We start from the raw sequence: 115,343 nt of genomic DNA on the forward strand, positions 1-115,343 counted from the left end.
CAGTTCACCGCTCCGAAGCCAGCTGCGACGATGCCTGCACCCACGACACCGCCGACGACGGCATGCGTTGTTGAAACAGGAGCGCCGATCCACGTCGCAAGGTTGACCCAAAGCGCGGAGGCGAGCAACGCTGCCATCATTGCCCAGATGAACATGATCGGTGTTGCAAGTGTGTCTGGCGCAATGATGCCGGTTGCGACCGTTGACACAACATCGGCTCCGGCGATGAGTGCGCCAGCACTTTCAAACACTGCGGCGATCGCAATCGCGCCCCCCATGCTCAGTGCATTGGCACCGACAGCCGGTCCCATATTGTTGGCCACGTCGTTGGCGCCAATGTTCAAAGCCATGTAGGCACCAAAAACGGCCGCGGCCACAACGATGAGCATTTGGCTGGTCTGGCCCAGCAGCATGGCCGCGCCAAGTCCGGCAAGCATGATGAATACGAGAGCAATGCCCGGAGCCACGAGCGGACGTGAGACGTAACTCGCCGCCGTTTCCAGCTTGACGAAGCGGCCCAAGTCCCGGTCCAGAGTCTCTAGATGCCGAGCTTCGAGATCTTCGTTTGCCATGATTTACTCTTGATTTCTAACGCAGCGTACCAGTCGACACGGACGCTTGGGGATGATCCAATTCAGGAATTTGACCGGTGTTTAAATGCGGCCTTTTTGAAAAGTCAATGGTTCGAGGTCAAGATGACCAATATGGAGGGCCGCTCGACAAGCTATGATGGAGTCCTAATCTGATGCACGACCCGACAACGGGATAAAGCTCTCTGCCATTTAAGTCAGCGTATTTGCTGAGATATCCTCCGGTTCACGCGACCCGCAGGGCAAATAGCGTGACGTTTGTCGCTGTTGGGCCAGGCTTAGCTGGCCGGCGGCACGTAGCGGAAGGTGTTGACAGCTATTCCCTAGAGTTTTTCAGGATAGGTGTTGTTCCTACCCAGAGTTCCTTCGCAGTTTTCGATGTCATGTTGCGTGCGCGGTGCGGCAACGACGATGGAAAATGCAACGTGTCTCCGGCTTTTAGATAATATTCCTTCCCATTGATTTCGTAGAGAATTTCACCTTCGATCAGATAGAGAAAATCCTCGCCTTCGTGCGATGTCATTTCAGAGACGTAACCTGGCGGAATATGGGTTATGCACCCGTTCAAAAGCGCGCCCGGAAAACCTCGCTCCACAATTTCATACACGCGTTCCTTCGTCTCGATATTGTATCCTTGGCGCGATTCCGCCCGCGAGACGATAGAATGCTCGGCGGGTGGTGTATGATTGAGAAACGTATCGACGCTTGTGCCCAGTACATTGGCAATCTTGTATAGAGTGACCAGAGACGGCGTTGAAATCCCGCGCTCGATCTGACTGATAAACCCTTCTGTCAGACCTGCCTTTGTGGCGACAGTTTTCATCGTCATGCGCAGAGCTTTGCGTCTCTGACGCAGAAGAGTGCCCAGTCGTTCGATATGTTCGCTTGTTTCCTCCCTCTGGACGAAGTCAGTTGGGCTTAGGCCGGCCATCTTTTCAATTTCTCGCATTTCACATTCCGTACCTTGCCTTTCGAACTTTAGTGTGATTAAAGTTCGAAAGGCAAACTGATATATCAATGATTAAACTTTAGCTGAACTTAACAATATCAGGCACGCTTGGCCAGAGAAGGGGGGATGAAAAGCTCTCTGGAGAAAAGCATCTGAATAGCAAGGCCTGGTTCGAAGCCAAAATAGGGGAGGACTTCTATGAAACTGCCGACAAATCTGTTTCTCGCGACCGCGCTAACGATGGGCAGCCTGACAAGCGTGGCCATGGCGGTGGAACGCGGTGGCACCATGACCTTTGCGCGCTATGACGACTCGACGCTTATCGATCCGGTATATGCCGACCGCAATCCCGATATCTGGCTGGTGACAAGCCTTTACGAAACGCTTCTGCGCAATGGCCACGATGGCAAGATCGAGCCGGGTCTTGCCGAAAGCTATACGGTTTCGCCGGACGGACAGACCGTGACGCTGAAGCTACGCGACGGCCTTTTCTTCTCGGACGGCAAGCCTATCACTACAGAAGATGTAATTTTCTCGCTCAACCGCTCGCGCAACCCTGATTTTGGCCCGTGGGCCGACTTGCTTGGTTCTGTCGATAAGGTCGATGCGGATGGCAACCTCATAACTATTTCGCTCAAGCACGCCGATCCGACCGTCGTGCCGGTTCTGGCAAGCTTCAACACCGGCATTGTTCCAAAGGCTGCGTTCGAGAAGGCCGAAGGCGAGGCGGACAAGGATAAGGCCGCTTCATTTTTCGCCAAGGGACCGGTTACATCAGGTCCTTTTACGCTTAAAAGTCGCACGGCAGGCACCAGCATGGTCTTTGCCCGCAATCCGCATTACTGGCGCCAAGGCGAGGACGGCAAACCGCTGCCCTATCTCGACGAAGTCAACTTTCTGATCATCCCAGACGATGCGACGCGTATTCTGAAACTGCAGGCTGGTGAGGCCGATGCGGCCGAATTCATTCCATTCTCTCGCGTTTCGGAGCTTAATACGCAGCCCAACATCAAGGTCGAGCTGTTCCCGTCGAGCCGCATCATCTATTCGCCCATCAATACCCGCGCCACGAAAGGTGACGGATCGGGCAACCCGCTGAGCGACAAGCGCGTCCGCCAGGCGCTGAACTATGCCACCAGCAAGGAAATGCTGATCAAGCTTATCACCTTTGACACCGGCAAGCCGATGACGTCGCTAATGGCGGCCTCCACCAACCTGCATTACGGCCCCGCACCGCTCTATCCTTACGATATAGACAAAGCCAAGGTGCTGCTTGCTGAAGCCGGTTTCGACAAAGGTCTGAATATCAAGTTCACCACGCTTGCTGGCAGCGCGGAAGACTCCACGCTCTTCACCGCCCTACAGCAGATGTGGACCCCGCTCGGCATCAATATGACAGTAGAGCAGGTCGATAATCCAACCCGTGGCGCCAAGAACCGCACTGGCGACTTCGATATTCATACCTATGCTTGGGCGAACGACATCAACGATCCTGCACAGGTCACCGGCTGGCTCGGCTATTACAAGCTTCGTCAGTCGGTCGGTACGGGCTGGAATAATGAAAAGTTCAACTCGCTTTTCGAGGCCTCCAATAAAGAGGCGGACCCGGAGAAGCGCGCGGCTCAATATGAGGAAATGCAGAAAATTTATGCGGATGAAGCACCGCTACTTTTTCTCTTCGAGACGCCTTTCGCCACGGCCCTTTCCAAGACCGTTACCGGTTTTGTGCAGACCCCGCTTGGCGTTAACGACTTCTCGGAAGCCCAAAAGGCAAAGTAATCGAGACATGTCATGCAGGTCAGGTCGGTCACCTTGCCTGGTTTGCCATTCCGATCAACGGTTACAGAGGTGGAGTTATGCTTTCCCCCACTTACCTAATCTCGCGACTGCTGCAGATGATACCGACCCTGCTTCTCGTCATGGTCTTCATTTTTCTGCTGGTGCGTATGTTGCCCGGTGATCCGGCGGTCGCAATGGCGGAAGCCAAGGCAACGGATGCGCAGCTTGAGCAGATCAGACATACGATGGGGCTGGACCAGCCTTTGCCCGTACAATTTGGCTATTTCGTCAAGAACACGCTGACAGGTAATCTGGGCACGTCCATCCTGCTCAAGCAGCCGGTGGCTTCGGTTATTCTGCAGCGACTTCCGACCACCATCGCGCTCGGCCTTTATGCTGTTCTGCTGGCGACATTGCTGGCAGCACCGCTGGCACTTGTCGCGGCATCGAAACCTAATGGATGGGCGGACATAAGTATTCGCTCCGTCTTTCAAGTCGGATTGTCCGCACCGGTCTTCTACATCGGCCTGATCCTCCTGACCGTGCTGGCGGCCAAGCTGCGACTTTTCCCGGTCGGTGGCTATGGCGACACATTTCTTCAGCGGATGCATCATCTGTTTCTGCCCGCAATGAGTGTTGGGCTCTACATCTCAGCCATCATCCTGCGCAATCTGCGCGCATCGCTGATTGACGTGCTTGACGCCGAATATGTGCAATTCGCCCGTGCCAAGGGATTGCCGAAACGCACTATCTGGACAAGGCATGTCATGAAAAATGCCCTCGTTTCGACGGTTACTCTTCTCGGCCTATCCATCGGCAACCTGATGAGCGGTACGCTTGTCACCGAAACGGTTTTTGCTGTTCCAGGTTTGGGCCGTCTCATGCTCGAGGCGATATACGCTCGCGACTATCCACTCATCCAGGCACTGACACTCACTTTCGCGGTTTGCGTTTCCGTTGTCTTCCTGCTGACTGATCTCGCTCAGTCCTGGCTTGATCCGAGGCTTCGTCAAGCATGATCACACTCGTTGAAACAACGTCCCTAATGCACAATGCACGCCTTGGTGCCTTTGTCCGCCGCGCTTTCACCAAGCCGACATTCATCGTCGGCTTTCTGATCGTGCTCGCGTCTGTGTCAATGGCCGCAGCTCCACAGTGGTTTGCACCCTATGATCCGCTGACCTTCGACATGACCGCGATTCAGCAGCCACCCAGCCTTGTTCATCCCTTCGGTACCGACAACTTCGGGCGCGATATGCTTTCCCGCGTGATATGGGCCTATCGCGTCGACATGCAGATCGCCTTTTTCGCAACGGTCTTCGCTCTCATCATAGGCATGAGTCTCGGCGCATTGGTTGGGTATTACGGCGGCATCGCCGATATCGTCTTCGGACGTACGGTCGATGCGATCATCACCTTCCCCTTTCTGGTGCTGGTAATCGCCATCGTGGCGGTGCTCGGACCCGGTCTCGTCAACATGTATATCGCGGTGACAGCTGTGAACTGGGTTTACTATGCTCGGCTAACCCGGGCTGAAGTTCGCACGCAGAAAGCCAATGACTATGCCGCTGCTGGGATCGTGCTTGGTTTTTCTGACCGGCGCATCATTTTCCGGCATCTTTTGCCCAATATTAGTTCACCGCTCATCGTCTACTGGATGACAGACATGGCGCTCGCCATCCTGCTTGGTTCTTCTCTCGGTTATCTCGGCCTTGGCGCGCAACCACCTGCTGCCGAATGGGGCGTACTCATCGCGGAAGGGCGCAACTTTATCCTTACTGCGTGGTGGATGAGCCTCACCCCCGGTCTGGCGATCGTGCTGACCGGCCTCGGTTTCAGTCTCCTTGGTGATGCGTTGGCCGATCTCATGCGCCCGAAAGGACGTTGACATGTCTTCTCTTCTCGAAATCCGCAACCTGCGCACGGAATTCGGTGCGCTAGACCGTCCGCTCTTGGCGGTAGATGATCTCTCGCTGACGCTCGACAAAGGAGAAATTCTGGGTCTTGTAGGCGAATCCGGCTCCGGAAAAAGTATGACACTGCGTTCCCTGATCGGCATCATCCGTCCTAAGGGCCGGGTTTTCGGCCAAGTTATATGGAAAGGCCGCGATCTCGTCGCCATGAGCGAAGCGGAGCTACGGGGTGTACGCGGACGCGAGATCGCTATGATCTTTCAGGAACCGATGGCTTCACTCAACCCACTTGTTTCGATCCGGGTGCAGATCGGCGAAAATCTTGCCGCGCACGCCACGCTTGATCGTAACGCCCGCAAGAAGCGGGCCGTCGAACTCCTAGACATTGTCGGTATTCCATCTGCGGCAGAACGGCTTGACGACTTCCCGCACGAATTCTCCGGCGGGATGCGTCAGCGCGTGATGATCGCTATCGCGCTTGCCTCCGATCCGGAACTGCTTCTGGCAGACGAACCGACGACAGCACTTGATGTCACCATCCAGGACCAGATTCTGCGCCTGATCCAGACGCTTGCACGTGAGATGGGCATGAGTGTTGTACTTGTCACCCACGATATGAGCGTGGTGGCGCAAACCTGTGACCGGGTTGCAGTGATGTATGGGGGACGGCTGTGTGAAACGGGACCAACCCGCAGCGTAATCCGGGATCCGCACCACCCTTATACCCAGGGTTTGTTACGCTCGATCCCGCGCAATATTGCTCCTCGCACCCCGCTCTATTCCATCCCTGGTACACCGCCCGCCCTGAGCGATCTACCTGTCGGCTGTGCTTTCACAGCAAGATGTTTCTTGGGAGAAGCAGCCTGCGCTGCAAAACGTCCCGCACTCGAACTAATCGATGTTACGCATGCCGCCTGTTGTCACAAACTGGCAGCCGCTGTCGCAAAAATCCCGCTGGAGGCATAATGATGCATTCTGTTCCCACGCCATCGGTTGATACCACGCCACTTCTCAGCGTGCGGGGTCTCACGATGCGCTTTACCAAGGGGCGCACGCTCGCGGACATGCTGTCACGGCGTGCGGCGCAAACCGTGTCGGCGCTCAACGGCGTGTCGCTTGATGTGATGCCAGGCGAAACACTCGGTATTGTCGGCGAGTCCGGGTGTGGCAAGTCCACACTTGCCCGTTGCATTGTGGGGCTGCACCGTCCGACCAGTGGCGAAATCCTGTTCGAAGGACAACCCACCCGCAGCAAATCGGCTGCTGCCCGACGCGCCTTCAATCGCCGCGTCCAGATGATGTTTCAAGATCCGTATACCTCGCTCAACCCCCGCATGACCGTGCGTAATGTTTTAGAAGAAACACTGACAGTACATCAGATGCGTAGGGGCAAGGCCGTGGACCAGCGCATTGCCGAGCTTCTTGATCTCGTACGGCTACCACAAAATGCAGCGGAAAAGTTTCCTCACGAATTTTCCGGTGGGCAACGTCAGCGTATTGCGATTGCGCGTGCACTGTCGCTGGAACCGTCCTGCTTGGTCGCCGACGAGCTTGTCTCGGCGCTCGACGTTTCCGTGCAGGCACAAGTCGTCAATCTGTTGCTTGAGTTGCAGATGAAGTTGGGACTGGCTGTCATTTTTGTAGCCCATGACCTACCGCTCGTGCGCCACCTTTCGCACCGCGTCGCCGTAATTTATCTGGGCGCCATCGTCGAAATTGGACCATCGGAAGAACTGTTTAGGCGCCCCGTACATCCCTACTCTAAGGCACTTCTTGCGGCTGCTCCTTCGCTTGATCCCGATGAGCGGCGTGCGGCACCCGTGCTTACAGGTGAACTACCGAGCCCACTCAACATCCCGTCCGGCTGCCCCTTTCATGTTCGATGTCCGTTCGCCAAGGAAACTTGCCGTCAGTCGAGACCGGCCTTGCGCGCTTTTGGTGAGGGCGCGGTGGCCTGCCATTTCGCTACAGAACTTGCCTCGGTAGCTGTCTGAAGCTCCGTTCAAGTTATGTCCGCTCTCTCTCCAGAAGTTTGAACTATCCACCCATTTACGCATTTCGGCACGCAACGCCGTCACTGGTCCGGCCTGAAAGTCTCTTGTTATTTGCTCGAACGCACATCTTGCGACGAAGGCCGTTTCCTACCTTGCGAAATGCGTTCCAGAAGGAAACTTGCCGTGAATATTGTCGCTTCCCAACGTCCGTCGCCTTTGGAGATCCTGCAACAAGCGCTCGTCGTTAACGCGCTTGATGGCTATGTCATACCGCGTTTCGACGAGCATCAGGGTGAATATTGCACACCCCATGACAATCGCCTTGCTCATGTTACCGGCTTTACCGGCTCGGCGGGAGTCGCTCTGGTCCTGCGCGACAGGGCGATGATTTTCGTCGACGGGCGCTATCAGGTACAGGTCCGCAGCGAGGTGGATATGACGGCTTTTACTGTTGAACATTTTCACGACGCCCCGCTAAAGCAATGGCTGCGCAATCATGTGGAGCCGCGGCAGAGGATCGGCTTCAATCCGATGTTGATTCCATTGCTATGGGATCAGGAATGCGGCGCGGCCGTTACCGACGCAGGTGGCGAATGGGTAGCCGTGAACGGGGACCTCGTAGATGAGATCTGGATCGATCAGCCGGATAAGCCACTGGGCAAGATCAATGCCTTTTCCAATCGCTATGCTGGACAATCTGTGGCCGATAAAAAAGCACAGCTGGCCGCAATACTGCGCGAAATCGATGCCGACTATCTGCTTGAGGCCCAGCCGGACAATATTGCTTGGCTGCTCAACGTGCGGGGTAGCGACGTGGCTTTCAACCCGCTGCCGCAATCCTTTCTGCTGTTCGGCAAGGATGGCCAAACCGAATGGCTTGTCGACAGCCGCAAGCTGCCCAATGACCTTTCCGATTTCGAACTGGACGGCGTTTCCATCAGCGATCCTTCGCGGGTTCTGGAACTCATCACCGCGCGCTGCACCGGGAAAACGGCGCTCATCGACCCAAGCTTCGCTCCATCGGCCTTTGCCCGTTCGGCGATGGCCGCGGGTGGCTGCGTGCAGCACCGCCGCAGCCCGATAACCGATCTGAAGATGCTGAAGAACGATACTGAACTGACCGGTTTCCGCGATGCTCATCGTCACGATGGTGCAGCCTGGGTCCGATTTTTGGCTTGGCTCGACACCGAAGGCCGCGCGCGTGCAAGCGACAACCCGGTGAGCGAATTGGAAGCGGAAAACATGATACTCGCTTTTCGCGAACTTCATCCCGATTTCGTGGAAGCGAGTTTCCAGACCATATCCGCTGCGGGGCCGAATGCCGCCATGTGCCACTATGCAGCCACTGCTGCCAGCAATTCTCTGATAAGGCCCGGCAATGTATATCTGCTCGATTCCGGTGGTCAATATTTCACTGGCACCACGGATGCCACCCGCACGACAGCGCTAAGCGCCGTTCCAGATGAGATGCGTATTGCCTTTACCGCCGTACTCAAGGGGCTGATCTCGATGTTGTCGGTTAGGTTTCCGAAAGGTACTCAGGGTCATCAGCTTGACGCCTTCGCCCGCCGCCCGCTCTGGGAGCTGGGGCTCGACTACGATCATGGTACCGGCCACGGCGTCGGCCACTTCCTGTCTGTGCATGAGCAGCCGCAGCGCTTCGATAAGAAAGTAAACGCTGTCGACCTGCGCCCCGGCATCGTGACCACGATCGAGCCGGGTTATTACAAGGCGAATGCTTATGGCATCCGTCTCGAAAATCAGGTTGAAATCGTCGCAGACCAAAATGGCTTCATGCGGTTTGAAAGCCTGACACTCATTCCGCTGGATGTGCGGCTGGCCAACATCGAAAGCCTGAACCGTGAGGAAATTCAGTGGATCAATGCCTATCACCGGCAAGTCTATGATGCGCTTAAGGACCTACTGGACGGCACCACATTAGACTGGCTCGCCATGCGCTGCCAAGCAATTTGAGGGAAGTCCGAAGGCGGCACCGGATGTTTGCGCAGACTGTGCGCCGCATCATCGGCTGAAAACAAGTGCTTTAATATTCTTGGATAAGAGGCGGCGCTTTGGTTTTCATGCCGCCTTTTTCGCCGGCCCTTTTCGGTGAAGGCCCTCTTGACCAAGACGTTGCTTCGACAGCTGCCTCCATATTTCTATTGACACTTCCAATTATTTACTAAACTTTAGAAAATAAATAGGGGAGGTCGCATGAGCATACACCTCGGCATGGTGTTAAAAATCCTGCGTGACGAGGGACCGCAATCGCGGGCCGAGCTGGCGCGGCGTTGCAGATTGTCTGCCACGACCCTCACACATCTCACCGCGCAACTGCTCAGGGACGGTTGTATTACCGAAACAGAAGTTCCAGTTCTGCCTTCAGGATCGCCAGCGCCGGGAAGGCCGCCGGTCAGTGTGCGTCTGGTTCCGTCGGCATATTATGTGGCTGGCGTGCATGTCGGAGCCGAGGTTGTGCAGGTCGCGATTTGCGATCTGACGGCACAGATTGTCGCCAGTGCTGCCTTCGACCACGCTGCAAACGATAATCCGCTGCAACTGACGCATCAGGTAGCCGATGTTCTGCGCGATCTCGTGCGGAGCAAAGGCATTGCTCTGGGTAGCCTGGTCGGTGTCGGCATGGGCGTGCCGGGACCCGTCGATCAGGCACGCCGACGCAACTTGCTGTCGATCAATACCGGCTGGCGCGATGTCGCTTTCGCCGATGCAATGGAAGCGGAACTGAATATTCCAACCGTGGTTGAACAGAATGTTACGGCCATGGCGCTTGCCGAGGCCCATTACGGCATAGGGCAGGGCTGCCCGGCTGTCCTCTATGTTTATTTGCGCACGGGTCTGGGAGCGGGTCTGGTGGTCGACGGCGTGCCGTTTCGCCCCGGCGGTCATGGTGCGGTGGAGCTGGGACATATCCAGATCGATCCGCAGGGTGCGCTTTGCGCATGCGGTAATCGCGGTTGTCTGGAAACTTTTGTGTCGGAACGCGTGTTGCGCGAGCGTGGAGCTGGCAGCGGAGAGCCGCTTCTTGCAGCGGTCGCCCGTGACCCGGCACTGCATGATGAGGTTGCCAGCCACTTTACAACTGCGCTTGCCAATGCGGTCAATCTGTTAACGCCGGATTTGATCGTGCTCGGGGGGCATTTTGCGGAAGCGCCTGAATCTTTCTACGAGTGCTTGCGGAGCGATCTGCCACCACGGGTGCTACCGCATATGCGTGATGTCTTGCGGATAGAGCGCGGCGGCTTCGGAGATAATGCCGGTGCGGTGGGCGCTGCCGCTGTCGCGCTGGATCACCTGTTTTATTCGGGAGTATCCCGATGAACGCGCGTATGACGGGCCTCAGCCTCAATCTTCTTTCCTTTGCCGTTGGGATAGGAGGCTGGTATCTCCTCACGGCTACAGGTGCGGTGGTGCTGCCTGGCCCGGTCGATGTGCTAAACCGGGCATTGGCGCTGTTGCTGAATGGTCAGCTCGTGGGGGATATCTTCGCCAGTTTGCGTCGGGTTCTCTCCGGTTTCGTGCTCGGCGTGGCGCTCGCAATACCCGTTGGCTTTCTGATGGGATGGTATCGTATTGCGCGCAGTCTGATCGAGCCGTGGGTTCAGTTCTTCCGAATGATTCCGCCACTGGCAGTAATTCCGCTGGCCATCGTGACGCTGGGCATTGATGAATCGCCAAAGATTTTCGTCATCTTTCTTGCATCGTTTCTGTCTTCTGTTGTGGCTACCTATCAGGGTGTAATCAGTGTGGACCGCACGCTTATCAACGCTGCTCGGGTGCTGGGTGCGAAGGATGCGACAATCTTCGCCCGTGTGATCGTCCCAGCGTCTGTTCCTTTCATTCTGGTGGGCGTGCGTATCGGACTTGGGGCTGCCTGGGCAACCGTGGTTGCTGCTGAACTGATCGCGGCCCAGTCCGGACTTGGATATCGCATGCAGCAGGCGCAGCTCTACTACGATCTGCCGACCATTTTCGTGAGCCTCGTCACAATTGGTATCCTCGGGCTGTTCATGGACCGGCTGCTTCAGGCGGCTGACCGTCGCCTGACACAATGGCAGGAGCGGGCATGACACCTAAAATATCCTTCAACGACGTGGTGATGCACTATGGCGGCTTTCTCGCTCTGGATCGGCTGAACCTCGATATTGCCGATGGTGAATTCGTAACGGTGGTAGGTCCGTCCGGTTGCGGAAAATCCACTGCAATGAATATTGCGGCCGGGCTTCTGCGACCGTCGAGCGGTGATATTCTTGTTGGTGACAAGCCGGTTGCTGGTCCCGGACCGGAGCGTGGCGTCATTTTTCAGCAATATGCGCTGTTCCCCTGGCTCACCGTGCGTCAGAACGTTGAATTCGGCCTCAGCATTGCAGGCATGTCGCGCACGAAACGGCGCGAGATCTCCGATCATTACCTTTCTCTGGTCGGCCTTACGGACTTTGCGGATGCACTGCCGAAAGCCTTGTCAGGTGGCATGAAGCAGCGCTGCGCCATTGCTCGCGCTTATGCAGCAGCACCTGAAATCCTGCTGATGGACGAACCGTTCGGCGCGCTTGATGCGCTGACGCGTGTGCATATGCAGGACCAGTTGCTGGATGCCTGGAGCCGCGAGCAGCGCACAGTGATGTTCATCACCCATGACGTGGATGAGGCGGTTTATCTCGCAAATCGCGTTATCGTCATGGCGGCCCGCCCTGGCCGGCTGGATCAGATCATTCCGGTCGACCTGCCATATCCGCGCACCGAGGCCATTCGTCTCTCCCCGGAATTTGCAGCCATCCGCAACCGCGTCTGGCATGCCGTCTACCATCAGAAGCCACAAACAGGCCAGCAATCGTCACACGGTCAATAATGAGGAGATGACCAGATGAAAAGACGTGCTTTTCTTGCAATTAGCTTAGCATTAACCCTTTTGCCCACCGCCGCCCTTGCCGACAATATTCGGGTGCGTGTCGGTTATATTGCGGATTACTGGGGCACCAGCATCACGGCGATTGCCAGCGAGCAGGGGCTTTGGGAGAAGCACGGTCTTGAAGTTGACACGCGGGTATTTACCAACGGCCCCATTCAGGTGCAGGCACTTGGTGCCGGTAGCCTTGATTTCGGTTATATCGGCCCCGGCGCGCTGTGGTTGCCTGCGAGTGGCAAGGCCAAGATTGTGGCCATCAATTCGGTGGGGTTTTCAGACCGGGTGATCGCGCAGGAGAGCTTCAAGTCAATGGCCGACCTGAAGGACAAGAAGATTGGTGTCCCAGAAGGCACCTCTGGCGATATGCTACTCCGGCTCGCTCTAGGCAAGGCAGGGATGAAGCTGGATGATGTTCAGGTCGTCAAGATGGACCCATCTACGGTCGTATCGGCCTTTGCTTCCAAACAAATCGACGCTGCAGGCATTTGGTATCCGTTGATCGGCACGATCAAGGAACATGTTCCCGGTATGGTGGAGCTGGCGGCCAATAGCGACTTCTTTCCGGAGAAAACTTTTCCAAGCGCGTTCATCGCACGCAACGAGATTGTGGCCGAGAATCCAGAGGCGGTGAAGCGTATGATCGCGGTCATCAAGGAAGCCGAGGATTTCCGCACTGCAAATCCGGAGCAGTCCGTCGACATTACGGCAAAGTTTCTCCAGATCGAAAAGACCAATCTGGAGACGGAAGCCAAAAACGGAAAGTCGCTGACGAGTGAGGAACTGGTGAAGCTCACCGGCGACGGATCGGTTAATGGCTGGCTGTCCGGCATGGCCGAGATGTTCGTTACCTTCGGCAAACTGGAAAGCCCACTGGATCCGAAAGACTATTATCTAGCTGATTATTTCGCTGCGAAATGACGAGTCGCCGCCTGCGCGAAACGAACCACGCGCAGACGGCGGATCCCGGAGCGGCTTTGAATTGTACAGATAGTTCAGAGCCGCTCAAACCCATGCCCGTTGGGCTGTCCCCGCCCTCTCTTCTGCCTACAGGAAATTCACAATGAACGTGCTCTATATCGACATTGACAGCCTGCGCCGCGATCATCTGGGCTGCTACGGTTATCATCGCAATACGTCACCGGTTATCGACGCTATCGCGCGAGAAGGCGTACGGTTTGAAAATATCTATGTTTCGGATGTTCCCTGTCATCCGTCGCGCACTGCGCTCTGGTCGGGCAGACACGGTTTTCGCACAGGGGTGGTCGGCCATGGAGGCACGGCCTGCGAGCCTTTTCGGGAAGGTGCGAGTCGCGCATGGGCGGGCACCTTCTATGAAGAAGGCTGGATGAAAGCTCTGCGTGATCTAGATTATCATACCACCACCATATCCAGCTTTGGTGAGCGCCATGGCTGCTGGCATTGGTATGCCGGTTTCAATGAAGTCATGAATTGCGGCAAGGGTGGCATGGAAAATGCCGACGAAATCGTGCGGATGGCTATAGACTGGATTGCACGCAACAAGTCACGAAAATGGTTCCTGCATGTTAATCTGTGGGACCCGCATACCCCTTATCGCGTGCCCGAGGAATGGGGTGATCCCTTTGCCGGTGAGCCGCTACCCGAATGGATGACAGAGGAAGTTCTGGCAAGAAGCATTGCTGGATACGGTCCGCACAGCCCACAGGAACCGACCGGGTTTTCTGCAGACAATCCACATGCGCATCACACCAGAATGCCAGCTCCTATAGACTCAATGGAGAAAGCTTCGGCCTGGTTCAACGGTTATGATGCCGGTGTCCGCTACGCAGACGAGCATATCGGCCATTTGATCGCAGCATTGAAGCAACATGGTCTTTATGACGACACGATCATTGTGATCAGTGCCGATCACGGTGAAAATCTGGGTGAACTGAATGTTTGGGGAGATCATCAGACGGCGGATGAATTCACCTGCAACGTACCACTCATCATTCGCTGGCCGGGTCAGGCTCCGGGCGTAAATCACGGACTGCACTATCATTTCGATTGGCCTGCAACATTGATTGACGGGCTGGGCGGAAAAGTGCCGTCGGTTTGGGATGGAAAGTCGTTCGCACCTTCAATGTGTCAAGGCGAGAATGGTGGACGCGATTACCTCGTGCTCAGCCAAGGCGCATGGGCCGTACAGCGCGGTGTGCGGTTCCGGCATCTAGACGAAGATTGGTTGATGCTGCGGACATGGCATGACGGGCTGAAGGATTTCGGGCCTGTCACGCTGTTCAATCTCACATCCGATCCGCATGAGCAGAAGGATCTATCCCAAAGCTGCCCGGATATCGTCGCATATGCCAGCCGTCTGCTCGATGAATGGCATGGTACAATGGCCGAACGTAGCGACCAGGATATCGATCCGCTCATGACTGTTCTGCGCGAGGGTGGTCCGTATCATACGCTGGGCGAGCTTCCTGCCTATCTCGAACGGCTCCGCACCACGGGACGGGGTAAGCATGCCGATGCTCTTTCCGCCCGTCATCCGCAGCGTGAAAAGGAAAAGGCCACTTTGCGATAGTAAAAAGGATGAGCAACCTCGACTGCAGTCTGGCTGTGGAAACAAGAGCGATCTGATCGACGATCAGGTCGCAGAAATTCCATTATGACCAGCAAAAAGATCGAGTTTCCACTGAACTGTAGCTGGGACAGGCTTCCTCTTCTGAAGAGATCATTCAAAAACTGATACTGTTCCAGTTGGGCGCGATACCCAACACAGCGCCTCGAATATAACCGTGATTTCCAATCTCCAGGACCTATGGCCTGGGGAAGCACTGCGGAATTATACCGCCGCATAGCATAGCATTGCCTGTATATCGAAGGTCAGATAGGAGAAGCGGTGAGTTCGGGGTGGGTTTATCGTTTCCCGATTCCGAGTCGTAATCCACGAATATGCTGAGGGGCTTCAATGCCTATTTATGAGCTGGCAGCGCTGGGGGCTGCTATCTGCTGGGCGTTCACGGGCCTTATCTCGGCCGGGCCTGCTGGCCATTTGGGTGCGCTGACCTTCAATCAGGTGCGACAGATATTCGTCAGCTGCCTGCTTGTCATCTATGTGATGGCGACAGGAACGTGGCAGCAGATCCATTCTGGCAATGCTTTTCCGCTCATCCTGTCGGGCTTTATCGGCATCTTCCTGGGCGACACGATCCTCTTCGTGACCTTGAACCGGCTTGGGCCACGCCGATCCGGAATTCTGTTTGCGATGAATGCCCCCATTGCTGCCCTTCTGGGTTGGGTCGTGCTCGGTGAAACACTTTCTACTTCGGTTGTGATCGGCATCGCTTTCACCATTATGGGCGTATGCCTGGCAATATTTTTCAGCAACCGCCGGACCCAGCTTCATCCCTGGGAAACGGTAAAAGGCTCTCTGATCGTTGGCTTGATGTTCGGTTTGCTTGCCGCGCTCGGGCAAGCGGTTGGATCGATCATCGTGCGGCCGGTTATGGCTACCGGCATCGATCCGTTTCTAGCCTCACTGCTGCGCGTGGGCACGGCAGCCTGTTGCCTCAGCTTCGTCTCGATGTTTCCCGTCGCAGCCTTTCGTCCACGCAATCCGCTGACATGGCAGGCAACCGCCATGACGGCCTTTTCCGGTTTTCTGTCGCTCGCCATGGGAATGACGCTGCTGCTCTTTGCCTTGTCTGGTGGAGAAACAGGCGTAGTCTCAACGATCTCGGCAACTACGCCAGTCATCATCCTTCCGCTGCTGTGGGTGCGAACCGGGCAACGCCCCGCAGTCGGAGCTTGGTTAGGAGCCATGTTTGTGGTCACCGGTCTCGCGTTCATCATGTATCGATAGTTCAGTCATCCGCCTGAATTTTCCGTCGCGTTGCTTTGCCAAAATGCGTTGCGGCGTAAAAAATGTGCCCACAGGCGGATTAAAAATGGATGACCGGTGTTGATGCTGAAGACGGTAAACACGGGAGGTCGTCATGTTCCGCCCCTTAGCTATCATAATGGTCCTCGCTGCCATGCCCGACTCATCGCATGCCGACACGTTCGGTGTTGCCAGCGGGCATTATACTATTCAGCAATCATCACACATCGCCTTTACCGTGAGCCAGGTCGGCGGTGGCGGACTGGGGGGCTCATTTGGTGAGTTCACTGGCAATCTGGAGCTCGATGCACAAAACCTCTCCAGATCCTCTGTATCGTTTCGGCTCCGGCCTGCAAGCGTCGATGCCAAGCAATCCCGTATCACGGACTTTCTGAAGTCTTCGGCAGTCTTCGATGTGCAGGATTATCCGGTTCTGACTTTTGAATCGACCCGGATCACGCAGACAGGCCCGCGCACGGCCCGTATCGATGGAATGTTGACGGCACGGGGTAAAACCCATGGTGAAACATTCTTCGCGGCCCTTGTCAGCAACGACGCGAGAACCGTTACATTTCACGTGACAGGCGACGTGCTTCGTTCCCCATACGGCATGGATGTCGGCACACCGATCTATTCCAACGTGGTTAAATTCGAGATGAATTTGCGCGGAGCAAAATAATGTCTCCGGCTACGGATTAATTTCGCGGGCGTGGTGTTGTCGTGATTGGAAGCAACGACAACACCACAAAGGAGGATTATCATGTGCAGACCCACAACACTTTTCGTAGCTGTCACGCTTATGACTGGCTTACCATTCGTTGCGCATGCTGAAGATTACGCATCGGGAACCATAAAAACGATGAAAACGGCGAAAGGGGAGGAGGTCCTCACGAACGCCAAAGGGATGACGCTTTATGTTTTCGACAAGGATACCAAAGGGACATCCAACTGTTACGACGACTGTGCGAAGAAATGGCCGCCGCTGAAAGCCGACGGAAAGGCGACTGCTAGTGAAGAATTCAGTCTTATTGCTCGCAAGGACGGCACGAAGCAATGGGCCTATGAAGACAAGCCTCTCTATCTCTGGCAAGGCGATAAAAAGCCGGGTGACGTTTCCGGCGATGGTGTTGGCGGCGTCTGGCATGTCGCGAAGGATTGAGGAGGCCGGGTAAAAGGAAATGTCGCGCTTCCTGGACGAAATGGAGGAATGTGTTCCAGCGCTCCGACGTTACGCCCGGGCGCTGACGCATGACGCTGACCAGGCAGACGATCTCGTTCAGGATTGTCTGGAGCGCGCCATTCGCAAGCGCAGTCTTTGGCAACCTTCCGGGCCGTTGCGTGCATGGCTGTTTCGAATGCTCGTCAATCTTTGGCGAAACGAATTGCGCCACAGGCGACGCGCCCCGGATAATGCGCCGTTATCGAGCGTCACGACAGAACCGCAGGTTGCCAGCGCATCTCCCTCCCGGCTTGTTTTTGCCGAAACTGCGCGTGCGATACAGCTGCTGCCTGTTGAACAGCGGGAAGCGCTTCTGCTTATCGCCATCGAGGGGATGAGTTACACGGAAGCTGCCAACGTGCTGGATATTCCGCTCGGCACACTGATGTCGCGGTTGGGGCGTGCACGGGCCACATTGCGCAGGCTTACAGAGGAGACGGGTGCGCAATTGAGGGTGGTGAAATGAAGAGCAACCTGATCAGCGACACCGAATTGCAGGCCTATGTCGATGGCTTTTTAAGCGAAGAACGCCGCCAGGCAGTGGAGAAGGAGCTATTATCCAATCCATCTGTGCGGTCCGAACTTGATATCTGGCAAAGGCAGAACGAGACGTTGCGGGCATTATATGCTCCAGTCTTGGAGGAGCCGCTGCCCACGCGACTTCTCCCCGACAAAGTCAGCAAACGGGTTCTTGAGGCGCGACGAAGATGGCGGCGCATGGCCGCAGCGGCGGTGTTTCTGGTGGCACTGGGCGGGCTCGGCGGTTGGTTCGGTCGCGATTTTCCGGGCAGCGCGCCGACACCTTCATGGCCACTCGCAAGTGAGGCTATGGCAGCTCACAACCTTTACGCCAGCGAAATCGTGCATCCTGTGGAAGTGAAAGCCGAGCAGGAGCAACATCTTTCTGCATGGCTCTCCAAGCGGCTGGATCGCCCCCTTAATATTCCCGACTTGCGGACGGAAGGACTTTCCCTCGTTGGCGGGCGTCTATTGCCTGCCCAAGGCGGACCTGCGGCGCAACTGATGTATGAGGATCGGGAGGGCAAGCGCGTCACTTTGTTCATCGTGCCCTCGGACAATATGAAGGAGACGTCCTTGCGTTATCTGTCTCAGGATAATCTGGAAGCGCTTGTATGGACCGACAATGCCATCAGTTGTGCGCTTGTCGGCGACCTGCCGCGTGCGCGGCTCCAGGAAATTGCATTGAGTGCTTATAAACAGTTCGAGTGAAACAGACTTGAGGTCTTTCGGAAAGATCGTGATGTGGCGCAATACTGAAACCACATACGGATTTGTGGCGCAGCTCCTGCATTGGCTGATCGCCTGTCTGTTTATTGTCCAGATCGGTCTCGGTTTTCTGACACAGGCAACGGGTTCCGATCCGGCACTCCAGTTCACACTCTATCAGTGGCACAAGTCACTCGGCTTCGCGATTTTCGGTTTGGCACTCATCCGGGTGTTCTGGTTTGTAACGAGCATTCACCCGACGCCCTACAATAACACGAACTGGCTGGAGGTAATGCTTGCGGGAGGCGCTCATCGAATGCTTCTGGCGATGACTATCCTTGTTCCAATCACAGGATGGGCGGTCGTTTCCTCGTCGCCTCTCGACATACCGAGCTACGTCTTCGACCTGTTCGTCATGCCGAATTTGCCATTGACCGTTTCAGACGCCGACGAAGCGTTCTGGTCGTGGCTGCACGCCACACTTGTTTATGGCACCATCGCTATTATCATGTTGCATGTTATCGCAGCACTTTATCATCATCTCATCCGGCGCGATGGAACCCTGCGAAGAATGGTGAGTTTTCCATCGCGTTCATCTAAAATTGGCGCAACATCCCAATCGCATCGGAACAAGCCTTCATAAAAAAATTGAGAATGATGAACTGTCAGTCCACCAAGAGGCGAGGGCGGTTTCTTGTCACGGTTCATCGGTTTTCTGTGTCCAGATGCCATCCGCTGGGTGGCCAGCTTTCAGTCAGGCGGGCAGGCGGCTCTACTTTGGATGGGGATGTATCGGATCAACCCAATAAACTTCCTCAGGATCTTCAACCGGATCGACATCCGTAATGTTCACGACAACGGCTTCGTTGTCGGATCGAACCAAAACGCATTCCAGCACGTTGTCAGGATCGGCATTTATCTCCTGATGGGGAACATAGGGCGGTACGAAGATAAAATCGCCCGGTCCCGCTTCGGCCACATATTCCAGATGATCTCCCCATCGCATCCGCGCCTTGCCCCGAAGAACAAAAATGACGCTTTCAAGCGCGCCATGGTGATGGACACCGGTTTTCGCATTGGGTTCGATTGCTACTGTTCCTGCCCAGATTTTCTGTGCTCCAACGCGCGCGTGATTGATCGCCGCCTGACGGAACATACCCGGCGTTTGCGCGGTATTCGGATCAAGCTGATCCCCTTTGATCACGCGTACGCCGTCGTGCTTCCATCGATCCGAATGTTCATGATGATCCTCACTCATGGTTTGCTCCTCGGCGCAGATCAAAAAGGTTCAGATGTTGAGTATCATGCTCATTCGGTCTCCGTTTTCCGTCAAGAGAGGCCGATTCAATAAAACGGAAAATGATCTAGATACCATGTCGGGGCCGACGAACGACCCGCACTTTTCCACTGCTTCCGCCGCCGCAGAAAAAACGGTCTCGGCCATCGGATTCAAGTCCAGAAACGCCAGTCCCGGCCGGCATGTCCAATCGCTCGAGCACGGCGCCTGTTTTCTGATCGATATGGCGAATATCACTGCCGGTGCCTTCCCACGTGCCGTGCCAGAGTTCGCCATCGACCCAGGTGACACCGGTGACGAACCGGTTGGATTCGATCGTGCGCAACACTTCTCCGGTCTCGGGATTCACCTGATGTATCTTGCGACCGCGATGCTGTCCGACCCAGAGCGAACCCTCCGCCCAGGCCAAGCCGGAATTCCCGCCATCTCCGGGCGCTGGAATTGTGGAGACAATCTGGCCGGTGCGGGGATCGATCTTGCGGATCATGGAATCGCCAATCTGGAACAAGTGCTCGCCATCGAATGCGGTTCCCGCATCGGCGGCGACATCCAGCGAACGCTGGATTTCCCCGCTATCGGGATCAAGGGCGTTCAGTCTGTTGCCCGTCGCGAACCAGACCTGATTGCCGTCGAAGCTGACCCCGGCCACGTCATCTGCATCGGGGAAGGGGCCATATTCACGGATGATTTCGGCGGTTGAGTGTTTCATGTCTTCATCCTAGCTGTAAATCCGCGTGGTGGGGAGCAACAAGCTTGTCGGGAATCCGGGTACGCTCGCCGCGATCCAGCGGCGCGCTCTTCCGCGCCCGAATGCCTCGACCTTACCGTCGCGGGCAAGCTCCTCGAGTGCTCGCTGTACTGTACGCGGGCTGACATTCAACGCCAGCGCCAATGCGGAACTCGACCAGGCTTCCCCATCGCTGAGCAGCGCGAGGACTCCCGCACCGTCACCTTCTACGTGCGGCGCCAGCACGGCAATATTTCGGGCGGTTCGAGGTTGCAGGACGAAACCGTCTGCGGTGGCATTCAGTGCTGCCAGCGGTTTGACCGTCTCACGCAGCCGCGCGACTTCAACGCGCAGTCGCGCCCGATGCGACGCATCGACGTGTCGTGCATTGAAAGCACGTTTGAGGAGCGTTTCGCGCGCTGCATCCTTCGGCCAGGCTTCCGCCAGAGCGCGCATGAGTTTAAGCAGCACCGGACGAGTGGCGAGCGGAATGATCGTTGCCCCTCCACGCACCACATTGCGGCAGGTGTCCACTATCAGCGTGTCGGTGGCCAGAAGCCTTTCGACGTCTTCTAGATGAAGCGAACGCTCGGCTTCGTCGGTGACCAAACGGGCTGCCGGCATTCCGAATGCTCGTATCGCCCGGTCGACCTCGGCCGAGAGTGCTGGAATACGTGCGTCTTCTGCGGCCTGCCTTGCCCGTTCCAGAGCTGCTTTCGCCGGTTTTGTCTTGATGCGACGAATGGCTATGCCAGCGGCCACCAGTTGGCGCCCTGCCATCGAAGCGCGCGGCAGAGCGCTGTCATCCAACTGACCGAGCAACGTTTCCGCTTCATCAAGGCGGCCGATCAGGAGGAGGTGCCGGGCTTCGAGATAGCCGGCATGAGCAGCATTGCTGCGGTCACCGAATGCTTCGAGAAGCAGACGGGCTGCGTTGAGTGTTTGCAATGACTGGCCCAAATCGCGTGAAACAAGGGCGATTTCGGCTTCGGCAACGGCACAACGCGCGCGGGCTACGAGTTCTTTCGGACCGAAGCTACGCGCCGCGCTTCGCAGAAGCTCTCTGGCGCGCGTGAAGTCGCCGAGTTGTGCCATTGCTATGCCGCGCAATGCCAGCGCTGGCGGGTCATTTCGCAGGGCAACCCTTTTCAGCACAGCGAGGGGATCGCCAGCTGAGAGAGCGCCTGCAGCGGCGGCGATCAGTGGGTCCATTGAAATCCCGTCACACTTGTAACTCTCACGCACCCCTCCATCCGAGTTAGCTTCATTGTATCGCAACAGCTGGAAACGGCAATTCGATGGGAGAGGCAGATATGCCAATGCGCACAGTGACAGAGAAAGCCGGCTCTCCACCCGAGCCGACGAGCGATGCGTCCAGTTTGATCGGGCTTGCCGCCACGCCGACCTTCGCGCTGATGGCGTGGATTTCTGCTGTCGGTTCACAGGACATGACGATGTGTTCGGGTGCATCGACTTTCGTTCCCGTCAACGACATGGCCCTGATGTACGCGCTGATGAGCCTCTTCCATCTAACGCCGTGGATGAAGCTTTTTGCCGCCCGTTTTCAACTCCCCAATACCAAACCATAGGAGACTCCAATGCAACGCGCTATTGTTTCACACGATGACTGGCTGATTGCCCGTCGAGACTTCCTGAAAGCGGAGAAGGAGCTGACACATCTTCGCGATAAAGTTGCCCGGCAGCGGCTCGCCTTGCCGTGGGTACGCATCGACAAGGAATATGTCTTCGATGCGCCGGAGGGCTCACGCACGCTGGCTGATCTCTTCGAAGGCCGGTCGCAACTTCTGGTGCAGCATTTCATGTTCGCGCCGGGATGGAAGGAGGGTTGCCCAAGCTGCTCCTTCATGGCTGACCACACCGATGGTATGAACAAGCACCTTGCGCATCATGATGTCACCATGATCGCTGTTTCCCGCGCGCCGCTTGCCGACATCGAACGTTACCGCCAACGTATGGGCTGGCAGTTCAAATGGGTGTCGTCCTTCGGCACCGACTTCAACTACGATTTCCGAGTGAGCTTCACGCCGGATGAGATCGCCAGCGGCAAAATCGATTACAATTTCGGCGAATGGGGCGAAGTTGGCGGGGAATGGCCGGGCGTCAGCGCCTTCTACAAGGATGATGCGGGCGAGATCTTCCGCACCTACTCCACCTATGGACGCGGCGTTGAAGTGATGATGGGTACCTACAATATGCTCGATCTCGCTCCGAAAGGTCGCAACGAGGCCGGGGGAATGGACTGGGTGCGCCGTCACGATCGCTATGAGCAATCGTTCCAGACGGCATAACAACCGGTCAGCAACGAAAAAACGAGGCTGCAGCCAACCCCGCTGGGGCGAGCTGCGGCCTTTTCGTTGCTGTGATACTGAGGTTCGGTTTCATGGTCGGCCCGGTAGTGGCGACAATAGGAAGACCAGTGGATCATAAGGCCCTTGCAGTACATTGAATCGCCTTCAGGCAACGGGTGAAAACTGCTTTTCCAGGCATGCTGGCGGTGGACGGACCAAGGCGCTACCTTGCGTATTTCAACAGACATGTATTGGCGAAAGGATTTCATCAGTCATGAAGCCGACACTTGCAGACTTGGAAGCCTTTGCAACGGTCGCCAACGAGCGCAGCTTTCGCCGAGCTGCCGATCTTCTTGGCGTATCGCGCTCTGCGCTAAGCCATCGCATGAAGAAACTTGAAGCACAACTTGACATCAGACTGCTGCACCGCACCACGCGCAGCGTTTCTCCCACGGAAGCTGGTGCACACCTGCTACAGAGGGTTTCCCCAACGCTTCGGGAACTTGACATAGCGCTTGATAGCCTTGCCGATGAGCGTGGCCATCCGAGCGGCCTTTTGCGCATCAATGCCAGCAAGGGGGCTGCCCGTGTCTTGCTTCGCCATGTCGTGCCGACCTTTTTGACCCGTTATCCAGAAGTGGAACTGGATCTGGTCAGCGACGGGAAACTGGTCGATATCGTGGAGCAGGGTTTTGATGCAGGTGTCCGGCTGGGAGAAACGGTGCCGCAGGACATGATTGGCGTTCGCATCAGCGACGAGCTTCGCTTTCTTGCGGTTGTCGCTCCTGCCTATCTGCGCGATTTCAATCGGCCTCTGGTTCCGGATGATTTGCGCAATCATCGCTGCATCCGCCAGCGTTTACCGAGCGGCAAACGGTATCGCTGGGAATTTGAGAAGCATGGTCAGGAGATGACGATTGATGCTCCGGGCACGCTGACATTGGACGATAATGACCTGATGATCGAGGCGGCTGCCGGGGGACTGGGTATTGCCTACGTGCCGGAGAACCTGGCACATGATTTGTTGGTCGCTGGGGACCTTGTGACGGTGCTCGAAGACTGGTGCCCTCCGTTCTCGCCGTTGATGCTTTATTATCCCGGTCGCCGGCATGTGCCGTCAGCCCTGCGGGGTTTTATCGATGTCGTGAGAGCTCCCCATATCAGAGCGCGATTGTCAGCAAATTCGTGATGAGGAAACCGGGTAATTCTGGTGCTCATACAGGACGCATCGTCCGATTGTTGAAAAGATTTCACTGGATCATGCATCGATGACTATCTTATCGGGCGGGTCTTTCTTTTTTAGTTTCATCCAGGTGGAGGGCGAAGATTGTCATTGTAAAGGATGAGATATGACACTGCGTCGAGATGAATTGATCAAGCGCCTGATCAGAGCTGGCGAACTCGAGGTTTCTGGTGCGGATCAGGCAGAGACGGACACCTATTTCAATACAGACGAATTTCGCTTCCATGGCCCCGATGGGTTCGAGACGGACTATGGAGGACTTACTGCATATTTTCAGTCGCTTCGTGCCGCTTTTGACGATCGTTCGATCAGGCGCGGGATTATAATCGCCGAGGATAACAATATTGCCTGTCAGACCTGGATCGAAGGGATATTTGTTCGGGATTTCACCATGTCTCCGGCAGGACCACTGCCACCCAATGGACAACGCATTGTAATGGACCTGATCAATATATTCCGTTTCGACGGGGAAGGACGATTAACCGAAGAATGGGTTCGGACGGATTACCGGAGTTTTCTCCGCCAGCTTGGCGCACCGGGGCAATAACGGGCAGCGGGGCAATTGCAAGGATTGGGCCGCTCACAAGGCCGCCAATTCAACGTCGGATTTATATCGGTTAGTTCCATAATACATATTATCTGATTTGATCTGGCGCCAAGGTGGGTTCAAGCCTGAAATGGGCTTTGTAAATGCAGGCTCATTGGGTTTCCACTACCACATCGCTTCTGCAAATGCCCTGAACGGGCATCAGTCAGCGTCTTGCGCCAGATGTGATGGAGTTGCTGTCCGCGCAGTCCACTCCAGTTCTCACGGCCCGCAATAAAATTTCGTATAGACTTATTTTTGTCGATAGTTTGAAATGCGCTGTCCGCTTTTCGTTGCATGTTCTTGCCGGGACGTTATACGAAGGGACTCTATCGCAAATTTTTGCGTCTCACTTTAGACGGACAAGATCTCGCATCCTGTCTGTTCCCCCATTCATGAGGCGCTACCCGAAGAGGAGCGGATATATGAGCCGTTATGGCACCGCACATTGTCAGTTCATCGGATGTGCTGAACGATGAGCGCCGAACCAAGCCGTATTCAACCGGAAGAAGCGCGCAAGACTGCAATCGCGCTGAAAGATGTGCAGATTTCATTCAAGCTGGCCGATGGCGGTTGCTTCGATGCTGTTGCCGAAAGCAATCTGGAAGTCGCTGAAAACGAATTCGTGGCGATTGTCGGTCCGACGGGCTGTGGAAAGTCTACATTGCTCAATGCCGTTGCCGGGCTTCTGGTGCCAGCCAGTGGTACTGTCGAAATCAGCGGCCAGCGGCTGCAAGGCCTCAATCGCAAGGCAGGTTATCTCTTCCAGCAGGATGCCCTCATGCCCTGGAAGACAGTGCTGGACAACGTCTCCATCGGACTGGAAATCGCTGGCACGCCAAAGGCTCGGGCGCGCGAGCAGGCGCGTGAGTGGCTTGGTCGCGTCGGCCTTGCAAGTTTCGGCGACCGCTATCCACATATGCTGTCGGGTGGACAGCGCAAGCGTGTTGGTCTCGCGCAGGTGCTGATCCGCAATCCGAAATATCTGCTGATGGATGAACCCTTCGGCCCGCTCGATGCGCAAACCCGCGTCATCATGGGTGACCTTTTGCTCGATCTCTGGTCGCAGGACAAGAAGGCCGTCATGTTCGTGACCCACGATCTGGAAGAAGCCATCGCGCTGGCGGATCGCGTTGTCATCATGTCTGCCGGGCCGCGTGCCCGCATCATGGCGGAATATAAGATTCCCCTCGCCCGTCCGCGCGAGATTTCCGAAATTCGCCTCGATGACAAGTTTCACGAAATTCATCGTGAAATATGGAGTGCGCTCAAGGAAGAGGTTCTCAAGGGCTATCAGCAGACGAGTGGGGAAAAGAAATGAAAAAGCCTGTTATGCTGTTTCTGGCGCAGCTCAGCGTGGCTGTCGTCGTTATTCTGGTCTGGCACCTCTTCACCGCTACCCATTTGCTGGGCAATCCGGCCAAGGCGAAATTCTTCTTTGCGACACCGGGCGATGTGGCGCAGCGCATCTATAAATGGTTCTCCGATGGAACGATCTGGTATCACCTCGGCATCACCCTGCTTGAAGCCATGCTGGCTTTTGCCATTGGCTCAATCGGCGGCGTGCTGATCGGGTTCTGGTTTGCCCGCAAGCCTCTGCTTGCCGCGATTTTCGACCCTTATGTGAAGGCGGCCAATTCTCTGCCGCGCGTCGTGCTTGCGCCAATCTTTGCACTGTGGCTCGGCCTCGGCATCTGGTCAAAGGTGGCGCTTGGCGTCTCGCTGGTCTTTTTCATCGTCTTCTTCAACGTCTACCAGGGCGTGAAGGAAGTGAACCAGACGGTACTCGCCAATGCGCGTATGCTCGGCATGAACGAGCGACAGCTTCTGCGCAATGTCTATCTGCCATCGGCGCTGTCTTGGATGTTCTCAAGCCTGCACACGGCCGTCGGCTTTGCCGTCGTCGGTGCGGTTGTCGGCGAATATCTCGGTTCGTCGGCGGGGCTTGGTTACCTGATTCATCAGGCGGAAGGCGTGTTCGACGTCACCGGCGTCTTTGCCGGAATGCTGGTGCTGACGGCATTCGTGCTGGTCATCGACTGGGGCGTATCCATCGTTGAAGCGCGCCTGCTTGTCTGGCGTCCGAAAGCTGCAGGTCACAACGGTTAAAAAGATTCAAGGAGGAAACCATGACGACAACGCGTAGAGATATATTGCTGGGCGCCGCAGCCTTCGGGCTTGCGGGTATAGCCTCGCGCCTTCCCGCCTATGCGCAGGATGCATCCGCAACGCCGGAAAAGCCGGAGCTGATGTTCGGTGTCGGTGGCAAGCCGCTCTTCTATTACCTTCCGCTCACCATTGCCGAGCGCAAGGGCTTCTTCGAGGAAGAAGGCATCAAGGCGACCATCAATGATTTCGGTGGCGGCGCAAAGTCCTTGCAGGCATTGATCGGCGGTTCGGTCGATGTGGTGACCGGCGCATACGAGCACACCATTCGCATGCAGAACAAGGGGCAGGACATCAAGGCCGTCTGCGAGCTTGGCCGCTTTCCGGGCATCTGTATCGGCGTGCGCAAGGACCTTGCCGGTGAAATCAAGACGATTGCCGATCTGAAGGGCCAGAATGTCGGCGTCACGGCGCCCGGCTCGTCTACCTCTCTGCTGCTGCAATATGCGCTCATCAAGAACGGCCTCTCCGAAGATGCTGCTTCGATCATCGGTGTCGGCGGTGGTGCAAGTGCTGTCGCAGCCATCAAGAAGGGCGAAATCGCCGCCCTCGTCCATCTCGATCCGGTCATCACGCGACTGGAAGTCGATGGCGACATCACGCTGCTACTCGATACACGCACCGAAGAAGGCACCCGCCAGCTTTTCGGTGGCACCAATCCAGCCGCGACCGTCTACGTGCAGCAGAGCTTCATCGATGCAAATCCGGTAACCACGCAGCGGGTCGTCAATGCTTTCGTCAAGTCACTGAACTGGATTCACAAGGCTTCTGCCGATGACGTGGCAGATGCTGTGCCGGAAGAATATCTGCTCGGCGACCGCGCGCTGTACAAGACCGGCTTCGAGAAGTCCCGCGCCATGTATTCCGAAAAGGGCCTGATCGCGGAAGACGGCTTCAAGAGCCTGTTCGAGATGCTGAAGGCGCTCGATCCGGAACTGGCAAGTGCGGATATCTCATTCGCGCAAACCTTCGATCCGCGCTTCGTGGAAGCTGCAAAAGTATAAATCCGCTTTGGGCAGGGTTGTGCCCTGCCCTTTGCATCTTCTTTATCAAAAGTTCAAAAGCGACTCTTGGCAAAGCGCTCCTGCAGCCATTGTGCGGCTGACCCCTGCCGTCGCCGCTTGTTCCAGATCAGCTCCAGCGCGACCGGATGCGCACCTTCGTCGAACTGCAGTTTCGGAATGACAAGCTCCGGCGCCAGCGGTGAGTCCTTCAAGATATGTTCTGGAATGAACGCCCAGCCGATCCCTCGCGTGAGGATTTGCAGGATGACCCAGTGGCTTTCCACCCACCAGACCTCGGCACCGACCCGCAAACGGCGGCTTTCTGCGGTGTCGCTGTGTTTACGGGCCATGATCTGGCGAAACGACCTCAAATCTTCCCAACTGACCGCAGTATGCGCCAGCGGATGCTCGCGCCCGCAGACCAGCACCAGAGGCACCCAGCCTATGGTATGGAAGCCAAGCTCATCAGGCATCTGCTCGGCGCGCCACATGACGCCGAGGTCCGCCCTTCCCTCCAGTACAAGCCCGCTTATCGCGGTTGAAGGCGGAAAGGTCAGTTCAAGCTCTACATGCGGAAACTCCTGTGCAAAGGCTGCAAACAGCGTCGCGATGGCCGGTTCGGGGTAAAGTTCGTCGATTGCAACCACGAGACGGCTTTCCACATGATCGCCGAAATTTCTGGCGACGGAAATCAGATGCTCCCGCCTTGCAAGCAGCAGCCGCGCTTCCGGCAACAGCCTTGCACCCGCCTCCGTCAACACAGGATTGCGGGATGCACGGCTGAACAGCTTGACGTCGAGATCGTCTTCCAGCGAGGAAACCAGCACGCTGACCGCAGACTGTGCCTTGCGCAAATATCGCGCGGCGGCGGAGAATGATCCGTGATCCGCAGAGGCCACAAAGGCCTCGAGTTGCTCCAGTTCGATACTCATCTATCGTAAATCCAGATAATATCTAACTTTTCTTATTGGCATAATAAGATAGAAGCACGCGCATTAACAACAGGGATTAAAGGAAATGCGCAGTTTTATGGACCGTGTCCGCCACGCAACGATGTTTGAAATCATCGGTCTGGCGATCTTCATACCCGGTTCCGCCTTCATTCTGGACAAGCCTGCAGCAGAGATGGGCGTCATCGGGGTTGTTTCGGCAACCACCGCAACCGTGTGGAATTTTCTGTTCAATCTGGGTTTTGACAAGGCGATGCTGCGCTTCACCGGCAGCGTCAACAAGAGCATGGCCGTCCGGGTTCTTCACGCGATCCTTTTCGAAGCCGGGTTGATCGTGCTTCTGATCCCGTTCATCGCCTGGTATCTGGGAATTTCGCTGGTGACCGCTCTTGTGATGGATATAGCGATTGTCGTCTTCTATCTGGTCTATGCGTTCGTGTTCAACATCGCATATGACAGGTTGTTCCCGCTGCCACTCGGGCAGACTGCAGAAGCGGTCTAGCATTTTGCAATAGCTATACTGCCGCGCCTTCGATACTGAATCCAAAGGCGGCATGTGTGTGCGAAAATGGTGATTTTCGAGTACCGGAGCGCAGTGTACTTAAGGTACATAAGCACCGGAACGGAGAAAAATCGCCATTTGCAGCCACACAGGGCGACTTTTGGAGCAGGCTCTCAACAGGGGGCGCGGCGCTTGCGGAGATTTGCCTGTCGCTGCTCCCAGGCGATGAGCAGCAAGCTTGCCAGCACGATCAGGAATGCACCGGCAAACACATTCGCGGCCGGAACTTCCGCCCATATGAGATAGCCGTAGATAAAGGCCCAGATCAGCCCGCTATATTCCACGGGCGCCAGCGCCGAGGCGGGTGCGTGGCGAAACCCTTCATAAAGAAGGAACTGGCCGAGGGTTGATACAAGCCCCAGACAGATCATCAAAAGCCAGCCGTTGAGATCGGGGTCCTGCCATGTCCACGGAAAGGACAGTGCACAGGCCAGGCCGAACAACAGGCTGGTCGCATACATCTGTGTCATCGTGGTTTCGCTGCGGCTGACAAGCCGGATCAGGATCGTGCTCCATGCCCAGCAGAAACCTGCCACGATACACATGGCGGCGGGAATAAGATTGGGCGAATGGGTCGGGTTCGCAGCAACCGTTACGCCGATGAAACCGATGGCGCAGGCGATCCATCTCCCCGGTCCGATCTTCTCCTTGAGGACGAGGATCGACAGGAACATGACCATGATCGGCGCGGAGAAATAAAGCGTCGTCAGTTCTGCCAGCTCGAGATGGCGGGCGGCATTGTAGAACAGCAGCCACGCGCCAAGCATAAGCGCGGCACGCAGAACCACGGTGTTGCGATAAGGGCTTCGGAAAATCGATGGATGACGGCGATAGCGTATCAGCACGCCGGTAATGAGCACGATCACCAGACTGCGCATGAACAATATCTGTGGCACCTGATAGGTCGCCACGAGCCATTTCACCATGGCATCCTGAAGGGCAAAACAGGCGTAACCGCCGCAGGCAAGCGCAATGCCTGCGAGCGGTCTTGAACTAACTGACCCGGTGTCCATGAATTCCTCGATCCGGCCCAGGAATCTCCGCTGCGGGAAGGGCCACGAACGCTGAATTTGCAGGACTGCAGCGCGTAAGCAAGAGGCTGATATATGACGATTGCAGACGGGAGTGCCAATGTAGCCGGAATGCAACAAATTGGGAGGCTAAAACACCAGGGATCGATGCGCCGCAGTTCCTGCCGTCACGCCATCAGCCACAGACCACGCGACGCTGTGCGCGCCACGAGTAATATCGCCTGCTGCAAAAATTCCGGGCACGGTTGTCGTCTTCAGTCCGTCTGTCTGTATCGTTCTGCCGAGCGGCAGTTCATCCATTGCGCAGCCGAACGTGTCGGCAATCTGGCTGTTCAGCCGATTGCGTGGTCCGATGTAAAGCGCATTGAGTGGGACCAGTCGCCCATCTTCAAGCTCGACCTCTGAAATGTCGCCCCCCTCGCCGTGCAATGCACTGACCGGGCTGTGTTCGATCTTCACGCCGCGCCGTTCCAGTTCTGCGAATGCCTCTGCATCCGGTTCCAGCCCTTTATCGATAAAGAAGGTTGTCGGTCCCCATTCCGAGATCAGCATGGCCTGATGCACCGACATGGGCGACAGATTGAGAACGCCGAGCTGACGGTCGCTGAATTCATAGCCGTGGCAATAAGGACAATGAATGACGGTATTGCCCCATCGTTCCGCGAGGCCGGGAATATCCGGCAGATCATCCGATATGCCGAAAGCAAAGATCAGTCTGCGTCCCTCAACAATCTCTCCGCTATCAAGTTCGATCGTAAAATTATCGATTTCGCCGCTACCCGAAACGGCCTTGCCTTGCGTGAAGGTCACGGTCGGATAGGCTTCGACCTGCGCCTTCGCCGTTTCCAGCATGGAGAGCGGGTTGCTGCCGTCCTGCGCAAAGAAACCATGCGAATGTTCGGCGAAACGGTTGCGCGGTTTTCCGGCGTCGATCACGCGGACAGATCGTCTGCCGCGCGCCAGATAGGTTGCCGCAGACAAGCCAGCGAAGCTGCCGCCGATGATGATTGCATCATGATGCATGATTGCTCTCCAGATCGAATGTTACGCCGCGCTCCAGCGCGCGTTGATGAAAATCCGCGCTCAGCATGGCAAGCGTGACCTCGCCAAAACGCCCCAGAAGAAGGTTTTCGGCGTCGTTAAATGCCTTGCTCAGCGAGGCGTTCACCGCCTGCTCCACAAGACAGCCCGGCATTTCCGTGCGGTTGCCCATGGCCAGAAGCGCCGGTTCCCCGATGGCTTCGTAAATGTCACGCAAGGTAACCTTGTTGAGGTCGCAGGCGATTTCCCACCCGCCGCCATGTCCCTTTTCCGAGCGAACATAGCCCTGCTCGCGCAGGCCACCCATGACGCGTCTCACGACGACCGGATTGGTGGTCATGGCTTTGGCAAGAACCTCAGACGTGACCGGTCCTTTATGTTCCGCCATGTGAAGAAGGACGTGCAGAACGCCCGATAATTTGCTGTCTCTTTTCATGTAACAATAAATGTTACGAGAATCGATAAATGTCAACACAACCGATGAAAAGCACCGGGTCAGATAAATGTGATCATTACGGAGTGGTTTGGATTATCTATAGATTTCAGGCTTGTAACGGCTGCCGAGACGGTAGCGGTTACCGGCGTAGATCAGCTTGTTGACGGTCGCCACCGTCTCGCCTGTCCATGTCCGGCGGTCCAGAAGCACACAGGCGATGCCATCGTCGAGACGCAACAGACGCGCAATTTCTGCGTCGGGTGTGATCGCTGAAATGACCTGTTCAACCTCGGTCATCGGTGTGCTTTTCTGAAGATAATCGTAGGTCGTGATCGCCCGAAAATCCTGCAGCTCATAATGCTGCACGAGGTTTGTATTGACGAAGCGCTCCTCAAGCTGCACCGGCACATCGTTTTCGAGATGTACGATCAGCGAATGGGCGATGGGAATGCTCCTTTGCAGTTCAAACGCATTGAGCAGTTCGGGCGTTGGTTCGATGATGTCGAGGGTGACGACTTCGGCGCGATGTTGCCCGCCGCGCGCCTTGATTTCATTGGCGATGTTGACGACTTCGATCAGCGTCGTTTCCGGCTTTGGAGGGGCAACGAAAGTGCCGACGCCCTGGATGCGCTTCAATATGCCCTGATCGGTCAGTTCCCGCAAAGCGCGGTTCACGGTCATGCGGGAAATGCCAAGCGCATCCACCAGCTCATGTTCCGAAGGCAGGCGGTGATTGCCCGGCCAGCGGCCGGAGCGGATATTGTCCAGCACCTGCGCCTTGACCTTCTCATAGAGCGGCCCGGCGGTTTCGGGCAGTTCGATGCCGGCGATATGATGGGGTTCCGATTTGTCGCCAGCGCCCATGGGTCACATCCCTGTCCGTATGATTGTTTTCAAACCGTCAGCCTCACCGGCTATCAGCCGGGCATAGGCCTCCGGGACTTCATCGAGCGGGATTTCCCGGTCGACAAGCTGCAGCAGCGGCGCCTCAAGATCGGGCAGAAGCTTTGCGATTTCATGCAGTTCGTCCTGATAGGCATGGCAGCCGATCAGACTGATCTCCCGCTCGACCAGAATGTTCGGATCAAGCTCGATCCTGCCATGGGATATGCCGACCAGTGCCAGCGAGCCGCCGCCGGAAAGCACGTTGAGCGTTGCCTTGAGGACGCCGATATTGCCGGTGGCATCAATCGCATAGCGGATTGGCTGGCCATCAAGTGCGGCTTCAATTGCAGCCTTGTCGAGTGGCACCTTGATTGCACCGGTGACTGTTGAAACAAGATTGGCGCGCTGGTCGTTGCGGTCGCAGACCAGTACGGGACCGTCATGCAGGCGGGAGAGAAGAAGCGCTGCAAGCCCGCCGATTGGCCCGCAACCCACAACGAGAACCGCTTCGCCCGACGGCACGCGCTGCTTGCGGATGGCGTGCAGCGCCACCGAAAGCGGCTCGCCCATGGCGGCGACCGCCGGGTTGATGGCCGAATCGTAATGAACGAGGAGCCGCGCGGGAAGTGCTGTCTCCTCGGCAAAACCGCCATCACAGACTTCGCCGAAAAAGCCGAGCGTTTCACAGACATTGTGTCTGCCGCTTTTGCAGGACGGGCATTTGCCACACCAGTAGCGGGAGTCAGCGATCACCGTATCGCCGGGTTTGAAACCGGTCACGCCAGCGCCGATCTCGGTCACGACGCCAGCAAATTCGTGACCGGCGACCGAAGGTGACCGGCTGATCCATTGTCCGGTCATGAAATTATGCAGATCGGAGCCACAGATACCGGCAGCCGATACTTTCAGCCGGACCCAGCCCGGCTCAGGCCGCGACGACGGGTCGATTGTCTCGACCCGCAAGTCCTTCGCCGCATAAAGCCGAACAGCCTTCATCGTCAGCCTCCCCGGCTTTTCTCAGAGGTAATCCTTGCGGATTTCCGACACGGCGTTCTCGTGCGAGGAGAAGCCTTCATAACGCGCCAGCGTGCGGGCGTGCTTTGCAAATTCCGGATAGGCGGATGCCGTCACATAGCCGATGGACGAACGCTTGACGAAATCCGTCACCGAAAGCGGGCCATAGGTGCGCGCCCAACGGCTGGTCGGCAGCACGGCGTTCGGGCCAAGGCCGAAATTACCGATGACGACCGGCGTGTGCGGTCCCATCAGGATTTCGGCAGCTTCGGTGATGTGGCCGAGATGCGCGAACGGATCGGTCGAGAGAAGCTCCAGATGTTCCGGCGCATAATCGTTGATGAACTTGTAGCTGTCTTCCACGGAAGACGTCAGGACGATGCCGCCATATTTGCCGGTAAGCACGGTCTTGGAGAAGCCGACGCGCTGTTCGGTCATGCGTGCCCAGTGGTCCGGCAATGCGGCCAGCGCTTCTTCCGCGACGCGGCGGCTGTGCGTAACGAGCCATGCCGATGAATCCGGACCATGTTCCGCCTCGATCAGCAGGTCGAGCGCCGCAAGTCCGCCCTTCACCGTATCGTCGGCGAAAATGACTGCTTCCGAAGGACCGGCAGGCAGGCCGGGATCGATGACGCCGCCAAGCAGGCGCTTGGCTGCGACCACCCATGGGCTGCCGGGGCCGACGATTTTGAGCGCCGGTTTCACCGTTTCCGTGCCATAGGCGACGGCAGCGACAGCCTGTGCGCCACCGACCTTATAGACGGTTTCCACACCGGCAAGGCGCGCGGCTACAAGTGTTGCGGCATCGACGGAACCGTCCGGCGTGGGCGGAGTGACGATGGCAAGATCAGGCACGCCAGCAACCACAGCCGGAACGGCGGTCATCATGGTGACGGACGGAAATGCGCCCTTGCCACGCGGAATATAGAGCGCGACGGAACGGATCGGGGTGAAACGGTCGCCCGCAAAGGCGCCGGGACGCATTTCCTTCAGCCACATGGCCTCCGGCTTCTGCTCCTCATGGAAATGGCGAATATTATCGATGCCGAACTGGATGGCCTCGATCACGTCCTTTTCCACCTTGTCGAAAGCGGCATCGAACTCGGCTTCCGTGGCCTTGATATTGGCCGGATCGACTTCCGCCTTGTCGAGATCGCGTGCAAAGCGGACAAGCGCCGCATCGCCTTCGGTGCGAACGGCCTCGATGATCGGCTTCACCTTCTCGATAAAGCCCGACAGATCGGTTTCCGAGCGCTTGAGAAGTTCGGCGCGCGCTGCGTCGTCCAGTTTAGCCAGTTCGTGAAAAGAAACATCGGACATGATCGGCTCCTTGCTGGTTGCGGTGGTGGCGCAACCGGTCATTTCGATTTGAGGAAGATGTCGAGCCCGACCAGCCGGTCGAGCAGGAAGATGGCGGCAGCGGCACAGGCAATGAAGACAACCGAGATGGCCGCGAGGTCAGGCGTGATGATGGACCGGATCGAATTGTAGATCTGTACCGGCAGCGTCACGATACGCGCATCGACCAGAAGCAGGCTGACCAGAAATTCGTTCAGCGCCAGAATGAACATCAGAAGCGAGCCGCTGATGACGCCCGGCACGACGACCGGCAGCGTGACGAAGAAGAAGGTCGAGATCGGTCCTGCCCCGCAATTGGCGGCGGCAAGTTCCAGATCGGCATCGAGATTGGCGGCACTTGCCGTCACGGCCCAGATCATGAAAGGCAGATTGATGACACAGGCCGCAATCCCTACCGGCCAGAGCTGGCCCAGAATGCCAGCCTGACCGAAGATCAGCATGAGGCCAATGCCGGAACCGATCAGCGGAATGGTGAAGGGCAGCAGCAGATAAATCTGGATCGTCTTTTCAAACCGCACCGCATATTTCGCCAGCGCTATGCCAGCAAGCGTTCCGACCGGAATGGCGACGATAGTGCAGATAAAGGAGACATAGAGCGAGCGCAGGAATGCATCCCAGAGATCGCTCGTTCCGGCGATCTTCTGATACCATTTGAGCGAAAACCCTTCCGGCGGAAAGGTAATCATGTTGCCGGATGTGAACGACGCCCCAAGCACAACGATGGTCGGTGCGGAAAGCAGCACGAGAACGGCAATCACAAACGTCCATATGACGATGGATTTCGACAGTGGCGAGGTCATTTGCGCGTCCTCCCCATGGCAAGCGTGCCTGCCCCGAACAGCGTGAACACAATCCCGACGAGGATGGAACCTACGCCGACCAGAAGCAGTGCGAGCGTCGCACCGAGCCCCTGATCGGATGTGCGGAAGAACTGGTCGTAGATCGCATTGGCGATGAAATCCTGCGATCCGCCGCCTAAGATTGCCGGTACGGCAAAATCGGTGAGTGACAGCGTCATAACCACCAGTCCCGCGCCGATCAGGCCCGGACGGGCCATGGGCAGGACGACATGGGCGAAGGTCCGCAGCCAGTTTGCACCAAGCGAGCTTGCCGCCGCTTCCATTTCTTCCGGAATAGCGGTCAGCGCCGGTGCGAGCATCAGCACTGCGAATGGCAACATATATTGAATGAGACCGAACAGAACTGCCGGATAATTATAGAGGAGCCGCATCGGTGCGATACCGACAAGGCCAAGCGCCTCGTTCACCATGCCTTGATTGCCGAGAATGATGAGCCAGCCATAGGCGCGTACCACCTGACCGATGAAGAACGGCAGAAACAGCGCGATCAGCAGGAATTTGCGCAAAGCGGCCGATGGCGTGCGCACCATGAGATAGGCATAGGGAAAGGCCAGAACGAGCGTGAACGCGGTCACGACAAGCGAGCCGGACAGGCTGCGCCATGCCACGGTTGCGAACAGACTTTCCGTCAGCGCGCGCTTGTAGTTGGCGAGCGTGTAATAGTCCGACATCAGGAATGTGGAGGTGTCGAGCGTGCGAAGACTGGTATCGCCAATCTGGATCAGGCCCAGCACCAGCAGCCCGACCAGAGCAATCGCCGGAAACAGCATCAGATAAGGCACGGCGCGATTGAACCGCGCTGGCCACAAAAAGGCTGCGATTGCTTCCAGCGCGTCCATGATGCGCCAGACAACCGGATAGGCAGTGCGTGCCGCTCGCATGTTTCAATTCCTGAGTATTGGTATTTCGGGCATGGGGATCGCCCTTTCGGGCGACCCGTCTTGTTTTTATGGAGCTTGATCAGCCCTGCATGATGGCCTTGAACTTCGAGAACCATTCGCTCTCGTTTTCCACCTGCACCTTTGCTGAAATGCGGATGAGGTGTTTGAAATCCTCATCCTTGGTCGGATAGGCCGGATCATCCACAAGGTCTGCGGGTGGCGTCAGGCCCGGCACGACGCCCGGCAGGCCAAGGCCGTCGAGCCAGACCTGCTGCGCATCCTTGGTAAGCGCAAAGTTGATATATTCCTTGGCCCAGTAAAGCTCGTTCTCCGGCAGGCCCTTTGGAATCCATAGACCATCGGTGTCGAACTTCGCGCCCTCTTCCGGAACGGTCCAGTCGATCTTGACGCCGTTCTTCTGGGCTTCGCGCGCATTGGTGGAAATGGTGCAGGCCAGATCGATTTCGCCCTTCTGGAACCAGGTGGTGAAATCCGGGTCTTCTCCGAGAAGCGGCTGCTGCTGCTTCACCTTGGTGATGAAATCCCATGCGGGCTGCATATTGCCCGGAATGTCTTCCAGCTTGCCGCCACCGGCAACCTGCGCCGGGAAGTGGAAGCCGATACCGTCGTTGTAAAGCGCGATGCGGCCCTTGAACTTCGGATCGAGCAGAGCATGCCACGACTTCGGCGGGCCATCCGGGAATGCTTCCGGGCGATAAGCCAGCACATAGACATAGCCATAGGTATTGACGATCGGATAACCGTCGAGGCCGACCGGCTTGGCAAGATCGGTGGTGTTCTTGAGGTTCGACAGGTCCGACAGGTCTTCCGTCACGCCACGCAATGCCGATTTGGTTGCATTGGTGGTCGTATCCCAGTTGACGTGGATCGGTGGAACACGCTTTTGCGCGACCGCAGCCCAGAGCTTCGGCTGGATTTCGTTGTCTTCCGTCAGGTCGTGGCGGATGGAAATGCCGGTCTTGGAGGTAAACGGATCGGATACACCAGCTTTCAGCGCGTCCACCCAGCTACCACCCCAGGCGCGCACGATCAGTTCCTTCGGCTTGGCCGGTTCTTCAGCAAATGCGCGCGACAGGCCGAGCGATGTCGTGCTGGCTGCAGCGGCAAAAGCGCCTGCGCTCTGCAGGAAGCGGCGGCGGTCGAGTATCAGAAAAGGCTTCTTCAGATTGCTCATTTTGTTCTCCTCTGGAGTTTCCCCGTAACGTGTTAGTTCATGTGGCAAAGACGATGAGATCGCGGGCGTTCCAGCCAAGATGCACGGTTTCGCCTTCTGCAAACTGGCTGTGGCCGATAGGGTCGTGATCGAAGACGCGCATCAACACGTCTCCCAAGGCAGGAACCCGCAGTTCATAGACGATGCGTTCGCCCTCGAAGATCGCATCGGTAACGATGCCTTCAAGCACGGTATCGAGTTCTGCATGCGCTGCGGCGCTGCCGCCGATGCGGATCTGTTCGGCGCGGATTGCGCACGAGACATTTGCGCCGGCGGCAACCGGTCCGTGCCCCTCGCCTGCCATGCCTACGAGAGCCGTTCCCGCGTCGACCCGCACGAGATTGCCGTCGAACGAAGATACCTTGCCGGAAATGAAATTGGTGACGCCGATGAAGTTCGCCACAAAGGCGTTGGACGGGTTGCGATAGGTTTCGGATGGCTGCGCCATCTGCTGGATTTCACCGCCATCCATGACGATGATTTCGTCAGATACGACGAGCGCTTCACGCTGGTCGTGGGTGACATTGATGGTCGTGACGCCAAGCTCCCGCTGGATACGGCGGAATTCGAGCTGCATTTCCTCGCGCAGCTTGCGGTCAAGCGCTGCCAGAGGTTCGTCGAGCAGAAGCAGGTCCGGTTCGAAAACGAGGGCGCGCGCGATGGCCACGCGCTGCTGCTGGCCACCGGACAGCTCGTGCACACGCCGCCCGCCAAGGCCGTTGAGGCGAACGAGGTCGAGATAGCGTTCCACCCGCTCGGGGATGGAACGCGCATCGAAGCGGCGCATTTTCAGCGGAAACGCGACGTTTTCGGCCGCCGTCATATGCGGGAAAAGCGCGAGTTTCTGGAAAACCATGCCGATGGAGCGCTTGTGCGGCGGCACGGCGCTGACAGCTTCATCGTTGATGAAGATTTCGCCGATGCTGGGTTTCTGGAAACCGGCAATGAGACGGAGTAGCGTCGTCTTGCCGGAACCCGATGGCCCGAGAATGGTCAGAAAACGGCCTTTGGCGAGATCGAAAGATGCCGCACGCACGGCATGGAAGCCGTTATAGATCATGCTGACATTGTTGACCGATACGGCAGCCGGTCCGTTGGAGACTTTACGGCCAGTTCCGGTTTCGGTTGTATTCATCGCTGTTTCCCATTTCAGTCAAAGCACCGGAAGGAGCTTTATGAAGTTATTTCAATGTCATTTCGCAATCTGCTGATGTTTCCCTTGAGAATATCAGATTGATGCGAGATAGCCGCCGTCGATCGGGATCACCTGCCCCGTGACATAGGACGATGCGGCGCTTGCCAGAAACACCACGGCGCCCGCAACATCTTCCATTGCGCCGAAACGCCCCTGCGGAATTTTGGCCAACATCGCCTTCTGCCAGTCGTCGTTTTCGTAAAACACGTCGGTCATGGCAGTGCGGAAATAGCCCGGCGCAATGCCGTTGACGCGAATGCCGGAAGGCGCCCATTCGGTCGCCAGAGCGTGTGTCATGCCCATGAGGCCGGATTTGGAAGAACCATAGGGAGCGGCGGTCGGCACGCCGATATAGGAGGTCAGCGAGCACAGATTGATGATCGCCCCACCCTTTCCGCTGTCGGTCATGTGGCGGGCAGCGGCCTGCGCGCAGAAGAACGCGCCTTTGAGATTGGTCGCCACGATACGATCCCAGAGCGCTTCGTCCACATCGAGCGAGGGACGGATTTCTTCATAACCTGCATTGTTGACGAGAATATCGAGGCCGCCGAAAGCTTCTGCTGCGTGTGCAACGGCGGCGCCGCAGGCAGCGACATCGCGTACATCGAGCGAAAGGGATGTTGAGGCGCGGCCATGAGCGGCGATACGGGATTCCGTGTCGGAGAGGTCGTCGGACTTGCGCGCTGTAATGGCGACATCGGCACCAGCCGAGGCGAGTGCTTCGGCAATGGCCTGTCCCAGTCCCCGGCTCGCACCGGTAACCAGCGCTTTACGCCCGCTAAGGTCGAAAAGCGATAAAACCTGCATCATGTTCCCCTGCGGACCTTTGGCAAAACAATATTGTTGCCCGAACTTCTACTTGTTCTGGCCCTAATGTTTAGCAATTTTTTGTGGTCTCCCCAGCATAGGACCATCTTTTTCATAACTTGTCTATACATATATATACAAAATTGGATTTTAGTCTTAGAACTTCTCTCCAAACGGCGCACGTCATGCGAAACGCTGCACTGGAGGAGAACGTGGATGGCACAGGAAAAAGCCCGGCTTGGCGATCTGATTCGGCCTGAAATTCGCTGCCTTAACCCCTATAATGCTGGTCTCACCATTGCCGAGGTGGAAGCGCGTTATCACCCTCCGTCGATTGCAAAACTGGGCTCCAACGAAAACCCGCTCGGACCTTCGCCGAAGGTAAAGGCCCTCTTTTCCGGTGCCCATGATCTGCTGCGGCTCTACCCTGATCCATCTGGACGCGAACTGACGCGGGAAATCGCGACTGAGTTCGATTGGCCGCAAGATTGCATCATTCTAGGCAACGGATCGGAAGACCTGATCGGCGTTATCTGCCGGACGGTTTTGCGGCCCGGCGAGCGGGTGGTCACACTTTACCCGTCCTTTCCGCTGCACGAGGACTATGCAACGACAATGGGTGCGACCGTCGAACGGGTTGAAGTGACGCCGTCGCTTGAGGTCGATATCGATGCGCTGGTGGCTGCGACTGCAACGGCTCCACGTCTCGTGATATTCGCAAATCCGCTCAATCCGGTCGGAACATGGCTGACACCGGAAGCTTTGCAGCGCGTTATCGAGGCTGTTCCGCCAGAAACGTTGCTGGTTGTTGACGAAGCCTATGCGGAATATGCGACTGGTGAGGATTATCCGTCTGCCGCCACACTTCTCCGCAACAGCGGTCTCAACTGGGTGGCGCTGCGCACTTTTTCAAAGGCTTATGGGTTGGCCGGAGCCCGTCTCGGGTTCGGGCTTGTCAGCGACCCGGAATTGCGCGGGTTTCTGGATCGTGCCCGCACGCCTTTCAACGCCAATGGCATTGCGCAGGCAGCGGGACTGGTTGCACGCCGCGACAAAGACCATCTGGCAAAGGGGATTGCGCTAGCGCTTCGTGAACGGGAGCGTCTGGCCGGCTTCCTGAGCGAGCGGCAAATCCGTGTCGCCCGCTCCAAAGGGAATTTTCTGTTCATCGATGTGAAGTCGGATTCCGTTGCGTTGGCCGAAAAGCTCCTGCGGGCCGGCGTTATCGTGAAGCCCTGGAAGCAGGAAGGCTATACGACTTTTATCCGCGTCAGCGTGGGTGCCCCGGAAGAGAACGATCTTTTCATGCGCTCTTTCGAAAAGGCCATGGGGCTGGCGTAAATTTGAAAGCAGGTTTCGGGAGGCTCGCTCCTGATCTCGTGCTAGAAAGGTCGCATGAGAGATCTTTTCGACCAGATTGAACCGCGTGAAATCCTGGCACCTGGAGCCTTGCTTTTGCGCGGCTTTGCACTTCCGAGCGAGGCCGCTGTTTTGAAAGCGGTGGCGGATGTTTCCGCCGCCGCGCCTTTCCGTCACATGACGACCCCTGGGGGGTATCGCATGTCGGTCGCGATGACGAATTGCGGAGAATTCGGCTGGGTCACGGACCGGACCGGCTATCGTTACAGTACCGACGACCCGGAAACCGGCCTGCCCTGGCCTGCGATGCCGGATGCGTTTCGCGCACTTGCCCAAAGTGCTGCCAGCGAGGCCGGTTATCCCGATTTTGTGCCGGATGCCTGTCTCATCAATCGTTATGAACTGGGCGCGAAACTTTCATTACATCAGGACAAGGATGAACAGGATTTCAGTAATCCGATCGTTTCCGTGTCGCTTGGTCTGCCCGCGACTTTCCAGTTCGGCGGGTTGAAGCGAACCGACCCAATTGCGAAATATATCCTGCATCACGGTGACGTGGTTGTGTGGGGTGGACCGTCACGTCTCTTCTATCATGGCATACTCGCCCTGAAGCGTGGCGAGGATGAAAAACTGGGTCCGTTTCGCCTTAATTTGACATTCAGAAAATCGCGCTGACAGTTGCCAAACGCGATTTTCGGAGCGGAAAAGCGACAGAAATCGCCTTTTAATTGTGGCGAACGACCGTTCTTTTTGCGGCAATTTTGTGGCGGATAGCGTTTTTAGTTAAACGCCCCGCCATCGCTTTTGCTCTCCGGACGCTCCTTCGCAACCTTGTCGCGGTAGCCGCTCGCCCTGTAGGCAGCAATCGGTTCGATGGCTCCGCCAGTGCGGCGGCGCGCTTCCGCAAGGATCGGTTCGACATCGGTTCGATAGGCGCGTTTGAGCGTATCGGATGCCATCAGCGCATCGTTTTCCTGCTGGTAGGTTTCCAGCGCTTCGCGATCCACCAGAAGCGCCTGCGCATAGGCGCGGCGGATTTCATTGGCGGAAGAGATCAGGCTTTCCAGCGGATCGGTCACATTATGCGACTGATCGATCATATGGGCCGGGTGGAAGTCCGCCACGCCGCGATATTCCGCATCGACCAACTCATTGAAAACAAGGAACAATCGATACGGATCAATGGAGCCGGCGTCGAGATCGTCATCGCCATATTTGCTGTCGTTGAAATGGAATCCGCCGAGTTTCCCGAACTGGATCAGCCGCGCGACGATCATTTCAATATTAGTGTTGGGCGCATGATGGCCGAGATCGACCAGACATTGCGCCTTCGGACCAAGTGTCGAGGCGATGAGATAATTGGTGCCCCAGTCCTGAACCACCGTCGAGTAGAAGGCCGGTTCATACATCTTGTGTTCGGAGAACAGGCGCCAGTCGTCGGGCAATGCGTGATAGATTTCGCCCATGGAAGCCAGATAGCGCTCAAAGGCGCGGGTGAAATTCTGCTGGCCCGGAAAGTTGGAGCCATCGCTCAGCCATACGGTCAAGGCCTTGGAACCTATGGCTTTTCCGATTTCGATGCATTCGATATTGTGCTCGACGGCCTGCGCCCGCACTGCCGGATCGACATGGGTAAGCGATCCGAATTTGTAGGAAAGCTTCTGGTCTGCGCCGTTGGCAAATGTATTGGAGTTCATGGCGTCGAAGCCGAGACCAAGCGCTTGCGCATGGGCTTTAAGCTTCTTCGGATCGGCCTTGTCCCATGGAATATGCAGGGAAACATTCGGTGTGGCACGGCAAAGCTCGTTGATGACGGCGCAATCGTCGAGCTTGTCGAAAATGCCGCGCGGTTCACCCCTTCCCGGAAAGCGCCCGAAACGGGTGCCGCCCGTGCCGGTACCCCATGATGGAACGGCGACGAAATAGGATGCCACCTTGTCTGTAATCGTGTCGATCTCGATGCCATGGCGCAAAAGCTGTTCGCCGAGCGCCTGATAATCGCTCTTCAATGCATTATCGAAACCGGAATTATGCTCGGCGATGAAATCTGCCGCAATGCGTTGCTCGGACATGGTTCCTCCCAGAATGTCCAGATTATACGATCAGCGCGGAAAGCTCTGCTGGTTTCCGGCGTCGACATTGATGATGTTGCCGGTCGACTTTGCCGAAGCATCGCTTGCAAGGAAGTAGATGGCCTCTGCTATGTCTTCGGGGAAGACATTCAGCTTCAGCATGGAGCGCTTGCGATAATGTTCCTCAAGTTCGGAAACATCAATCTTCGAGGATGCAGCACGCTGTTCACGCCATTCGCCGTCCCAGATCTTGGAACCGCGCAAAACCGCATCAGGGTTGACCACATTGACGCGAATACCTGCATCGGCACCTTCCAGCGCCAGACAACGCGCCAGATGGATTTCCGCAGCCTTTGCAGCGCAATAGGCCGAAGCATTGGGCGAAGCTGCAAGCCCGTTCTTCGAGGCGACAAATACCACATTGCCGCCGATTTTCTGGCGGCGGAACAGACGGAATGCCTCACGTGATACGAGGAAATAGCCGGTCGCCAGAATGTCGATATTACGATTCCACATGGAGAGTTCGGTGGTTTCCACCGGCGCGGATGATGCAATTCCGGCGTTGGAAACCAGAATATCGATGCCGCCCAGCTCGACACTGGCTTCAACAAAGGCATTGGCCACGCCTTTTTCATCGGTCACGTTCAGTTCCACGCTGCGCACCTGATCGGTGCCGAAACGCCTAACGAGATTCTCGTGAGCGGTTTTGAGCGATCCTTCATCAATATCCGCCAGAACCACGCAAGCGCCCTCGCCTGCCAGCCGTTCCGCTGTGGCAAAGCCGATGCCGCCAGCACCGCCGGTAATGAATGCAATGCGCCCCGCGAGACTCTTCGGCTTTGGCATGCGCTGCAGCTTGGCTTCTTCAAGCAGCCAATATTCGATATCGAAGGCTTCCTGTTCAGGCAGGCCCTGATATTCCGATACGCCGGATGCACCGCGCATCACATTGATAGCGTTCACATAAAACTCACCAGCGATGCGCGCAGTCGCCTTGTCGCGCGCGAAGGACAGCATGCCGACACCGGGGATCAGGAAAATCACCGGATTGGGATCGCGCATCTTCGGCGAATTGTCATGCTTGCACGCCTCGTAATAGCGCTTGTAATCGGCGCGATAGGCTTCCAGTGCACCCTCAAGTCCGGCAACCACGGCGTTGATATCGGGCTTGGCCGGATCGAAATTAACGACCAGCGGACGGATTTTGGTGCGCAGGAAATGGTCCGGGCAGGAGGTGCCGAGTGCCGCGAGCGGATGCAGCTCTTTCGAGTTCACGAATTCCAGCACGGCATCCTGATCATCGAAATGACCGAGCTTGCGCTCATCCTTGCCGATCAGTCCGCGAATTTCCGGCATCAGCCGCGCTGCAATGGCGCGGCGCTCGGAAACTGGGAGGCTCTGCGCGACAGCACCGCCGAAAGCAGGCTTGCCTGCCGTCTTCTGGTCCAGCCATTCAATGGCCTTGTTGATGATGGCGAGCGTGGTTTCGTAACAAGTTTTCGCATCATTGGCCCAGGTGAAAAGCCCATGACTTTCAAGGACAACACCCTTAGCGTTAGGGTTTGACTTCACGAAGGCTTCAAGGTCGAGACCAAGCTGGAAACCGGGACGACGCCACGGCAGCCAGCCGATCTCATCGCCGAAAACCTCGGCCGTCAGTTCACGGGAGTTTTTGGAGGCGGCGATTGCGATGATCGCATCGGGATGCATGTGGTCCACATGCTTGAAAGCGACAAATCCATGCAGCGGCGTATCAATGGAAGCGGCGCGCGGGTTGAGATTGAAGGTGCAGTGCGGCAGGAAACCGACCATGCGGTCCTCGTCCTCGACACCCTTATAGATGCCTTTCAGCGTGTCGAGCTTGTCCTGATAAAGCGTGGCGAAGCCGTCGAGCTTGATCGTGCCGACATCGCCGCCCGATCCCTTGACCCAGAGAACCTGAACCTTTTCGCCGGTCAGCGGGTCGGCTTCCTCGACCTTTGCAGACGTGTTGCCACCGCCGTAATTGGTGATGCGCTTGTCGGAACCGAGCAGATTGGAGCGGTAAAGCAGCTTGCCGGGTTCATCCATCGTTGCCGCCTTAGCGTCATCCCATCGGTTTTCGAGAAGCCTGCTTTGGGCCACCATGTCATCCTCCCAAGTCTGTTATGGTCAACCGCAATCCGCATATCCGTCCCATGCAAAAGCGATCATGTTGCGGCAGATATGACGTATCAAACGAATTGCTGTCAATCACAAACGATCATAATCAATCATTAATATGATTATTGTGCACCTTTGTGATTGTTTGTGATTGACAGGCGCGACATTTATGCCCGATACAAAGACAAGGAGGAGCCATGCACGAAAGAGAGCGCCACCGTATCATCCTGAGTGCTGTTCAGGAAAAGCCGGTGATTACCATTCAGGATCTGGTGGAACTGACGGAGGCGTCGGAAGCGACACTTCGCCGGGATATTGCGTCGCTCCATATGCAGGGCAGGATCAAGCGCGTGCGCGGTGGTGCAGAGGCTATTCATCCGCCGCAGTTCGGCAATCTTGCGGGCCGTCCTTTCAAGGTTTCGGAATCGGAAAATGCAGATCGCAAGCGCGCAATAGCTCGTGAAGCGGTTGCGCTGTGCGAGGAAGGCGACAGCATCATCATCAATGGCGGGTCCACGGCTTTCCAGATGGTGCATTATCTTGCTCCGCGCCGCCTTCAGGTGCTGACTAATTCGTTTGCCATTGCTGAACATCTTCTGCGCCAGTCGAAAAGCACGGTGATTGTGCCAGGCGGCGCGATCTATCGCGACCAGAGCCTTATCCTGTCGCCTTTCGACAATGACGTTATTCGCAATTTCTACGGACGGCGCATGTTCATGGGCTGTCAGGGGATCAGCCCGCTTGGCGTCATGGAATCCGATGCGCTGATTATCCAGAGCGAACAGAAACTGATGGGCCAGGCGGACGAGCTTGTCCTGATGGTCGATTCAACCAAATTCACACGCCGTTCCAGTCTCATCCTTTGCCCTCTCGACCGGGTCAGCACGCTGATCACCGATGACGGCATTTCGGACGAAGCGCGGCGCATGGTGGAAAATGCGGGTATCCGGCTCATCGTGGCGCAGGTCTCCGCAAATGCTGGCAAGGGCGACCCACGGGAGGAATCCGCCGAGGTGGCCTGAGCCGGAACAAGCGAAACATATGTCTTTATACTGGGAGGAACGAGACATGAAACTTTTCAAGAAACTCGCATTAGGCACTGCGCTGGCTGTCGCCTTCATGGCTGCCCAAGCGCAGGCCGCCGATATGAAGATCGGGCTTGTCGCAAAATCGCTCGGTAACGGCTTCTTCGAAGCCGCCAACAAGGGCGCGCAGGAAGCTGCCAAGGAACTTGGCGGCGTAGAAGTCATCTATACCGGCCCGACCACCACGACGGCGGAAGGTCAGATCGAGGTCATCAATTCCCTGATCGCGCAGGGTGTGGACGCCATCGCCATTTCGGCCAACGACCCGGATGCTGTCGTCCCTGCCCTGAAGAAGGCCGCACAGCGCGGTATCAAGGTGATCTCGTGGGATTCGGGCGTCGCACCTGAAGGTCGTATCGTCCACCTCAACCCGTCTTCCAACGAACTGATCGGCAAGATGTGCCTCAAGCTCGCAGCCGATCACCTGCCGGATGGCAAGGGCGATTTCGCGATCCTGTCTGCTACCACCACTTCGACCAACCAGAATATCTGGATCGGCGAGATGAAAAAGCAGCTCAAGGATTTTCCGGGCCTCAATCTGGTGACGACCGTTTATGGTGACGACCTGGCCGACAAGAGCTACCGCGAAGCGCAAGGCCTGCTGACTTCAAATCCGAATGTGAAGGTCATCGTGGCACCGACGACCGTTGGCGTTCTCGCTGCCTCGCAGGCCGTGAAGGATGCAGGCAAGATTGGTGATGTCTATGTGACCGGCCTTGGTCTTCCGTCCGAAATGGCCGGCGCCATCAAGTCGGGCGCAACCAAGGAATTCGCTATCTGGAACCCGATCGACCTTGGCTATTCGGCAACCCAGATTGCCTATCATCTCGTAAAGGGTGATGCCGATGGCAAGCCGGGCTCGGAAATCGAAGCCGGGCGCATGGGCAAGATCAAGATTGGTGACAATGGCGAAGCCGCAATGAGCGATCCATTCGTCTATGACGCGTCGAATATCGACGAATTCTCCAAGGTCTTCTGATCGGTAAGCGCGTCCCGAAAAGTGGAAACCGGTTTTCGGAAAAGATGCGCGTCCAAAAAAGCGGCATTGGATATGCAACCCCCAATGCCGCCTATCGTTTTCCAAAACCGACTTCAGGTATCTGCGATGAATGCAGCCTTTCAATCCAGCGGCCCATCCGGCGGAGAGCCGACGCTTGCCGCCACGGATCAGCCCATTCTGGAAATGCGCGGCATAGCCAAGACGTTTCCGGGGGTGCGTGCGCTCGATGACGTGAACATCGCGCTTTATCCCGGCAAGGTGACGGCCCTGATCGGAGAGAATGGCGCTGGCAAGTCCACGCTTGTGAAAATCCTGACTGGCATCTACCAGCCCGATGAAGGCGAAATCCTTATCGACGGCAAGCCGGTGCATTTTGCAACCGCACAGGATGCGACCGATCACGGCGTAACGGCCATTCATCAGGAAACCGTGCTTTTCGACGAATTGTCGGTGGGCGAAAACATTTATCTCGGCCATGCGCCTCGCACGAGGTTCGGCTTCGTCAACTGGAAGGCTGTCTATGCCCGTTCGCAGGCCTTGCTGTCCTCGCTGGAAACAACGGTCGATGCGCGCATCAAGTTGAAGGAACTGTCCATCGCCCAGCGCCATCTGGTCGCCATTGCCCGCGCGCTGTCGGTGGATTCGCGCATCGTCATCATGGACGAGCCGACTGCAGCCCTGTCGCGCAAGGAAGTGGACGACCTGTTTCGCATCGTGGCGCGCTTGAAAGCACAGGGCAAAGCCATCCTGTTCATCAGCCACAAATTCGATGAAGTCTACGAAATCGCCGATAATTATGCGGTTTTCCGCGACGGGCACGCCGTCGGACATGGCACGCTTGCCGATACGCGGCAGAACGATATTGTGCGCATGATGGTCGGGCGGTCTGTCGAACAGGCTTTCCCCAAGCAGGATGTCGCCATCGGCAAGCCGGTGCTCAAGGTCGAAGATTATTCGCATCCAACCGAATTTCGCGACATTTCCTTTGAGCTGCGCAAGGGTGAGATCCTTGGCGTCTACGGTCTTGTCGGCGCTGGACGTTCGGAATTCGCACAATCGCTGTTCGGCATTACCAGGCCTTCCCATGGCCGCGTGACGCTCGAAGATCGCGAGATCAGCATTCACCGCCCCGGCGATGCGGTGGCGCATGGCATCGTCTATGTGCCGGAAGAGCGTGGGCGCCACGGCGCCGTGCTGCAACTGCCGATCTTCCAGAATGTATCGCTGCCGTCGCTCGCCCGCACTTCGCGCAATGGCTTTCTGCGCATGGCGGAAGAACTGGCATTGGCGCGCAAATATGCCGAGCGTTTTGACCTGCGCGCAGCAGCGCTTTCGGTCCCTGTAGGCACCCTTTCCGGCGGCAACCAGCAGAAGGTCGTCATCGGCAAGTGGCTTGCCACCAAGCCGAAGGTCATCATTCTCGACGAACCGACCAAGGGCATCGATATCGGTTCCAAGGCTGCGGTTCACGCCTTTATCAGCGAACTCGCCGCCGAGGGGCTCAGCATCATCCTGATCTCGTCGGAACTGCCGGAAATCATCGGCATGTCTGACCGCGTGATGGTCATGCGCGAAGGGCTGATGGAAGGCGTCTTCGAGCGCGCCAACCTCGATGCGGAAGTGTTGGTGCGCGCCGCCACTGGAAACACGGAGTAGATGATGAAACAGTTGCTCAAGCAGCGCGAACTCCTGCTCCTTGTCATTATCGCTCTTCTGGTGGGGCTGTTCGCAAGCCGCGCTCCGGGCTTTGCCAGCGTGCATAATCTGGCGAATATTTTCAACGATACGTCCATCCTCATCATTATCGCACTTGGACAGATGGCGGTCATCCTGACCAAGTCCATCGATCTGTCGGTCGCCGCCAACCTTGCCTTTACCGGCATGGCCGTGGCGATGCTGAATGCCACCTATCCGGGCCTGCCGCTCGTGCTTCTGATCGTGCTGGCAATTGGCATCGGTGCGGTTTTAGGCGCAATCAACGGTATTCTGGTCTGGAAACTCAACATTCCGGCGATTGTCGTCACGCTTGGCACGCTTACCATCTATCGCGGCATGGCCTTCGTACTCTCCGGCGGCGCGTGGGTGAATGCGCATCAGATGACGGCGCCGTTCCTCAACACGCCACGCACGCCTTTTCTTGGCCTGCCGCTTTTAGGCTGGACGGCGATCCTCATTGTTGCGCTCGTCTATGTGCTGCTGACGCGGACATTCTTCGGACGTGCACTTTATGCCTCCGGCGGCAACCCGACCGCCGCCGTCTATACCGGCATCAATGTGGGCCGCACGCGCTTCTTCGCCTTCGTGCTTTCGGGGGCGCTTGCTGGGCTTTGCGGCTATCTCTGGGTGTCGCGCTATGCCGTCGCCTATGTGGATGTGGCCGCCGGATTCGAACTTGATAGCGTTGCGGCCTGCGTCATTGGCGGCATCTCGACACTTGGCGGGATAGGTTCTGTCGCCGGTGCGGTTCTTGGCGCCCTGTTCCTCGGCGTCATCAAGAACGCCCTCCCCGTCATCAACATATCGCCCTTCTGGCAGATGGCGATTTCCGGCTCTGTCATCATCTTGGCCGTTATCTTCAACGCAAGGCAGGAAAAGCGGCGCGGACGCATCATCCTGCGCGACAAGGCTGCAAAGACTTATGAGGAGGTTGCGGCATGAACAACGAACAGCGCCGTCACATTCCGGACCGGCTCGGAACGCCCTTCTCGCGCATCTTCGCAAGCTGGGAAATGCTTCTGCTTGGTGTCGCGATTGCGATTTTCATCGCCAATTCCTTCGCCTCGCCCTACTTCCTCAATGCGTGGAACCTGTCGGATGCCACGTTCAATTTCACCGAAAAGGCATTGATCGCCTTTGCGATGACGCTGCTTATCATCTCTGGCGAAATCGACCTTTCGGTCGCAGCCATTATCGCGCTTGCCTCGACGGCCATGGGCGCGGCGGCGCAAGCAGGTGTCGGTACCCCAGGCCTCGTGATGATCGGCATCGGCACCGGTCTTGTCTGCGGCGCGATCAATGGCGGGCTGGTTGCCGGGCTGAAACTGCCGTCCATCGTTGTGACCATCGGCACGATGAGCCTTTTCCGCGGCATTTCCTATATCGTGCTGGGCGATCAGGCCTTTGGCGGTTACCCGGCAAGCTTTGCTTATTTCGGACAGGGCTATGTGTTCTGGGTGATCTCTTTCGAATTTGCGCTGTTCGTCCTGTTTGCCGTGCTGTTCGGGGTGCTGCTGCACTGGACCAGCTTCGGACGCCGCATCTATGCCATCGGCAACAATGAATTCGCGGCGCGCTTTTCCGGCATTCCGGTTGAGAAAACCAAATTCGTACTTTTCCTGATGACGGGCGTGATGAGCGGCATCGCCGCCGTCTGCCTGACCTCGCGCCTCGGCTCGACGCGTCCGTCCATTGCGCAAGGCTGGGAACTGGAAGTCGTTACCATGGTCGTGCTGGGCGGCGTGTCGATCCTCGGCGGTTCCGGCACTATCGTCGGCGTGGTGATCGCCGCTTTCGTGATGGGCCTCGTGACCTTCGGGCTCGGGCTTCTCAACGTGCCGGGCATCGTCATGTCGATTTTCATCGGCCTCCTGCTCATCGTCACCATTTCTCTGCCGATCCTCTTCTGGCAGTTCAAGGGGAGACGCGCCGCATGACTGGCGAACGCTACGCATTCCGTATGAAGCTCAATCCGGGCATGGAGATGGAATATCGCCGCCGTCATGACGAGATATGGCCGGAACTGGTCGAACTTCTGCACGAGGCAGGCGTGTCGGACTATGCCATCTATCTCGATGAAGAGACCAATAACCTGTTTGGCGTTCTGACACGTAAGTCCAACCATGGCATGGCCGCCCTGCCCGATCATCCAGTGATGAAAAAGTGGTGGGCGCATATGGCAGACATCATGGCGACAAACCCGGACAATTCGCCGGTTTCCGTGGACCTCAAGCCAGTCTTTCATATGCCATGAAGCGCATCGCCATTCTCGATATCGGCAAGACCAATGCCAAAGTCGTGGTGCTCGATGCGGCAAGCGGCGAGGAGATCGTTGCAAACCGCATGTCCAATACGGTGCTGCGCGATGGCCCCTATCCGCATTATGACATCGAGGCGCTGTGGCGTTTCTTTCTGACAAGTCTCGCGGAATTTGCGCAAGAGCAGGGCTTTGATGCGATCTCCATCACGACGCATGGCGCAGCGGCGGCTCTCGTCGCAGAAGATGGCATGCTCGCGATGCCAGTTCTCGACTATGAACTCGACTATTCGGCTGAAATCCACGCAGCCTATGCCGCGATCAAACCGAATTTCCAAGATACATTTTCGCCGACCCTGTCGCTCGGCCTCAATCTGGGTGCGCAGCTTCACTATCTGAAGATGGTCTTTCCCGATGATTTTGCGCGCACGCATTTCATCTTCACCTACCCGCAATATTGGGCCTGGCGTCTGACTGGCATTGCCGCATCGGAAGTGACGTCACTTGGTTGCCACACCGATCTATGGCTGCCGAAGAAATCCACCTTCTCGCCCCTTGTTGACCGGCTGGACATTCGCGACAAGTTCCCACCGCTTCGCTCCGCCTTCGATGCACTCGGCAACGTGCTTCCGGAAATTGCACAGGAAATCGGCCTGAAAATGCCTGTTCCGGTGCGTTGCGGCATTCATGACTCCAACGCATCGCTGCTCGCACATCTGATGGATCGCAAAGGTCCGTTTTCGGTGGTTTCGACGGGCACATGGGTGGTGAGCTTCGCCGTTGGCGGCAATTTTGACGGGCTGGACCCGGAACGCGATACGCTCGCCAATGTCGATGCCTATGGGCGCGCCGTGCCTTCGGCGCGCTATATGGGCGGGCGTGAATTCGATCTGATGACGGAAGGACTGACAGTGCCTCCCGCCGCTGACCTGCCCGAAATTGTAACAAAGGTTCTGGCGCAGCAAACCATGGCGTTGCCTTCAGCCGTACCCAGTTGCGGCCCCTATCCAAATTCCAATCTTCACTGGATCAATGCCGATACTGCCAATGATGCGGAGCGCTATGTTGCCGCTTGTATCTATGCGGCGCTGATGACGGAAACCTGCCTTCACCTTTTGGGTGCTGATGGGCCAGTTATCGTCGAAGGGCCGTTTGCCGGAAATTCAGTCTATCTTGAAGCGCTGGCAAATTTTACGGGACGTGATGTCGAAGCCGTATCAGGATCAACTGGCACGTCGCTTGGTGCCGGATTGCTGGCGGGGGCAGCCGTGCCGGAAAAACACGGACGGATTTTCAGGCCGGGCAACGAAGCCTATACCGCCTACCGAAAGCAATGGATTAGGAATACATTGTAAATTACTGAAATAAGAACGAATAAGCCCGGAAGATGCGAACGCTTTCCGGGCTTATTTTATTCAGCTTAGCGCCTTCTGCCGCGTCTCCACATCAATGAAGAAGGCGATAATACCGGCCAGCGCCAGAAGTCCGGCAAACAACGCCACTGCAACATAGAAGCTCTGGCTGATGACGAGCGCCAGCGCGGAGGGCGCAAGCAGGCCGCCGAGGCGGGCCATGGCGCCTGCCGCTCCCATGCCGCTTGCGCGCAATCCTGTCGGATAAAGTTCCGGCGTGAAAGCATAGAGTGCGCCCCATGTGCCAAGCAGGGCAAAGCTCATGATGAGAATGGATGCACCGACGACGGCAGAGCTGTTGGCCACTGTAAAGAGAGCGCAGGCAGCGGCGCTGATGAACAGGAACGCGATCAGCGTTTTCTTGCGTCCCCATGCTTCAACGCCATAGGCCGCGAGTGCGTAGCCCGGCAATTGGGCCAGTGCAACCACGACAAGGAAGCCATAACCGCGGACGAAGCCGAAACCATCACCAGCAAGCTTGGCCGGAATCCAGGTGAAAATGCCGTAATAAGACACTGAAACGAGGAACCAGATTGCAAGCGTCGTCAGCGTGCGCTGGCGCAGATTTGGAGACAGAAGCTTTTCGCCTGTCACCATAAGGGGTGCTTCAAGCCGGGCCTTCGGCGGCAGCTCCGGCTTGCCGTTACGGCGAAGCACGCGGTTCATCACCGATTTGGCTTCTTCCGGGCGTCCCGACTTCAATAGATGCATCGGGGATTCAGGCACCCAGAGACGCAGCCATATGCCGATAAGGGCGGGTGCTGCCGTGACGACGAAGATATAGCGCCAAGCATCCTCTACGCCGGCAAGGCTGGTGGCCCATGCCGCAAGGGCGATGATAACAGTGCCGACCGCCCAGAAACCTTCGAGCATAACCAGCCATCGACCGCGATTTTTGGCGGGAAGGAATTCGGCCATCATCGCATAGTCAACTGGCAATGTTCCGCCGACTGCCACGCCCGTCATGAAGCGCAGGGCGAGCAAAATACCGAAACTTGGCGCAAATGCCGAAAGCAGTCCGAATATCGCATCGCAGGCGACAGTGATGAGAAGCACGCGACGGCGACCATATTTATCGGCCAGTCGTCCGAATACGGCTGCACCGATCAGCATGCCAAGGAAGAACAGCGTTCCGGTCTGCAATGCCTGTGGAATAGTCAGCCCAAAAGTCTTTGCAATGGCAGCGCCGGTAAAGCCTACGGCCAGCACTTGCATGGCATCGGCGGCCCAGACAAGACCGAACACACCCAGAAGACCGCGTTGAAATGCGCCCGTACCTGCCTGATCGAGCGTCTGTTCGATGGTAACTTTCATGCCGCGACGTGTCCCCTGCTACCGGCTGAATATATGCTGCCTTTTACAGCGCCGACGATGGGCCGCTGTCAATCGCCCTTTTCAGATATTGCCCGATCTTTTGCTTGCAAATATTCCCAGAAGCTCTCGGCATGGGCCGGAAGTGCCGCATCGTGACGATAGATGCGGACCTCGACCGTGAAATCCCAATAGGGATCAGTTGAGGCCGGTACGAGTTCGCCGCGCTGCAATTCATCATAGATGAGGCTTTCGGGCAGCCAGGCCATCCCCCAGCCTGCAAGCGCCATGGCCTTCAGACCGATCGACATGGTGTTTTCGTGCACCACCTGACGCTTGAACGCGGTACCGGATGCAAATTTCTGCGACAGGGCAGCGCCAAAGAAGGAAAAGTCGCCATAGCTCAGATATGGCAGCGGTTCCCCGCTGGCGACCGCGTGATCGAGGATCGGGCCCGTCGGTGATGGGCGTGAGACCGGCATCAGCCGTTCGGTGCCGAGCACGATATAAGGAAATTGCGTGCGGTCGATCAGGATGGGCACGAAATTATGCGCATAGGTCAGGAAGAAGTGAACCTCTCCTTCCGTCAGCGTCGCGATATTATCCTCAAAACCGCCGCGATCCGGACTGAGCAGGGAGCGGATGCCGCCAACATCGTCGTCGATTTGTTTCAGCCAATGCGGAAAGAACGTGACCGTCAGCGTGTGCAGCGCTGAAAATGTGAGGACGGGATTCTGAACTTCACGGCTCGGCTGCAGCGCCTTGCGCGTGTTGTAGAACTGGCGAACCGTATCCTGCGCGACAGGCAGGAAGGTTCGTCCCTCGCGGGTAAGCTCGGCAGGAAAAGTCGCACGATTGACGAGTGTAACACCCAGCCAGAGTTCAAGCTGTTTGATGCGGCGGGAAAATGCGGATTGCGTCACATGACGGGCATCTGCCGCGCGCGAGAAACTCGACGTTGCCGCCAGCGCGATGAAGTCTTCCAGCCATTTCAGTTCCATTGGGGTGGGGCCTTTCTTGCAAAGGGCAATAAGGCAGTATGGCAATAGGGCAGTATGTTAGGAGCGGCCAAACGAGACCTTTCCTACTGCCTTACTGCCCTACTCACTTACTGCCCTAGCCCTTATGCAATTTTTGCATAGTGATTGCAAAACATAGCATTGGCAGCTCCAAAGGTTTTTTCTTACCGTCCGGCCCAATCAATCACACAGATGTCCGAGGACGTGTTTTGGCCAGGGTAATTTATTTGAACGGCGCCTTCGTCGCTGAGAGCGAAGCGAAGGTGTCGGTGTTCGATCGCGGTTTTCTTTTTGGTGACGGGATTTACGAAGTCAGCGCTGTCATCGATGGGCGTCTTGTCGATAACGAGCTTCACCTCGCCCGTCTGGAGCGTTCCGTCAAGGAACTCGGAATTCCATTGCCTGCTTCGCTTGACGACATTCGTGCGGCGCAGATCGAGCTGATGAAACGCAACGAACTGCATGAAGGCGTCGTCTATATGCAGGTGACACGTGGCGAAGCCGAGCGCGATTTCGTTTATGCCGACGGCATCAAGCCGAATTTCGTCATGTTCACGCAGGCCAAGAACCTCGCCAACTCGCCATCGGTCCAGAATGGCGTGCGCGTGGATGTTGCGCCCGACACGCGCTGGGCGCGTCGCGACATCAAGACCGTCATGCTTCTCGCGCAGGTGCTGGCGAAGAAACAGGCCAAGAGCAAGGGCTATCATGAAGTCTGGCTGGTCGAAGACGGTTTCGTCACTGAGGGCGGCTCATCGACGGCGTTCATCATCACCAACGACAATGTGCTGGTAACGCGGCCGAATTCACACGCCATCCTGCCCGGCTGCACGCGCCGCGCCGTCATCAAGATCGCGGAAGAACAGAACCTTCGCATCGAGGAGCGCCTGTTCACGGTCGAAGAGGCGAAGGCCGCCAAGGAAGCATTTCTCACAAGCGCATCAAGCTTCGTGACGCCGATCATCGGCATTCAGGATCACACGATCTCCGACGGCAAACCGGGGCCAATCACCCGCCGCCTGCAGGAGATTTATATGGAAATGGCTCGCACGGGAGCGGAGCCGGTACTTCAACCTTAACCTCAACAAAAGAAAGCAAGAGGGGACAATGACAATAAAAAGACTACTAAAACAGACGGCCTATGGCGCAGTTTTCGCCAGCGCAGCGGCGCTGGCAGGTGCGGGAGCCGCATCGGCAGCGACCGAAGGCTATGGCGATTGCCCGCTGACCGGCGAAAAGGGCTCGGCCAAGATCAATCCGGCGGTTGAAGGGCAGTTTACTGTCATCATCAACCTGCCTGCCCTTGGCCAGTTCAACGGCGATACGCCGGACAGCATCAAGGACGGCTATGAATTCTGCATGGCGGTCAACATTGCGCATCGTCTGGGCCTCGACAAGGTAAAGCTCGTCAACGCCTCGTTCGACTCCATTGTTGCCGGTCAGAACAAGGATTACGACATCGCGCTTGCGCTGATCTCGGTTACCGAGCCGCGCAAGAAGGTCGTGGATTTCTCCGTTCCTTACATGAATTCCGATTACGGTGTTGCTGCACGTGCCGACAAGCCGGTTAGCGAAGGCGACATGAAGACCGGAAAGATCGGAACACAGGCCGGTACGACGCTGGTTCCTTTCGCACAGGATACGCTGAAGGTCGCAAGCCTCGACGTGTTCGACGATACGGCTTCCATGTTCACCGCTCTTGCCGCTGGCAAGGTTGATGCCGTGATGACCGACCTCTCGATCATTCTCGGACAGGTGCAGAATTCCAACGGCAAGCTGGCAGTTGTCGGCAAATATACGTCCGGCGGCGAAACCGCAGGCATCTACCCGAAGGGTTCGGAAAACAAGAAGGTCATCGACCAGCTTATCGAGGACATGAACAAGGATGGCACGCTGAAGAAGCTTGAAGCTGCCTATCTGCTTCCGTCCTGGGGAATGTCGCCTTCCGACGTTCCGCTCTGGAAGCCATGATCTGACGGTTTTCGGGTCGCAATCGCAATGCCGGTTGCGACCCGGACTGATCGGCACTCAGTATCCGATTTTTGCGGCTGGCGTTCCCGATCGTCGGGACCGTTTCCCCATCTGTTTCAGCGAGAATAAACCATGTCTTATCCGGCACCGGATGCAAGCGCGGAACGCGCGCGGCAATGGCGTGTCCGAAACAAGGTTCGCACCCATGGCGGTCGTTCCCTGTTCGCTTTTGTCTTTTCCTTCCTTACCCTTCTGGCCTCGGGCCAGACGGTCTATAGCGTTTCGAGCTATACGATCTCGCAGGGCTGGCCTGAATTGCCCGTTGTGGCAGTCGGCATAGTGCTGCTGCTGGCACCGCTTGCTGTCCTCTGGTTTGCTTGGCGTGCCGTGCAGATTTCGGGCGAAGCGGGAAAGAGCGCCGATATCTACCGTGGACGCGAGCTCGGCGCACAGGCGTCCGATCTTTCCTGGCAGGTGATTTCCTATGCGGTAGCGGTTCTTATCATCTGCGCCGGCGCGTGGTTCATGATCGTCAATGACGCAGCCGTCAGCCGAACCTTCTTCGACGTCAGCCTGATCGTCAAATCGGCAGGTACGGTGCTGAAAGCCTTCGGCACGAATATCGTCATCTTCTTCGTATCGGCCATCCTGATCCTCGTCTGGGCGCTCGTCATCGCCATTGCGCGCACGCTGCCGGGCAAGGCTGGCAAGCCCATCCGCGTGCTTGCAACGCTCTACAGCGATCTGTTTCGCGGACTTCCGGCCATCATCACGATCTATCTTATCGGTTTCGGCCTGCCTCTGACCGGCCTGCCGATCCTGAAGGATCTGTCCTCCAACGCCTATGCCATCATTGCGCTGACGCTGACCTACGGCGCCTATACGTCTGAAGTCTATCGCGCGGGCATTGAAAGCGTACATCCAAGCCAGATCGCGGCAGCGCGTTCGCTCGGCCTCTCCTATGCGCGCACCATGCGCTATGTGGTCGTGCCGCTTGCCGTGCGCGGCATCATTCCGCCGCTGATGAACAATTGCATCAGCTTGCAGAAAGACACCGCACTGGTCGCCATCATCGGCACAATCGATGCCTTCAACCAGTCGAAGATCATCGCCGCGAACTATTTCAACCTGTCGGCTGTCACCACCGTCGCCATTCTGTTCATCGTCATCACCATTCCGCAGGCCCGCTTTGTGGACCGCCTGATCGAACGTGATCGCAGAAAAATGCGCTCGAGCATGTAAGGGGGACGGATAATGGCACTCGTAGAAATCGACAAGGCAATCAAGCGCTACGGCTCACTGGAAGTTCTGTCCGGCATCAGCCTGGATATCGAGGAACATCAGGTCGTGTGTCTGATCGGACCTTCCGGCTGCGGCAAGTCCACGCTTCTGCGCTGCATCAACCGGCTTGAGACCATCGACGAAGGCGAAATCCGCCTGCATGGCGACCGCGTGACCGGGCCGGGCGTTGACCTTGACATATTGCGTCGCGAGATCGGCATCGTGTTCCAGGGATATAATCTGTTTCCGCACATGACGGTTATGGAAAATGTCACGCTGGGGCCAACAAAAGTACTGGGCAAGCCGGTGAGGGAAGCCGAGGAAAAGGGTCTGGCGCTGCTGGCGCGTATCGGGCTTGATCACAAGGCGAAGGAATATCCGGATCGTCTGTCCGGCGGACAGCAGCAGCGTGTGGCCATTGTGCGTGCGCTCCTGATGGACCCGACGCTCCTGCTGCTGGACGAAATCACCTCGGCGCTTGATCCCGAACTGGTGTCGGAAGTGCTCGACATCGTGCGCGACCTTGCCAAGAAGGGCATGACGATGGTGCTCGCCACGCATGAAATGGGTTTTGCCCGCGAGGTTGCGGACAAGGTCTGTTTCCTGCAAAACGGCAAGGTCTATGAAGAAGGCCCGCCGTCGCAGATTTTCGGCAATCCGCAGGGCGAGCGCACGCAGGCTTTCCTCAAACGCATTATCGAGGCCGGGCGTCTTTGACGCCCTGCCCCTTCAACACCTGACGGAAAATGACCATGACAGGCAAGGCACGCGACTACGGCATCATTTGCGGCATCATGCAGCCGGGCGAACAAAACGCCATAACCGATGTACCGGGCGTGCGCGTGGGGCACCGCACCTTGCGCAACGGCGATATCAATACCGGCGTGACGGCAATCATCCCGCATGACGGCAACATGTATCGCCGCAAGGTGCTGGCGGCCTGCGATGTCATCAACGGATTCGGCAAGAGCACTGGCCTTGTGCAGGTCGAGGAACTGGGCACGCTCGAGACGCCGATCCTGCTCACCAACACGTTTGGCGTCGGAACCTGCGCCAATGCGTTGATCCGCGAGGCGATTGCGGGCAATCCCGATATCGGGCGCACCACGGCAACCGTCAATCCTGTCGTTCTGGAATGCAATGACGGTCCGCTCAACGATATTCAGGCGATGGCCGTCACGGAAGCTGACGCGCAGGAAGCCTTGAAGATTGCCGGAACGGATGTTGGCGAAGGCAATGTCGGTGCGGGAACCGGCATGAGCTGTTTCGGCTTCAAAGGGGGCATTGGTACGTCCTCACGCCGGTTCGAACTTGATGGCAAGGTTTATCACCTCGGCGTTCTGGCGCTGACCAATTTCGGTCGGGCCGGTGATCTGGTTCTTCCGGACGGACGCAAGCCCTCGCCGAAGGCGGACGATCAGCCCGAAAAGGGCTCGGTCATTCTGGTGCTTGCGACCGATGTTCCGATGGAACACCGCCAGCTCAAGCGCGTGACCCGTCGTTGCGGCGCGGGACTGGCGCGTCTCGGTGCATTCTGGGGGCACGGTAGCGGCGATATTGCCATCGGCTTTTCAACAGCAGTGACCTTCGATCATGACGAAGCGCGTGATGTGGTCGAGATTGCGGTGCTCAACGAAAACCGTATCGATACGTTGTTTCGCGCAGCAGTTGAATCCACGCAGGAAGCCGTCCTCAACTCCATGTGCATGGCTGAAGCGATGCGCGGACGCGCCGCAAGTCGTCGCTCGCTTGCAGACTGGCTGGAGAGCCAACCGGCGTAGGCGCCCTGGACGCCGATAGTTTCCACACAAAACCCTGATATTTTCTGTGCATTGTCACATTTGACTTCGATCATTCACTGATGATCGGGAATGAAGGATGGCATTATGCTCCCAATCCGCGACTCGGCGCGACCCATGGCATACTCCCACTACCTTGGACTGCCTAGGCACAACCGTTGCAGGTATAAAGGCGCTTCGTTTTCGGAGCAGTCATATGCTGAATCGATGACAGCTCGGAAATTTCAGGACCAACTTTTTGACGATATCACTTGTTCGCCTGACTGTATTGGGAAGCATCCTGCCATTGCTGGCGGCATGCGTTACCGTTGGTCCAGACTACCAGAAACCGAATGTGGTGACGCCTGCCGGATGGAACAGCAAGGCTGACAAACGCGCCCCGCTATTGGGCGACTGGTGGAAAAACCTGAAAGACCCGGTTCTGGATCAGCTGATAGCTGATGGAATTGCTGGCAGCCCGGATGTGGCAACTGCGAAGGCAAAGGTGCGGCAGGCCCGGGCCAATTATACCTCGGCGGGCGGCACGCTTTATCCGCAACTCAATGGTGACGGAAGCTACAAGCGGTCGGACGGCCCCAATGTGACGGCTTCAAACCAGTCCAGCATGGGCTTTAACACGACATGGGAACTCGATCTTTTCGGCGGCAACAAGCGCGGTGTGGAAGCGGCTTATTACAATGTCGAATCCGCAAATGAGCAATTGCGGGCAGCGCTAGTCACGCTGATCGGTGACATCGCCACCAATTATGCCAATTTACGCGGCACGCAGGCCAGTATCGCCATCGCACAGCGTAATGCTGCATCGCAGCGGCAGACAGTGGCGCTGACGCGCAGCCAACTGGAAGCCGGACAGATTTCGCAGGTCGATCTTCTGAACGCCGAGACACAAGCCGCGACGACTGAATCGCAGGTTCCGGGACTACGGATCAGCTACGCGCAATATCTCAACCAGTTGTCGGTCTTGACCGGCCGGTCTTCGTCGGCGCTGGCGAGCGTTCTGGACAAGTCGCGTCCGATCCCATCAATCCCGCGCAAGGTTTCTGCCGGATTGCCTGCCGACCTGTTGCTGGGCCGCCCGGATGTTCGCGCAGCAGAACGGGACTATGCAAGTTCCAATGCAAGTGTCGGCCAGAAGCAGGCCCTGCTCTATCCGAGCATTTCGCTCACCGGAAACATCAATACGGGTGGTACCAATTTCGGTGATCTTGGCAGGCTGTCGACGATCAGTTGGGCCTTCGGTCCCAGTTTGACCGTTCCGATCTTCCAGGGCGGAAAATTGAATGCCGATGTGGACGCGGCGCGCGCAGCGCGCGACCAGTCGTTCATCGCCTATCGCAAGTCCATTCTGACAGCGCTCAGCGAAGTTGAAAATGCCAGCGTATCGCTCAATCAGAACCGTCTGCGCGTTGGCCAGTTGCAGAAAATCGTCAGCAACAGCCGCAAGATCAATGAGCTAACGCTGGAGCAATACAGGGCAGGTACGAAAAGTTTCGTGGATGTGCTGACTGCACAGCGTGATCTCTTAAGCGCAGAAACCAATCTCAGTCAGGCCCGGACCGATCTTGTCCTGAATTATGTCGCCCTGCAGAAAGCATTGGGCGGCGGCTGGAACGGCCTTATTGACGTCGCGAAACCTGAGGTCATCGATGGCTACACAGGTCCCCGCGTCGTCAAGACGACGCCCCTTCCTCCGCTGACAACCGATAAGAGACCACTATGAAACCCAAGTCGAAACGGCGTTTTCGCTGGCGTCTATGGCTGGCCATCCTCATCGCATTGCTGATCGTCGGCTATTTCGTCGTACGTTCCCTGACGAAAGAAGAACCTTTGCCCGCTACGACCGTAATCAAGCGGGGCGACATCGAAAGTTCGGTTCTTGCCACTGGCACATTACGACCGAAAAATCTGGTTGCTATCGGCGCGCAGGCAACCGGTCGTATTCTTTCTCTCAAAGTGAAGCCCGGCCAGCAGATCAAGGCTGGCGACGTCGTTGCGCTGATCGACTCGACCAACCAACAAAACGAGTTGAACAAGGCTCAGGCATCGCTGCGCCAGAATGAAGCCACGCGCGCCCAGAATCTGGCCGACCTTGAACTTGCCAGACAGGATCTGGCCCGAAACGAGATGATGATCGGCAAGAATGCCGTCGCACGCGCCGAATACGACAAGGCGGTCAGTACCGTAAAGTCGAAGGAAGCGCAGGTTGCCAACAGCGAAGCGGCAATCGCCGCGGCGAAAGTCGACGTTCAGATCGCCGAGACCAACCTCGCCTATACCCGCATCACCGCGCCGATTGATGGAACGATCCTTGCGACGGTGGTTCAGGAGGGACAAACCGTCAACGCACAGCAGAGTGCGCCGACGATCGTCATTCTCGGCCAGCTCGACACGATGACCGTCGAGGCGGATATATCGGAAGCGGACATCACGCAGGTTCGCGAGGGAATGCCGCTTTACTTCACCATTTCCGGACAGAACCTCAAACGTTATGAAGCCAAGCTTGAGAAGATTGAACCGGCGCCGGATTCCATCGTGAGCGACAAAAGCTTCACGACAACAGCCGCGAGTTCTTCCAGCGCGGCGACCGCTTCGGCCATTTATTACAAAGGTATTTTCAACGTCCCCAATCCGGACGGCCTGCTCAGAACCTATATGACAACCGAGGTTCACATTTTGCTTGCCAAGGCGGCAAACGCATTGATCGTGCCTGTGACGGCCCTCAAGGACACGAACGAACCCGGCAAGTACACGGTTCGCCTGGTGACTGCTGCCAACAAGATCGAGGAACGAACGGTTGAAACCGGCATTACCGACAAGATCAACAGCGAAATCCTTTCAGGCCTGAACGAGGGGGATAAGGTTGTGACTGACAATCAGGTTGTCACGCCTGCCCCAGCCGGTATCTGACATGAGTGATGCGCCGCTGCTCTCGCTCAAGGGCGTTTCACGACATTACCCGTCGGGCGACGACTTCACGACGGTCCTGAACCATGTGAATCTGACCATCGAGCGCGGCGAGATGGTAGCAATCATCGGCGCGTCCGGTTCGGGCAAGTCCACGTTGATGAACATTCTTGGCTGTCTGGATCGTCCGTCGGAAGGTGAATACCTGATCTCCGGTCGTGCGACTTCGGAGCTTGAAGCGGATGAGCTGGCCCAGCTGCGGCGCGAGCATTTCGGTTTCATTTTTCAGCGCTATCACTTGCTCGGTGAACTCGATGCCATTGGCAATGTCGAGATTCCAGCGATTTACTCGGGTCAGAGAAAAGACGAGCGGCGGAAGAAGGCAGAAATGATACTTCAGCGGCTCGGTATGGGTGACCGCACCCATCACCGGCCAAGCCAGCTCTCCGGTGGCCAGCAGCAGCGTGTATCTATCGCCCGCGCGCTCATCAACGATGCAGATGTCATTCTGGCGGACGAACCGACCGGCGCACTCGACAGTCATAGTGGCGAGGAAGTCCTGGGAATTCTTCAGGAGTTGAATCGTGAAGGGCGCACCATCGTCATCGTTACGCATGACCGGCAGGTTGCCGCGCGGGCACAGCGCATCATCGAAATCCGCGATGGTGAAATCATTTCCGATACGAGAAATGGGGAGACTGAGCGGCCAGTGACTTCCGTACCGGTTGAGCAGGGACCTGCGAGACCAAGTTTACTTGCCGGAATGCGCGACCGCTTCAACGAGGCTTTCGCGATGGCGCTTCGCTCGATGAATGCGCATCGGCTCCGCACATTTCTGACGATGCTCGGCATTATTATCGGTACGGCATCGGTCGTTTGTGTTGTGGCGCTCGGGCAAGGATCACAACAGCAGATTCTGGAACGGATCAGCGATCTTGGCACCAATACGCTCTACATCAGTCCCGGTAGGGGATTTGGCGATCTGAAAGCAGCCCAGATTACGACGCTCAATCTGGGTGATGCCGACGAGATCGCAAAACTACCCTATGTCGTGGCCGCGACCCCTTCCGATACGACCAGCTCCACCATTCGCGTTGGTGACAAGGAAGTCAGTGTCTCGGTCAATGGTGTCGGTTCGGAATATTTTGCCACCCGCAACAGCAAGCTGCTCGAAGGTCGCTTCTTCGATCAGCGCAGCGTTGACGACCTGGAACAGGTCGCGGTTGTCGATGAAACTGCCAAGACGACCCTTTTCCCGCATGAGGTCGGCTCCGTGATTGGCAAAATTATCCTTTTGAAGCAAGTGCCGGTGCGTATCGTCGGGGTCGTCAAAGCCGAGGACCGGGGACCGGGCTCGGCACAGACTCTGGAAGTCTACCTGCCCTATTCGACCGTTAAAACGCGCATGACCGGTTCGCGCTCATTGCAGATGATTGTGGTTCGCGTTGCCGACACGATGGACCCGTCCGAAGCCGAAAAACTGATTACGGCATTTCTGACCAAGCGACATGGTGAGAAGGATTTCTCCGTTTTCAATACGGATAGCCTGCAGAAGACCATTCAGGCCACAACTGCAACACTTGCCCTTCTGGTATCCAGTATTGCAGGCATATCGCTTTTCGTCGGCGGCATCGGCGTGATGAACATCATGCTTGTGGCTGTTTCCGAACGAATCAACGAGATCGGTGTCCGCATGGCAATCGGCGCGCGCCAGAGCGATATATTGCAACAGTTCCTGATCGAAGCGGTTCTTGTCTGTCTCATCGGTGGAGTGCTTGGGGTTCTCATCGCGGCAGGATTCGGCCTGCTTTTCGCGCAGTTCAGTTCGATGTTTCAGCTCATCTATTCACCGACATCCATCGTGATTGCGCTTGTCTGTTCAAGCCTGATTGGCATTGGATTCGGTTTCATTCCGGCCCGCAATGCCTCCAGGCTCGACCCGGTTGTGGCGCTTGCCCGAGACTGATCATTGAGTCTGCCAACCTGAGTCCCTTCTGCGGTCAGGCCGCACTTTCAGGTCGCCGAATTAACAGGCGGCATAAACTACCTTTGATTGTTGTTTTGCGCATAAATTAATATAAGAAATTACTTTATCATGTTGATAATAATGGAAATAGACATGCAACCGAGGGTGTTTATATCTCGGTTTCGGCTCTTGTGAGAATGCAGGTACCGCAAGAAATTTCTGTCTTTTAGGTCGTTTCGGAAGGGGGTTGTTAACCTTCATTTTTTATTACTTGGGCTCATTCAGGCGACAGTATCTATGGTTCAGGTATCATGCGTAATTTGAGAGAAAATTTCCCCCAATCGACAGGAAATCGTGCAGAGAACGCCCAGGACCCGAAGCTGCCTCGCGGCCAGACGGGAAGTCACAATCCGGCCAGTGACGATGCCTGGAAAGTTCATTTTTCGCTCGGCGCGAATGTTCGCTTTACCCGTACGCCGGAAGTCGAGCTTCTGCGCCGTCGCGGCGAGGAGCTTCCGAGCATCAATGAGCGCTCACAGACGAACGCGGCCGAAGCTACGCCTGCCATCAGCGTTGGGGAGGTTGCCGAGGCCCAGCCCATGGCTGTCGCAGAACTCCAGAAGACCGTGTCGCAGGGCATGGTTCGTTCGCCGGTCGCACCGGTGCCACCTGCAATGCCTGCAGTTACCGTCGCTGCCGCCGTTGCTCCGGTACAAACCGTTTTGAAAGCAGCTCCAGTCGTGGCCAAAACTGTAAATCCAGCTCAGCCATCGGCCTTCGCCTATCTTTCCGACTTCGCTTTCTGGGAAGGTTGCGATATCGACACGGCACTTGTGCCTGCGGAGCCGCTCGTTTCTGCCGTTCCGGCAGAGCCTCGCAAGCCTTTGCCTACTGTTGAATCCATTCTGGCACAGTTCCGCATTCGTGAATGGAACAAGCAGCCAGAGCTGGTTGCCGTGGCTCCTGTTCAGCCAGTCGCAGAAACCCCGGTCGTCCCTGCAGCTTCCGCACCGCGGGAGATCGTCGCACCGGAACCTGTTGCCGCAGTCGAGATCGAAACGCCTGCTCCACAGCCGGTTGTGGCCACGCCTGAGATTGCTCCCGAAGTTGCCGGTGAAGCTACCGAAGACGAAGTCGTGCTCACCGTTGCGGAAGCCGAAGAGCATGTTGTCGAGGAAGTAGTGGCTCCGGAGCCAGCCATCGAAAAGCCTGCTCCGGTCAAGGCAGCGCCTTCGATTGCATTGTACCAGCCGCAGCCCCTCCCCCGCGCGGAAGCGCCGGTGATGCATGGCGAGTATGAATTCCCCCCACGTGATCTCCTGCAGATGCCGCCTGAACAGGACGGAAATGTCATCACGCAGGAAATGCTGGAACGTAGTGCGGGATTGCTGGAAAGCGTGCTGGAGGATTTCGGCGTGCGCGGTGAGATCATCCATGTCCGCCCCGGTCCCGTCGTCACGCTCTATGAGTTTGAACCGGCGCCTGGCGTAAAATCCTCGCGTGTCATCGGCCTCGCCGATGACATCGCTCGCTCCATGTCGGCGCTGTCCGCCCGCGTCGCTGTCGTTCCAGGCCGCAATGTGATCGGCATCGAGCTGCCGAATGCCAATCGCGAAACCGTTTACTTGCGCGAAATGATCGACAGCCGCACGTTCGAGGCATCGAACTATCGTCTGCCGCTTTGCCTCGGCAAGGGTATCGGTGGTGAACCGATCATCGCAGAACTGGCCAAGATGCCTCACCTTCTGGTGGCGGGCACGACCGGCTCGGGCAAATCGGTTGCCATCAATACGATGATCCTTTCGCTGCTCTACCGCTTCAAGCCGGAAGAATGCCGTCTGATCATGGTTGACCCGAAGATGCTGGAACTGTCCATCTATGACGGCATTCCGCACCTTTTGACCCCGGTTGTTACCGATCCGAAGAAGGCGGTCGTCGCCCTGAAATGGGCCGTGCGTGAGATGGAGGAGCGCTATCGCAAGATGGCCCGCCTCGGTGTCCGCAACATCGAAGGCTTCAATGCCCGCGCCGCCTCGGCCAAGGGCAAGGGCGAAACCGTGATGTGCACGGTCCAGTCCGGCTTCGACAAGGAAACGGGTGAAGCGACCTATATTCAGGAAGAGCTCGACCTGACGCCTATGCCTTACATCGTGGTCATCATCGACGAGATGGCCGACCTGATGATGGTTGCAGGCAAGGACATTGAAGGTGCAGTCCAGCGTCTTGCCCAGATGGCCCGCGCCGCTGGCATTCACCTCATCATGGCCACGCAGCGTCCATCGGTCGATGTCATCACCGGTACGATCAAGGCCAACTTCCCGACCCGCATCTCGTTCCAGGTTACCTCGAAGATCGACAGCCGTACCATCCTCGGCGAAATGGGTGCCGAGCAGCTTCTCGGTCAGGGCGACATGCTGCATATGGCAGGCGGCGGACGCATCGTCCGCGTCCATGGTCCGTTCGTTTCAGACGAGGAAGTGGAAAAGGTGGTCAATCACCTCAAGGAACAGGGACGCCCGGATTATCTGGCGACCGTGACGGAAGACGAGGAAGACGAAGACGCAACGCCGGAGGCGGCTGTTTTCGACGCAACCTCAATGGGTTCGGAAGATGGTGATGATGTGTATGAACAGGCCATCAAGGTCGTGATGCGCGACAAGAAGTGCTCCACGTCCTATATCCAGCGCCGCCTCGGTATCGGTTACAACCGCGCCGCCTCGCTCGTGGAGCGGATGGAAAAAGACGGCCTGGTCGGCCCTGCCAATCATGTGGGCAAGCGCGAGATCCTGACAGGGAGCCGCGACTGATCGCCGCCAAATCCAGGTTAAAGAGTGGCCGGATTGCAGATGCGATCCGGCCTTTTGCTGCGCCTTGCCAATGGTTTAGAAACTGTTGCAGCAATGCGCTTGTCAAGATGTAAAATTTGGTTAATACTTAGTTCATTCGTACATTCTTGATAATCGGTCGAGACAGCTTCGAGAGTTGTTTCGCGCCCAGAAAACAGGGAGAATGATCGATGAAAAGCATTATTATCGGTCCTGCCACGAGTGAAAAGGATCGTACTGTCACACAGCAGATTTTGCTGCGTATCCATGAGCAGATGCCAAAGCCCTCAGAAGACAAGACTCAGGTTTGCAACGTGTTGCGCCTATCAAAGGGCGGCTACTCTCACCGTAGACGCAGAATTCATAAACTTGCCTGATAACGAAGCGATATATTAGAAAACCTGCTCAGCGCCACGCATTCAAAGCGAATGCGGTAGGCGCTGTAATTTTATCATCACAAGATAGTCAGTGCTGAAGATCGAGTGCGCGATAAAGCTCGGTATCCTTTGCTTCCCCGCTTATACGTTCAGCGAGAATCCGCCCCGTCGTCGGCCCGAGTGTAAACCCTTGATGACCGTGCCCGAAATTCAGCCACATGCCCTTGTGTCGCGGAGCCTCCGCAACGACGGGCAGCATACGGGGCATACAGGGGCGACTGCCGAACCACGACGTCTTTTCTGTAGGAGCGCCGATGTCGAAAAGCTCGTTTATGGCCTTGATAGACCTGTTAAGCTGCTGCTGGCGAGCCACGCTGTTCAAAGGTGTCAGTTCGGCCCCGGTCAGGATGCGCAAGCCCGCATCCATCGGCGTTGCCACTGTTGAATTGTGTACGTCGACGATTGGAACCTTCGGCCCGGTGCCCGAAAAATGCTGATGGTATCCGCGCTTGATAACAAGTGGAATTTTATAGCCGAAACCGCGAAGGACTTCCGGGCTCCATGGGCCCAGAGCAAGAACAACGTGGCGTGCGCGATGTGGCCCTCCGATTGTGTCAACCTGCCAGCCGGAACCATCCTGCCGCAAACTGCGCGCATCGCCGTGCAGAAAGATTCCCCCGCGCTTTACGAAAAGGCCAACATAGGACTGAACGAGAGCGCCCGGATCGGAACAGGACCAGGGATCGGTCCAATGGATGGCCCCGGCCGGATCAGTCTTCAACGAGGGTTCAGCAGCGCGGACAGCCTTGCTGTCCTCAATGATGCTCGCAACGCCGAACTCCTGTTTTTTCCTCTCCGCATCACGCGCGGAAATATCAAACGAACGGGCGGAACGATGCAGCTCACGCAGTCCGGTCCGCCTTATCAGGGTCTCGGCTCCTGAAGCTTTGATCAATGGAGCATGATCGTCGGCAGCACGCCGGATCATACGCGCATAGAACTGCGAAGCTGTGCGGTGACGCCCCGCTTCCGAATTGTGCCAGTAGCGCGACAGGGCGCCAATCTGTCCCGGCATATCGCGAAGCCGCCATGCGACCTGATTATTGGCACCGAATGCAGCCTTCAGCAGTTCCAATGGGGCGCGTGGCAAGGCATAGGGGCTTACGGCTTCTGTCTGGATTATCCCGGCATTGCCATAACTCGTTTCGGTTCCCGGACCGCTTCGGTCGACAAGAAGAACGGACCAGCCCCTTTCCTGCAGGGCGAGCGCCGCGCCGACACCCACCATACCGGCACCAAGAACGATGCAATCCGTCATATCCAGCTACTTCTCAGAAATGATACGATTCTCTTTGCGCCAGTATGTAAAATCCGGCCTGCGACTGACAAGTTCGATGATCACGTTCTTTTGTGGTCCAACCCTTTCTTGGCATTGAATTTTTGTTATAGAAGGCCACTTTCTGCATCAGGCTCTGCTGGCTGCCGTGATTGAAGGACAAGATGATGCCCTCCCCCGAAAATGAACAAACGGTCCAGAAAACTTCTTCCCGGTTCTTCCTTGTTTTGATGTCGGTGCTGGGGGCCATCTTCTTCATCGTTTTCATGGGGCTGGGCATCTGGCAGGTTGAGCGCCTGCAATGGAAGCTCGATCTCATCGCAAGGGTTGATGCGCGTGTTCATGCCGAGCCAATTGCAGCGCCGGGTCCGGACGATTGGGCCAATGTCAACCAGAAGGATGACGAGTATCGTCATGTCATGCTGACCGGCACCTATCTGAACGACAAGGAAGTGCTGGTTCACGCGCTGACCGAACGAGGCGCGGGTTATTGGGTCCTGACGCCGATGCGTTCGCCCGATGGCGCACTGATTTTCATCAATCGTGGCCTGGTTCCAAACGACAAGCGCGATCCGTCATCGCGGCAGGAAACGCAAATTGCCGGTGAAACGACCGTGACCGGCTTGCTACGTATGCCGGAACCGGATGGGTTCTTCCTGCGCCCGAACGACCCGGCGCGCAATGACTGGAATTCGCGCGATGTCGCGGCCTTTGCGCAGAAGGAAAATCTGGGGCCGGTTGCGCCCTATTTCATCGATGCCGATGCAACTGCCAGCGCAGGAGCGCTTCCCATCGGTGGGCTGACGGTCGTGAAATTCCGTAACAGCCATCTTTCCTATGCAATCACATGGTTTGCGCTTGCTGCCATGGTTGCCGGTGCCGCCATTTTTCTCTGGCGGCACGAACGCAAGTCAAAAGGTTAGATGTGTAACGCGTGGCCGAGAGCTTTCATGCTGGCTTCAGCAAAGCCCTCGCTCAATGTCGGATGTGCGTGGATCGTAGCGGCGATGTCTTCCAATCTTGCCCCCATCTCCACCGCTTGCGCGAAGGATGATGAAAGCTCGGATATCCCGACGCCGACAGCCTGAATGCCGAGAATGAGGTGATTATCCGCACGTGCAACGACGCGGATCATGCCATCTTCGCGTTCGATGGTCATCGCCCGACCGTTGGCCTGAAACGGGAAAATACCGACCTGAATTTCATGACCAGCCTTGCGGGCTTCCTCCGGCGACTGCCCTACAGTGACGATTTCCGGATCGGTGAAGCAGACGGCAGGAATGCAACGCTTGTCCCAGACCTGATTTCCACCTGCAATGATTTCCGCCACCATCTCGCCCTGTGCCATGGCACGATGCGCAAGCATTGGCTCGCCGGTCACGTCACCGATAGCACAGACACCGCGCATGGAGGTGCGGCAGCGCTCATCGATACGGATGAAACGTCCGTCCATATCGAGGCGGATTTCGCTCAAGCCCCAGCCATCGGTCTGCGGCTTACGGCCTACTGTAACGAGTATCTTGTCGGCCTCGATGGACTTCGTAGCGCCATCGGCGGTGAGAACTTCCAGCCCCGTCTCATCCTTTGATAGTCCCTTGGCCGAAGTGTTGGTCAGGACTTCAACACCGAGCGCCTTCAGGCGTGCCATGACCGGACGCGTCAGTTCGGCATCATATTGCGGCAGGATGCGATCCGTCGCTTCCACCACAGTAACCTTCGCGCCAAGCTTGGCAAAGGCCGTGCCGATTTCCAGCCCGATATAGCCGCCGCCGACAATGGCGAGCTTTTCCGGAATTTTTTCCAGTGACAGCGCTTCAGTGGACGAAATGACTTTTCCGCCAAATGGCAGCGCCTGAATTTCGACCGGGACCGAGCCGGTTGCGATCACGATGTTTTCGGCGTGGATCGTCTGACGGCCTGTATCGGTTTCAACGAGAACGGTCTTCCCGTCGAGAAAGCGAGCTTGCCCATGGAACATGCGCACGCGCGACCGTTTCAGGAGGCCTGCCACGCCGCCATTGAGGCGGCTCACGATGCCGTCTTTCCATTCAAGCGTTCTGGCAAAATCGATGGCCGGATTTTCTGCCGAAATACCGAGTGCGCCCTTTGACGCGAAGACAGAAAGCCGGTGGAATTCGTCGGCTGCGTGGATCAGCGCCTTGGACGGGATGCAACCCACATTGAGGCAGGTGCCACCCAGCCGTGTCTTTTCCACCAGCACTGTGTCGATGCCAAGCTGGCCTGCCCGGATGCCGCATACATAGCCGCCGGGGCCGCCGCCGATAATCAGGAGTTTGCAGGAAATCTCACTCATTCGATCAGCCTTCTACAAAAATCATGGCAGGCGTCTCCAGAAGGCTTTTCAGCTTCTGCACGAAGACCGCTGCATCCCAGCCGTCGATCACGCGATGGTCGAAACTACAAGACAGGTTCATCATCTTGCGCGGCACGAACTGCACGCCGTCCCACATCGGACGAACGGCCATCTTGTTGATGCCGACGATTGCGACTTCCGGGCGGTTGATGATCGGTGTTGTGGCGATTGCGCCAAGCGGCCCAAGCGATGTGATGGTGATGGTGGAACCGGTCAGTTCCTCACGCTTCGCCGTGCCGTTGCGCGCGGCGTCGGTAACACGCGACAATTCCGAAGCCGCCGCGAATACACTCATGCTTTCCGCATGGCGCACGACTGGCACGATCAGACCGTTCGGCGTCTGCGTGGCAATGCCGATATGCACGCCACCAAACTGGCGGATGATGTCGGCCTCGTCATCGAAATGCGCATTGAGGCCGGGCTGCTCCTTCACGGCTTTCACGATCGCGCGGATGATGAACGGCAACAGCGTGAGGCGCGGACGGCCTTCCTTCTGCTCGTGATTGAGCTTGGCGCGAAGCTCCTCGATCTGGCTGACGTCGACTTCTTCAACGATAGTAATATGCGGAATATGGCGCTTGGCCTCGGCCATGCGTTCGGCAATCTTGCGGCGAAGGCCGATAACCTTGATCTCGTTGACCGAACTATCGGCTGCGTAACCGGACAGAGCCGGTGCTGCGCCTGTTTCCTGCTGGAAAAAGAGGTCGAGGTCTTCATGCGTGATACGCCCCGCCGGACCTGTTCCGCGAACACGACGCAGATCGACACCTGCATCACGGGCCCGCAGTCTGACGGATGGTGTTGCCAACGGCTTTTCGCCCTCACCGCGTATTGGGCCAGCGCCGGTGAATGGTCGACCTGCACTCTCACGCTTCGGCGCAGCGGGCTTAGGAGGAACCGGCGTCTGCAACAGAACCGGTGTTTCAGGAGTTGGTGCTGGTTGCGGCTTGACCGTTTCCACGGTCGCTGGAGCCGGATTTTCCCCGGCTTTTTCGACAGGCTTTTCTTCCGTCGCACTGCCCTCGATCTCCAGCCGTACCAGTTCGGACCCGACCGCGATCTTCTCGCCCACTTCGCCATTGATGGCAATGACCTTGCCGCCGCGTGACGATGGAATTTCCACCGTTGCCTTGTCGGTCATGACAGCTGCGAGAAGATCATCCTCGCGCACGACATCGCCGACCTTCACATGCCATTCGACAAGTTCGGCCTCGGCAACGCCTTCACCGACATCGGGGAGCTTGATTGTAAAATGTGCCATGCTTCCCTCCCCCCTCAAGATTCCATGATGGATGTTAGCGCGCGACCTACCCGGTCCGGACCGGGGAAATAGGCCCATTCCTGCGCATGCGGATAAGGCGTATCCCAACCGGTAACGCGGAGGATTGGCGCTTCCAGATGATAAAAGCAGTCGCGCTGGACGAGTGCGGCAAGTTCTGCACCATAACCGCAGGTCAGCGTCGCTTCGTGCACGATAACGCAGCGCCCGGTCTTCTTCACCGACGCCATGATCGTGTCCGTATCGAGCGGGAGCAACGTGCGAAGATCGATAATCTCCGCATCGACGCCGGTTTCCTCGGCGGCTGCAAGCGCCACATGGACCATGGTGCCATAGGCAAGCACCGTCACGTCACTGCCCTCGCGGCGAATGGCAGCCTTGCCGAGCGGCACGGTATAATAGCCTTCCGGCACATCGCCGAGATCATGCTTCTTCCAGGACGTCACCGGACGGTCGTGATGCCCGTCGAAAGGACCGTTATAAAGCCGTTTCGGTTCGAACATGATGACGGGGTCAGGGTCTTCGATGGCCGCCAGCAGCAACCCCTTGGCATCGGCAGGTGTAGACGGCATAACTGTCTTCAGGCCCGACACATGGGTGAAAAGCGCTTCCGGGCTCTGGCTGTGCGTCTGGCCGCCATAGATACCGCCGCCGGATGGCATACGGATCACGATGGGACAGGTGAATTCGCCCGCCGAACGATAACGCAGGCGCGCAGCCTCGGAAACGATCTGGTCATAGGCCGGGTAGACATAGTCCGCGAACTGCACTTCGATGCAGGGGCGAAGGCCGTAAGCGGCCATGCCGATAGCGGTGCCGACAATGCCAAGCTCGCTGATCGGCGCATCGAAGCAGCGTTCCTTGCCGTATTTCTTCTGGAGGCCAGCCGTACAGCGGAAAACACCGCCGAAATATCCGACATCCTCACCGAACACGACGACTTTCTTGTCGCGTTCCATGGCGATATCGTGGGCGTTCTGGATCGCCTCGATCATGGTCATTTTGCTCATGGATTAAAACCCCGCTTCCTGACGCTGGCGGATGAGATGCGGCGGTGTTTCAGCATAGACATCCTCAAACATGTCGCGCATCGACGGCTTGCGACCGTCATGCAGCGTACCAATGGCTTCCGCTTCGCGCTGTGCGGCAACCACAAGGTCCATCACTTCGGCCTCTGCCTGCTTGTGACGTTCATCCGACCAGACGCCGCGCTTGATAAGATGGTTCTTGAGCCGCAGGATGGGGTCGCCGAGTGGCCATGCATCGCTTTCGGCCTTGGGCCGATAGGCGGAAGGATCATCCGAGGTGGAATGTCCGCCGGCGCGATAGGTCACGTATTCAATGATGGTCGGCCCGAGATTACGCCGGGCGCGTTCTACAGCCCATTTGGCAACCGCATGGACGGCCAGATAGTCGTTGCCGTCAACGCGAAGCGCCGGAATGCCGAAACCGTGCCCACGAGCTGCGAAAGTGCCGGAGCCACCGCGCGCAATGCCCTGAAAAGTGGAAATTGCCCACTGATTGTTGACGATATTCATCACTACCGGGGCTTTGTAGGTCGAAGCAAAGACCAAAGCTGCGTGGAAATCGCTTTCGGCGGTTGAACCGTCGCCAATCCATGCGGCTGCGATCTTCGTGTCGTGGCTGATGGCGGACGCCATGGCCCAGCCGACGGCCTGCGTATATTGCGTCGCGAGGTTGCCGGAAATGGTGAAGAAGCCATGTTCCTGTGACGAGTACATCACCGGAAGCTGGCGCCCTTTCAACGGGTCTTGTTCGTTGGAGAAAATCTGGTTCATCATCGTGACGAGCGGGTAATCGTCGGCGATGAGCAAACCCGCCTGACGATAGGTCGGGAAATTCATGTCACCCTTGCGCAATGCCTTGCGGAAAGCGCAGCTGACCGCCTCCTCGCCCAGATGCTGCATATAGAACGAGGTTTTGCCCTGACGTTGCGCCATCATCATGCGCGCATCGTAAGCGCGCAGGATCATCATGTGGCGAAGCCCGTCTTTCAGCTCATCGTCGGTCAAGGTGCCTGCCCAGGGACCAACCGCCTCGCCTTCGCGGTTCAAAACGCGGATGATGCTGAAAGCCAGATCGCGCATTGCTTCCGGCTTTTCATCGATTTCCGGTCTACGAACGCTTCCCGCACGCGGGATTTTGACATGGGAGAAATCCGGTGCATCGCCAGGCCGCCATTCAGGCTCGGGAACATGCAGGGATAGTACGACATCATCGCTCATGCGGGTAACCCTCGAAACTGGCCGCGCAACTGGCCTCGGGAACTTACAGAATGTCGAACGGGGGAATATTGGATTGGTTCCGTGCGTTTCGGAACCCCTAATGCCGGCACTGTTGTTCACATATGCCGACCTTGCTCCTCCCATGCGACATGGCGCCGATTTCCTCCTTCGGCACCATCCGCTTTCAGGGTGGAACGGGTTCAAAAATAAAGCAAGATTATTTTTCGACCGCTTCGGCACTCTTTTATGAAACCGGTTCGCTCTTGCTTGGAGGAGAAGCAAGGTGCACCGGACGAAACAAGCTTATTTCCGTGATTTAAATGGGATTTTAAGTGGAATGTTTCGCCGTCATATACCGCAATAATATTGCTTTTGATTGACGATAGCGTCAGTACCTGCTGGTACTGTTTCAGCTGTTCTGAGCGCGGTTTTCGTTTCTGACAGATTCAGCATGAGGCGTTTTGTCCATATATCACGGCATGAATAGCAGCCATCGGACGATATCGATTCTTCAAAAAGAAAGCCGCACCCAGAGGGTACGGCTTCGAATGGATCTATGAAATGTTCGGTTCAGCGGATCGCTTTACCGTCCGCATTAAATCGATGCACCTTGCTGTCATCAGGCGTAATGAAGATTACGTCGCCTTCATTGTAATGATGTTCGCCAAAGAGCCGTACCGTTATCAGACCAGCAGCTTCGGTTTCGACGTAAAGGATCGTATCGGCGCCGAGATGTTCAGCATGGATGACCTTGCCTTTCCACTTGCCGCTCTCGCGGCTGACGGAAATGTGCTCGGGGCGGATGCCGACAGTTTTCGCTCCAGTGTCATCAACACGGGTGCCGTCCACGAAATTCATCTGCGGCGAGCCGATAAAGCTCGCGACAAAGAGATTGTCCGGCTTGTTATAGAGTTCCATCGGCGAGCCGATCTGCTCGATGCGACCGGCATTGAGGACGACGATGCGGTCGGCGAGCGTCATCGCCTCAACCTGATCATGCGTGACATAAATCATCGTCGCCTTGAGCTCGCGGTGCAGCTTGGCGATTTCGAGCCGGGTCTGAACGCGAAGCGCAGCGTCGAGGTTCGACAGCGGTTCATCGAACAGGAACAGTTCCGGTTCCCGTACCAGTGCACGACCGATGGCGACGCGCTGGCGCTGTCCACCCGACATTTCAGCCGGACGGCGACCCAGATAAGGGTCCAGCGCCAGCATTGCCGAAGCCTTGGAAACGCGCGTTTCAATTTCGGCCTTGGGCGTGCCTGCCTGCTTGAGACCAAGCCCCATATTGTCCTTCACCGTCAGGTGCGGATAAAGCGCGTAGGATTGAAACACCATAGCGATACCGCGCTTGGACGGCGGCGTGACGGTTACGTCCTCGCCATTGATGAGCACCTGACCGGAAGAAACGTCCTCCAGACCCGCGATGGAGCGCAGAAGTGTTGACTTACCGCAACCGGAGGGGCCGACGAAGATGATGAACTCGCCGTCCTGCACTTCAAGATTGATATCTTTCAGAACTTCCTGTGCACCGTAGCGCTTGTGTATCGATTTGAGTAGCAGCGATCCCACGTAACAAATTCCCTTAGAGCATTTCCAGCAAAAGTGCGAAGCGGTTTTGCGTAGGATAATGCGTGAAAACAAAGAGATAGAGCGGTTCCACGATTCCGTTTTAACTGGAACCGCTCTAAATTCTACCGGCTTACAGTTTGACAGGCTGGCCCGAGCGCACGCTTTCATCTGCCGCAAGGCAGATGCGCAGCGATTGCAGCGCGTCATCCATATGTCGGTTGAGATCGATATCTTCGCGAATTGCCTTCAGCATGTAGGCTTGCTCGCGTTCGCACAATTCCTGATGTCCGGGCTCATCGGCCATGGAGAGATCCGTATCCGGTTTCATGAACTTGCCGTCTGCCCCGCGCTCTGCACGATGAACGCGGATTGTCGAGGTCTTGGTGTGCGCATCCACGTCGTCGGATTTTGTCACGGCCTCGTTCATCACGATCGACACGCAGCCATTCGGCGAGATGACATCCTTCACGAAGAAGGCTGTTTCCGACATCATCGGTCCCCAGCCTGCCTCGTACCAGCCGACCGTACCGTCATCGAACAACACCTGAAGATGGCCGTAATTGTACATGTCCGGCTTGATCTCGTCGGAGAGCCGCAAGCCCATGCCGCGCACTTCCACGGGCTTGGCATCCGTGATCTGGCACATGACGTCCACATAATGCACGCCGCAATCAACGATAGGCGACGTGGTGTTCATCAGGTTCTTGTGCGTTTCCCAGGTTGGGCCGCTGGATTGTTGGTTGAGGTTCATGCGGAAGACGTAAGGTCCGCCAAGCTGGCGTGCTTCGGAGATAAGCCGCATCCATGAAGGATGGTGGCGCAGAATATAACCGATGACGAGCTTGCGCCCATTGGCCCGCGCGCAGTCGATCACCCGGCGCGCATCCTCAACCGTCGTTGCCAGTGGCTTTTCCACGAACACATGAGCGCCCTGCTCAAGCGCCGCGACGGCATAATCCGCGTGGCTTTCCGAATAGGTGGCAACGCAGGCCAGATCGGGCTTCAGTTCCTTCAATGCTTCATGGAAGGAAGGATGGATTTCATAGCCTGCCAGTTCATCGGGCACGGCAACCTTGGTGCGATTGACGAGACCAATAATCTCGAAGCCGGGATTGCGGTGATAGGCGAGCGCATGGCTGCGGCCCATATTGCCGAGGCCGGCGGAAAGAACACGAACAGGATTTTGCATTGCAGAACTCATTTTACAGCCCCCGCGGTGATGCCGCGGATCAGCTGCCGCGAGAAGATGACATAAAGGATGAGGATCGGGAACATCGCCAGCGAAAGGGCCGAAAGGACGGCATTCCAGTTGGTGACGAACTGACCGATGAACAGCTGCGAACCGAGTGTCACCGTCTTGGTGGCTTCACTTGGCGCAAGGATCAGCGGGAACCAGAGATCGTTCCAGATCGGGATCATGGTGAAGACGGCAACCGTAGCCATGGCAGGCCGGATCAGCGGCAGCACCAGCTTGAAGAAGATCGCATATTCCGACATGCCGTCTATTCGCCCGGCATTTTTTAAATCGTCGGAAACGGTTCGCATGAATTCCGACAGGATGAAGATCGCCAGCGGCAGGCCTTGTGCAGTGTAGACGAGGATCAGCGCTGTCAGCGTATTGACCAGACCCGCAGCCACCATGCCCTGCAGCAATGCAACCGTGCCAAGCCGGATCGGGATCATGATGCCGATGGCGAGGTAAAGTCCCATCAGCGTGTTGCCCTTGAAGCGGTATTCGGCAAGCGCAAAGGCTGCCATCGCGCCGAACAGGATTACGAGAAAGATGCTCACCACAGTGACGATGGCGCTGTTCTGAAAATAGGTCAGGAAGGAACCCTGCTTCAGAACCGTTTCATAACCGATGAGGCTGAAACTTTCGGGCGTTGGAAACTGCAACGGCGTGCGGAAAATCGCATTGCGGTCCTTGAACGAATTGATCAGCGTCAGCGCCACTGGAAACACGGCGATCAGCATGTAGAAGATCAGGGCCGCATGGACGAGAGTGGTGCGAATGGGCGATGTACGTGCTTTCGACATGGTCTCGTCCTTCAGAACTGATAGCGGCGCATACGGCGCTGGATGCCGAACAGGTAGAGCGACACGCCTGCCAGGATGATGAGGAACATCACGGCGGCGATGGTTGCGCCCATGGACGGATTGCCAAGCTGCAGCTGGAAGCCGAAGAAAGTACGATAAAGGAACGTGCCCAGAATATCAGTCGATTTGTCCGGACCAGCAAGCGCGCCCTGCATCGAATAGACGAGGTCGAACGCATTGAAGTTGGCAACGAAGGTCATCACCGAGATCAGGCCGATGGACGGCAGGATCAGCGGCAGCTTGATCTTGAAGAATTGGCTCCAGCCGGTGATGCCGTCGCATTCGGCCGCTTCAATGATTTCATCGGGAATGTTCAGAAGGGCTGCATAGATCAGCATCATTGGAATGCCGACGAACTGCCAGACCGAGACGAGCGACACAGTGACAAGGGCGGTATCCGCCTTGCCGAGCCATGGACCGAACAACCATTTGAGACCGACGAGGTCCATCATCCACGGTGCGACGCCCCAGATCGGCGATAGGATCAGTTTCCAGATAAAGCCGACGATCACGAAGGACAGCAGCGTTGGAAGAAAAATCGCCGTGCGATAGAAGGCAGCAAAACGCAGCTTCGGCAGTGACAGCATGGCTGCCAGCAGAATGCCGATCGGGTTTTGAACAAGCATGTGAATGCAAAAGAATATAACGTTGTTTTTTAACGCATTCCAGAAATCGCGCGACCAGTTAGGATCACCGAAAAGCGCCTGGAAATTCGCGAATCCCACAAAAGCGCGCTGTCCGTCGACGACATTGAAGAATGCCTGCCGCAAGGTCTCGATCAGTGGCAGCACCATTACCGCCGTATAGATCAGGACACAGGGCAGAAGAAATACAAGTATATGCCAACGCCTCGGGCGCTTGTGCACGATACCTGTCATGTCGGCAGATTGGCTCATATAGGCATTCGCTCTTCAAGAGCATTTCCAGCAAAGGTATCAACCGTTTGCGTTCGGAAATGCGTAAAACCGATGGTTAGCGTTCTCGTTCACGAGAATGCGTGCAAACCGGGAAACCATATTTCCCATCCCTGCCCGCTCGCGTCATTTTAAACTGACACGGAATGCACCGATTGCAAAACAGCATGTCGATGCGTCAGATGAAAAGATATGGGCGGCGCGCCCCCGCGATCGCCGCCCATATTATCCCGCGTTTTTTACTTCGCAGGCTTGTACCAGCTATCCAGGCCTTCCTGCAGCTTCTTCGCGGCATCTTCCGGCGTCACAGTGCCGTTGATGACGTTGGCCGACTGAACCCAGGTTTCATTTTCGAGGTTCGGCGTGCCACGCGACAGGATCTGGTAGGTCGAACGAATGGTCGGCTTGCACTTTTCGCGCCAGGAAACGAATTCCTGCGCCAGTGGATCGCTCATCTTCACAGCCGTAGAGTTCAGGCTGAAGAAGCCCGGCAGCGCATTGGCGTAGATTTCAGCGAATTCAGGCGAAGACACCCAGTTCAGGAAAACCTTTGCCTGTTCTGCGTGCTTGCTCGAAGCATTGAGGCCGAGACCGATATCGTTGTGGTCGGAGATGTAGCAGGTATCGCCTGCATTCTTGACCGGCGGCGGGAAGGCACCCATCTTGAACTGTGCCTGCGTGTTGAACAGGCCGATTTCCCACGAGCCAGCCGGATAGATGGCAGCACGACCGAGCGTGAACAGGTTCTGGCTGTCCGGATAGGTCTGTGCTTCGAAGCCGTCGCCCAGATAGTCCTTCCACTTGGCAAGCACTGCAAACGGCTCGACCCATTGCGGATCGGTGAGCTTTTCGGTGCCTGCGATCAGAGCCTTGCGGCCTTCTTCGCCCTTCCAGTAGGTCGGTCCGATATTCTGGTAGCCCATGGTTGCGGCTTCCCACATATCCTTCGTGCCCATGGCCATCGGGATGTAGTTGCCGTCAGCCTTGATCTTGTCGAGCATCGCAAAGAATTCAGCCTCGGTGGCCGGCGGCGTAATGCCGAGCTGGTCGAAGGCGTCCTTGTTGTAGATGAAGCCGTGAATAACCGAAGCCATTGGAACGCAGAAAGTCTTCGACCCGTCGTCGGTGGTCCATGCGGACTTGGCGACGTCCGAGAAGTTCTTCATGCCTTCGAGATCGGTAAGATCGGAGAGCTTGCCCTTGTTGAACAGTTCGAGTGAGGTGTCGAACGGACGGCACGAAATCAGGTCGCCGCCTGAACCGGCGTCGAGCTTGGCATTGAGGGCCGCGTTGTATTCAGTCGGCGCGCTCGGTGCGAAATTGATCTTGATGCCAGGGTTTTTGGCTTCAAAAGCTGGAATGATCTTTTCCTGCCAGATTTGCAGATCGTCGTTACGCCAGCTTTCAACCGTCAGCGTGACGTCTTCGGCAAGCGCAGCCGATCCCGACGCCAGAAGCGTGGAACCCAGCAGCATGAGTTTCAACGTATTACGAACCATTTGACCTTCTCCCGTTTTTAGAGCGCAGATGCGCAAAAGAGGCGAAAGTACGCCAGACCGTTTCGGTACGATCGCTCCTCGCGTTGCGGGAAAAGTACCGGCCCCCGCCGGTGATCTCCATCCCAAATCCGCGTGCTCCTCGCCCTCAGCGGCATTGCGCTCCCCTTCTGCTGAAATTAATGCCAAAAACGTACCAATTGTCCAGAGAAGTTTACAACTTTCGTGCAGAAAAATTTAAAATGGTCGTTTTTCTCGAATTTTATCAACGAATTAATCAAATTTTTCACAAGCCGACAAATCTGCTTGGTTAATGGTATTTTTTTGGTATCTTCAAGTCGGAGGTATCTTCATGACTGAATTCTTCATTGGCGTTGACGGCGGTGGCACGGGATGCCGCGTCTTGGTGGCGGATGGCGACGGTGCGATTCTGGGTTCAGGGCGCAGTGGTTCTGCCAATATCGTCACCGATCCGCAGACGGCGCTGATTAATGTGATCGCGGCGATCGACAACGCTTTTGACAATGCCGGGCTGGACAAGGCGCATTATGCGACCAGCCATGCGGTTCTCGGTCTGGCAGGCGGTAATGTCGAGGGTGCAGGCACCCCGATAGAACGTGGTCTGCCCTTCGCGCACTCCAATGTGGAATTTGACGGCGTGATCGCCCTGCAAGGCGCGCTTGGCGATCAGGACGGGATCGTCGCTATTCTCGGCACAGGCACGGCCTATATCACGCGCCGGAACGGTCGCATCCATTCGGTCGGCGGATGGGGCTTCCCTTTGAGCGACCTTGGCAGCGGTGCACGGCTCGGCCAAAGCCTGTTGCAGGAAAGCCTGCTCGTGCATGATGGCATTCATCAGCGCACACGCCTGACGACGGACCTTTTGAACGAGTTCGACAACAATCCGGATAATCTGGTCGAATTTGCCTGGACTGCGAAGCCCGGCGATTTCGGCAAATATGCTCCGCGTGTTTTCCAATATGCGAGCGAAGGCGACGAAACCGCACGGATGTTACTGGAGCGCTCCGCTGCCTATATCAGCGAAACGCTCGACGTGCTGATCAAACAGGGGGCAGAACGCATCAGTCTGCTGGGCGGCATGGCGCCGCTTTATGTGGAATGGCTGCCGCCACACCAGCAGAAGCTTCTGGTCAAGCCTGCGGCTGATGCCTTGACCGGCGCCCTTCAGCTTGCCCTCAAGCGATATGGGCCGCAAAATGGAAAGGCGCGCGAATGAGCGGAAATTTCAGCGCTTTCCTGCCCAAGAACCTGCAGGGTTCTGCGCCGTCCTCCGGCGGGCCGCTCTATATGCAGCTACGTCAGTCGCTGGAGGCTGCAATCCGCGCCGGACAACTGGTCGACGGCGAAGCCCTGCCGCCGGAACGCGACATTGCGGAATATGCCAATATCAGCCGCGTGACAGTACGCAAGGCAGTGGACGATCTCGTCAAGGCCGGGCTTCTCGTGCGCCGTCATGGTTCGGGCACGTTCGTCGTACGCCCAAGCGAGCGCGTGCAGCAGTCGCTCTCCATGCTTACTTCGTTCACCGAGGATATGGCGCGCCGCGGCATCACCACGCAATCCCGGTGGCTGGAACGTGGTCTCTATTACCCCTCACCCGAAGAGATGATGAAGCTGGGTGTTTCTTCAGAGACGCGCGTTGCCCGCCTCGGGCGTCTGCGTATTGCGAGTGATATGCCGCTGGCCATCGAACGAGCAAGTCTTTCAAGCGAAATCCTGCCCGATCCGGATGCTGTAAAGGGCTCGCTTTATGCTGAACTGAGCCGTACAGGGTTTCGTCCCGTTCGCGCTGTCCAGCGTATAGCGGCCTGCAACATCAAGGATCCCGACGCACGTATTCTGGGCGTCAAGGAAGGCGATGCGGGTCTGTCCATCGAGCGACTGTCCTATTTGCCGTCAGGTCGTGTGGTGGAGTTTACAAAATCGCTTTATCGCGGCGATGCCTATGATTTCGTGGCTGAACTGACAATACCGCAATCTTGAACGACAGGTTCATCAAGGAAAACGGCCCGTTTTCGGGCCGTTTCTAAATTCGTGTCAATGGTGTTTCTTGCCTTCACGTGCCAGATCAGCCGTCGGATCAGCCGCCAGGCGCTTGCGCGCCCGGTCGTCCATCAACTCGTACCACATGGCATTGAGCACGGCGAAAGCCGCCGCAAGCGGAAGTCCCAACAACCAGGAAAAATACCACATATCGCTTTCCTTTCTCGGTTGGTTAGAGCGCATGAATAAGATGCGCGGTGAAACGAAACTTATAGAGCGGCGATCTGATGTAATCAGATCGCAAAGCGCTCTAATAAGCGTGATTACTATCGTCTTCGACCATTTCCTTATCCACCTTGCCCCACAGGACCTTGTAGACCCAAGACGTGTAAATGACGATCAGCGGCAGGAAGATGAGCGACACAACCAGCATAATGAACAGCGTCATATGGCTGGATGACGAATCCCATACAGTCAGGCTTGAACGCGGATCGAGCGACGATGGCAGAATGAACGGGAACATCGACACGCCCACCGACGAAATAATGCCGAAGATCGATAGTTTTCCGAACAGCAGCGGCATGAGTTCACGACGGCTGCGCAATGCGATGAAGACTGCTAGTGGTCCCAAAATGCCGAGCGCCGGGGCGATCAGCAGGACAGGATAGTTCACATAGTTAGCGAACCATGCACCATGATCCAGTTCAACAGTCTTGCGTAGCGGATTGGATGGCCCGTCTGTGACGATAGCGCTTGTGATCCGATAACCCGAAATCCAAAGCCAGCTGACGACGCCAGCCAGTACATAGAGCACAATCGTCAGAACAGCCGCGATACTGCCGTAGGACCGGGCACGCGCCTGAATATCACCGGTCGTTTTCAACACCAGCCACGAAGCGCCGTGCATGCTGAGCATAGTCACCGAAAGCACGCCGCAAAGCAGTGCAAACGGATTGAGCAGACCGAAGAACGAACCTTCATAGAAAATCTGAAGATCGTCGGCGAGGCGGAACGGAACGCCTTGCAAGACATTGCCTACAGCAACGCCGAAAATGAGGGCGGGAACGAAACCACCGATAAACAGCGCCCAGTCCCAGCCTCTCCTCCAGGCCTCACTGTCTCGCATGGACCGATATTTGAACCCGACCGGGCGCAGGATAAGCGCGAACAGGATGACGAACATCGCCAGATAGAAGCCCGAGAAAGACACCGCATAGAGCGGTGGCCAGGCTGCGAAAATCGCACCACCCCCGAGGATCAGCCAGACCTGGTTGCCTTCCCATACCGGGCCGATCGTATTGATGATGATACGTCGCTCGATATCGGTTTTACCGATGACGGGCATGAGTATGTCGACACCGAGGTCGAACCCATCCATCGCGGCAAAGGCGATCAGCAATACACCGAGCAGTACCCACCAGATGATGCGCAGGGTTTCATAGTCCAACAAATCGCTGAGTATCATGATCCTTACTCCGCAGGTGCAATGCTTGCCGGGGCGAGAATTGCTTCCGGCTTGCTGTCGGGTTCAGGTCCAGCCTTAATGGCACGGATCATCAGGGCCATCTCGATGATGAAGAGAACCGTATAGATGGCCACGAAACCGAGTATGGTCAGCAATACGGTAGATGCACCGAGATTGGAGACACCTACCGCTGTCGGCAATATGCCTTCGATGACCCAAGGCTGGCGACCGAACTCTGCAACGATCCAGCCCATTTCGGCTGCGATCCATGGCAGCGGTATCGCAAACACGGCGATCCGCAACAGGAACGGGTAACGGTCGAGTTTACGACGAGCGGACAGCACAAAGAATGTGCCCGTCAGCAGAATCAGGAAGAAGCCGATGCCGACCATGATGCGGAACGCCCAGAACAAGGGCAGGACGCCGGGAACGGTGTCGTTTGCGGCCTGCGTGATTTGCGCATCGGTTGCCTGACGCGGATCGTCGACATAACGCTTCAGCAGAAGCGCATAGCCCATCCACTGGCTGTTATCAGCAAAGACGTCCTTGACTTCCTGCGATACGGCGTTCGTATCGCCAGCCGCGCGGATTTTCTGCAAGGCGTCATAGGCGACGATGCCGTTGCGGATATGGTTTTCCGCGTTCTGGACAAGATCATTGATGCCCTGGATAGGGGTCGTGAGAGAACGAGTACCGATCAGGCCCATGACCCAAGGAATATGCACTGCGAAATGGGTTTCACGCGCTGCCTGGTCCGGGAAGCCGAATACGGTGAACGAAGCCGGAGCAGGTTCTGTTTCCCACATGGCTTCGATAGCAGCGATTTTCATCTTCTGGTGTTCATTGGCCAGATAACCGCTTTCATCGCCGAGCACGACAACAGACAGCGAGGCCGCCAGACCGAAGGATGCTGCAATAGTCAGTGAACGTTTGGCAAGCTCTACCGAACGGCCCTTGAGCAGATACCAGGCCGAAACACCAAGGACGAAAATGGATGCCGTGACATAACCGGCGGAAACCGTATGAACGAATTTGGCCTGTGCGACCGGGTTCATCAGCACCGCGAAGAAATCGGTGATTTCCATACGCATGGTTTCGGGATTGAATGCTGAGCCAACCGGATTCTGCATCCAGCCATTGGCGATCAGAATCCACAATGCCGAGAAATTGGAACCAGCCGCGACCGCGTAAGTCGCCATGAGATGCCCGACTTTCGACAGGCGGTCCCAGCCGAAAAAGAACAGGCCCACGAAGGTCGCTTCAAGGAAGAAAGCCATGAGGCCTTCGATGGCCAGCGGTGCGCCAAAGATGTCGCCGACATAATGGCTGTAATAACTCCAGTTCATGCCGAACTGGAATTCCATCACGATCCCCGTTGCGACGCCCATGACAAAGTTGATGCCAAAAAGCGTACCCCAAAATTTCGTCATCTGCCGCCAGATGAGTCGCCCCGTCATAACGTAAACGGTTTCCATGATGGCAAGCAGCACGGAAAGACCCAAGGTCAGAGGTACGAAGAGGAAGTGATAAAGTGCCGTGATTGCAAACTGCAATCGCGACAGGGAGACAATATCGAGTTCCATCTCTTTAAGCCGGTAACCCGGCCCTCCTGGTGTTATGAGCTACGCTTCCAGCGCGGCCCCCTTTTGAACGCGGCGGCTTCTTAGAACCCGTACTCCGCTTCAACTTCAAATATCGGTCCAGATATGGACACGGACTTCAAATCATTCTCCATGCCCGCGCTGCTCACCTCATGGTATGGAGGATTTCGCCAAAGCGCGGCGAACTCTTACCTACGGACTCAACTAGAGCGCCTTGATTTAAAACAATGATCCGTTCGCAAATTTGCGCTTCACGACGGATATGCGTGGCAATCAGCAATGTGCGTGAACCTGCCTTGATCTTGAGGCGCTCAAGAACATCCCGTGCTGTCGCAGCATCCAGACCCTCGGTCGGCTCATCCAGCAGCCAGAGCGGAACATGGGTCAGAAAAAGGCGGGCCAGAGCCAGACGTCGCGCCTGTCCGCCCGAAAGCCCCAGACCACCCTCGCCCAGCATTGCATCCAGCCCGGCAGGCAGTTCGGCGATGAACGCGCCAAGACCTGCGGCTTGCAATGCATCCACCAGTTCCTGATCGCTCGCATCAGCGCGCGCCAGCCGGAGATTGTCGCGAAGACTGTCCTGAAAAAGTTCGGTTCGTTGCGTGAGGAGACGGGCTGGCACAACTGCGACACTGCCCTGATCAGCCGGAATTTCTCCGGCAAGGAAATTGAACAAGGTCGATTTGCCTGCGCCGCTTGTGCCGACAATGGCAATACGCTCGCCCGCTGCAATATCGAGATCGAGGTTTTTCAGGGCATCGCGGTCGGCGCCCTCGTGACGAACAGACACGTTTTTCAGGTGAACGGCCGTGCCATTCTCCGGCTGCTTGGGCGCCGCCAATTCGACATCGTCGTGCAACTGAGGGGCGACGCGCTTTGCAGCGAGTATCGTGCGTCCAAGTTCCATCGCACCGCGCCGCAAGACCGAAAAAGGTTCCATAGCCCCAAGAATGATAAGCATTCCGAGTGCTGCGACGGGCGCGCCGATACTGCCTGCCTGCATCAACAATCCAACGGCGATAAGGCCACCTGCCAGTAGTGCCGCGTGAACAATACCGAAACCGGCGCCGGTAACAATCTCTATGCGATTAAGCTTGCGATCCGAAGCGGCGACATAGCCGTCTGCACGCACCAAGGCCAGTTTCTGATCTTCGAGACGTCCCGCCATAAGAAGTTCGGTCTGTCCGGCAACCAGATCGACGGTGCGAGCGCGCAGTGCTTCCGTACCCTTTGCGCGCTGTCGCATGGATTTTTCGGACCGGCGAGCTGCCGAAAGCGGAATGCCAAGACCTGCACCGAGCAAAACAAGCGCTACCAGCAGTCCGAATAACGGGCTCATCAGACCAAGCGCGATGCCAGCCACAAGCGCTGTCGCAAGTGCGGCACCGACAGGCACCACCACACGCAGATAAAGAGAGTCGAGTGCATCAATATCTGCCGTTAGGCGGAACAGGAGACGCGCCGGACGTTTCAATAAGGCGTTTGCAGCACTCGGGCGCGCCCAGCTACGGAACAGCTTTTCGCGTAATGCCGCAAGGATGGCGAGCGTGGCATCATGGGTGACAAGCCGTTCCAGATAGCGGGAACCGGTGCGCAGGATAGCCAGCAGCCGAATACCGGCGGCGGGCGCAAACACGTCGAACACAACGGCTGTCGCGATACTCAGGCCAGCAATCGCCGTTGCCGTTATGAACCAGCCTGACAGGCCGAGAAGAGCAATACCTGCGAGGACCGTTACGGTTGCTGTAGCAATACCGGCAAGGAGCGCCATCCCCTTGGTCCGGAAGAAAAGCCGCAAGATTGGCTGCAATGACCGGAGACCGTTCATTCCGCTGCCCTCCTCTGCCAGACCGGATCATTATCGACGCTGCGATCCAGGCGGACGATGCGACCCATCCTGCGGGCAAGGGTTTCATCATGGGTTGCGACGATCAACGTCTTGCCTTTGGCGAGCCTGAGAAGACTGTCGGCAATGATCTTTGCCGTTTCCTGATCCAGATGAGCGGTGGGTTCATCGGCTAGAATAATATCTGCATCCGGATCGACAGCCGCGCGGGAAAGCGCTAGCCGCAGGGCTTCACCGCCCGAAATTCCGGCACCGTTCTCGCCAATCAGGCTGTTGCCGGTGACACCCAGAACATGCCCGAGCGCCATGTCATCGATGATGGTTTTTGTGGCTTCCGCTTCGGCCTTTCGACCAAGCGTGATGTTTTGACGGGCAGAGCCGGCAAAGATATGCGGCTTTTGGCCGATCCAGCTCATCCGCAGCCGAAGCGCGGCTGCAGTTTCGTCGTTAAGTTCAATACCCCCGATTTCTATCCGCCCCGCTTGTTGAGCCGTCAGCCCTGCAATGAGCGCCAGAATGGTGGACTTGCCGTAGCCACTCGGCGCCAGTAACGCCACGTGTTCGCTTGCCTCGATGTCGAGGTTGAATGCATTGAGAACCTTGGTTCCTGTCCCATAACCGAAATCGATATTGTGCAAAGTGACTGCAGGTGCATCGCCAATCGCTGTTTGACTTCCACTCTTGCCGACAATTGGCATTGGATGCTCAGCGAGCTTTTCCAGCGCGTCGACAGAGGCTTCGCCTGCCGCACGATCATGCCAGACGGCTGAAAGATCGCGTAACGGTTCGAAAAATGCAGGAGACAGAAGCAGGACGAAAAGACCTTCGGCCAAACTCAACTTATGGCCCCATGCTCCGAAGTTGAGCTGGCCCAGCAGATGAAAGCCGATATAGACCGCGACCATGGCGACGCCGATGGCAGCGAAAAGCTCAAGCACCGCCGAAGACAAAAATGCGATACGCAAGACAGACATGGTCTTCGAACGCAAGGTTTCGGCATTTTCGCGCAAGCGGTTCGCCGTAGAATTCACGGCATGGAAAGTGCGAATGGTTGTAAGGCCCCGCAGGCGGTCGAGCAGAAAGCCATTCATACCGCCAAGGGCAGTCAGTTGCTTTTCGCTGGCAGCCTTAGCACGCCAGCCGATCAATGCCATGAAGATCGGTATCAGCGGTGCAGCGACCATCAGGACGAGCGCTGCAGCCCATGAATACCAGAGCACGACCGCAAGTATCGCAAATGGCACCAGCATCACGCGGATGCGGACCGGCACGAAGCGCGAGAGATAGGGAACGACCATTTCCGCCTGTTCGGCGAGAATGCTTGCCGCCTCGCCGGATGACGGGCGTGTCACGTCAAGCGGTGAGCGTTGCGCAAGCGCTGAGACGGCAATGACCCGCAACCGCGAGAGCTCCTGTCGGGCGGCATCGAAAGCTTTTGCCGCGCCTGCGCTGTCCAGAATGCTACGCAGGCAACCGAGAGTGAAAATGCCTGCCGCACTGTAATAGATGGAGTTATCGAAGCCTGTATCAGCCAGTCGCCCGATGGCATAAGCGAGAATGCCGGCTTGCGGCAGCCAGAGAAGTGCGGCCAACGTCTGAAGATATGCCCCCCGCTTCAGCAAAGACGGAACAGGACGACGTTGCTTGCTGCGCGAACTTTGTTGGTCGCCTGCCGCTTCGCCGTCTTCTGCAGTCAATGTTTCCGTTCGGGGGACAACGGATGTCACTCTCGCTTAGGCTCCTTTTTGGCCGATGTTCGCCCACGTCCGAGCGCCACGATCCTGTCCGTGGTTTCAAGGAAGCGGGTCACCTTGGCGCCAAGCGCCAGAAGACTAGTCAAACGGTCGGTATCGAGGCGCTTGACGTCGTCGTACCAGTTGGTCAGCCGTTCGATCAGGCCATACATGTCCTTCATGCGATCTTGCGCATAAAGATCGCTGTCGCCTTTCGGCTGCTCCATCAGGATTTCGCGCAAAACGGAGAGCGTCGGATCGATCTCACGTTTCTTGCGCTCCTCAGCGAGCGTACGCAGAATCTGCCACACATCGTCGGGCGTCGTAAAAAAATCACGACGATCGCCGGGAATGTGTTTCAGCAGCACCAGATTCCAGCCCTGCAATTCGCGGATGCCCATGGACACGTTAGAGCGCGACACACCGAGAGCATCGACTATCTGGTCAGCGCAAAGCGGCTCAGGCGAAATGTAAAGCAGTGCGTATATCTGCCCCACAGTGCGATTGATGCCCCAACGGCTGCCCATTTCTCCGAAGTGGAGCACGAACGACTGAACGATTGGCGACAATTCCAAAATTCTCTCTCCCGTAAATTCTGAATTTTCAGAAATTACTGAAATTCAGATAATTCAAATGGCCTCATCCTTCAATCCGCTTGTCCCGGGCGAAAGCCTGAACGGACAATTGGCCGCAGCCCTGAGCACTCCTCCAAATGCCCGTAAACACGATAGGCCGCCGCTTCCACTCCGCAGTCGGTGGGCAGTCGGGCCAAGGATTCGGCAAATGGCAGATAATGTTTCCGGTCGGCAGGATAGCCGGTCTTGGAGCGAACTCCAAAACAGGTCTCCGGTCAGACCGGAAGCGACAGCCGCTGCTTCCATAGTGAAGCGGCAATTTTCCCCATTTGGTGCAACGGAAAACGCAAGTTTTCCGCCCTCTCCGCACCCTCAAGCATGATACCTACAGACCTATGACGGGTCGGAAGATGAAGGCAGCTCCTTGCTGTCCTGCGTTCTGTCGCGATGGATCACGGCGCGGCTGAGCAGCATGAGCGTTACCGGCGTTGTGACAACCACAAAGACGGTAATAAGCACTTCATGCAGAATCGGCTTCGATTGCAAGATGGAGAAAAATATGATCGATGCGATCAAGATTCCACCGGCCCCAAACGATGAGCCAAGTGTGGGAGCATGAACGCGTTCATAAAAGCTTTTGAAGCGGACAAGCCCGATGCATCCGACGAGCGTGAGGAAAGCGCCGGCGACCAGAAAAAAAGCAATGACAATAGCTGCCCAAACGGGAAGTTCGCCAGCGTTGTTCATTCGATCACCTCCCCGCGCATGAGGAATTTGGACAACGCCACGGTGGCGACGAAACCCAGAAGAGAGATAATCAGCGCCGCCTCGAAATAGATTATGCTGCCCGTGCGGATACCAAACGTTATGAGCAGAAGCAGCGCATTGAGGTAAAGCGCGTCAGTCGCAAGAATGCGATCCTGCGCGCGCGGACCGACCAGAAGCCTGTAGACCGCACAAGCCATGGCACCGAGAAGCATCAGCTGAGCAGCAAGCAGGGACCAGAAGATGATAACTGCGCTCATGCGGACTTCTCCTCTTCCACAATATCTGCCGCTCCGAATATCTTGATGAGCGGCTGCTCATATCTTCCCTTGATCGTGTCCCGCCACGCTTGCGCATCATCCAGATCGAGCACATGGATAGTCAGTTCGCGCCTTGCGGCGTTGTAATCGACCCAGGCCGTGCCCGGCGTCGCAGTGATTATGCAGGCGAGGACAGCAAGCGCGGTCCGGTTTTCCAGATCGAGCTGGATAACGACGAAGCCCGGACGCCGTTTGCGTTTGCGTGACAGAATGATGCCAGTCACCGCGATGTTGGATTGCAGGATGTCGTAGCTCATGGTGCCGAACAGCCAGAGCATCGTCGGGATCGAACGAATATGGTTCTTCTGCGGTTGCAGGGCCGTCATGATGAGACACGCCACGAGTGCGATGATCGCGCCAAGCAGGAGCTGTGCCCGCGTAAAGCCGTTCAAAAGCAACCAGAACAGGAGCAGCGAGGCGAACAGAAGCGGGTAAGGCAGGATTCTTTTCACTGTGCCTCCTCCGTTCCGGTGCCTGCGCGCGGCGTATTGAGGACACTGCTGATATAGGACGCCGGATTATGCAGCGAACGCGCCGTTTCATCCATGTAGCGCATGGCCGGACCGGCAGCGATTGTAAGGGCCAAACAGATTGCCAGGAGCCCTGCAATCGGCACGACTTCCCGCACCAGAACGCGCGGCACATTGCCTTCGAGAGACGCCCAGAAAGTGCGAATGCCAGTACGTGTCATCGCGATCAGCGCTGAAAGACCAGACAGTAGAAGGAGCGCGACCAAAGCCCAGCTTGCCGGGCTGACAGGCATTGCGAGCTGCGGTGTCGGGCCATCACCGTTGAAAACGGCGGCCAGGATCAGGAACTTGGCGATAAAGCCGGAGAACGGCGGCAGCCCGATCAGCAATATCGCGCAAATGCCGAAGAATGTTCCCAGGACTGCAAGGGTTGCAGGCAGAACCGCACCGATCTCGTCCTCGTCTTCCTCCTCCTCGTCATCGCCATAGGCTTCCATGGTAACGGCAAGAACGTTTGCAGCAGCGTCCTGTCCACGTTCGATCAATTCGATCAGCAGGAAAAACGCTGCGATGGTCAGCGTGGAACTGACCATATAGTACAATGCCGCGCCGGTCATGGCGGTGTTACCGCTGCCAATCGCCGCTAGCAACGTGCCGGAGGACACGAGGATACTATAGCTGGCGAGGCGGCCCATCGCTTGCGATGCGACAACTCCGATCAGGCCAAAGGCAAGCGTGACCATTCCGCCGAAATAGAGCCAGTCGTTGCCGAAGCCATAGGAGGAACCGGCACCGATACCAAACATCAGCGGCGACAGGCGCAGAAGAACATAAATGCCAACCTTGCTCATGATGGCGAAGACCGCCGCCACCGGTGCTGCAGCAGCCGTATAGGTTGGCGCAAGCCAGAAATTGAGCGGCCACATGCCCGCCTTAACGAGGAATGCAACGCCCAGAACTGCCGCCCCTGCTTCAAGTAGCATACGGTCTTCAGCCGCGACCTGCGGAATTCTCTGTGCAAGATCGGCCATATTCAATGTGCCCGTCACGCCATAGATCAGGCTGACGCCGATCAGGAACAGTGAGGAAGCGACAAGATTGACGGCAATATAATGCATGCCAGCCTTTACGCGTGCCGGGCCAGACCCATGCAGCGCCAGGCCGTAGGATGCCGCCAGCATGACTTCGAAAAAAACGAAGAGGTTGAACAGATCGCCAGTCAGAAATGCGCCGTTCAGCCCCATCAGCAAAAGCTGGAAGATTGTATGGAAGTGCGGGCTGGCCTTGTGCCAATGCGCGAGTGCGAAGCTGAGTGAAGCCATGCCAAGCAGGCTTGTCAGCATAAGCATGAGAGCCGCGAGGCGATCCAAAACCAGAACGATGCCGAAAGGTGCTGGCCAGTTGCCAATCAGATAAACCAGAGCGTCGGGCGCCTTGTCGCTCGCCATACCGGCAAGCGTGATGGCAATTGCAATCAATCCCAAGGTCGAGATGGAGTTGATGGCCATCTTGAGCTTGCGCTTGCGCTCATCGAACAACAGCAGCACAGCCGCCGTGACGAGCGGCAGGACGATTGGAGCAACGATGAGGTGCGTTTTCCAGTCCAACATCAGTTCTCCTTGCCGTCCACGTGGTCCGTACGCGTCAACCCGCGCGAGGCGAGCAGCACGACAAGGAAAAGTGCGGTCATTGCGAAACCGATGACGATGGCGGTCAGAACGAGCGCCTGTGGCACCGGATCGGTATATTGTGCGGCCTGAACGTCAACACCGCTGTCGAGCACCGGGGCAGCATTGATGCGCAGGCGCCCCATTGAAAAGATGAAGAGATTGACTGCGTAGGAAATCAGCGACAGGCCGATCGCCACCTGAAAAGTACGCGGGCGAAGAATGAGCCAGACGCCGGATGCCATCAACACGCCGATTGCCAGAGCAAGAACGAGTTCCATCAGTTCTCCTCCTTCGTTGCGGCGAGCTTCTCGACACGATGTTTACGAAGCGATTGGTGCGCGAGAGCGATCAAAACAAGGACGGTAGCGCCGACCACGAGGGTGAAGACACCAAGATCGAACAGCAGGGCGCTGGCCGTCGGCATTTTTCCGATATGCGGTATTTCCGTATATTGGAAGAACGTGGTGAGGAACGGATAGCCGAAGAACCACGATCCTGCGCCTGTTGCAGCTGCAAACAGCAAGCCCAACCCGATCCAGCGCAAGGGCAGAATGCGCAAGCGATCTTCTACCACACGCGCGCCTGACGCCAGATATTGCAGCAGGAATGCAATTGCGAGCGTGATACCGGCCGCAAACCCGCCACCCGGCAGGTCATGACCGCGCAGGAACAGATGTACCGCCAGCACGATGATGACCGGGAAGAGCCACTGCATGATAACCGAAGGCACGGCCAGGTAATCGGCCAGTGTTTCACCTGCCTTGCGGTCGGGTGCTGCCTCGTCATAAGCATCCTGAATCTTCTGCTGGGCAGTCGATCCGGTTGTGTCGGGCGCAGGACGGAAACGGCGCAGGAGTGCAAAGACTGTAAGACCCACAATGCCGAGGACGGCGATTTCGCCAAAAGTATCGAAAGCGCGGAAGTCGACCAGAATGACGTTCACGACATTTTTGCCACCGCCGCCTGAATAGGCGTTTTCGAGGAAATAGTCGCCAATGCTGCTCGGCGATATCCGGGTCATCACCGCATAGGCGATCACGGCCACACCTGCCCCGCTGCCGATTGCAAGCAGCAAGTCGCGATAGCGGCGGATCCGTGGGCCGATTTGCACCGGAATCGGGTCGGGATCCTCCCAACGCTTCGGGAGCCAGCGAAGCCCGAGAAGGAGGAGAACGGTCGTCACGATCTCGACCAGCAACTGCGTCACGGCAAGATCGGGTGCGGAAAGCCAGACGAAGGTGATGCAGGTAATAAGCCCCGCCCCGCCGAGAAGGATAAGTGCGGCCAGCCTGTGATACTTGGCCTGATAGGCCGCGCCGATAGCGCATGCTCCACCGAGTATCCAAAGACCGGCAAAGATCGGGTCTACAGGCTGAGCGCCGAGCGAGCCAGACTGCAGGCCGGAAGCGAAAATCGGCCAGGCGGCTGCAAGAACGGCTACCGCAACCACGATACGGAGCTGCGGCTGCAGACGGCGTGTGCTGAGGAAAGCTTCAGCCTTACGCGCCCAGTTCCATGACAAGGTTACCAGAACGCGCTCGAAAATGCGCTGCCCCTGCAGATGCCGGAAGAACGGCGGGCCGTCTTCACTGGTCGCAAGATAGTTCTTCAGCATCCAGTGCAGAAGAATGCCGCCGATCATGGCAACGATACTCATCATCAATGGCAGGTTGAAGCCGTGCCAGACCGAGAGACTATATTCAGGCGTGGCTGTGCCCAGCACCGACAGAACGGCCGAATGCAGGAATGGGCCGATGGAAAGGCTCGGAACAATGCCTATCAAAAGGCAAAGAAGAACCAGAAGCTCGATAGGACGACGCATCCAGTGCGGGGGCTCGTGCGGCTCATGCGGTAGGTCGTGCGGTGGCGGCCCGAAGAACGTCGAATAAATGAAGCGCACGGAATAGGCGACTGTGAAGATACCGGCAATCGTCGCCACGTAGGGCGTGATGGTGTCGAGCCACGACGCCATGTGCGTTTCCACTGCTTCGGCAAAGAACATTTCCTTGGAAATGAAACCGTTGAGCAGCGGCACGCCCGCCATGGCCGCACTCGCCACCATGGCAAGTGTTGCCGTATAGGGCATGGGCCGCAACAACCCGCTCAGCTTGCGCATGTCGCGTGTGCCGGTCTCATGGTCGATGATACCGGCAGCCATGAACAGCGACGCCTTGAAAATCGCATGGTTGACCATGTGGAAGATTGCAGCAACGGCGGCAAGCGGACTGCCAAGACTAAGCAGAACGGTGATCAGGCCAAGGTTGCTGATCGTCGAATAGGCAAGTAGTCCTTTGAGATCCTGCTGGAAAACCGCGAAGAAACTCGCAATCAGAAGCGTGATCAGACCGGCCGAACCGACGATCCAGAACCACTCTTCTGTTCCGCTGAGAACCGGCCACAGGCGCGCGAGCAGGAAAACGCCCGCCTTCACCATGGTTGCCGAATGGAGATAGGCCGATACAGGCGTCGGTGCCGCCATGGCATTGGGAAGCCAGAAGTGGAACGGAAACTGTGCACTTTTCGTGAAAGCACCAAGCAGGATCAGAATAAGAGCCACGCCGTAGAGCGGATGGGTTCGAACGATGTTGCCCGCCGCCAGAACCTTGTCAAGATCGTAGCTTCCGACAATATGACCGAGGACGAGAACGCCAGCCAGCAGACAGAACCCACCGATACCCGTCACTGTCAGCGCCATGCGCGCGCCGTCGCGGGCACTGGCATTGTGATACCAATAGCCGATCAGCAGGAACGAGAAGATGCTGGTCAGTTCCCAGAACACGGCAAGCAATATCAGATTGCCGGACAGAACCACGCCGAGCATCGATCCCATGAAGGACAGAAGGAATGAGAAGAACCTCGGGACGGGATCCTCGGGCGACATGTAATAACGTGCATAAATGACGACCAGCAGGCCGATGCCCGTGATCAGCATCGCGAAAAGCCAGGCGAATCCGTCCATTCGGAAAGTGACATTCAGGCCGTAAGCCGGGAGCCATTCGACGGTGCCGCGAAGCACTTTGCCATCTGACACGATGGGATAAAGGCTGGCGGTGACGATAAAGGCGACGAGCGCAATAGCTGCCGTAAACCAGGCCGAACCACTACGATCCGCCCCCCTGAATAATCCGGTTATGGCGCTGCCGAGAAATGGTAGAAGGACAAGCAGGAAAAGCATTCTGCCGTCCATCGTCATGCGCCACAGGCCTCCTAGCCGAAATCAAGGTTGATCCGAAGCAGGCACCGCTCAAGAAAACAGCAACAGAATCGCTCCGGCAAGTTGTAGAGAGGAATCATATATTCCGATGGCGTTATTATGACCGGCCACGGAACATTATGGCAATAGCTTTCAATGGCTTATCGCATAGATTTGAATCATTTTATCGTCCCCTGCGCCAGAAAATCTATAATTTATCGACGGCTGTGAACCGCGATACCTAGCTGTCGACCATATTGACCTGAAAATCTTTCAACCTGATGACACAAAACTGGTCATGAGTTTTGCCGCTGAAGCGGCTTCATCCTTCGAGCAAGACGGCCGACAGCCGCTCTGCTTGAACGCGAATGTCCGGAACGGCAGTAACCTCCCAGAACGCGCCTTTCGTAACCGGTCCGATAGCGAAAAACGGACCGGATGGTTCTCCTCGCGCATTGAGAACCTGCAGATCACGCGTGACATCGAAACCGAGATCGAGTGCATCCGGTCGGGCCAGCCCATGTTCCATGAGACCGATCAGCGCTGCATTGCGGGTTGTCGAGAAACGCGGATTGCCGCCACGGCAGTCGATAACGGTCGTCACATGCAGTTTCTCGACCTGTTTGCCGCGTCGCGGGCGATAGCGGACTTCAATTCCGTTGTCTTCATCACGGACGGAAACCAGGTGGCCTGCTGCGATTTTAAGTTGGCCACTGTTCATGGCGCCCTCGATGCGATCCGCAACAGCCGGTGCCATGCGATGTCGATGCACGTCCCACCACGGGCGCAGGTGGCGAAGGAAACTGCGACGCTGCGACGTCGGCAGCCCCGCCCATATATGCTGTGTATGCGGGCGTAAACCATCTATCACGCCGCGCCAGCCGGAACCTGCTTTTTCCGCTTCAACCATCAGGGCGCGCACTCGCTGCATGAGCTTCGAAAGGCCCAGCGATACTGGCAGATCGTCCGCCGCGATTGGAAAAGCTTGTGCGGGCGCATGAGACGCGGGCAGAAGTCCACGGCGCGAAATCGCATATATTTCAGCATTATGGCCGTTATCGAGCAGCGACAATACGCTATCGACCATCGACAGACCTGTGCCGAATATCGCAACCGGAGCATCTGCGGGCACGTCGAAATAGCCGTTGCTCGACCAATATTCCGTAATCTGATTGCCTGTTTTTGCGATGGCAGCTTCGTTGCCCGTTGCCACAATCACAGCATCGGCAATGAACTTATCTCCGGTCCCAGCGGTAACGGTTGGCCTGCCGTCCTTCAGCGCGATATCAACGATGTCGGACTTTTCAACCGTCAAACGTGTATCGTCTTCGGAAAGATAAGGCGCGATCAGATGCTCCAAATAAGAGCGATAGAGCTTGCGTGGCGCAAAACTGTGCGGCTCCCACGAATGGCCGGTGGCGGCAATGTCGCTCGACCGCAGCCAGTTCAAGAAATGATCTGGCTGATCGGGATAGGCACTCATATTGCTGGCACGGACGTTGAGAAGATGGCTCGGGTTTTCCGTCGCGTAAGCTATGCCTGCCCCCAACTGGCCTGAACGCTCGAAAATTCGCACGTTTGATTCTGGCGAACGCCGAAGCAATTGTGCGGCCAGAATGATGCCGCTTGCTCCGGCTCCTATGATGATAAATGACTTCAAACTATCGTGACCTCTTCCCGTTTCACGAAAACGACGCGAAAAGCGCGTCGTCAATTTATCGATCCTAAATCCTACTGTTTTAGTTAGATTCCATTAAACAATCGCTCTTGTAAACCCTATATAGCCGTGATGTTCCCAGCATTAAGGGCCATTCTTTGAGGCCGCTCGGCTCAAAAACAAGGCCGAAAAGTAAACAGTAAAATCCAGTTAACTACGGATCGTTGACAGTGTGTTTCAGAAACGCGGGCTGGTTTCTGCGGTCTAGATGGCAATATTTCTACCAGCATCATTCATCGGGTGTCTTGAAAATCCCAAGCTGGACATCCCGTCAGACCGCTGAAACACAGGACAGAGTAATGAACAATTCCCTGCTGAATTCCATCAAGAAGCGCCGCACTCAGTATGCTCTGGGCAAATCCCTTCCGCTGTCGAACGAAGACACGGCCGAGCTGATCCGTGAAGCGGTCAAGCACACACCTTCCTCCTTCAACTCGCAGAGCTCGCGCGCTGTAATCCTGTTTGGCGCCGAGAGTGACAAGCTGTGGAACATCGTGAAGGAAGCGCTTCGCCAGTTTGTCCCCGCCGACGCTTTTGCGCAGACGGAAGCCAAGATCGACAGCTTTGCTGCCGGTGCCGGTACGGTTCTGTTTTATGAAGACCAGACCGTTGTGAAAGGTCTTCAGGAAAACTTCCCGCTTTACGCCGACAACTTCCCAGTCTGGTCCGAACAGTCGGGCGGCATGGCACAGCACTCAGTCTGGAGCGCGCTCGCCAATGCAGGCATCGGAGCCAGCCTTCAGCACTACAACCCGCTGATCGATCAGGAAGTTGCCAAGACCTGGGATATTCCTGCATCGTGGAAACTTCGTGCACAGATGCCGTTCGGCTCGAACGAACAGCCTTTCCCCGAAAAGGCATTCATGGATGACGCCGACCGCTTCAAGGTGTTCTTCTAATCGCCTGATTGCACGCTATGAAAAAGCCGGAGGAGAATTCCTTCGGCTTTTTCATTTTACCTCGTCGAAACTGAACGGCGGCAATTGTTCGAGTGCAGATTTCAGTGCTTCCGACCAGCTCTCCGATACAGTCTGGTAATAGGGGTCGGTGGCTTCGAACCGTTTGCGGGCACCCATTTTGAAGCTATCTGCTTCGTAGATCTGCATATCGAGTGGCAATCCAACGGACAGATTGGCTTTCAGCGTGGAGTCGAATGAGACAAGCAGCAGTTTCACCGCTTCCTCGAAACTCATCTGTTCCTGATACGCACGGACAAGAATGGGCTTGCCATATTTGTTTTCGCCAATCTGGAAGAAAGGCGTATCGGCCGAACTCTCGATGAAGTTACCCTCGGGATAGATATAGAAAAGCCGCGGCTGTCCGCCTCTGATCTGTCCGCCGAGAATGAATGAAGCGCCGAAAGCGTCAGCACTCTGCCCGCCAGTCGCGGAATTCTGGATCACTTCCTTGACGGTATCACCAACGAGACGTGCAACCTGAAACATCGAAGGCGCATCGAAAACGGACGGATGTCTGTCTGCCGGAGCCTTCATACGTTCTTCCAGAAGGCTTGCGACGGCTTGCGTCGTCGCAAGATTTCCAGCCGAAAGCAGAACAATCACACGCTCACCGGGCTCAGACCAACTCCGCATCTTCGTAAAGATAGAAATATTGTCGAGCCCGGCATTCGTCCGCGTATCGGACATGAACACAAGGCCGCGATCGATTTTTATTCCAACGCAATAAGTCATAAGCAATATCCGGCAGGCAACTCACTATCCAGAAGGATCACTGCCCTACATTGATGTGAACCGCAAGACTTTCCACCGTGCCGCCCAGACGAACCCCCGAAATCGGCGCTGCATCTCGGTAGTCGAGCCCGGTTGCAATCCGCACATAGCGATCATTCGGACAGACATTATTGGCGGCATCGAATCCGACCCATCCAAGACCGTCGATATGGGCTTCGGCCCAGGCATGGCTCGCGGTTTGTTCCTCCACGCCTTCCATCATCAGATATCCTGAGACATAACGCGCAGGAATGCCTATCAGCCGGACTGCTGAAAGGAATATATGCGTGTGATCCTGACAAACGCCTTTCCCGGTTTCCAATGCGCTTTCGGCATCGGTTGAAACGCTCGTCGTTCCCGGCATATAGGCGACCGCCTTGTGGATGGTGTTCATCAGATCGTGCATCAGGGCAAGCCGTTCCTGCCCGAGCGCGAGATCACCTGCCAGAGCCCTGACGCGTTCGCCAGGCGTGGTCAGCGGCGTCTCGCGCTCGAAAAGCCAGAGCGGAGCATAGCCATAGACAGGTCCCAATACGCCGACCCTGTCTTCCACATCGATACTGCCGCTGGCGGTTATGACAATCTCGCTGACATTGCGGGCGTGCTGGACCAGATCAGTCTTGTTGCCGAAGCCGTCGACATAAGAAACCTCCGGCTCGCCACCTTCGATTTTCAGTTCCCAGTGCCTGACTACCTGCCCCGGAACGGTTGGCGGACGCAGCCGCAACCTTTGCACCGCATAAGGAACCGGATGCTCATAGCGATAATGTGAAACGTGCCGGATGTTGAGCAGCAAGCGAAGACCTCAATAGAAATTATAGGTTTCAGCGATCTCGTTGCCGAGCCGGTTATTGCGGGTAATGAATTCGGTCAGGAATTCATGCAAGCCCACGTCGAAGATCGCGGATATGTCCTGATTTTGCAGGCTTGCATAGATTTCGTCCGCTGTCTCGTGGCAGGCAACACGATTGCCATAATCTTTCGACAGATAATCCAGATGTTCGGCGATGCTGCGATAGCAATAATGGAGTGAGCGCGGCATGCGGCCATTCAGGATCAGATAGTCCGCCACCTGCGCCGGACGGTAGTCACCGTCATAAACCCAGCGATAGGAACGATGTGCCGATACAGAGCGCAGGATCGATTCCCATTGATAATTGTCCAGCGTCGTACCGACATAGGAAATGGCAGGCAACAGGACATAGTATTTCACATCGAGAATGCGGGCCGTGTTGTCGGCGCGCTCGATAAAAGTACCGAGGCTTGCAAAATCGAAGATTTCGTTGCGCAACATCGTGCCATGGAAAGAGCCGCGAATGAGCGCAGTCTCGCGCTTGATCTGATCGAGAAGCTGCGGGAGATCACTTTCCTTCAACGGCCTGCACAACGATTTTTTGAGCGACATCCACGCTTCATTGACACTTTCCCACGCCTCGCGTGTCAGCGCCGTGCGCACCATGCGCGCATTGGAACGCGCGGTTTCAATGCAGGTCATCACGCTTGACGGATTATCCGTATCGCGCAGCAGGAAATCCGCAACGTTGGCAGCGTTATAGACATCGTATTTAGCGGAAAAGCCCTGACTTGCACCCGCTGAAACCGCCACCGACGACCATTCCTCCGGTGCGTCAGACGTTTTCGTCAGTGCCATGCGAAGTCCCGCATCGACAAGGCGCGCCATGTTTTCGGCACGCTCTATATAGCGGAACATCCAGTAAAGTCCGTTTGCCGTACGGCCAAGAAGCATAAATCATTCCCCTTTTCGCGCCCTGATCTTGTCGTCAGTTGCAGCACTTCAATTCAATCGTCGAGCACCCACGTGTCCTTGGTTCCTCCGCCCTGGCTGGAATTCACGACAAGCGATCCCTCTTTCAATGCCACCCGTGTGAGCCCGCCGGGCGTTATGCGGATACGGTCGGAAACCAGAACAAAGGGGCGGAGATCGACATGGCGCGGCGCAAGCCCGCTCTCGGTGAAGATGGGCGTCGTTGACAGCGCAAGTGTGGGCTGCGCGATGTAATTGCGCGGCCTTGCCTTCAGTTTTTCCGCAAATGCATCGCGTTCGGCCTTCGTCGAGGCCGGTCCGACCAGCATTCCATAGCCACCGGAGCCGTGTACCTCCTTGACGACAAGCTCGGCAAGATTGTCGAGCACATAAGCAAGGCTATCCGGTTCGGAACAACGCCAGGTCGGCACGTTTTCGAGAATGGCCTTGCGGCCCGTATAGAACTCCACGATTTCCGGCATATAGGAATAGATCGCCTTGTCGTCGGCGATGCCGGTTCCGGGCGCATTCGCGATCGTGATATTCCCTGCCCGGTAGACATCCATGATGCCGGCAACGCCAAGCGTCGAATCCGGCCTGAATGTCAGCGGGTCAAGAAACGCATCGTCCACACGCCGGTAGAGCACGTCGATAGCGCGATAACCTTGTGTGGTGCGCATAGCCACACGTCCGTCAACGACGCGCAGATCGCTTCCCTCGACCAGTTCGACGCCCATCTGATCGGCAAGGAATGCGTGTTCGAAATAGGCGGAATTGTAAATGCCGGGCGTCAGCACCGCGACAGTCGGCACATCCTGCGTGCCGGGAGGCGCAACGCTTGCGAGCGACTGGCGCAGCAATTGCGGGTAATTCTCGACCGGGCGCACCTTGACGTTCTGGAACAGTTCGGGAAAGAGCTGCATCATCGTCTCGCGGTTTTCCAGCATATAGGAAACGCCGGACGGCGTACGGGCATTATCCTCCAGCACATAGAACTGGTTCTCAGCGGTGCGTACAATATCAACGCCGATAATATGGGTGTAGACGTTGCCCGGAGGACGAAAACCGATCATTTCGGGCAAGAAGGCTTCATTCCTAAAAATCAGCTCTTTCGGAATGCGCCCTGCCCGGACGATCTCCTGTCGGTGATAAATGTCATCGAGGAAGGCATTGAGCGCCATGACGCGCTGTTCAATGCCCTGCGACAGGCGCCGCCATTCCTGCCCGGAAATGATGCGTGGGATGATATCAAAGGGGATGAGGCGCTCGCCCGCCTCCTGATCGCCATAGACAGCAAAAGTGATACCCGTCTTGCGGAAGACGCTTTCGGCGTCATCGCTTTTCTGTAGAAGTTTGTGCGGATCCTGTTGGTCGAGCCACTGCTTGAGAAATTCGTAAGGCTGGCGGACATTCCCGCCATGGTTGAGCATCTCGTCAAATGGCTTCACTTAATTCCCCTTCTTTTCCTTATTATTCAGTCCGGAATTAGGGAAAAGCAAGCACGGAAATCATGCAAAAGCGCAAAGCTGGGTTGCGCAGTTTCTTCGTGACAGATGATCTCAGGCGCGCTCTAATTCATCCGCCAATGCAATTTCGATGATGGTTCAGCCTGGCCGGTGGGCCTTTACGACTGTCGGATCGGTATCGATGCGCCCGGCCCCGATCAGGTCAAGACAATAAGGCACCGCTGGAAAAATCGCCTGCAAGGTCATGGCAATCGAAGCAGGTTTGCCGGGAAGATTGAGGATGAAGCTCTTGCCGCGGCTGCCCGCCGTCTGGCGTGACAGAATGGCGGTCGGAGTCTGCTCAAGACTGACGCGGCGCATCAGTTCACCGAAGCCGGGCAGTTCCTTATGCAGAACCGCCTGCATGGCTTCCGGTGTTTCATCGCGCGGGCTCGGCCCTGTGCCGCCTGTTGTCAGGATCAGGTCGCAAGCTGCCTTGTCGCAAAGACCGATAAGCGTATCGCGCACCGATTCCATGCCATCGGGAATAACGCGACGAATGGTTTCGTAAGGCGTAACGACAGCGCCTTTTATCCATGCTTCCATAGCCGGGCCGCTCAGGTCTTCGTATTCCCCGCGACTTGCACGGTCGGAAACAGTCACGAAACCGATCTTTACCATCACACTCTCACAGTAAGTTTTTGGATTTCAGCAGACTTCGGGCGATCTTATAGGCGTTCGCCGGTATGATGTGAAGGTTTGTACACCGCAAATGAAAACGCCGCCCGAAGGCGGCGTCTTGCTTATGATGTAACCCGAAAATTACGGCGTAACGTCGAAACCGAACCACTTTTCCGACAGACGCTTGATCGTGCCGTCAGCCTTTGCGGCTTCAATGGCTTCGTCGAACATCTTCTTCAGTTCGGTATCGTCCTTGCGCAGACCGACAGCAACGCCACGACCCAGAATACCGCCCTTGAAGAACGGACCGGTCATGACGATGTCTTCATTGCCCGGCTTCTTGGCAGCGTCCGTGAGGTAAGCGAGCGAAGCCACGATGAGGTCAACACGACCGGCCTTCAGGTCGAGATCGTGCTGTTCCGTGGTCTTGTATTCGCGGATGTCGATGTTGTCCTTGAAGTACTTGTCGAGGAGGGTCAGGCCAAGCGAAGCGGTCTGGACGCCAACGGTACGCCCCTTGATTTCAGCCGAAACTTCGTCAATCGCCTTCTGCGCAGCCGCTTCATCCTTGGCGAGATAAAGGGTCTCGCCGGTGTGCGGCAGCTTGGCGTAAGGGCTGTCCTTCAGTGTTGCGAAAGTCTGCGGCGTCAGGCCGTAGGAAATCGAGAAGCTGATGGTTTCTTCACGCTTCGGCGTTGCGGTAAGACCAGCCATGATCGCATCGAACTTGCCAGCGTTGAGCGCCGGAATGATGCTGTCGAAAGGCTGGGCGACCATCGTGCACTCGACCTTCATGCGAGCGCAGAGATCCTTGTAGAGATCAACTTCATAGCCATCCAACGAGCCATCGGGCTTGGTGAAGTTGTACGGGCGGAATGCGCCTTCCGTGGCGATGGTGATCTTCGTCCACTTCTTTTCCTCGGCATGGGCCGAGACGCTCGTCAGTGCGAGAGCGGAAATGAACACGGCTTTGAAAAGTCCGATGGTCTTCATTGCAGTTATCCTGTTGCGGTTGTTTCTGTCCGGCTGTCGCCGGAACACAGAATTTCGATGATTAAGCAGCGTTCTCGTGGCTGATGAATTTGCGGAAACGTTCGGATTTCGAGTTGCCGAACACATCTTCCGGCGCGCCGTCTTCTTCCACCAGTCCCTGATGGAAAAATACCACGCGGTTGGAAACGTCGCGCGCGAAGCCCATTTCGTGGGTCACGACCAGCATGGTGCGGCCTTCTTCCGCCAGGCTGCGCATGACGCGCAGCACTTCGCCGACCAACTCCGGGTCGAGCGCCGAGGTCGGCTCGTCAAACAGCATGACTTTCGGCTTCATCGCCAGCCCGCGGGCAATCGCTGCGCGCTGTTGCTGTCCGCCCGAAAGATGAGCCGGATAGAAATCACGCTTGTCGGCAATACCGACCTTCGCCAGCAAGGCTTCCGCCTCGGCGATGCATTCTGCACGCGGACGTCCTTGCACGTAGATCGGTGCTTCGATGATGTTTTCCAGAATGGTTTTGTGGGACCACAGATTGAAGCTCTGGAACACCATGCCGAGTTCCGAACGAATGCGCGAAACCTGCTTCTTGTCCGTCGGGTAGGCTTCACCCTTCGAATTTTTCGCCATGCGGATGGTCTCACCAGAAACCGTCACAGTGCCCGACGTGGGAATTTCCAGAAGATTGATGCAGCGCAGGAAGGTCGACTTGCCCGAACCGGACGAACCGAGGATCGAAATGACCTCGCCTTCACGTGCTTCGAGTGAAATGCCTTTCAGCACTTCATTGGCACCGAAGCTCTTGCGCAGGTTTTCTACTTTCAGCGCCACCGGTGCATTGGGGGAAACGATTTTGCTCACGATGTTTGTCCTTCGGAGGAAAGCTTGACGACCGGCTGGCGCAGATAAGGGGTCAGCTTATATTCTGCAAACATCAGCGCACGCGTCAGAACGAAGTTGATGGCGAGGTAGATCGCACCGGCGATCACGAAGATTTCTATGGCTCGATAGCTCTCGGCGATCAGCTTTGCTGCGATGCCGGTCACTTCCATAAGCGTGATGATCGATGCAAGAGAGGTTGCCTTGATCATCGATATCATCTCATTGCCGTAGCCCGGCAGCGCCTGACGGATCGCCAGCGGCATGACAATGCGCCGGAAGCAAGTAAAGGACGACATGCCACAGGCTTTAGCAGCTTCGATCTGGCCGTGCGGCACCGACAACAGGCCACCACGGATGATTTCGCTCGCATAGGCCGCATTGTTCAGTGTCAGCGCGATGATTGCACACCAGTAAGGTTCACGCAAAACCGGCCACAGGAACGAGTAGCGGATGGCCGGAAACTGGCTGAGACCGTAATAGATGATGAATATCTGCACCAGAAGCGGTGTTCCGCGGAACACGAAGACGTAAATGCGCGCAATCCAGTCCAGCACCTTGACGCCCGACAGTCGCATCATGGCAAAAAGCAAGGCCAGTATGGCGCCAAATACGATGGAGCTTACCGCAAGCTTTAGAGTCAGCGGAACCCCGCCCAGCATCTGGAAGAATGCATCGGAATAGAATTCAAGGTTCATTTTGCCCTCCTGACGCCGCGTGAGAAGTGGCGCTCGGCCATCTGCAGAAGTCCACCGGAAACCGACGAAATCAGCAGATAGAGCGCACCGGCAATGAGGAAGAAGTTGAAGGGCAGACCCGTCGAGCCCGCTCCGATTTGGGCTTGACGGAGAAGCTCGACCACACCGGCAACAGATACCAGAGCGGATTCCTTGAGCGAAACCTGCCAGACATTGCCGAGGCCCGGCAGAGCATGCCGCAGAGCAAGTGGCGCGATGATGCGGCGAAATTTCAACATCTGGCCCATACCGCAAGCGGTCGCGGCCTCGATCTCTCCTTTGGAGACAGCCCGGAATGCGCCTCGGAACACTTCCGTGTGGTGCGCACCGCAGGAAATGGCGATTGCCAGGACGCCTGCCAGGAAACTAGGAAAACCGATAAAGCCTTCCGCACCGAAATATTTACCGAGGGCAGTCACTGCCGCACTACCACCGAAATAGAACAGATAGATGACGAGAAGGTCTGGAATACCGCGAATGATCGTGGTGTAGCCGTCAGCGACAGCGCGAAGCGTGCGACCGCCGGAAATCTTCGCCCAGGCGGCGAAAACGCCAATGGCGGCGCCGAGAAGGAAGCCCAGAACGGCGAGCGCCACACTCACCAGTGCACCCATCATCAGCACATAGCCCCAGCCGTCCGGCCCGAAGCTCAAAATATCGAGAAAGCCCATCTGCTTCATGATGCGTCAGGCCCTGTTGGAATTGGGGGATTGAATGTCATTTCAATTTTCGAAATCTGCTTGCCCGACCACATCATTTTGCGGTTTCGGGCAGAGCGGGTTGAACGCTGTCCGGAATCGGATTGACGAAAACGGTTCCGTTGAGCCGTTTTTCATGATCCTGCTTTGCTTTCTCGATCTGTCCCGGATTACGGAACAATTCGATGGCTGTGCTACCCATGATCTTGGCAGCATGGGCCATCCCCTTATGCGCTGCCGGCAGCTTGCCCTGTGCCACCATTTGCCACGAATGAAGCGGCGTGCCGATTGCGCAGGTCGCGCCACGCATTTGCACGGTAGGAACAACCCAGCTCACGCTTCCGACATCGGTGGAACCGACAAGGGTGTTATCGCCTTTATAAGGCGTATAGATATCTTCGCAAAGTGCCAGACCTTCTTTGGACTCCACGCCGAAGCGACGGAACGCATCGGAAATGTCTTCCTTGGAAAGCGTCCTCTGGAAGCGGCTTGCGGTTTCGCGGTCCTGCTCGTCAAAGTCCGGAGGCCCGAGACGTTCGAGCTGCAGATGCATCATCTGTTCCAACGGCGTGTTGCCGATCAGGTCGGCATCCCCGCTGACGATTTCGCTGCGGACCGTCGTTTCAGTCATCAGCGCAGCGCCTTCAGCGATCTTCTTGACACGCTCCAGAAGGGTCTGCATTTCCGGCAGGCTGCGCGCCCGGACGAGATAACGCACCGTTGCCTTGGCCTGCACCACATTCGGCGCAAAACCACCCGTATCGGTCACGGCGTAATGAATGCGCGCCGTGGATGGCATATGCTCGCGCATATAGTTCACGCCGACATTCATGAGTTCGACCGCGTCCAGCGCACTGCGCCCCAGATGCGGCGCCGACGAAGCGTGAGCCGCGCGACCGCTGAAGTGGAAATTGATTTCGTTGCAGGCGAGCGAAACCGGATCGTTGACGCCCGCAAACGGTGCCGGGTGCCAGCAGAAGGCAATGTCCACATCGTCGAACAGCCCTTCGCGGACCATGAAACCCTTGGCCGAACCGCCCTCTTCCGCCGGGCAACCATAATAGCGCACGCGGCCCTTGATACCCTGTGCGGCAAGATAATCCTTCACTGCCGCGGCAGCGAGCAGAGAACCTGCTCCCAACAGGTTGTGGCCGCAACCATGTCCGTGACCACCTGCCTCGATCGGTTGTTCCTCAACCAGTCCTGATATCTGGCTCAGACCCGGCAATGCATCGAATTCACCAAGAATGGCGATGACCGGTCCTTCGTCGCCAGCCTCGCCCATCACAGCCGTTGGCAGGCCTGCAATGCCGCGTTCGACGCGAAACCCTTCGGTTTCCAGCATAGCCGCATGGGCATCGCTCGATTTGTATTCTTCGTAGTTTGTTTCAGGATTATCCCAAACCGTATCGCTCAGTTCGAAATATGCGGCGCTCTTGGCGTCGACGATATCCCAGATATCGTGATGGTTTTTCAACTCGGCTCCATCGCTTATTATACCGCCGTCATACGGGATGAAGGCGGGCATCAGGACGTCCGGCAACGAACCTGCCGAAAACTTCCTCAGACTGCTATTTTTGATGATGCTGATAGAACTCGGGCCCTGCTCTCGCAAGGGCAGATCGGAGAGTTGACGCAGAATTGCTTATTTTCAGGCGATTTTCTGCCCTCAATTTGCTGTTTCGCTTCAATTCGTCCGATTGAGTTGGCTTCTGGCCTCCCACACGCCTCAATATTCCTCGCACCTGTACCCAGCAGTACCCGAGACGAATGGCGAGGAGTAGCCGTGATATTGGTCAAAATTGTCGGATGTTTTTCCAATATGAAAGGTTCTGCCTGACAAATTGCCAACAAGTTCGTGGAGCAGCGCGGTTACCGTCTCCGTTGCACTTGAGTGCCCGTGCGCGACACGATAGTTCGTTGAATGAACAGAACTCCCAAGGCAATGGTCATGGTACAGGCGACGAAACCAGCAAATTTCATCATCCGTCCACTCCAGCGAAGCGAAGTGACTGACATCTGGCAGATCGATCGTAGTGAGATCATTGAGGAAATGTATCGTCTGGAAGGAGAAAAGCTTCTTCTGGAGCCACAGTTCTATGACGTGCGAGGCTGGCCGGAAGGCGAAGCGGAGATCTATACACCTATCCTGCTCGACTGTTACGACCATGAAGGCGTATTTCTCGCAGCCTATCTCAATGACACCCTGGTCGCCATCGCGGTTACGGATGTGCGTCCTGTCGGCGCATATCCTGACCTACATCAGCTTGGTTTCATGCATGTTAGCAATGCCGTTCGGGGAATGGGGCTTGCAGGCGAACTCTATCGACGCAGCATCGCCATGGCGAAGGAAACCGGAGCGGAAGGCTTTTATATTTCTGCGACGCCCACACGGCGGACCATCGATTTTTATCTGAGGCAGGGCGCGAAGGTCACAACGATGCCCGATCCGCTGCTGTTCAACCGTGAGCCGGAAGACATTCACCTCATCCATCGATTCAACGCGCAAGCTTCTTGACGCGGAACTGAAACCGCTATCATCGTCAGCCATGCGTATTCTGCTCGTCGAAGACAATCTCACCCTCGCAAACTGGCTGGCAAAAAGCCTGCAACAGTCAAACTACAGCGTCGATACGGTGCACGACGCAGCCGATGCGGAACAGGCGCTTGCCTTCACGCAATACGATCTGGTGATCCTTGATCTTGGCTTGCCCGACAAGACCGGACTCGATGTGCTGGAACACGTCCGCCGCAGAGGCAATGAGGTACCCGTTATCATTTTGACAGCCAACGCGAGCCTCGACGGGCGCATCCGCGGATTGGATGCTGGTGCTGACGATTATCTGGCAAAGCCCTTCGAACTCAGCGAACTTGAGGCACGCATTCGCGCTCACCTTCGCCGGTCAAGCCAGCGGACCGCGCCAGTCGTAACCTGCGGCTTGCTGCGTTTCGACACCAACACTCGATTATTCTCTCTCGGAAATGACCCGCTGTCGCTTACGCCTAAGGAACATGCGGTTCTGGAACAACTTCTGCGACGTATCGGAACGACCGTCAGCAAGGCCACGCTTGTTCAAGGCATCTACAATTTCGACAGCGAGACCGACGAGAATGCCATCGAGATTTACATTCATCGCCTGCGCAAAAAACTGGAAGGCACCAAGGCTGAAATCGTAACCTTGCGCGGCCTCGGCTATCTGCTGCGCGAAGCGAATTGAGATGAAACGGCTATTCACCCGCCTTTCCCAAAGTCTGCGCGCGCAACTCGTTTCGTGGATTGTGTTCCCGCTGATTATCGTTGCCGGGATCAATCTGTGGACCGCGTGGCGCGCGTCAGAAAACATGGCTGGCATCGTGTCAGACCGCATGTTGACGGCATCTGCACGCGCCATCGGCGAAGCAACCGCCGCCTCGCATAATGCTATCGATGCCGTCATCCCTCCGGTCGCATTGGAGATGTTTTCGACCGGAAATGGCGACCGGGTCTATTATCGTGTCGAGACGTCGGATGGCCGCTTGCTGGCAGGCTTTCCCGACCTGCCAAAACCGGCCAAAATCGCGGATTACGACCCGCTCCACTATGAGGGCACCTATCGCGACCATCCCTTGCGACTGGTTGTCGTGCGTCATCCTGTTGCCGCGCCACCCAACCTGCCACAAGCCGTCGACGTGGTCGTGGGTGTCACGCTTGCCGGATATACCGCCATGCAGCGGGAGCTATGGCTGAACTCTGTGCTGGAACAATCGCTGCTTATCATTGTCGCCGGTGCCCTTTCGCTATTGGGCTTGCGCTTTGTGCTGCGCCCGCTGATCCGGCTCCGCAACGAGGTCCGCAATCGCACATCCGAGCTGGAACCATTTGATCCGCAGACAGTCCAGACCGAACTTAGACCGCTCGTCACAGCGCTTAACCAGTATATGGAGCGCGTGCGCAAGCAGATGTCGGCGCAGCACCGCTTCATCCAGAACGCAGCACATCAGTTGCGTACTCCGCTTGCGACGCTTTCGACGCAGGCCAGTTTCGCTGAACGGGCAACCGGTGAAAGCGACCGCAAGGATGTTCTGGCAGGAATCAAGAATACAGCGATGCAGCTCTCACGGCTTGCCGGGCAATTGCTCACGCTTTCGCGTGCCGAACCGGGCAGCAGGCGTCCCCGCGCCGACCGGGTTGATCTGGCGGAAGCGGGACAACAAATTCTGGAAAGCCTCGCGGGCAAGGCGTTCGACCGCAAGATTGATCTCGGGTTCGAACTTAAGGCGACCAAGCCGATGATTTCCGGCGATGGTACAATGCTGCGCGAGATGATCGTGAATCTGGTGGACAATGCACTCACCTATACACCTGAAGGCGGCATGGTAACACTTGCGGTCGATCAAGATGGACGAAAAATCAATATCCGGGTCGAGGACAACGGCCCCGGTATCCCGGCTAGCGAGTATGAGCACGTTTTCGAACGCTTCTATCGTGTTCCGGGCACGCTTGCGGACGGAAGCGGACTGGGCCTTGCCATCGTGCGCGAAGTCGCTGACACGGCGGGCGGCCATGTGGAGCTTTCCCAAACGAAAGGCGGCGGGCTTACGGTGACTATCACCTTGCCCGCCGCCTGACACATTCATGCATTTGACCGACGATCAGCTTCCCTGTTCGGAAAGCGCCTGTGGACGCCATTTCACCAGATGGTTTTCGACCAGTGTGATGATGTATTCCACGACGAGCGCCAGAACCGCCAGAATGACCATGGCGGCAAAAACGCCGTTGGCATTGAACGTGCCCTGAGCGGTTGAGATCATCAGGCCGACACCCTTTTTTGCGCCGAGAAACTCGCCGACGACCGCGCCAACGAGCGCAAAGCCGAAGCTGACGTGAAGGCTCGCCAGAATCCAGCTCATGGCCGATGGTACGATGACAGTGCGCGTGATCTGCGAGCGGGATGCCCCCAATATCTGCGCATTGGCGATTAGCGCACGGTCGGCCTCACGCACGCCCTGAAACGCATTGGCGAAGACCACGAAGAACACCATGACGACGGCCAGCGCAACTTTCGATGCCATGCCAAGGCCGAGCGCGATGATGAAGATCGAGCCCAGCACGACGCGCGGGATAGAATTGGCGATCTTGATATAGATCGAAAACACATCGGCAAGGAATTTGTTGCGGCCCAGCAAGATACCGCAAATGACACCGCCTACTGCACCGATCAGGAAGCCAAGCGCGGTTTCCTCAAGCGTTACGATGATCTGTTCCGAAAGCGGTCCCTGAGACGTGCCTTCCGTGATCCAGATCCATATCTGATCGGTAATGCCCGAAGGACTTGCAAAGAAGAACGGATCGATCAGCCCGGTCCGCGCGCCGAGTTCCCAACCGCCCAGAACGGCGACAAGAATAGCAAGGCGTACGAGGATAACGACCGCGCGTCGGCGACGCGCATCGGCACGAAATTTCGCTTCGGTGCGCGCAAGTTCGTCAGCACTTGCACTGGCTTGCAAATTTGCTGACGCGGAGAGAGTTTGTGTTGTCATAGCATTTTCTCCGATTAGTTTCCGTTGGCCAGAGCGCGCTTTTGGCCGATCTGCACTTCTTCCCGCAAATCGTCCCAGATTACTTTGGCAATATCGACGAACTGACTGTCGTATCGGATATCCTCCATGACGCGCGGGCGTGGAATGTCGATGTCATAAACGCTCTTGACGGTGGCGGGACCTGCAGTCAGCACGTAAACCTTGTCGGCCAGCGCGATAGCTTCTTCGAGGTCGTGCGTGACGAAGATGACCGATGCGCCGGATTGCTGCCAGAGATCGAGCAATTCGCCCTGCATCAATGTACGTGTCTGCACATCAAGCGCGCTGAAAGGTTCATCCATGAGCAGGATTTTCGGCTCATTGATGAAGGTCTGCGCCAGTGCCACGCGCTTGCGCATACCGCCCGAGAGCTGGTGCGGATAATGCTTTTCAAAACGGGCAAGGCCGACGCGTGCGATCCAGCTACGTGCCTTGTCATAAGCCTCGTCCTTGCCCATACCGCGATAGCGTGGACCGGCACTCACATTATCGATGACATTGAGCCAGGGAAAAAGTGCGTCTGCCTGGAACACGAAACCGATATCAGGGCTGATACCTTCAATGGGTTTGCCCATCAGGCGAACTTCACCGGCACTTGGCTTGGCGAGGCCGGTTACGAGATTAAGCGTCGTCGACTTGCCGCAGCCGGTTGGGCCGACAACACAGGCAAATTCACCCTGCGCAACATTCATGGTGAAGTCGCGCAATGCGGTCATCATCTTGCCGTCAGGGGTGACGAAACGGCGGGTCACATTGTTGAGCGCGATTGCAGGCACGCTATTGCCAGCTTTCTCACGCGCAATGGTTCTGGGGGCTTCCATCAGCATGGGTTCCTCGCGGGTATGCGGCACCGCTCGCGCGCGAACCATATCGCGTGCCTTGCAATGCGGTTGAGTATGAAGGCAGCGGGACCGACGTTCGTGGTCGAACGTCGGTCGGGCGCTATTTACTTCGCAGCGTCGAGCGTTGCGTTGGCCTTGTCCACGAACTCGGTCGTGAATGTCTTCGAAAGATCGACCTGCTTTTCCTGAAGCGGCTTCTTGAAGGTTGCGAGAACCTTGAGAACAGTTTCAGGACCATCCTTCGGCATCCGGCCATCCGGCGTGTACTGTGCCTTACCCTCTGCCAGTCCCTTTACGTAAAGGTCCTTGTCACCGACATAATAATCCTTGGGCATCTGGTCGGCGATTTCTTCAGCACTGTGCGAAGCGATATAGCGCATGGTCTTGACCAGAGCGTTGACAAGTTTCTGCGCGTCTTCCTTGTGCGTCTCAAGCCACGCGCTTTGCACGTAGAACGATGCAGCCGGGTATGGTCCGCCCAGCGCTTCGATTGTCTTGTCCGGCGTGCGCATGTCGACCAGAACCTTGGCATCGCCGCTTTTCAGCATGTTTGCGACAGTGGGCTCTGTGGTCATGCCTGCCTGAACGGCATCCTGCTTGAAGGCCGCGATGAAAGTATTGCCTGCGCCGACTGGCAGCAACGTGTAGTCGCCCTGCTTCAAGCCATTACGCATGGCAAGATATTGGGTAAGAAAATCTGTTGAAGAGCCGAGACCCGTGACGCCGAGCGTGTGGCCCTTGAAATCGGCAGGCGACTTGATCTGGTCTGCATATTTGCTGGACACCAGCTCCACTTCGCCTGGAGCCTGACTGAACTG

The 115,343-nt window shown here is 56.7% G+C and carries 108 protein-coding genes and 1 pseudogene (2 of these 109 running past the window's edge); 51 read left to right on the top strand and 58 right to left on the bottom strand.

What is annotated here, in order from left to right; genetic code table 11:
- Together HWX93_RS00530 and HWX93_RS00535 are read right to left on the bottom strand one after the other, a co-directional pair.
- A protein-coding gene (locus tag HWX93_RS00530) for an inorganic phosphate transporter (protein WP_109989407.1) crosses the window boundary here: on the bottom strand, window positions 1–572 show its start. It extends 919 nt beyond the left edge of the window; the window shows 572 of its 1,491 coding nt (coding positions 1–572); it begins with the start codon at window positions 570–572; its stop codon lies beyond the left edge, outside the window.
- A gap of 334 nt (window positions 573–906) precedes the next feature.
- A complete protein-coding gene (locus tag HWX93_RS00535) occupies window positions 907–1,539 on the bottom strand; it encodes a cupin domain-containing protein (RefSeq protein WP_176036098.1) in 633 nt (210 codons plus the stop codon).
- Between the two features lie 198 nt (window positions 1,540–1,737).
- On the opposite strand from HWX93_RS00535, the gene HWX93_RS00540 reads away from it, so the two are divergent.
- From HWX93_RS00540 to HWX93_RS00620, 17 genes are all read left to right on the top strand, one after another.
- Window positions 1,738–3,318 carry an ABC transporter substrate-binding protein gene (locus HWX93_RS00540; protein WP_176036099.1) on the top strand — a complete coding sequence of 527 codons (1,581 nt, stop codon included), beginning with the start codon at window positions 1,738–1,740 and terminating at the stop codon, window positions 3,316–3,318.
- Between the two features lie 77 nt (window positions 3,319–3,395).
- A complete protein-coding gene (locus tag HWX93_RS00545) occupies window positions 3,396–4,337 on the top strand; it encodes an ABC transporter permease (protein ID WP_176036100.1) in 942 nt (313 codons plus the stop codon).
- Between the two features lie 26 nt (window positions 4,338–4,363).
- On the top strand, window positions 4,364–5,206 hold the full coding sequence (locus HWX93_RS00550; RefSeq protein ID WP_176036348.1) for an ABC transporter permease: 843 nt from the start codon (window positions 4,364–4,366) through the stop codon (window positions 5,204–5,206).
- A gap of 1 nt (window position 5,207) precedes the next feature.
- On the top strand, window positions 5,208–6,197 hold the full coding sequence (locus HWX93_RS00555) for an ABC transporter ATP-binding protein (RefSeq protein WP_176036101.1): 990 nt from the start codon (window positions 5,208–5,210) through the stop codon (window positions 6,195–6,197).
- Entirely contained in the window at window positions 6,197–7,225 is a 1,029-nt protein-coding gene (locus HWX93_RS00560; RefSeq protein WP_235969035.1) for an ABC transporter ATP-binding protein, read from the top strand. Before HWX93_RS00555 ends, HWX93_RS00560 begins: the two co-directional genes overlap by 1 nt.
- Before the next feature lie 183 nt (window positions 7,226–7,408).
- Window positions 7,409–9,199: an aminopeptidase P family protein gene (locus HWX93_RS00565; protein WP_235969036.1), complete on the top strand. Its 1,791-nt coding sequence runs from the start codon at window positions 7,409–7,411 to the stop codon at window positions 9,197–9,199.
- Between the two features lie 240 nt (window positions 9,200–9,439).
- Window positions 9,440–10,564 (top strand): ROK family transcriptional regulator, encoded by a 1,125-nt coding sequence (locus tag HWX93_RS00570; protein WP_176036103.1) that lies wholly within the window; start codon window positions 9,440–9,442, stop codon window positions 10,562–10,564.
- A complete protein-coding gene (locus HWX93_RS00575) occupies window positions 10,561–11,313 on the top strand; it encodes an ABC transporter permease (protein WP_176036104.1) in 753 nt (250 codons plus the stop codon). The genes HWX93_RS00570 and HWX93_RS00575 overlap by 4 nt, the downstream gene beginning before the upstream one ends.
- Entirely contained in the window at window positions 11,310–12,092 is a 783-nt protein-coding gene (locus HWX93_RS00580; protein WP_176036105.1) for an ABC transporter ATP-binding protein, read from the top strand. The genes HWX93_RS00575 and HWX93_RS00580 overlap by 4 nt, the downstream gene beginning before the upstream one ends.
- 15 nt (window positions 12,093–12,107) lie before the next feature.
- On the top strand, window positions 12,108–13,067 hold the full coding sequence (locus tag HWX93_RS00585) for an aliphatic sulfonate ABC transporter substrate-binding protein (RefSeq protein ID WP_176036106.1): 960 nt from the start codon (window positions 12,108–12,110) through the stop codon (window positions 13,065–13,067).
- A 142-nt stretch (window positions 13,068–13,209) separates the two neighbouring features.
- Complete coding sequence (locus HWX93_RS00590; RefSeq protein WP_176036107.1) at window positions 13,210–14,697, top strand: sulfatase; 1,488 nt, start codon at window positions 13,210–13,212, stop codon at window positions 14,695–14,697.
- 387 nt (window positions 14,698–15,084) lie between these two features.
- Window positions 15,085–15,978, top strand: coding sequence for a DMT family transporter (locus HWX93_RS00595; RefSeq protein ID WP_176036108.1), 894 nt, complete (start codon window positions 15,085–15,087; stop codon window positions 15,976–15,978).
- A gap of 133 nt (window positions 15,979–16,111) precedes the next feature.
- On the top strand, window positions 16,112–16,675 hold the full coding sequence (locus HWX93_RS00600) for a YceI family protein (RefSeq protein WP_235969037.1): 564 nt from the start codon (window positions 16,112–16,114) through the stop codon (window positions 16,673–16,675).
- 81 nt (window positions 16,676–16,756) lie between these two features.
- On the top strand, window positions 16,757–17,155 hold the full coding sequence (locus HWX93_RS00605) for a hypothetical protein (protein ID WP_235969038.1): 399 nt from the start codon (window positions 16,757–16,759) through the stop codon (window positions 17,153–17,155).
- Window positions 17,156–17,174: 19 nt separating this feature from the next.
- Complete coding sequence (locus HWX93_RS00610; RefSeq protein ID WP_176036109.1) at window positions 17,175–17,681, top strand: sigma-70 family RNA polymerase sigma factor; 507 nt, start codon at window positions 17,175–17,177, stop codon at window positions 17,679–17,681.
- Window positions 17,678–18,445 (top strand): anti-sigma factor family protein, encoded by a 768-nt coding sequence (locus HWX93_RS00615; protein ID WP_176036110.1) that lies wholly within the window; start codon window positions 17,678–17,680, stop codon window positions 18,443–18,445. The genes HWX93_RS00610 and HWX93_RS00615 overlap by 4 nt, the downstream gene beginning before the upstream one ends.
- 31 nt (window positions 18,446–18,476) lie before the next feature.
- Window positions 18,477–19,085 carry a cytochrome b gene (locus HWX93_RS00620; RefSeq protein WP_176036111.1) on the top strand — a complete coding sequence of 203 codons (609 nt, stop codon included), beginning with the start codon at window positions 18,477–18,479 and terminating at the stop codon, window positions 19,083–19,085.
- Between the two features lie 129 nt (window positions 19,086–19,214).
- Here HWX93_RS00620 and HWX93_RS00625 read toward each other — a convergent pair whose 3' ends face one another.
- The 3 genes from HWX93_RS00625 to HWX93_RS00635 all read right to left on the bottom strand — a co-directional run bounded on the left by HWX93_RS00625 (window position 19,215) and on the right by HWX93_RS00635 (window position 21,678).
- Window positions 19,215–19,700: a cupin domain-containing protein gene (locus tag HWX93_RS00625; protein ID WP_176036112.1), complete on the bottom strand. Its 486-nt coding sequence runs from the start codon at window positions 19,698–19,700 to the stop codon at window positions 19,215–19,217.
- Between the two features lie 106 nt (window positions 19,701–19,806).
- Window positions 19,807–20,448 (bottom strand): PQQ-binding-like beta-propeller repeat protein, encoded by a 642-nt coding sequence (locus HWX93_RS00630; protein WP_176036113.1) that lies wholly within the window; start codon window positions 20,446–20,448, stop codon window positions 19,807–19,809.
- Between the two features lie 9 nt (window positions 20,449–20,457).
- The gene (locus HWX93_RS00635) at window positions 20,458–21,678 is read right to left on the bottom strand and encodes an HTH domain-containing protein (protein WP_176036114.1); all 1,221 of its coding nucleotides are present in this window, start codon (window positions 21,676–21,678) and stop codon (window positions 20,458–20,460) included.
- A 101-nt stretch (window positions 21,679–21,779) separates the two neighbouring features.
- Here HWX93_RS00635 and HWX93_RS00640 point away from each other — a divergent pair, with 101 nt between their 5' ends.
- From HWX93_RS00640 to HWX93_RS00670, 7 genes are all read left to right on the top strand, one after another.
- Window positions 21,780–22,055 (top strand): hypothetical protein, encoded by a 276-nt coding sequence (locus HWX93_RS00640; protein ID WP_176036115.1) that lies wholly within the window; start codon window positions 21,780–21,782, stop codon window positions 22,053–22,055.
- A 9-nt stretch (window positions 22,056–22,064) separates the two neighbouring features.
- On the top strand, window positions 22,065–22,775 hold the full coding sequence (locus tag HWX93_RS00645) for a DUF899 domain-containing protein (RefSeq protein WP_176036116.1): 711 nt from the start codon (window positions 22,065–22,067) through the stop codon (window positions 22,773–22,775).
- Between the two features lie 274 nt (window positions 22,776–23,049).
- Complete coding sequence (locus HWX93_RS00650; protein ID WP_176036117.1) at window positions 23,050–23,964, top strand: LysR family transcriptional regulator; 915 nt, start codon at window positions 23,050–23,052, stop codon at window positions 23,962–23,964.
- A gap of 181 nt (window positions 23,965–24,145) precedes the next feature.
- On the top strand, window positions 24,146–24,565 hold the full coding sequence (locus tag HWX93_RS00655; RefSeq protein ID WP_210267188.1) for an ester cyclase: 420 nt from the start codon (window positions 24,146–24,148) through the stop codon (window positions 24,563–24,565).
- Between the two features lie 514 nt (window positions 24,566–25,079).
- A complete protein-coding gene (locus HWX93_RS00660; protein ID WP_176036119.1) occupies window positions 25,080–25,925 on the top strand; it encodes an ABC transporter ATP-binding protein in 846 nt (281 codons plus the stop codon).
- Window positions 25,922–26,713, top strand: a complete 792-nt coding sequence (locus HWX93_RS00665; RefSeq protein ID WP_109988720.1) for an ABC transporter permease — start codon at window positions 25,922–25,924, stop codon at window positions 26,711–26,713. Before HWX93_RS00660 ends, HWX93_RS00665 begins: the two co-directional genes overlap by 4 nt.
- A 20-nt stretch (window positions 26,714–26,733) precedes the next feature.
- The gene (locus HWX93_RS00670) at window positions 26,734–27,774 is read left to right on the top strand and encodes an ABC transporter substrate-binding protein (protein WP_176036120.1); all 1,041 of its coding nucleotides are present in this window, start codon (window positions 26,734–26,736) and stop codon (window positions 27,772–27,774) included.
- Between the two features lie 53 nt (window positions 27,775–27,827).
- Here the strand turns inward: HWX93_RS00670 and HWX93_RS00675 are convergent, their stop codons facing one another.
- Window positions 27,828–28,706 carry a LysR family transcriptional regulator gene (locus HWX93_RS00675; protein WP_109988722.1) on the bottom strand — a complete coding sequence of 293 codons (879 nt, stop codon included), beginning with the start codon at window positions 28,704–28,706 and terminating at the stop codon, window positions 27,828–27,830.
- Window positions 28,707–28,791: 85 nt separating this feature from the next.
- On the opposite strand from HWX93_RS00675, the gene HWX93_RS00680 reads away from it, so the two are divergent.
- Window positions 28,792–29,226: a PACE efflux transporter gene (locus HWX93_RS00680; protein ID WP_176036121.1), complete on the top strand. Its 435-nt coding sequence runs from the start codon at window positions 28,792–28,794 to the stop codon at window positions 29,224–29,226.
- Between the two features lie 23 nt (window positions 29,227–29,249).
- Here HWX93_RS00680 and HWX93_RS22945 read toward each other — a convergent pair.
- The 12 genes and pseudogenes from HWX93_RS22945 to HWX93_RS00740 all read right to left on the bottom strand — a co-directional run.
- A pseudogene (locus tag HWX93_RS22945) lies at window positions 29,250–29,403 on the bottom strand (flagellar basal body P-ring protein FlgI); the annotation flags it as partial.
- On the bottom strand, window positions 29,400–30,299 hold the full coding sequence (locus HWX93_RS00690; protein WP_109988724.1) for a DMT family transporter: 900 nt from the start codon (window positions 30,297–30,299) through the stop codon (window positions 29,400–29,402). The gene HWX93_RS00690 and the pseudogene HWX93_RS22945, both read right to left, overlap by 4 nt.
- A 147-nt stretch (window positions 30,300–30,446) precedes the next feature.
- Entirely contained in the window at window positions 30,447–31,340 is an 894-nt protein-coding gene (locus HWX93_RS00695) for an NAD(P)/FAD-dependent oxidoreductase (RefSeq protein WP_109988725.1), read from the bottom strand.
- A complete protein-coding gene (locus tag HWX93_RS00700; RefSeq protein WP_176036122.1) occupies window positions 31,330–31,794 on the bottom strand; it encodes an Rrf2 family transcriptional regulator in 465 nt (154 codons plus the stop codon). Before HWX93_RS00700 ends, HWX93_RS00695 begins: the two co-directional genes overlap by 11 nt.
- A 93-nt stretch (window positions 31,795–31,887) precedes the next feature.
- Window positions 31,888–32,658: a histidine utilization repressor gene (gene hutC / locus HWX93_RS00705; RefSeq protein WP_176036123.1), complete on the bottom strand. Its 771-nt coding sequence runs from the start codon at window positions 32,656–32,658 to the stop codon at window positions 31,888–31,890.
- Window positions 32,659–32,661: 3 nt separating this feature from the next.
- Window positions 32,662–33,675, bottom strand: a complete 1,014-nt coding sequence (locus tag HWX93_RS00710; RefSeq protein WP_176036124.1) for a zinc-dependent alcohol dehydrogenase — start codon at window positions 33,673–33,675, stop codon at window positions 32,662–32,664.
- Between the two features lie 21 nt (window positions 33,676–33,696).
- On the bottom strand, window positions 33,697–35,013 hold the full coding sequence (gene hisD, locus HWX93_RS00715) for a histidinol dehydrogenase (protein ID WP_176036125.1): 1,317 nt from the start codon (window positions 35,011–35,013) through the stop codon (window positions 33,697–33,699).
- 38 nt (window positions 35,014–35,051) lie between these two features.
- The gene (locus HWX93_RS00720; protein ID WP_006468850.1) at window positions 35,052–35,852 is read right to left on the bottom strand and encodes an ABC transporter permease; all 801 of its coding nucleotides are present in this window, start codon (window positions 35,850–35,852) and stop codon (window positions 35,052–35,054) included.
- Entirely contained in the window at window positions 35,849–36,793 is a 945-nt protein-coding gene (locus HWX93_RS00725) for an ABC transporter permease (RefSeq protein ID WP_176036126.1), read from the bottom strand. Before HWX93_RS00725 ends, HWX93_RS00720 begins: the two co-directional genes overlap by 4 nt.
- A gap of 79 nt (window positions 36,794–36,872) precedes the next feature.
- On the bottom strand, window positions 36,873–37,988 hold the full coding sequence (locus HWX93_RS00730; RefSeq protein ID WP_176036127.1) for an ABC transporter substrate-binding protein: 1,116 nt from the start codon (window positions 37,986–37,988) through the stop codon (window positions 36,873–36,875).
- Between the two features lie 37 nt (window positions 37,989–38,025).
- Window positions 38,026–39,162, bottom strand: a complete 1,137-nt coding sequence (locus HWX93_RS00735; RefSeq protein WP_109988730.1) for an ABC transporter ATP-binding protein — start codon at window positions 39,160–39,162, stop codon at window positions 38,026–38,028.
- A 93-nt stretch (window positions 39,163–39,255) separates the two neighbouring features.
- Window positions 39,256–40,029 carry an SDR family NAD(P)-dependent oxidoreductase gene (locus HWX93_RS00740; protein WP_176036351.1) on the bottom strand — a complete coding sequence of 258 codons (774 nt, stop codon included), beginning with the start codon at window positions 40,027–40,029 and terminating at the stop codon, window positions 39,256–39,258.
- A 216-nt stretch (window positions 40,030–40,245) separates the two neighbouring features.
- On the opposite strand from HWX93_RS00740, the gene HWX93_RS00745 reads away from it, so the two are divergent.
- Both HWX93_RS00745 and alkB read left to right on the top strand, forming a co-directional pair.
- Window positions 40,246–41,370: a histidinol-phosphate transaminase gene (locus HWX93_RS00745; RefSeq protein WP_176036128.1), complete on the top strand. Its 1,125-nt coding sequence runs from the start codon at window positions 40,246–40,248 to the stop codon at window positions 41,368–41,370.
- A gap of 54 nt (window positions 41,371–41,424) precedes the next feature.
- A complete protein-coding gene (alkB, locus tag HWX93_RS00750; protein WP_176036129.1) occupies window positions 41,425–42,063 on the top strand; it encodes a DNA oxidative demethylase AlkB in 639 nt (212 codons plus the stop codon).
- Between the two features lie 104 nt (window positions 42,064–42,167).
- Here the strand turns inward: alkB and rhaI are convergent, their stop codons facing one another.
- Together rhaI and HWX93_RS00760 are read right to left on the bottom strand one after the other, a co-directional pair.
- The gene (gene rhaI, locus HWX93_RS00755; protein WP_176036130.1) at window positions 42,168–43,460 is read right to left on the bottom strand and encodes an L-rhamnose catabolism isomerase; all 1,293 of its coding nucleotides are present in this window, start codon (window positions 43,458–43,460) and stop codon (window positions 42,168–42,170) included.
- Between the two features lie 30 nt (window positions 43,461–43,490).
- Window positions 43,491–45,587, bottom strand: coding sequence for a bifunctional rhamnulose-1-phosphate aldolase/short-chain dehydrogenase (locus HWX93_RS00760; protein ID WP_176036131.1), 2,097 nt, complete (start codon window positions 45,585–45,587; stop codon window positions 43,491–43,493).
- 212 nt (window positions 45,588–45,799) lie between these two features.
- On the opposite strand from HWX93_RS00760, the gene HWX93_RS00765 reads away from it, so the two are divergent.
- From HWX93_RS00765 to HWX93_RS00795, 7 genes are all read left to right on the top strand, one after another.
- The gene (locus tag HWX93_RS00765; protein WP_176036132.1) at window positions 45,800–46,624 is read left to right on the top strand and encodes a DeoR/GlpR family DNA-binding transcription regulator; all 825 of its coding nucleotides are present in this window, start codon (window positions 45,800–45,802) and stop codon (window positions 46,622–46,624) included.
- 46 nt (window positions 46,625–46,670) lie between these two features.
- Window positions 46,671–47,666 (top strand): rhamnose ABC transporter substrate-binding protein, encoded by a 996-nt coding sequence (gene rhaS / locus HWX93_RS00770; protein ID WP_109988737.1) that lies wholly within the window; start codon window positions 46,671–46,673, stop codon window positions 47,664–47,666.
- 126 nt (window positions 47,667–47,792) lie between these two features.
- Entirely contained in the window at window positions 47,793–49,343 is a 1,551-nt protein-coding gene (locus HWX93_RS00775; protein WP_176036133.1) for a sugar ABC transporter ATP-binding protein, read from the top strand.
- A 3-nt stretch (window positions 49,344–49,346) separates the two neighbouring features.
- Window positions 49,347–50,345, top strand: coding sequence for an ABC transporter permease (locus tag HWX93_RS00780; RefSeq protein ID WP_109988796.1), 999 nt, complete (start codon window positions 49,347–49,349; stop codon window positions 50,343–50,345).
- Window positions 50,342–51,340, top strand: a complete 999-nt coding sequence (locus HWX93_RS00785) for an ABC transporter permease (protein ID WP_176036134.1) — start codon at window positions 50,342–50,344, stop codon at window positions 51,338–51,340. The genes HWX93_RS00780 and HWX93_RS00785 overlap by 4 nt, the downstream gene beginning before the upstream one ends.
- Window positions 51,337–51,657 (top strand): L-rhamnose mutarotase, encoded by a 321-nt coding sequence (rhaM, locus tag HWX93_RS00790; protein ID WP_109988739.1) that lies wholly within the window; start codon window positions 51,337–51,339, stop codon window positions 51,655–51,657. The genes HWX93_RS00785 and rhaM overlap by 4 nt, the downstream gene beginning before the upstream one ends.
- Entirely contained in the window at window positions 51,654–53,015 is a 1,362-nt protein-coding gene (locus tag HWX93_RS00795) for an FGGY-family carbohydrate kinase (protein ID WP_176036135.1), read from the top strand. The genes rhaM and HWX93_RS00795 overlap by 4 nt, the downstream gene beginning before the upstream one ends.
- Before the next feature lie 60 nt (window positions 53,016–53,075).
- On the opposite strand, the gene HWX93_RS00800 is transcribed toward HWX93_RS00795, so the two are convergent.
- Together HWX93_RS00800 and HWX93_RS00805 are read right to left on the bottom strand one after the other, a co-directional pair.
- A complete protein-coding gene (locus tag HWX93_RS00800) occupies window positions 53,076–54,386 on the bottom strand; it encodes an MFS transporter (protein ID WP_176036136.1) in 1,311 nt (436 codons plus the stop codon).
- Window positions 54,387–54,454: 68 nt separating this feature from the next.
- Entirely contained in the window at window positions 54,455–55,384 is a 930-nt protein-coding gene (locus HWX93_RS00805; RefSeq protein ID WP_176036137.1) for a LysR family transcriptional regulator, read from the bottom strand.
- A gap of 227 nt (window positions 55,385–55,611) precedes the next feature.
- Here HWX93_RS00805 and HWX93_RS00810 point away from each other — a divergent pair, with 227 nt between their 5' ends.
- The 10 genes from HWX93_RS00810 to HWX93_RS00855 all read left to right on the top strand — a co-directional run bounded on the left by HWX93_RS00810 (window position 55,612) and on the right by HWX93_RS00855 (window position 68,525).
- Window positions 55,612–56,481 (top strand): D-amino-acid transaminase, encoded by an 870-nt coding sequence (locus HWX93_RS00810; RefSeq protein ID WP_176036138.1) that lies wholly within the window; start codon window positions 55,612–55,614, stop codon window positions 56,479–56,481.
- Between the two features lie 28 nt (window positions 56,482–56,509).
- Window positions 56,510–57,373, top strand: coding sequence for an ABC transporter substrate-binding protein (locus tag HWX93_RS00815; RefSeq protein ID WP_176036139.1), 864 nt, complete (start codon window positions 56,510–56,512; stop codon window positions 57,371–57,373).
- 132 nt (window positions 57,374–57,505) lie between these two features.
- A complete protein-coding gene (locus tag HWX93_RS00820; RefSeq protein WP_061345303.1) occupies window positions 57,506–58,615 on the top strand; it encodes an amino acid ABC transporter permease in 1,110 nt (369 codons plus the stop codon).
- 12 nt (window positions 58,616–58,627) lie between these two features.
- The gene (locus HWX93_RS00825) at window positions 58,628–59,371 is read left to right on the top strand and encodes an amino acid ABC transporter ATP-binding protein (protein ID WP_176036140.1); all 744 of its coding nucleotides are present in this window, start codon (window positions 58,628–58,630) and stop codon (window positions 59,369–59,371) included.
- 35 nt (window positions 59,372–59,406) lie between these two features.
- Window positions 59,407–60,435, top strand: a complete 1,029-nt coding sequence (locus tag HWX93_RS00830) for a P1 family peptidase (RefSeq protein ID WP_176036141.1) — start codon at window positions 59,407–59,409, stop codon at window positions 60,433–60,435.
- A 256-nt stretch (window positions 60,436–60,691) separates the two neighbouring features.
- Window positions 60,692–62,173 (top strand): efflux transporter outer membrane subunit, encoded by a 1,482-nt coding sequence (locus tag HWX93_RS00835; RefSeq protein ID WP_146206494.1) that lies wholly within the window; start codon window positions 60,692–60,694, stop codon window positions 62,171–62,173.
- Window positions 62,170–63,360 carry an efflux RND transporter periplasmic adaptor subunit gene (locus HWX93_RS00840; protein ID WP_176036142.1) on the top strand — a complete coding sequence of 397 codons (1,191 nt, stop codon included), beginning with the start codon at window positions 62,170–62,172 and terminating at the stop codon, window positions 63,358–63,360. The genes HWX93_RS00835 and HWX93_RS00840 overlap by 4 nt, the downstream gene beginning before the upstream one ends.
- Window position 63,361: 1 nt before the next feature.
- Window positions 63,362–65,323, top strand: a complete 1,962-nt coding sequence (locus HWX93_RS00845) for a MacB family efflux pump subunit (RefSeq protein WP_176036143.1) — start codon at window positions 63,362–63,364, stop codon at window positions 65,321–65,323.
- 311 nt (window positions 65,324–65,634) lie between these two features.
- Entirely contained in the window at window positions 65,635–68,130 is a 2,496-nt protein-coding gene (locus HWX93_RS00850; protein ID WP_176036144.1) for a DNA translocase FtsK, read from the top strand.
- A gap of 209 nt (window positions 68,131–68,339) precedes the next feature.
- Window positions 68,340–68,525, top strand: coding sequence for a hypothetical protein (locus tag HWX93_RS00855; protein ID WP_105544423.1), 186 nt, complete (start codon window positions 68,340–68,342; stop codon window positions 68,523–68,525).
- 88 nt (window positions 68,526–68,613) lie between these two features.
- Here the strand turns inward: HWX93_RS00855 and HWX93_RS00860 are convergent, their stop codons facing one another.
- Window positions 68,614–69,843: an NAD(P)/FAD-dependent oxidoreductase gene (locus HWX93_RS00860; RefSeq protein WP_176036145.1), complete on the bottom strand. Its 1,230-nt coding sequence runs from the start codon at window positions 69,841–69,843 to the stop codon at window positions 68,614–68,616.
- Window positions 69,844–70,025: 182 nt separating this feature from the next.
- Here HWX93_RS00860 and HWX93_RS00865 point away from each other — a divergent pair, with 182 nt between their 5' ends.
- Complete coding sequence (locus HWX93_RS00865) at window positions 70,026–70,784, top strand: SURF1 family protein (protein WP_176036146.1); 759 nt, start codon at window positions 70,026–70,028, stop codon at window positions 70,782–70,784.
- Here the strand turns inward: HWX93_RS00865 and lpdA are convergent.
- From lpdA to HWX93_RS00910, 9 genes are all read right to left on the bottom strand, one after another.
- Window positions 70,781–72,175: a dihydrolipoyl dehydrogenase gene (gene lpdA / locus HWX93_RS00870; protein ID WP_176036147.1), complete on the bottom strand. Its 1,395-nt coding sequence runs from the start codon at window positions 72,173–72,175 to the stop codon at window positions 70,781–70,783. The genes HWX93_RS00865 and lpdA overlap by 4 nt on opposite strands.
- A gap of 4 nt (window positions 72,176–72,179) precedes the next feature.
- Window positions 72,180–73,496, bottom strand: a complete 1,317-nt coding sequence (locus tag HWX93_RS00875) for a dihydrolipoamide acetyltransferase family protein (RefSeq protein ID WP_176036148.1) — start codon at window positions 73,494–73,496, stop codon at window positions 72,180–72,182.
- Window positions 73,497–73,510: 14 nt separating this feature from the next.
- Window positions 73,511–74,524: an alpha-ketoacid dehydrogenase subunit beta gene (locus HWX93_RS00880; protein ID WP_176036149.1), complete on the bottom strand. Its 1,014-nt coding sequence runs from the start codon at window positions 74,522–74,524 to the stop codon at window positions 73,511–73,513.
- Window positions 74,525–74,527: 3 nt separating this feature from the next.
- Complete coding sequence (locus HWX93_RS00885) at window positions 74,528–75,760, bottom strand: 3-methyl-2-oxobutanoate dehydrogenase (2-methylpropanoyl-transferring) subunit alpha (protein ID WP_012092949.1); 1,233 nt, start codon at window positions 75,758–75,760, stop codon at window positions 74,528–74,530.
- A gap of 570 nt (window positions 75,761–76,330) precedes the next feature.
- Window positions 76,331–77,332 (bottom strand): ABC transporter ATP-binding protein, encoded by a 1,002-nt coding sequence (locus tag HWX93_RS00890; protein ID WP_176036150.1) that lies wholly within the window; start codon window positions 77,330–77,332, stop codon window positions 76,331–76,333.
- A 130-nt stretch (window positions 77,333–77,462) separates the two neighbouring features.
- Entirely contained in the window at window positions 77,463–78,533 is a 1,071-nt protein-coding gene (locus HWX93_RS00895) for a Gfo/Idh/MocA family protein (protein ID WP_176036151.1), read from the bottom strand.
- Window positions 78,530–79,369, bottom strand: coding sequence for a carbohydrate ABC transporter permease (locus HWX93_RS00900; RefSeq protein ID WP_109988759.1), 840 nt, complete (start codon window positions 79,367–79,369; stop codon window positions 78,530–78,532). Before HWX93_RS00900 ends, HWX93_RS00895 begins: the two co-directional genes overlap by 4 nt.
- Before the next feature lie 11 nt (window positions 79,370–79,380).
- Window positions 79,381–80,325, bottom strand: a complete 945-nt coding sequence (locus tag HWX93_RS00905) for a carbohydrate ABC transporter permease (RefSeq protein WP_010658745.1) — start codon at window positions 80,323–80,325, stop codon at window positions 79,381–79,383.
- Between the two features lie 257 nt (window positions 80,326–80,582).
- On the bottom strand, window positions 80,583–81,842 hold the full coding sequence (locus HWX93_RS00910; protein WP_109988797.1) for an ABC transporter substrate-binding protein: 1,260 nt from the start codon (window positions 81,840–81,842) through the stop codon (window positions 80,583–80,585).
- A gap of 349 nt (window positions 81,843–82,191) precedes the next feature.
- Between HWX93_RS00910 and HWX93_RS00915 the strand changes: the two genes are divergently transcribed.
- Complete coding sequence (locus tag HWX93_RS00915) at window positions 82,192–83,079, top strand: N-acetylglucosamine kinase (protein ID WP_109988760.1); 888 nt, start codon at window positions 82,192–82,194, stop codon at window positions 83,077–83,079.
- A complete protein-coding gene (locus HWX93_RS00920) occupies window positions 83,076–83,846 on the top strand; it encodes a GntR family transcriptional regulator (RefSeq protein WP_176036152.1) in 771 nt (256 codons plus the stop codon). The genes HWX93_RS00915 and HWX93_RS00920 overlap by 4 nt, the downstream gene beginning before the upstream one ends.
- Before the next feature lie 54 nt (window positions 83,847–83,900).
- On the opposite strand, the gene cydX is transcribed toward HWX93_RS00920, so the two are convergent.
- The 13 genes from cydX to HWX93_RS00985 form a co-directional block, all read right to left on the bottom strand.
- Window positions 83,901–84,056: a cytochrome bd-I oxidase subunit CydX gene (gene cydX / locus HWX93_RS00925; protein WP_029375948.1), complete on the bottom strand. Its 156-nt coding sequence runs from the start codon at window positions 84,054–84,056 to the stop codon at window positions 83,901–83,903.
- A gap of 100 nt (window positions 84,057–84,156) precedes the next feature.
- Complete coding sequence (cydB, locus tag HWX93_RS00930; RefSeq protein ID WP_109988762.1) at window positions 84,157–85,311, bottom strand: cytochrome d ubiquinol oxidase subunit II; 1,155 nt, start codon at window positions 85,309–85,311, stop codon at window positions 84,157–84,159.
- Between the two features lie 5 nt (window positions 85,312–85,316).
- On the bottom strand, window positions 85,317–86,894 hold the full coding sequence (locus tag HWX93_RS00935; protein WP_176036153.1) for a cytochrome ubiquinol oxidase subunit I: 1,578 nt from the start codon (window positions 86,892–86,894) through the stop codon (window positions 85,317–85,319).
- A gap of 163 nt (window positions 86,895–87,057) precedes the next feature.
- On the bottom strand, window positions 87,058–88,740 hold the full coding sequence (gene cydC / locus HWX93_RS00940) for a thiol reductant ABC exporter subunit CydC (protein WP_176036154.1): 1,683 nt from the start codon (window positions 88,738–88,740) through the stop codon (window positions 87,058–87,060).
- Complete coding sequence (gene cydD / locus HWX93_RS00945) at window positions 88,737–90,485, bottom strand: thiol reductant ABC exporter subunit CydD (RefSeq protein ID WP_176036155.1); 1,749 nt, start codon at window positions 90,483–90,485, stop codon at window positions 88,737–88,739. The genes cydC and cydD overlap by 4 nt, the downstream gene beginning before the upstream one ends.
- The gene (locus HWX93_RS00950; RefSeq protein ID WP_176036156.1) at window positions 90,482–91,066 is read right to left on the bottom strand and encodes a GbsR/MarR family transcriptional regulator; all 585 of its coding nucleotides are present in this window, start codon (window positions 91,064–91,066) and stop codon (window positions 90,482–90,484) included. The genes cydD and HWX93_RS00950 overlap by 4 nt, the downstream gene beginning before the upstream one ends.
- A gap of 393 nt (window positions 91,067–91,459) precedes the next feature.
- Window positions 91,460–91,813, bottom strand: coding sequence for a monovalent cation/H(+) antiporter subunit G (gene mnhG / locus HWX93_RS00955; RefSeq protein ID WP_109988766.1), 354 nt, complete (start codon window positions 91,811–91,813; stop codon window positions 91,460–91,462).
- On the bottom strand, window positions 91,810–92,091 hold the full coding sequence (locus tag HWX93_RS00960; protein ID WP_176036157.1) for a K+/H+ antiporter subunit F: 282 nt from the start codon (window positions 92,089–92,091) through the stop codon (window positions 91,810–91,812). The genes mnhG and HWX93_RS00960 overlap by 4 nt, the downstream gene beginning before the upstream one ends.
- Window positions 92,088–92,603, bottom strand: a complete 516-nt coding sequence (locus HWX93_RS00965) for a Na+/H+ antiporter subunit E (protein ID WP_176036158.1) — start codon at window positions 92,601–92,603, stop codon at window positions 92,088–92,090. Before HWX93_RS00965 ends, HWX93_RS00960 begins: the two co-directional genes overlap by 4 nt.
- Window positions 92,600–94,228, bottom strand: a complete 1,629-nt coding sequence (locus tag HWX93_RS00970; protein WP_176036352.1) for a monovalent cation/H+ antiporter subunit D — start codon at window positions 94,226–94,228, stop codon at window positions 92,600–92,602. The genes HWX93_RS00965 and HWX93_RS00970 overlap by 4 nt, the downstream gene beginning before the upstream one ends.
- Before the next feature lie 2 nt (window positions 94,229–94,230).
- Window positions 94,231–94,569, bottom strand: coding sequence for a Na+/H+ antiporter subunit C (locus HWX93_RS00975; protein WP_176036159.1), 339 nt, complete (start codon window positions 94,567–94,569; stop codon window positions 94,231–94,233).
- Window positions 94,569–97,484 carry a monovalent cation/H+ antiporter subunit A gene (locus tag HWX93_RS00980; protein ID WP_176036160.1) on the bottom strand — a complete coding sequence of 972 codons (2,916 nt, stop codon included), beginning with the start codon at window positions 97,482–97,484 and terminating at the stop codon, window positions 94,569–94,571. The genes HWX93_RS00975 and HWX93_RS00980 overlap by 1 nt, the downstream gene beginning before the upstream one ends.
- A 322-nt stretch (window positions 97,485–97,806) precedes the next feature.
- Entirely contained in the window at window positions 97,807–99,144 is a 1,338-nt protein-coding gene (locus HWX93_RS00985; protein WP_176036161.1) for an FAD/NAD(P)-binding protein, read from the bottom strand.
- Between the two features lie 356 nt (window positions 99,145–99,500).
- On the opposite strand from HWX93_RS00985, the gene HWX93_RS00990 reads away from it, so the two are divergent.
- Complete coding sequence (locus HWX93_RS00990; RefSeq protein ID WP_109988772.1) at window positions 99,501–100,100, top strand: nitroreductase family protein; 600 nt, start codon at window positions 99,501–99,503, stop codon at window positions 100,098–100,100.
- 51 nt (window positions 100,101–100,151) lie between these two features.
- On the opposite strand, the gene HWX93_RS00995 is transcribed toward HWX93_RS00990, so the two are convergent.
- The 10 genes from HWX93_RS00995 to HWX93_RS01040 form a co-directional block, all read right to left on the bottom strand.
- Window positions 100,152–100,892: a proteasome-type protease gene (locus tag HWX93_RS00995; protein WP_176036162.1), complete on the bottom strand. Its 741-nt coding sequence runs from the start codon at window positions 100,890–100,892 to the stop codon at window positions 100,152–100,154.
- A gap of 37 nt (window positions 100,893–100,929) precedes the next feature.
- On the bottom strand, window positions 100,930–101,727 hold the full coding sequence (locus HWX93_RS01000) for a transglutaminase family protein (protein ID WP_176036163.1): 798 nt from the start codon (window positions 101,725–101,727) through the stop codon (window positions 100,930–100,932).
- A 9-nt stretch (window positions 101,728–101,736) separates the two neighbouring features.
- Window positions 101,737–102,678 carry an alpha-E domain-containing protein gene (locus HWX93_RS01005; RefSeq protein WP_176036164.1) on the bottom strand — a complete coding sequence of 314 codons (942 nt, stop codon included), beginning with the start codon at window positions 102,676–102,678 and terminating at the stop codon, window positions 101,737–101,739.
- 53 nt (window positions 102,679–102,731) lie between these two features.
- Window positions 102,732–104,144 (bottom strand): circularly permuted type 2 ATP-grasp protein, encoded by a 1,413-nt coding sequence (locus HWX93_RS01010; protein WP_176036165.1) that lies wholly within the window; start codon window positions 104,142–104,144, stop codon window positions 102,732–102,734.
- A 156-nt stretch (window positions 104,145–104,300) separates the two neighbouring features.
- Window positions 104,301–104,822 (bottom strand): molybdopterin adenylyltransferase, encoded by a 522-nt coding sequence (gene mog, locus HWX93_RS01015; RefSeq protein WP_176036166.1) that lies wholly within the window; start codon window positions 104,820–104,822, stop codon window positions 104,301–104,303.
- Window positions 104,823–104,963: 141 nt separating this feature from the next.
- Window positions 104,964–105,815 (bottom strand): transporter substrate-binding domain-containing protein, encoded by an 852-nt coding sequence (locus tag HWX93_RS01020; RefSeq protein ID WP_176036167.1) that lies wholly within the window; start codon window positions 105,813–105,815, stop codon window positions 104,964–104,966.
- A gap of 61 nt (window positions 105,816–105,876) precedes the next feature.
- The gene (locus tag HWX93_RS01025) at window positions 105,877–106,671 is read right to left on the bottom strand and encodes an ABC transporter ATP-binding protein (protein WP_109988779.1); all 795 of its coding nucleotides are present in this window, start codon (window positions 106,669–106,671) and stop codon (window positions 105,877–105,879) included.
- On the bottom strand, window positions 106,668–107,387 hold the full coding sequence (locus HWX93_RS01030) for an ABC transporter permease (protein WP_176036168.1): 720 nt from the start codon (window positions 107,385–107,387) through the stop codon (window positions 106,668–106,670). Before HWX93_RS01030 ends, HWX93_RS01025 begins: the two co-directional genes overlap by 4 nt.
- Complete coding sequence (locus HWX93_RS01035; protein ID WP_176036169.1) at window positions 107,384–108,106, bottom strand: ABC transporter permease; 723 nt, start codon at window positions 108,104–108,106, stop codon at window positions 107,384–107,386. Before HWX93_RS01035 ends, HWX93_RS01030 begins: the two co-directional genes overlap by 4 nt.
- A gap of 73 nt (window positions 108,107–108,179) precedes the next feature.
- On the bottom strand, window positions 108,180–109,652 hold the full coding sequence (locus HWX93_RS01040; RefSeq protein ID WP_176036170.1) for a M20 family metallopeptidase: 1,473 nt from the start codon (window positions 109,650–109,652) through the stop codon (window positions 108,180–108,182).
- 396 nt (window positions 109,653–110,048) lie between these two features.
- Here HWX93_RS01040 and HWX93_RS01045 point away from each other — a divergent pair, with 396 nt between their 5' ends.
- Genes HWX93_RS01045 through HWX93_RS01055 form a run of 3 tightly spaced genes read left to right on the top strand, consistent with a single transcriptional unit; the run spans window position 110,049 to window position 112,732 of the window.
- Entirely contained in the window at window positions 110,049–110,642 is a 594-nt protein-coding gene (locus HWX93_RS01045) for a GNAT family N-acetyltransferase (protein ID WP_235969039.1), read from the top strand.
- Between the two features lie 31 nt (window positions 110,643–110,673).
- On the top strand, window positions 110,674–111,342 hold the full coding sequence (locus tag HWX93_RS01050; RefSeq protein WP_109988783.1) for a response regulator transcription factor: 669 nt from the start codon (window positions 110,674–110,676) through the stop codon (window positions 111,340–111,342).
- 1 nt (window position 111,343) lies between these two features.
- Window positions 111,344–112,732, top strand: a complete 1,389-nt coding sequence (locus HWX93_RS01055; protein WP_176036171.1) for a sensor histidine kinase — start codon at window positions 111,344–111,346, stop codon at window positions 112,730–112,732.
- A gap of 24 nt (window positions 112,733–112,756) precedes the next feature.
- Here HWX93_RS01055 and HWX93_RS01060 read toward each other — a convergent pair whose 3' ends face one another.
- The 3 genes from HWX93_RS01060 to HWX93_RS01070 all read right to left on the bottom strand — a co-directional run.
- Complete coding sequence (locus HWX93_RS01060; protein WP_176036172.1) at window positions 112,757–113,644, bottom strand: ABC transporter permease; 888 nt, start codon at window positions 113,642–113,644, stop codon at window positions 112,757–112,759.
- A 14-nt stretch (window positions 113,645–113,658) separates the two neighbouring features.
- Complete coding sequence (locus tag HWX93_RS01065) at window positions 113,659–114,510, bottom strand: ABC transporter ATP-binding protein (protein WP_176036353.1); 852 nt, start codon at window positions 114,508–114,510, stop codon at window positions 113,659–113,661.
- Between the two features lie 119 nt (window positions 114,511–114,629).
- Window positions 114,630–115,343 carry the 3' portion of an ABC transporter substrate-binding protein gene (locus tag HWX93_RS01070; RefSeq protein WP_419190601.1) on the bottom strand. 312 nt of this gene lie beyond the right edge of the window, so the window shows 714 of its 1,026 coding nt (coding positions 313–1,026); its start codon lies off the right edge, out of view; it ends in the stop codon at window positions 114,630–114,632.

The organism is Brucella tritici, from assembly GCF_902825325.1.
Taxonomy (GTDB): domain Bacteria; phylum Pseudomonadota; class Alphaproteobacteria; order Rhizobiales; family Rhizobiaceae; genus Brucella.

Bases quoted from the DNA above. Each gene is read 5' to 3' on its own strand.
- HWX93_RS00535 (WP_176036098.1), bottom strand. From the start codon at position 1,539: ATGCGAGAAATTGAAAAGATGGCCGGCCTAAGCCCAACTGACTTCGTC.
- HWX93_RS00540 (WP_176036099.1), top strand. From the start codon at position 1,738: ATGAAACTGCCGACAAATCTGTTTCTCGCGACCGCGCTAACGATGGGC.
- HWX93_RS00545 (WP_176036100.1), top strand. From the start codon at position 3,396: ATGCTTTCCCCCACTTACCTAATCTCGCGACTGCTGCAGATGATACCG.
- HWX93_RS00550 (WP_176036348.1), top strand. From the start codon at position 4,364: ATGCACAATGCACGCCTTGGTGCCTTTGTCCGCCGCGCTTTCACCAAG.
- HWX93_RS00555 (WP_176036101.1), top strand. From the start codon at position 5,208: ATGTCTTCTCTTCTCGAAATCCGCAACCTGCGCACGGAATTCGGTGCG.
- HWX93_RS00560 (WP_235969035.1), top strand. From the start codon at position 6,197: ATGATGCATTCTGTTCCCACGCCATCGGTTGATACCACGCCACTTCTC.
- HWX93_RS00570 (WP_176036103.1), top strand. From the start codon at position 9,440: ATGAGCATACACCTCGGCATGGTGTTAAAAATCCTGCGTGACGAGGGA.
- HWX93_RS00575 (WP_176036104.1), top strand. From the start codon at position 10,561: ATGAACGCGCGTATGACGGGCCTCAGCCTCAATCTTCTTTCCTTTGCC.
- HWX93_RS00580 (WP_176036105.1), top strand. From the start codon at position 11,310: ATGACACCTAAAATATCCTTCAACGACGTGGTGATGCACTATGGCGGC.
- HWX93_RS00585 (WP_176036106.1), top strand. From the start codon at position 12,108: ATGAAAAGACGTGCTTTTCTTGCAATTAGCTTAGCATTAACCCTTTTG.
- HWX93_RS00590 (WP_176036107.1), top strand. From the start codon at position 13,210: ATGAACGTGCTCTATATCGACATTGACAGCCTGCGCCGCGATCATCTG.
- HWX93_RS00595 (WP_176036108.1), top strand. From the start codon at position 15,085: ATGCCTATTTATGAGCTGGCAGCGCTGGGGGCTGCTATCTGCTGGGCG.
- HWX93_RS00600 (WP_235969037.1), top strand. From the start codon at position 16,112: ATGTTCCGCCCCTTAGCTATCATAATGGTCCTCGCTGCCATGCCCGAC.
- HWX93_RS00605 (WP_235969038.1), top strand. From the start codon at position 16,757: ATGTGCAGACCCACAACACTTTTCGTAGCTGTCACGCTTATGACTGGC.
- HWX93_RS00610 (WP_176036109.1), top strand. From the start codon at position 17,175: ATGTCGCGCTTCCTGGACGAAATGGAGGAATGTGTTCCAGCGCTCCGA.
- HWX93_RS00615 (WP_176036110.1), top strand. From the start codon at position 17,678: ATGAAGAGCAACCTGATCAGCGACACCGAATTGCAGGCCTATGTCGAT.
- HWX93_RS00620 (WP_176036111.1), top strand. From the start codon at position 18,477: ATGTGGCGCAATACTGAAACCACATACGGATTTGTGGCGCAGCTCCTG.
- HWX93_RS00625 (WP_176036112.1), bottom strand. From the start codon at position 19,700: ATGAGTGAGGATCATCATGAACATTCGGATCGATGGAAGCACGACGGC.
- HWX93_RS00630 (WP_176036113.1), bottom strand. From the start codon at position 20,448: ATGAAACACTCAACCGCCGAAATCATCCGTGAATATGGCCCCTTCCCC.
- HWX93_RS00635 (WP_176036114.1), bottom strand. From the start codon at position 21,678: ATGGACCCACTGATCGCCGCCGCTGCAGGCGCTCTCTCAGCTGGCGAT.
- HWX93_RS00640 (WP_176036115.1), top strand. From the start codon at position 21,780: ATGCCAATGCGCACAGTGACAGAGAAAGCCGGCTCTCCACCCGAGCCG.
- HWX93_RS00645 (WP_176036116.1), top strand. From the start codon at position 22,065: ATGCAACGCGCTATTGTTTCACACGATGACTGGCTGATTGCCCGTCGA.
- HWX93_RS00650 (WP_176036117.1), top strand. From the start codon at position 23,050: ATGAAGCCGACACTTGCAGACTTGGAAGCCTTTGCAACGGTCGCCAAC.
- HWX93_RS00660 (WP_176036119.1), top strand. From the start codon at position 25,080: ATGAGCGCCGAACCAAGCCGTATTCAACCGGAAGAAGCGCGCAAGACT.
- HWX93_RS00665 (WP_109988720.1), top strand. From the start codon at position 25,922: ATGAAAAAGCCTGTTATGCTGTTTCTGGCGCAGCTCAGCGTGGCTGTC.
- HWX93_RS00670 (WP_176036120.1), top strand. From the start codon at position 26,734: ATGACGACAACGCGTAGAGATATATTGCTGGGCGCCGCAGCCTTCGGG.
- HWX93_RS00675 (WP_109988722.1), bottom strand. From the start codon at position 28,706: ATGAGTATCGAACTGGAGCAACTCGAGGCCTTTGTGGCCTCTGCGGAT.
- HWX93_RS00680 (WP_176036121.1), top strand. From the start codon at position 28,792: ATGCGCAGTTTTATGGACCGTGTCCGCCACGCAACGATGTTTGAAATC.
- HWX93_RS00690 (WP_109988724.1), bottom strand. From the start codon at position 30,299: ATGGACACCGGGTCAGTTAGTTCAAGACCGCTCGCAGGCATTGCGCTT.
- HWX93_RS00695 (WP_109988725.1), bottom strand. From the start codon at position 31,340: ATGCATCATGATGCAATCATCATCGGCGGCAGCTTCGCTGGCTTGTCT.
- HWX93_RS00700 (WP_176036122.1), bottom strand. From the start codon at position 31,794: ATGAAAAGAGACAGCAAATTATCGGGCGTTCTGCACGTCCTTCTTCAC.
- hutC (WP_176036123.1), bottom strand. From the start codon at position 32,658: ATGGGCGCTGGCGACAAATCGGAACCCCATCATATCGCCGGCATCGAA.
- HWX93_RS00710 (WP_176036124.1), bottom strand. From the start codon at position 33,675: ATGAAGGCTGTTCGGCTTTATGCGGCGAAGGACTTGCGGGTCGAGACA.
- hisD (WP_176036125.1), bottom strand. From the start codon at position 35,013: ATGTCCGATGTTTCTTTTCACGAACTGGCTAAACTGGACGACGCAGCG.
- HWX93_RS00720 (WP_006468850.1), bottom strand. From the start codon at position 35,852: ATGACCTCGCCACTGTCGAAATCCATCGTCATATGGACGTTTGTGATT.
- HWX93_RS00725 (WP_176036126.1), bottom strand. From the start codon at position 36,793: ATGCGAGCGGCACGCACTGCCTATCCGGTTGTCTGGCGCATCATGGAC.
- HWX93_RS00730 (WP_176036127.1), bottom strand. From the start codon at position 37,988: ATGAGCAATCTGAAGAAGCCTTTTCTGATACTCGACCGCCGCCGCTTC.
- HWX93_RS00735 (WP_109988730.1), bottom strand. From the start codon at position 39,162: ATGAATACAACCGAAACCGGAACTGGCCGTAAAGTCTCCAACGGACCG.
- HWX93_RS00740 (WP_176036351.1), bottom strand. From the start codon at position 40,029: ATGCAGGTTTTATCGCTTTTCGACCTTAGCGGGCGTAAAGCGCTGGTT.
- HWX93_RS00745 (WP_176036128.1), top strand. From the start codon at position 40,246: ATGGCACAGGAAAAAGCCCGGCTTGGCGATCTGATTCGGCCTGAAATT.
- alkB (WP_176036129.1), top strand. From the start codon at position 41,425: ATGAGAGATCTTTTCGACCAGATTGAACCGCGTGAAATCCTGGCACCT.
- rhaI (WP_176036130.1), bottom strand. From the start codon at position 43,460: ATGTCCGAGCAACGCATTGCGGCAGATTTCATCGCCGAGCATAATTCC.
- HWX93_RS00760 (WP_176036131.1), bottom strand. From the start codon at position 45,587: ATGGTGGCCCAAAGCAGGCTTCTCGAAAACCGATGGGATGACGCTAAG.
- HWX93_RS00765 (WP_176036132.1), top strand. From the start codon at position 45,800: ATGCACGAAAGAGAGCGCCACCGTATCATCCTGAGTGCTGTTCAGGAA.
- rhaS (WP_109988737.1), top strand. From the start codon at position 46,671: ATGAAACTTTTCAAGAAACTCGCATTAGGCACTGCGCTGGCTGTCGCC.
- HWX93_RS00775 (WP_176036133.1), top strand. From the start codon at position 47,793: ATGAATGCAGCCTTTCAATCCAGCGGCCCATCCGGCGGAGAGCCGACG.
- HWX93_RS00780 (WP_109988796.1), top strand. From the start codon at position 49,347: ATGAAACAGTTGCTCAAGCAGCGCGAACTCCTGCTCCTTGTCATTATC.
- HWX93_RS00785 (WP_176036134.1), top strand. From the start codon at position 50,342: ATGAACAACGAACAGCGCCGTCACATTCCGGACCGGCTCGGAACGCCC.
- rhaM (WP_109988739.1), top strand. From the start codon at position 51,337: ATGACTGGCGAACGCTACGCATTCCGTATGAAGCTCAATCCGGGCATG.
- HWX93_RS00795 (WP_176036135.1), top strand. From the start codon at position 51,654: ATGAAGCGCATCGCCATTCTCGATATCGGCAAGACCAATGCCAAAGTC.
- HWX93_RS00800 (WP_176036136.1), bottom strand. From the start codon at position 54,386: ATGAAAGTTACCATCGAACAGACGCTCGATCAGGCAGGTACGGGCGCA.
- HWX93_RS00805 (WP_176036137.1), bottom strand. From the start codon at position 55,384: ATGGAACTGAAATGGCTGGAAGACTTCATCGCGCTGGCGGCAACGTCG.
- HWX93_RS00815 (WP_176036139.1), top strand. From the start codon at position 56,510: ATGACAATAAAAAGACTACTAAAACAGACGGCCTATGGCGCAGTTTTC.
- HWX93_RS00820 (WP_061345303.1), top strand. From the start codon at position 57,506: ATGTCTTATCCGGCACCGGATGCAAGCGCGGAACGCGCGCGGCAATGG.
- HWX93_RS00825 (WP_176036140.1), top strand. From the start codon at position 58,628: ATGGCACTCGTAGAAATCGACAAGGCAATCAAGCGCTACGGCTCACTG.
- HWX93_RS00830 (WP_176036141.1), top strand. From the start codon at position 59,407: ATGACAGGCAAGGCACGCGACTACGGCATCATTTGCGGCATCATGCAG.
- HWX93_RS00840 (WP_176036142.1), top strand. From the start codon at position 62,170: ATGAAACCCAAGTCGAAACGGCGTTTTCGCTGGCGTCTATGGCTGGCC.
- HWX93_RS00845 (WP_176036143.1), top strand. From the start codon at position 63,362: ATGAGTGATGCGCCGCTGCTCTCGCTCAAGGGCGTTTCACGACATTAC.
- HWX93_RS00850 (WP_176036144.1), top strand. From the start codon at position 65,635: ATGCGTAATTTGAGAGAAAATTTCCCCCAATCGACAGGAAATCGTGCA.
- HWX93_RS00855 (WP_105544423.1), top strand. From the start codon at position 68,340: ATGAAAAGCATTATTATCGGTCCTGCCACGAGTGAAAAGGATCGTACT.
- HWX93_RS00860 (WP_176036145.1), bottom strand. From the start codon at position 69,843: ATGACGGATTGCATCGTTCTTGGTGCCGGTATGGTGGGTGTCGGCGCG.
- HWX93_RS00865 (WP_176036146.1), top strand. From the start codon at position 70,026: ATGATGCCCTCCCCCGAAAATGAACAAACGGTCCAGAAAACTTCTTCC.
- lpdA (WP_176036147.1), bottom strand. From the start codon at position 72,175: ATGAGTGAGATTTCCTGCAAACTCCTGATTATCGGCGGCGGCCCCGGC.
- HWX93_RS00875 (WP_176036148.1), bottom strand. From the start codon at position 73,496: ATGGCACATTTTACAATCAAGCTCCCCGATGTCGGTGAAGGCGTTGCC.
- HWX93_RS00880 (WP_176036149.1), bottom strand. From the start codon at position 74,524: ATGAGCAAAATGACCATGATCGAGGCGATCCAGAACGCCCACGATATC.
- HWX93_RS00885 (WP_012092949.1), bottom strand. From the start codon at position 75,760: ATGAGCGATGATGTCGTACTATCCCTGCATGTTCCCGAGCCTGAATGG.
- HWX93_RS00895 (WP_176036151.1), bottom strand. From the start codon at position 78,533: ATGAGTTCTGCAATGCAAAATCCTGTTCGTGTTCTTTCCGCCGGCCTC.
- HWX93_RS00900 (WP_109988759.1), bottom strand. From the start codon at position 79,369: ATGTCGAAAGCACGTACATCGCCCATTCGCACCACTCTCGTCCATGCG.
- HWX93_RS00905 (WP_010658745.1), bottom strand. From the start codon at position 80,325: ATGAGCCAATCTGCCGACATGACAGGTATCGTGCACAAGCGCCCGAGG.
- HWX93_RS00910 (WP_109988797.1), bottom strand. From the start codon at position 81,842: ATGGTTCGTAATACGTTGAAACTCATGCTGCTGGGTTCCACGCTTCTG.
- HWX93_RS00915 (WP_109988760.1), top strand. From the start codon at position 82,192: ATGACTGAATTCTTCATTGGCGTTGACGGCGGTGGCACGGGATGCCGC.
- HWX93_RS00920 (WP_176036152.1), top strand. From the start codon at position 83,076: ATGAGCGGAAATTTCAGCGCTTTCCTGCCCAAGAACCTGCAGGGTTCT.
- cydX (WP_029375948.1), bottom strand. From the start codon at position 84,056: ATGTGGTATTTTTCCTGGTTGTTGGGACTTCCGCTTGCGGCGGCTTTC.
- cydB (WP_109988762.1), bottom strand. From the start codon at position 85,311: ATGATACTCAGCGATTTGTTGGACTATGAAACCCTGCGCATCATCTGG.
- HWX93_RS00935 (WP_176036153.1), bottom strand. From the start codon at position 86,894: ATGGAACTCGATATTGTCTCCCTGTCGCGATTGCAGTTTGCAATCACG.
- cydC (WP_176036154.1), bottom strand. From the start codon at position 88,740: ATGAACGGTCTCCGGTCATTGCAGCCAATCTTGCGGCTTTTCTTCCGG.
- mnhG (WP_109988766.1), bottom strand. From the start codon at position 91,813: ATGAACAACGCTGGCGAACTTCCCGTTTGGGCAGCTATTGTCATTGCT.
- HWX93_RS00960 (WP_176036157.1), bottom strand. From the start codon at position 92,091: ATGAGCGCAGTTATCATCTTCTGGTCCCTGCTTGCTGCTCAGCTGATG.
- HWX93_RS00975 (WP_176036159.1), bottom strand. From the start codon at position 94,569: ATGGAACTCGTTCTTGCTCTGGCAATCGGCGTGTTGATGGCATCCGGC.
- HWX93_RS00980 (WP_176036160.1), bottom strand. From the start codon at position 97,484: ATGACGATGGACGGCAGAATGCTTTTCCTGCTTGTCCTTCTACCATTT.
- HWX93_RS00990 (WP_109988772.1), top strand. From the start codon at position 99,501: ATGAACAATTCCCTGCTGAATTCCATCAAGAAGCGCCGCACTCAGTAT.
- HWX93_RS00995 (WP_176036162.1), bottom strand. From the start codon at position 100,892: ATGACTTATTGCGTTGGAATAAAAATCGATCGCGGCCTTGTGTTCATG.
- HWX93_RS01005 (WP_176036164.1), bottom strand. From the start codon at position 102,678: ATGCTTCTTGGCCGTACGGCAAACGGACTTTACTGGATGTTCCGCTAT.
- mog (WP_176036166.1), bottom strand. From the start codon at position 104,822: ATGGTAAAGATCGGTTTCGTGACTGTTTCCGACCGTGCAAGTCGCGGG.
- HWX93_RS01020 (WP_176036167.1), bottom strand. From the start codon at position 105,815: ATGAAGACCATCGGACTTTTCAAAGCCGTGTTCATTTCCGCTCTCGCA.
- HWX93_RS01030 (WP_176036168.1), bottom strand. From the start codon at position 107,387: ATGAACCTTGAATTCTATTCCGATGCATTCTTCCAGATGCTGGGCGGG.
- HWX93_RS01035 (WP_176036169.1), bottom strand. From the start codon at position 108,106: ATGAAGCAGATGGGCTTTCTCGATATTTTGAGCTTCGGGCCGGACGGC.
- HWX93_RS01040 (WP_176036170.1), bottom strand. From the start codon at position 109,652: ATGCCCGCCTTCATCCCGTATGACGGCGGTATAATAAGCGATGGAGCC.
- HWX93_RS01045 (WP_235969039.1), top strand. From the start codon at position 110,049: ATGAACAGAACTCCCAAGGCAATGGTCATGGTACAGGCGACGAAACCA.
- HWX93_RS01050 (WP_109988783.1), top strand. From the start codon at position 110,674: ATGCGTATTCTGCTCGTCGAAGACAATCTCACCCTCGCAAACTGGCTG.
- HWX93_RS01055 (WP_176036171.1), top strand. From the start codon at position 111,344: ATGAAACGGCTATTCACCCGCCTTTCCCAAAGTCTGCGCGCGCAACTC.
- HWX93_RS01060 (WP_176036172.1), bottom strand. From the start codon at position 113,644: ATGACAACACAAACTCTCTCCGCGTCAGCAAATTTGCAAGCCAGTGCA.
- HWX93_RS01065 (WP_176036353.1), bottom strand. From the start codon at position 114,510: ATGCTGATGGAAGCCCCCAGAACCATTGCGCGTGAGAAAGCTGGCAAT.